Here is a 115099-nt window from a genome sequence, read left to right as displayed (position 1 = left end):
CCCCAGCCGCACGACGCCAGAGCCGGTGACGCCGCCAAAAAAATCGTGCGGGTTCTCCTTCGAAGCGCTTGGGTCGGGCACGCGGATTGCCAGCAGCGCGCGGATTCGCTGATCGCACTGCCGTTGCCACACTGAGCGCGTTGTGTGGTTTTGTGGAGAGGCGCCTGCGTGTTGTCCAGGGTTGACCTCGTCAGTCAGCCAGCCCTATGCTGTTTTTCGTGAAAGCGCTTTCAAGCGCTGCGCAAAAACCCCAAGAGGCAACGCACATGACGGAGACACCCACTGGCGCAGGCGCGCCGCTTTTCTGGACCCTGACCGCCAAGGGCGACACGCTGGCCAGCAGCACGCGCTTGCAGGCGCAGCCGCCGCTGACCCTGTGGCCGGTGGCGACGCTGCTGGCGGATGCCGACACGGCCCGCATGCCCCGACTGGTGGTGAACTCGCAGCGCCGCTTCCAGCGCATCGAAGGATTTGGCGGCGCGTTCACCGAAGCGGCCGCGGTCACGTGGCAGCGGCTGCCGCCTGCCGAGCAAGACGCGGTGCTGCGCGGGTATTTCGATCCCCGCGAGGGCCATGGCTACACCTTCAACCGGGTGCACATGAACAGCTGCGACTTCTCGCTGGGCAACTATGCGCATGCGTCCGTGGCCGGAGATGTGACCCTGGCCCACTTCAACATCGACCGGGACCGCGAGGCCTTGCTGCCGATGATCAAGGCGGCCATGGCCGTCGCGGGGCGTCCGATGAAGCTGTTGATGTCGCCGTGGAGTCCGCCGGCCTGGATGAAGAGCAATGGCCAGATGAACAATGGAGGCACGCTGCTGCCGCAGTACGCCGCCACCTGGGCGCAATGCTTTGTGCGCTTCATCCAGGCCTATGAGGCGGAAGGCGTGCCCATCTGGGGCGTGTCGGTGCAGAACGAGCCGGACGCCACCCAGCGCTGGGATTCCTGCACCTACACCGCCGAGCAGGAGCGGGACTTTGTTCGTGACCACCTGGGTCCGGCCTTGCAAGCGGCGGGGCTGGGCCATATCCGCATCGTCATCTGGGACCACAACCGCGACCAGATGGTGCAGCGGGCCGATGTGGTCTACAGCGACCCCGAGGCCGCCCGGTATGTCTGGGGCTGTGGTTTCCACTGGTATGTGGAGGACCATTTCGACCATGTGGGGCTGCTGCATGACGCCTATCCGGACAAGCAGTTGCTCTTCACCGAAGGCTGCCAGGAGGGCGGGCCGCACCGCGGCGAATGGGCGCCGGCCGAGCGCTACGCCACCAGCCTGCTCAGCGACCTCAATCACTGGACCGTCGGCTGGATCGACTGGAACCTGCTGCTGGACGAGACCGGTGGCCCCAACCACGTGGGCAACTTCTGCAGTGCGCCGATGCTGGCGGACCGTGCGCAGGGTCGGGTGGAGCTGCAGGCGTCCTACGACTACCTGGGGCATGTGAGCCGCTTCATCCGTCCGGGGGCGCAGCGGGTGCTGTGCTCGGCCAGCAGCCAGGACCTGGCCTGCACCGCCGCCGTCAACGAAGACGGACGGGTGGCGGTGGTGGTGCTGAACCGCACGGAGCGGTCGCCGCAGTTCCTGCTGAGGATCGATGACCAGGCGACGGTGGTGCAACTGCCGCCGCGCAGCATCGCCAGCTTCGAGTGGGGCGCTTGAGGGGAGCCGCGCCCGCCCTGAGCCGTCAACGCTGCTGCAGGCGATGCATCAGGTGGCTGCGCAGGTTCGCCGCGCCTTGCGGCGTCAGCGGGGCCAGCGCATGCCGGGCGGCTTCGGGAATGTGCGCGGCCGTCTCGGGCCCGGCATTGAACACATAGTGGTCAAAAATGCCCTGCCAGGCGCGGCGCTGCGGTTCCGGCAGGTCCCGCAGGGACAGCAGCGCCATCATCAGCGTCAGCACCGGCGGGTCCATGTGGGCCGGGGACTGTCGCCACCAATAGTTGATGAGCAGGTTGAAGGCTTCCAGCGCCTCCACCTGATGCCACCACATGCTGGGAATGTAGATCGCATCACCGGCTTCGAGCTCGGCCACCTGGGCATGGGCCAGCGCCTGCGCAAACCGCGGAAAACGCTCGAAGTCCGGCTGCCGCAGGTCCACCAGGCTGACCGGTTGTCCGGCCGGCGTGAAGTCGATCGGGCCGACATACAGATTGGGCAGTTGTTCCGGCGGAAACAGCGTGAAGCGCCGCCGACCCGCGGCCACGCAGGCGAGGTTGTCCGGCAGGTCGTAATGCGGCGCGATGCGACTGCGGTTGCCCAGCCATACGCTGGCCAGCGCCTGCGGGGCGGCGTCTCCCGGCGCGGCCAGGGCCTGCAGGTCCAGGGTGTTGTGCGCCGGGAAACCGGGTAGGCACTCTTCCAGCGTGGTGGAGCCGACGTAATAACAAGGCGGCCGCTCCATCGTCCGGCAGCGCAGCAGCTCCTGAAGCAGGGCCGGCAGCGGCGCGTCCGCCCGGCCGAAATTCATGCCGGTGAAATCGTCGTTGTAGAAGATCCGGCCCTCGATCTCCGGCGGCCCCGTCATGATGGCCACGGGCGCCCCCCGCCAGCAGCTTTGCAGGTAGTCCGCCAACGCGGCGTCGGACTGCCGTGCCCGAGCCACCACCGGCCAGTGCGACACCAGCCCGCGCAGCACCACCGGCTGCGCGGCCTCGGTCAGGCCGGGTGGCAACTGGCCCGGGGTCAGGCCGCTGAGTTCTCGAATGGGCTGCATGGGCTGAACGGGCAGGGCGGACTGAGCGGCCGGGCTAGGGTGCGCTTGAGTGCACCTGCGTGCACCTGCGTGCACTTGGGCGCACCCACCAGGCGGGTCAGAACTTGTAGCGAAGACCCAGCATATACCGGCGCCCGGTCTGGGTGACCGCGAACACTTCCTCTTCGGTCCGACCATGCTGGCGCAGGATGGCGTCACCCAGGTTGATGACTTCGGCCTGCATGCTGAGCTTGTCGGTGAAGTTGTAGCCCACGCTGACGTCCACCTGCGCATAGGGCTCGGTGTAGATCGGCGCGGAGCGGCCCAGCTGGTTGCCATCGTTGACGGCGGCCAGGAACTTGTCCCGCCAGTTGTAGGCCACCCGCACGCTGAACTTGTTGTCTTCGTAGAAGCCCACCAGGTTGGCCGAGTCGCTCAGGCCCACCAGGGCGTATTGCTGCGTCAGGCTCATGTTGTCGTACTTCAAGCCCGACTTGACCTTGGTGTAGTTGGCCGCCACGCCGAAGCCGGAGTTGCCGAAGGCATGCTGCACGTTCAGCTCAAAGCCCTTGAGGCTATTGGACTGCGTGTTGGCTGGCGTGGTGATCTGGAAGGTGGCGACGGGGTCGTCCGGCTGGCCGGTGATGGTGCCCAGCGCATGGCCGTTGCTCTCGCCCGTCTTGGTCACGCCCGGCTGGCCGTTGTAGCGGTTCAGGATGTAGTCGCGGATGCAGGTGATGTCCGCGCCGCAGCCGCCGGTCGAGGCCGCCTCGGTGAAGTACTTGCCCCCCACCGGCGTGTGCAGATTGAACGGCGACGCGGTGTTGATGGTCGAGCCGATGTAGTTGCTGATGTTCTTGCGGAAGACACCGGCGGCCACATAGCTGGACTTGGCGTAGTAGTACTCCAGCGAGAAGTCGATGTTCTTGGACTTGAGCGGCTTGAGGCTGGGGTTGCCCTGCGAGCCGGTGCCGCCGCTCAGGCGGGCCAGGTTGTCCAGCGTCTGGCCGCCCTGGATGGCGTCCCAGCCGGGGCGTCCGAGGCTGGTGCCGTAGCTGGCGCGCAGCTTGAGCTTGTCGGTCAGGTCGGCCTCCCAGTCGATGCTGGGCAGCCAGTAGCTGTATTTGCCGCTCAGGGCGGTGAAGCCCGGGTCGCCCTTGAGGACGGTCAGCTCGTTGTTGGAGCCCCAGCTGATGCCGGTGGCAATCGGCACCAGCGCGGTGGAATCGACCTTGGTGCGCTCATACCGCATGCCCAGCGTGGCGCTCATGGGCACGCCCAGTTCCCACTCGCGGGTGTACTCGCCATACAGGCTGGTGGACTTCTCGGTGGTGCGGCGGTCGGTGGAGAAGTTGTCGGTGGCCAGATATTTGGACGGATCGCCCCAGGAGTCGGACGCCAGCTGCCGGATCTTGCCGAAGTCGAAAGTGAAGAACTGCGTGAACAGGCGCGGATCGCCGCCGCCATTGATCTTGCCGAAGAAGTTGCGCAGGTCCTGCGGGATCCAGACTTCATCCGGATAGTTCAGCCAGCCGTTCGCGGTGCCGCCCCAGTTGTCCAGTTGCACGAAGGAGTAGGCCGAGCGGTTGCGCACCTTGGACAGCCCCAGGCCGAAGTCCAGCTTGGACACCTCGTCGATCGTCCAGCTGCCGCGCACCTGCTGCTGGTCCACCTGGCTCTTCATGTAGCTGTTGCGGAACGAGGAGCCGGTGACCTGCTGCAGCGAGGCATCCCGCTGCGTGGTGGGCATGATCAGCACCGGCAGGTCCTGGCTGAAGTCCACCGAGGTGATGCCGCGGTTGAAGCTGGCCGTTCCGATGACGTTGTTGGTGCCCCAAGGGCCGTCCGCGCCGGATTCGGCCGTGGAATGGTGGGCGTCGAATTCAAAGCGCAGCTTGTTCGACGCCTTCCAGTCCACGTTGAAGCCCAGCGACTTGTTGGTGTTCTTGGTGGCGAAGTCGCCGCCGGCCATGGCCAGGTCGGCGTTGCCGGCGGTGATCAGCTCGGTGTAGGTGAGCGGGGCCGCGACCGGGCCGTTGGTCCATGAACTGCTGGACGGGCCGAAGCTGAACCAGGCCGACATGTCGTTGCGGCGGGTGTGCAGCTTGTTCTGCGAGGCGGTGTAGTCCACCGTGGTGGTCAGGTCGCGAGTGGGGGCGAACTGGAAGGTGACCTGACCATTGGTGCGCTCGCGGCGCACGCCGTTCATGTTGTAGTTGACGTTCTGCGGGACGGAGTAGACGTCCGTGGGTCCCGGCCGGTTGGTGATGCGGTCGGCGCCCGGCTGGCCGGGCAGGGGGATGGCGCCGTAAAGCGACTCGTCGCCCTTGATCGGCAGCCAGCCGCCGGGCACGCCGGCACTGTTGTAGCCCGCATCGCGGCGCTGGAAGCTGCCGGAGACGGCCAGGCCGAAGCGGCCGTCTCCGAAGGTGGTGCTGTAGATGCCGGAGACCTCGGGCGTGATGCTGCTGCCCTTGATGGTGTCGGGCAGGCGGGAGTTGCCTTCGTCATGCACCGCCTTCAGGCCGATGCTGGCCACGGTACGCTTGGTGTCGAGCGGACGGGCGGTCTTGATGTTGATGGTGGCGCCGATGCCGCCCGTCGGGCTGCTGGCGCGGCTGGTCTTGTAGACCTCCAGGGCCGACACCGATTCCGACGCCAGGTTGGCAAAGTCGAAGGCGCGTGAATTGGAGGCCTGGGTGTCGGCGATCGACGAGGCCGGCATCTGGCGGCCATTGAGCAGCACCAGGTTGAAGTCGGGGCCGACGCCTCGCACGGTGACGCGGGAGCCTTCGCCCATCGAGCGGTCGATGGACACGCCGGAGATGCGCTGCATCGACTCGGCCAGGTTGGTGTCCGGGAACTTGCCGATGTCTTCGGCCACGATGCCGTCCACCACGCCGCGCTGCTGCCGCTTGAGGTTCAGCGAGGTGTCCAGCGACTGGCGGATGCCGGTGACGACGACGGTGTCGAGCTGCGCGTCCGTTTTTGCAGCGGAGGCGGCACCGGCCGGTGCGACCGGAGTCTGAGGGGCCTGCTGGGCCTGCGCATGCGCGGCCGCGGCCACGAAGAGCAGGGCGCAGGCCACGGCGACCGGGCGGACCTGCAGGGCCTGGTGCGCCGGGGAGGCGCGGTCAGCGGACGCGGCGGCGCCGCGAGCCGCGGACGAAAAACGGGCAAGCGAAGGGTGGGCGGATGTCATTGTTGTCTCCTGTTATTAGTCTCAGCCCGTCCATGAACCGTCCCAGTGGGGCACGTTACGGATCGCGACGGCTGGAGCCGATGGATCGGCGAAATGAAGCGCTCTTTACAACCTTGCAACGACCAGTCGTGAAAGCGCTTTCAGAACGATCGGAAATTTATCTGCTTCGTCTCCTGGGCGGCTACTGACTTTCCCCTAGGGGTGCAAAGCCGCTTCAGCACTGTGTGAGGCCAGGGCGCGGGCCTGGGCATCGAACGCCAGCGTTTCCGGGGACTGCACGCCCAGGCGCACCGCATCGCCGTTGCGAAGGGGTACGCGGGCCATCGGCAGCTTGGCGGCGATCAGGTCCTGCACGCCGTCCACCTGCAGATGCAGCAGCGACACATCCCCCAGGTGTTCTGCCAGCACCACGGTGGCGGGCACGGTGGGGGGCTGTGCCGACGTCGCGTCGATGGGCGCGTCTGCGGGAGCCGGGACCACGCTCAGATGTTCCGGGCGAATGCCCAGGCGCGCCGCACCGGGCCATCCGGCGCCGCCGAGCAGGGCCCACAACTGCCGGGCAGCTCCTGCCGCGCTGGCGGGCGGGCGCTCGACCATGTTGATGCGGGGCGCACCCAGGAATCCGGCGACGAAGGCATTCGCCGGCTGCCGGTAGAGCGCCATCGGCGTGCCCACCTGCTCGATGCGGCCCTGGTGGAACACGGCGATGCGGTCCCCCATGGTCATGGCCTCGACCTGGTCGTGGGTCACGTAGATCATCGTCGTGCCCAGCTGCTGATGCAGGCGCGTGAGCTCGATGCGCATGTCCACCCGCAGGGCCGCATCCAGATTGGACAGCGGCTCGTCGAACAGGAACACCTTGGGCTTGCGCACAATGGCTCGGCCAATGGCCACCCGCTGGCGCTGGCCGCCGGAGAGCTGGCGCGGCGTGCGGTCGAGCAGGTCGGTGATGCGCAGCACCTCGGCGGTGCGGCGTACCTGCTCGTCCCGCTCGGCGCGGCGCACCCCGGCCATCTTCAGCGCAAAGCCCATGTTCTCCGCCACCGTCATGTGCGGATACAGCGCATAACTCTGGAACACCATCGCTGCGCCGCGGTCGGCAGGGCGCTGCTCGTTGGCACGCACGCCGTCGATCAGCAGTTCACCGCTGTCGATCTCCTCCAGGCCCGCGATCATGCGCAGCGTGGTGCTCTTGCCGCAGCCCGAAGGCCCGACGAACACTATGAATTCACCGTCCCGCACTTCCAGATCGATGCCCTGGATGACTTCGTGATCGCCGTAGCGTTTGCGCAGGCTGCGCAATGTGACTTGTCCCATGAGGTCTCCGTGCCTGTCGTCAAAGAGGGCGGCCGTGCGGCGGCAGGCCGCGCAGGAAGTCGCGGAAGGCCAGGGCGCTGTCCTTGGGTGTGCGCACCTGGGTGGCGTAGTCGACATGCACGATGCCGAAGCGCTTCTCGTAGCCGGAGGCCCATTCGAAGTTGTCCAGCAGGCTCCAGACCATGTAGCCGCCCATCGGCACGCCTTGCGCGATGGCGTCGCCCACGGCGGCGATGTGGCTGTCCAGGTAGCTGGTGCGGTCGGCATCGTGCACCTGGCCGTCGGGGCCCAGAGCGTCGGGGAAGGCGCCGCCGTTCTCGGTCACGTACAGGCGCTTGGCTTCCGGGTAGTCGCGATGCAGGCCCACCAGCAGATCGGTCAGGCCTTGCGGATAGACCTCCCAGCCCATGTCGGTCAGCGGCAGGCCGCTGCGCTTGGCGTCGAAACTGTTGTCCGCGCTGGCCATGCCGCGGGAGTAGTAGTTGACGCCCACGAAGTCGATGGGCTGCTGGATGTCGGCCAGGTCGCCGTCTGCGATCTGGGGGGCGTCGTCGCCAAGATCGTCCAGCACGTCCTGCGGATAGTGGCCCTTGAACAGCGGGTCCATGTACCAGCGGCGCAGCTTGCCGTCTTCCAGGCGGGCCTTGGCATGGTCCTGCGGCGTGTCGGTGGCCGGGTAGATGGGCGAGAGGTTGAGCACGATGCCCAGCGTCGCCGGCAGGTTCAGCGCACGCAGGCGGCGGATGGCACGCCCATGGCTCAGCAGCAGGTGGTGCGACACCTGGGCCGCCAGGCGCCGGTCCTTGAGGCCTGGCGCAAAAATGCCGCTTTCATGGCCGAGCTGGGCCACCACCCACGGTTCGTTGTGGGTGGCGATGGAGGCCACCTTGTGGCCGATGCGGCGCCCGATGGCCTCGGCATACTCCACGAAGCGGTCCACCGTGGCGCGCGCGCCCCAGCCGCCCTGGTCCTGCAGCGCCTGCGGCAGGTCCCAGTGGTTGAGCGTGACGTAGGCCTTCATGCCGCGGGCGCGGATGCCGTCCACCAGCTTTTCATAAAAGGCCAGGCCCGCCTCGTTCCAGGGGCCGTCGCCGGTGGCGCGCACCCGCGGCCAGGAGATCGAGAAGCGGTAGGCGCGGGCGCCCAGGCTCTGGATCAGATCCAGGTCAGCTTCCCAGCGGTCGTAGTGTTCACAGGCAATGTCGCCGTTGCTGTGGTCGGCAATGGCACCGGGCTGGCGGCAGAAGGTGTCCCAGATGGATGGCCCCTTGCCGTCGCGGTCCGCCGCGCCTTCGATCTGGAAGGCACTGGTGGCCACGCCGAAGACGAAGTCGGCCGGGAAGTGGCGTGCGGCAGCGGTCGGCAGGCCACCCGGGGTGGGCGTCGGCGACTGGCTGCCCTGCGGGGCCGCGGGATGCGCTGGATGCGCTTGATGCGCGGTCGGGCCGGTCTGGGCGATGTCGGTGGAAGGGGAAGCGGCGGCCGGGGCTTGCGCCACGGCACTGACGTTGAAGGTCGTCATCGGTGCGTGCAGGTTCATGAAAGGAGGCTCACTTCACTGCGCCGACGGTCAGGCCCGAGATGAGCTGCCGTGAGCACAGGACAAAGAGCACGATCAGCGGCAGCGTGGCGATGGCGGAACCGGCCATCATCGCGCCCCATTCGGTGTCCACCGGACTCTGCAGGCTGCGCAGGGCCAGGGGCAGGGTGTACATGTCGGGCGACCGCATCACCACCAGCGGCCCGATGAAGTTGTTCCAGGAGGAGATGAAGGTGATGAGGCCCAGCGTGCCCAGCGCCGGCTTGAGCAGCGGCAGCACGATGCGGGCGTAGATGCCCAGTTCCCCGCAGCCGTCGATGCGGGCGGCCTCCACCAGTTCACGCGGCACGGAGGCGACGATGAACTGCCGCATCAGGAAGATGCCGAAGGCGCTGGCGGCGCCGGGGATGTAGAGGGCGCGTGGCTGGTCGATCCAGCCCAGCAGGTCCATGATCATGAAGCTGGGGATCATGTTCATGAAGCTGGGCAGCAGCATGGTGCCCATCACCAGGCCGAACAGGGCCTTCTTGAAGCGGAACTCGTACATCGCGAAGGCGTAGCCGCCCATGGAGCAGAACAGCAGCGTCAGGGCCGTGTTGCACACGCCCACATAAATGCTCAGGCCCAGGTTGCGCCAGAAGGGCAGCTTCTTTGTCAGCAGCTCGAGGTTGTGCAGCAGGTCGTTGCCAAACCACATCGGCGCCGGCAGGTTGAAGATCTCCGTGCGCGAATGGGTGGCGAACACGAACATGAAGTAGAAGGGCGCCAGCATCAGCAGCGCACCGACGCCCACCAGCAGGTAGGCGGCCCAGGTGCTCATCGGCAGGGCCGGTGCGGGCGAGCCGCGCCGCAGGCGCGCGTCGGTCGGGGTGGGCATCGTGGTGCTCATGGGGCTCAGTCGTCCTTGCGGCGGAAGGCGCGGTGGGTGAGCCAGGTCAGGCCGGCCACGATCAGGAACAGCAGCCAGGACATCGCGCTGGCGGCGCCGAAGTCGTTGAAGTCGAAGGCATTGCGGTAGAGGTAGACCGCGGCCGTCATGCCGGCCTGGTCGGACCCGCCCTTGCCGCCGGTGAGGATGAAGGGCTCCTCGAAGAGCTGCAGCCCGCCGATGATGCTGAGCGTGACGCCAAAGAAGATCATCGGCCGCAGACTGGGCAGCGTGATGTGGAAGAACTGCTGGAAGCGGCCCGCGCCGTCCATGGTGGCGGCCTCGTACAGGTCCGGGGGGATGGTCTGCAGCGCGGCCAGGTACAGCACGACGTTGAAACCCACATAGCGCCAGAACACCAGCGTGGCGATGGCCGGCTTGAGCGAGTCCGGGTCATTGAGCCAGTCCACCGCGCCGGGCGGCAGCAGGCTGCCCAGCAGCGGCCAGTCCCGCAGGTGGGACAGCGCCAGGTTGATCAAGCCGTAGTCGGTCGAGAACAGCGAGCTGAAGAGGATGGCGATCGCCACCGACGAGGTGATGTAGGGCAGGAAATAGGCGCCGATCACGACGTTGCGCCAGCGACGAAAGGCCAGGTGGATGAAGGTGGCCAGCGGGATCGCGACCAGATGCTGCGGCAGGCCGGACGCCAGGGCCAGCCAGCCGGTGGTGCGCAGCGACTTCCAGAACCATTCGTCCGCCAGGGCGAAGCGGAAGTTGTCCAGGCCGACCCAGTGCATCGCGGCCAGGCCGCTGGTGGGCTCCCAGCTGTGGAAGGACAGGTAGAGCGAGAACAGCAGCGGGAACAGCCCGAAGACGACGAACAGGAGGAGGAACGGCGCCAGCAGCGCATAGGGCGCATACCGCGGCGACAGGCGCATCCAGGAAGGCAGGGCAAGGCGCATGGGCAGGGTCCTTTCAGCGGCGCGCGCGCAGTTGCAGCAGACGCTGTGCATCCGCCAGCGCGGTGGCGATGTCCTTGTCGCGGTCCAGCACCTTGTCCAGCTCGGTGTCGATCACCTCGCGGGCGAAGGCGTCCTGCTTGTGCACCGGCACCGCACGGATGTGGTGGGCGGCCTCCCGCCAGTCCCGACGGGCGCGCTGGCCGCCCAGGAAAGGCAGCGGCAGGTCGAAGAAGGCATCGGTCTGGGCGTCGACCAGGGCCGGGAAGGCGTCCTGCGATTTGAAGGCGGCCAGTTGCTGGTCGCGGTTGAGCGTCATGAACCGGATGAATTCGTAGGCCATCGCCTTGCGGCCCGGATCGGACAGGCGCGGCATGGCGAAATAGGTGCCGCCATACGCGGCATACGCCTCCTCGGGCAACTGGGTGGCGCGCCAGAGGCCGCGGGTGTCCGGGGCCAGCCAGTTGTTCAGGTGGCCGGCCAGCCAGGCGCCCGACATCTGGGTGGCAATGCGGCCGCGCTTGAAGCCCTCGGTCCAGTCGGACGACCAGGCGCTCACCCGGGCGTCGAGCTTCTGGCGGCGCACGGTGCGGGCCAGCTCGAAGGCGCGGACAAAACGCGGCGAGGTGACCAGCGGGCGGGATTGATCGTCGAAGTACAGGCCTTCACCCGGCTGCAGGCCGGTGCGGATGAGGATGTCCTTCATGTCGCGCGCATGGGCCAGCAGGAAAGCCCCGGTGCTGGCCTTGATGCGCACCCCGGCGGCCACGAAGCCTTCCCAACTGGTGGTCAGGTCCTTGTCGGTGAGACCCGCCCGGCTGAGCAGGTCCGTGCGGTAGAGCAGGGTGCCCGGCGCGATGTCGGTGGGCACCGCCACCACGGCGCCCTGTGCGGTGGTGGCCTGGTCGAAGGCATAACGGACGAAGCGGTCGCGGTCCTGCACCAGGGAGAACGGGGGCTGGGCGAGGTCCTGCAGGCCGGTGCCCTGGGAGAAGCGGCCCAGGTAGGGAATCTCCAGCGCCATCACGTCCGGCAGACCCTTGGCGGTGGACAGCGCGGTGGTCATGGCGGTGTGGTGGTCGTTGACCTCCCGGCTGAGCACCTTCACCTCCACCTCGGGATGCAAGGCGCGCCAGGCGGGCAGGGCGCTGCGCACGATCTCGTCGATGGCGGGGAAGGCCGCCACGGTGAGGGTGACGGTCGGGGCGGCGGCGCGGCTGCTGGCGGCGGGGGCCGTCGAGGAGCCGTCGGCAGCCTGCGCGGCAGCAGCGAGCGCAAGGCCGCCCAGCCAGGTCAGCGCCAAGGCCGACAGATGATGAACCCACCGCCGCATCAAGCGTGTCTCCGTGATCAATGTTGTTCTGAAAGCGCTTTCATAATAAACGCCAAACGGTTATTGAATGATCAGGGTTACTGCTGAAGAAAGGGCGATGGAGCTGTTGCGGCTGTCACTGCCTGTCACGGAGGAAGGCGTGGCAGGCCGCGGCCATAGTGCGGCATTGGCCGTGGCCACCTGTGCGGGTCACGTGCGGGGTGAGAGCGCGGGGAAGAGCGGCAGGTGCGCGGGCTCAAAGCGCCCGCGTTGACGAACGCACGATCAGCCGGGGTTCTGGCAATTGAACCGTCGGCTTGTTGCCGGCCAGCAGCTCGAGCAACGCCTGTGCCGCGCAGCGCCCCAGCTCCAGGCCCGCCTGGTGGATGGTGGTGAGCGGCGGGATGCTGTGGGCCGCGCCCGCCAGGTCGTCGAAGCCCACGATGGACACATCCTCGGGCACGCGGATGCCGCGCCGGTACAGCGCCAGGGAGGCCCCGAAAGCCATCTGGTCGTTGGCGGCGAAGATGGCGGTGAACGGCTCTCGGCTCTTGATCAACTGCTCCACCGCCAGCACGCCGCTGTCCTCATGGAACAGGCCGGGCAGGACCAGCGACGGCTTGTACTTGATGCCGCCCGCCTCCAGGGCGGCGCGGTAGCCGCGCAGACGCTCCTGCGCGTCCGGATGCACCGGGTCGCCCGCAATGAAGGCGATCTTGCGGTGCCCCAGCGACAGTAGGTGGTCGGTGGCGAGGCGCGCGCCTTCAAAGTCATTGAAGTTCAGCGAGAACAGGCCAGTCGCCTTGAGCGAGCGGCCGGTGACCACCACCGGCAGTTCCTTGGCCATTCGGCGCAGGGCTTCGTCGGAAAGCCGGCCGGTCAGGACGATCATGCCGTCCACGCGGCGCGAGCGCAGGGTGTCGATGCAGCGCTGCTCTTCCTTGGCGCTCCAGTGGCCGCTGGCAAAGAGCGGGCAGTAGCCGGCTGCCGCCAGCACTTCCTCAATGCCGCGCAGGGCGACGCCGTAATAGGGGCTGTCCAGGCTCTGCGTGACCACGCCAACGCTGAGGGAGCGGCCGCCGGCCAGCAGTCGAGCGATCGGATTGGGGACAAAACCGAGTTCCGCGATGGCGCGGTCCACGGCATCCTTTTTTTCCTGACTGACCACCGCGGTGCCGTTCAGGATGCGGGACACGGTGCTGGGCGAGACGCCGCTGGCCTCGGCCACCATGCCCAGCGTCACCTTGGCGGATGGGCGGGCGGTCTTGGAACTCTTCATGGGCGGCGGTGACTCTTTGGAGGAGAGAGGGTTCGTGACGTGGGCGAGTTTAAGCGCGTCGAACGGGTGGCAAAAGTCTCCGAATGGGAGGGTGAGGAGGGCTGGGAGCGCCGATTGCCCGCAGACCGATCCTTTTGTCGGATCTTCTTCTCGCACGAGAATGAGTGCCGTGGGAGGCTTTCGGGAGGAACTCCCGCGCTTCCCGTTCCTTCTCTCACATAGGGGGTGGTGTTTTCAGCCATCCGACTGCCATGCCTTACGCCGTCCTGGTCGACGACAACCTTGAATCCAGTGAAACCCTGTCCATTCTTCTGGAGATGGAAGGGTATGAGACAGCCATGGCGGCGTCGCTGAAGGAAGCGCGTGAGCGCATTGCACAGCGGGTTCCGGACGTGATGGTGCTGGACCGCACCCTGCCGGACGGGCAGGGCATGGACTTCATCACCGAGGCGCTGAGCCATGGGCCGATCACCCTCGTGTTGTTGACCGGGCTGTCGGATCCGGCCGATGCCAAGGAAGCGCTGCGCCGGGGCGCGGCGGCTTACCTGGTCAAGCCGGCGACGATTGAAGAGTTGAAGGCGGTGTTGGACAAGGCGGCGCAGAAGGTCTGAGGCGGCCGGTCCGGCAATCCTGCGGTCGGGTCGTCGTTCCGGCGGTACTCGGTCTCTCGCGCTCTCAGGCAGGCGCGATGGTCGTTGGTGACGCGTCGGCTTTCGCTTCCGCTTCCGCCTGCGGCGCAGTGCGTGCTGCGGCCCGTCCCATGCTCGGAAGTTCAATCCGGCGATAGGTGCAGTGACACAGCAGCACAAGCAGCATGCCGAGGGCGCAGATTGCGGCCCAAAAGCCTGTCGCCGTCATGTGGGCGGCCGTGTCAACGCTGAGGAATCCGAAGCAGGCATACAGCGCCAAACCGTGCAGCAGATACAGCGAATAGGTCGGTTGCCCAAGGAACCGTGAGGTCCTTTGGGTCAGCAGGCCGAAGAGACTGGTGCCGCCCGCGATCAGGCAGAACGCCGCGGCGGTGTAGATGATGGCCCGGTCGCTGAACCCACCCGACGGATGGAATAGGGCCCGGATCAGGAAGATCACCACCAGGACGGACGCCCACGGGGTGCTGGCCCATCGCCGAAACACCGGCAATCGCACCAGGCATGCGGCGGCCGCACCGCCCAAGAACGGCTTGGCGTGCTGGAGCCATGGGGACCAGATCAGCAGCAGAAGGGGCGCGCACAGCGCAATCCCAACGGCCCAGCGGGAGGTCTTGAGCCCCAGGCTCAGTGCTGCCAGCGGAAGCATCAGGTAGAACATCCACTCGAAGGTCAGCGACCAGGTGACGCCCGCCGTCACCAGGCTGGTTTCGGCGAGGCCGTTGATGTCCACCCGCCCGGCGAATGTGAAGGTGAACCAGGACAGCAGCGACCGCGCCAGGGTGCCAAGGTCCACGTGCAAAGTCCATTGGGTCTTGACCCCCACCAGGATCAGCAGCAGCCCCATCGTCACCGCATACATGGGCACGATGCGCCGCACGCGCCCGGAGAAGAACTGCTGCCAGTCCACCGTCCGTCCTGAGGCGCGAGCGTCCAGCAACTTTCCGATGAACAGGAAGGCGGTGATCATGAAGAAGAGCGAAACGGCCACCTCGCCGAGATGACCCACCGAGCTGACGGACTGCCAGCGGCCGGTCTTCAGATGGCCCCACCACAACGCCGCATGATGGGCGAAGACGCCCAGGGCCAGATAGCCCCGCAGGCCGTCCAGGGTCGGATACCGGGAGTCTTCGACCTCAGCATTGAACAGGCGCATCGCCCCCGCATTGATGGTCCACGCGCACAAAAGCACGAGGATCACCCCGCTCGCATCACTCATTGTTCTTCCCTCGAGACGCGCCTGCTGGCTCGTCACATTTCTGTTTTTGTCTAAGTCCCACCGGACGGCGCGACATCTTCCAATGCGTGCGTGGCAGGCTGAGATGGGGCAGTATGGTACTTGCACGCGGATCCAACTGACTCCGCGGCGAGGATCGTTTGGCGGCGAAGCTGAACTAGTCATTGCCGAAAGCATCACCAACATCCGGTGAGCGCTTCCATCATCAGCGGTGGTCCGGGCTACTATGCCGGCCGATGTTGTCTTTGCTGCGGGGCGTAGAAGCGACCTGCAAAAAGATGGTTATCAGACTTGCCGGTCCCCGGGCGGGGGCGTGGGCCACCAGTCAGGTGATGGGCTACAACACGGCGGAGACTAGGGCGCGCTTGACGCAGGCGTCTGCGTCTGCGTCTGCGTCTGCGTCTGGGTCGGCGTATGGCGCCTTTACTGGCGATGCAAAGTCACAAACTGGTGCTAAGCTGAAAACCGCAGATGCGTTCGAACCAACCGGGGCGATGGCCGATTATCAGTTACTAAGCGATGAAGGGAATTCCCCAGTTCAGAAGATCGCGTTTGAACGCATTGGCAAGATGCCCGCCGATGAAATTGAAAAGCTCGCCTTGGATCTCCCGAGCCCTTCGTCAGGAATGGGCCAGACGGCAACTCACGGCCCGGGGGTATTGGCAGCAAGCAACTGGTTTGATGAAGGTCTTGCCCGCTCAGATGCTATCTCATTAGAAGAGGCTCTTCTCGACGAGACGAGCCTCTACAGAGCTTATCTCAAATCCTGGGGGGAAATGATTGTGAAAATCGCGCTTTCGTTTCTATTTGTGCTTGCTTTACTCCTTGTAGGTTGCTGCGAATCCATCGCGCAACCCTTTGTGGAGAGGAGGCGCAACGCCTTCAAAATGAACGGAAAAATGATTCGATTGCCGATTTTTTTGTCTTCCATACCACTTGCGCTATTTGGGGTCCTGATTCCAAACTCAGTGCATGCGCAATTTGCTCGGGCGGAGGGTGAATTTCAAAGCGAACAAGCTCTGGTAAGGCTTTTGCTGTTGGACGCAGAGAAGGGTGTGGTCGCAGCAAGCGTATCCGTCGCAGTCGCGCCATGCTCAGGTGCTGTGACAGGTATAGGTAATGTGAAAGATCGCAAGATTGAATTCGGTCCGTACGAATCATTGCAAGGTGGAGAAAAATGCAGAGTGGCTTTGCAATTCGATGGCAAGTGGGCTTCGTTGAAGATATCTGATAATGGACAGTGCAATAAATTTCATGGCGCTAGTTGCACCTGGGATGGAGAAGTCGTGAAAAGAAAGCGCAACTGATATTGTGAGACTGGGAATCGCCAGCAATATTTATTGTTTGGCCTATATTTGCGCTCGAAGCACACCATATTGTGAAAACCGCCTACCTCATCGCCGCCCACACCGCGCCCGACCACGTCCGCCGTCTCGTGGAATCCCTCCGCCACCCTGACGCGGCCGTCTTCCTCCACATCGACGCCAAGTCGGACCAGACCCCGTTCCAGTCGCTCACTGAACTCGGCGTCCGCTTCTGCGAGGGCGCCAACCGCGTCAAGGTTTACTGGGGCGACTACTCCCAGCTCGACGCCACCTTCGGCCTGATGCGCACCGCCCTGGCCGCGCCTGAGCGCTTCGACCGCCTGGTGTTGATCAGCGGCGCAGACCTCCCGGTCCGCTCCGCCAGCCACCTTGCCAGGTTCTTCGCATCGCACCCACAGACCGAGTTCATCAACCTCGTCCAGATCCCCAGCGTCAAGGCCAACAAGACCGAAGACCGTCTGACGGATCGTTGGTTCCGCCCTGGCCTCGCGGGAAAGATCCAGCGCCGCCTCGTGCGCCTGGGCCTGCTCCCCAAGACCCGCGACTACCGCCCCGCCTTCGGCGACCTCAAGCCTTTCGGTGGCAGCTCCTGGTGGGCGCTGACCCGCGCCTGCAGCGAATTCGTCCTCGCCCAAATCGCCGCCCGGCCGGCCCTGGTGAGCTACATCAAGGGCACCGCCTGCGCCGATGAAACCTTGATCCAGACCCTGGTCGGCAACTCTCGATTTGCCAAGCATGTCGCTCGCGCATTGACGTTCACGCGTTGGCGTCCCGGCGCCTCCAATCCCGACGTGCTCGGCCCGGACGACATGCGGGCGTTGATGCAGCAGCCCGAGCATCTGGACGACAGCGTCTACGGCCAAGGCCCCATCCTCTTTGCGCGCAAGTTCGACGCGGCCACATCTGCGCAAGCGGCCAAGCTGCTCGAAACCGCTGCCTGAGATCACGCATCGACTTCCGGCATCGGAGACACTGGCTCTCGGCTCTCGGCTCTCGGCTCTCGGCTCTCGGCTCTCAGATCCCTGATACCAGATCCCTGATCCCTGATCCCTGATCCCTGATCCCAGATCCCAGCCGTCGGCCCTCTGCGCCCGCTCACCCAGCGGGCGCATGATTCACTCCATGACCTACGACCTCCCAGCCCTCACGATTGAACTGCTCGACTGGCTCGGCACCATTGCGTTCGCCGTCAGCGGCGCGCTGGTGGGCGTGCGCAAGCGCTTCGACCTGTTCGGGGTGCTGTTCCTCGCGTTCGTCGTGTCAGTCGCCGGCGGCATGATCCGCGACGTGCTGATCGGCGCCATTCCGCCGGCCGCCATGATGGAGATCCATTACTTCGTCATTGCCGTGCTGTCCGGCCTGGCGACCTTCTTCTGGTCCGCCCACATCGTCCACTACCAGCGGCTGATGCAGTTCCTGGACGCGGTTGGCCTCGCCTTGTTTGCGGTGGTGGGCACACAGAAGGCCATCCAGTTCGGCATCCATCCAGTCATGAGCGCACTGATGGGCATGATCACCGGCATCGGCGGCGGCATGATCCGCGATGTGCTCAGCGGGGAGATTCCCTTTGTCCTCCGCGCCGACCTCTATGCGTTGGCGGCGCTGATGGCGGGCGCCGTGGTCGCGCTGGGGCACTATCTGGAATTGCCCCCGGTGTACCCGGTGCTGGCGGGCGCGGGGCTTTGCATGTTCCTCCGAATGATGGCCATCTACTTCGGCTGGCGGGCACCTCTGCCCAGGGCGATCCACGATGAGTGACAACGGCGATTCACCATAACGGCTCCCGTCATGCTCCGCAGCGCGTAGCCCGCGGCCCCGAGGCCCGCAGCCCGCAGCCGAGCGCAACAACCCTCGCTGCCTCAGCGGAAATCATCCAGCTGAATCCCATGCCGATGCAGCTTGTCGTAGAGCGTCTTCCTCGGCGTCCCCAGCAGCTCCATCGCCGCGGGCACCTTGCCCTGCGTGCGGCGTAGCGCCTGCTCGATCAGCGCTTTCTCCACCAGCTCCATCTGCCGCGCCAGGTTCAAGCTCGGCAAATCACGCAAAGCGGCCTGGCTGTCCAGGTCATCCAGCGCCAGCACGAACCGGTCAGCGGCATTGCGAATCTCCCGCACATTGCCAGGCCAGTCATGGGCCATCAGCTCGCGCAGTTTCTCCGGCGTCAGTTCCGGGGCAGGGCGCTCATACCGCGCGCAGGCCTGCGCCACGAAGTGCTCGAACAGCAGCGGGATGTCTTCCCGCCGCTCCCGCAGCGGGGGCAACTGCAGCGTTGCGATGTTCAGCCGGTAGTAGAGGTCATTGCGGAACTGCCCGCGGTCACCCAGTTCCTTCAGGTCGGCCTTGCTCGCCGCAATGAAGCGCACATTGATCGGCAACTCCTCATTCGATCCCAAGCGCTCAATCCGCCGCTCCTGCAGCACCCGCAGCAGCTTGATCTGCAGCGGCACCGGCATCGTCTCGATTTCGTCCAGCAGCAGCGTGCCGCCGTTGGCATGCTCGATCTTGCCGATGCGCCGTTTGGCTGCCGAGGTGAACGACCCCGGTTCATGCCCAAACAGCTCGCTTTCGAACAGCGCCTCCGGCAGTCCGCCGCAGTTGATCGCAACGAAATGGCGATCCCGCCTCGGGCTCTGGTCATGCAGGCAGCGCGCCACCAGCTCCTTGCCGGTCCCCGTCTCGCCCAAAATCATCACGTCTGCTGACGTCCCCGCCAGATTCAGAATCTGCCGCCGCAACTGCTGCATCGCCGCGGACCGGCCCAGCAGCACCGCCTCGATGCCGCTGGCCCGCTGAAGCTGCGCGCGCAGCTCTTCGGCGGAATGCCGCAGCATGCGCAGGTCCAGCGCCCGCATCACGGCCTCCAGCAGCCGCTCCGGCGCAAAGGGCTTCTCGATGAAGTCGTAAGCCCCGGTGCGCATCGCCTGCACGGCCATCTGCACGTCGCCGTGGGCCGTGATCAGGATCACCGGAATGCCGGGGTCGGTCGCCCGCACATGGTCCAGCAGCGCGCGTCCGTCCATGCCGGGCAGGCGAACGTCGGTCACCATCACCACCTGCGCGCCCGGCTGGATGTGCGGCAGCGCTTCCTCCGCGCTGCGGCAGGGCAGCACTTCCAGCCCCTCCAGCTCCAGCGTCTGCGTCAGGCTCACCCGCACCGGCAGGTCGTCTTCCACAAACACGACCTTGTAGCCTTCAAACATGCCCTTGTTCCTCCACAGTCCAGGTGTCGACCGCCAGGTCGAACTCCAGGCTCATGCCCGGGTCCAGCCGGTGCGCGCGAAGCGTCCCGCCAAACTCATGCACGATCTTCGATGAAATCACCAAGCCCAGGCCCAGGCCTTCGCCGGCCGGCTTGGTGGTGAAAAACGGTTCAAACAGACGCGGCAGCAAGGCTTCGTCTAGGCCCGGGCCGTTGTCCTGGATCTTGACCAGCACCCGCTGCCCGCCGTCCAGTGGCTCGATCTGCACGCGCAGCGTCATGGCGCGGTCTTCGCTGACAAGCCCAGGCGCCGTTTCAGCATTCGAGGCTGCCGCCGCGCCGGCCTCCTCCAGCATCGCGTCCAGCGCATTGGCGAACAGGTTCACCAGCACCTGCTCCAGCCGGTTGGCCTCTGCCCGCACCCGCAGCCCTTCAGGCACCTGCACCTCGAACTGCAGCGGCTGTCCGCGCGTGCGGTGCTCCAGCAGCAGGTAGGCATTGCGCACGCTCGCCAGCAGCGGGGAGGGCGAATCGACCCCCTCGGCCTTGCGCGCAAAACTCTTGAGCTGCCGGGTGATGCGTCCCATGCGCTCCACCATGTCGTCCATGGCCTGCAGATTGTCCGCCACCGCCTGGGTGCGGCCGCTTTGCAGCAGACGCTGGGCGTTGCGGGCCAGGGCGCGCAGCGCCGTCAGCGGCTGGTTGACCTCATGCGACAGGCCCGCCGACATCTGTCCCAGCACCGCCAGCTTGCTGGCTTGCAGCAGCTCGCCTTCGGTCTGCTCGCGCTGGGCGATCTGTTCCTTGAGCGCGTCGTTGGACTGTCGCAATTCCGCCGTGCGTTCATCCACGGTGCGCTCCAGTCGCGCATGGGCATCCTGGAGTTCCGTCTTCGCCAGGAACAGCTGCCGCACGGCCCGCCGCCGCGCCGCCAGATACAGCGCCAGCATGCCCACCGCCGCGCCAAAGGCCGCGCCGCTCCAGGCGGCCAGTCGCGCTTGCCGCCGCACTTCGGTCAGATCCGACAGCGCCAGCAGCCGCAGCCCCAGCGGCAGCAGTTGTCGCTCCTGCGCCAGCACGGTGGTACTGGCCGGCGCCGGCGCACGCACCAGCAGGCTGTTGTAGGCCTCCAGCACGGCCGGCAGGCCCAGGTTGGGGCCCACCGCCTGCGGATACCGGGCGCTGGCCTGCAGATGCGCGCGCTGGGCATCGTCGGCCTCGCTCAGCACTGCGTATTTCCAGGCCTGAACGCTGCTCATGATGACCACCCCCTGGTCGTCCGCCACCAGGATGCGCTCCCCTTGCGACCGCAGGCCCAGGTCCACCCAGGTGGCCTCCAGCGGCGCCAGGTTCAGCTTGACGACGATGACGCCCAGCAGACGCTGCTGCCGCCGCACCGTCTGCAGCAGGAAGAAGTTGGTGCTGCCGGTGGCCGATCCATCCACCGGACTGGCGTCCGACGCAAAGAAGTGGTGCCGGTCCTGCGCGATGGCCAGGGCCAACCCCGGCGGTGCCAGCAGCGGTTCGCTGGCGGCCAGTACCGAGCCTTCGGCATTGGCCACAAAGATCTGTGTGGTGCCGGCCCGCACATTGACCCGCGCCAGGGCCTGGCTCACCTGATGCCGCAGCCGTTCGTCCTCGGGATGCTGCATCAGTCGCTCGACCTCCTCGTCGATCGCCAGCAGGCTGGGCAGGTAGGCGTGGCGGCTCAGCTCGGTCGACAGGTTGGCCGCATACAGCTCCAGCCGCTCGGTGGCCAGGGCGGAGAGCTGGTCCAGGCTGGCGCGCTCGCTCAGCCGGTGGCCGAGCAGCAGGCCCAGCATCATCAGCACCCCGGTGAGGTAGAGATAAAAGCTGGGCCGGCTCACCACGACCGACAGCCGCTGCCGCCAGGTCCGCTGGCCGTCATCACGCGGGGACGGAGGCTGCGAGGATGGCGGCGAAGAAGACTGCGGGGAGGGTGGCAAAGAGGACGGAGGCGTCAACAAAACAATGGATGCAAGGGAAAAGCAAGGGACCTGGGGGCATGGTTCACCCGGGGGCGAACAGCCTCGAAGCAGGGAAACGCGCTGGCAGAATGACCGCCACACACCAGCCTCCCTGCCCGAGGGCTCCGTGGACCGCGAAGCGCGACTTCGCCGTCGCCATGGGGCTCTCGGGCAGGGAGGCTGTCAGGGCAGCAAGTGTGCCGAAAACACCGCACTTCGTGCAGCCCTTCCGCACTGAGAGCGGGGGCTGGCGGGGAATCGCCCAGAAGTTGGGGCGGTTTGTGCGGATTTTCGCCCACCCTCGGCTGGCCGGGACGGCAAGCATCCCATCGAGCGGGGTCCCCAGGGGGATTTCGGTCGGTGAATACCCTTGAAACGTCCCGGCTGGCACGAGGGTTGCACCTTTGCGCCGGTCGTTCCAAGACGCGTTCTTCAAACAGATTGCTGGGGCCTTATGGAGATACTTATTCAGCAGATCATCAATGGTCTGGTGCTGGGCAGCATGTATGCGCTGGTGGCACTGGGCTACACGATGGTTTACGGGATCATCAGCCTGATCAACTTCGCGCACGGCGAGGTGCTGATGGTGGGGGCGATCGTGAGCTGGACGGTCGTGACCGTTTTGGCCGGCAGCGGCCTGCCGGGCTGGGCGCTGATGCTCGTCGCGCTGGTCTGCGCGGTGGTGGTCTGCACCTTGCTCAACTACGTGATCGAGAAGATCGCCTACCGGCCCTTGCGCAACGCGCCGCGGCTGGCGCCGCTGATCACCGCCATGGGCATGTCGCTGCTGCTGCAGACGCTGGCCATGATCATCTGGAAGCCGAACCCGAAGTCCTTCCCGCAACTGCTGCCCAATGACCCGATCCCCGTCTTCGGCGCCACCATCACCATGACGCAGATCGTCATCCTGGTGGTCACGGTGGTGATGCTGGCGGGCCTGGTCTTCCTGGTGAACCACACCCGCATGGGCCGCGCCATGCGCGCCACGGCGGAGAATCCGCGTGTCGCGTCGCTGATGGGCATCAAGCCGGATGCGATCATCTCCATGACCTTCGTGATCGGCGCTGCGCTGGCCGCTGTGGCCGGTCTGATGTGGGCCGCCAACTACGGCACCGTCAAGCACGACATGGGCTTCACGCCGGGCCTCAAGGCCTTCTGCGCGGCCGTGCTGGGCGGCATCGGCAACCTCTCCGGCGCCATGCTGGGCGGCGTGCTGCTGGGCCTGATCGAAGCCATCGGCGCCGGCTACCTGGGCGACCTGACGGGCGGCGTGCTGGGCAGCCATTACTCCGACATCTTCGCCTTCCTCTCCCTGATCCTGGTGCTGACCCTGCGGCCGTCCGGTCTGCTGGGTGAGCGCGTGGCGGACCGCGCCTGAGGAGCCTTCCATGCAAAGTCAAAAGAACAAGCTGTTTGTTTTCCTGATCGCGGGGGTGCTGCTGCTGGCCCTGCCGCTGGTGGCGCAGCAGGGCGGCAATGCCCCGGTGCGCATCATCGACCTGGCGCTGCTGTATGTGCTGCTGGCCCTGGGGTTGAACATCGTGGTGGGCTACGCCGGTCTGCTGGACCTGGGGTACGTGGCCTTCTATGCGGTGGGCGCCTATCTCTTTGCGCTGCTCAACAGCCCGCACCTGACCGACAACTTCGAGAACATCGCCGCGTCCTTCCCGCAGGGGCTGCACATGCCGCTGTTGGTGGTCATCCCGCTGGCGGCGCTGATTGCCGGCATCTTCGGCGTGCTGCTGGGCGCGCCGACGCTCAAGCTGCGCGGTGACTATCTGGCCATCGTGACGCTGGGCTTCGGGGAAATCATCCGGGTGTTCCTGAACAACATGGAATATCCGCTGAACGTCACCAACGGTCCGCGCGGCATCGGCCAGATCGACGGCATCCACTTCCTGGGCTTCGAGTTCAGCAAGTCGCATGAGATCCTGGGCTTCAACGTTCAGTCGGTCTCGATGTACTACTACCTGTTCCTGGCGCTGGTGATCGGCTCGGTGCTGATCTGCTATCGCCTGGAAAACTCCCGCATCGGCCGCGCCTGGATGGCCATCCGCGAGGACGAGATCGCCGCCAAGGCGATGGGCATCAACACCCGCAACATGAAGCTGCTGGCCTTCGGCATGGGCGCCACCTTCGGCGGCGTGGCCGGCTCGATGTTCGGCGCCTTCCAGGGCTTCGTGTCGCCGGAGTCGTTCAGTTTGCAGGAATCGGTGATGATCGTGGCGATGGTGGTGCTGGGCGGTATCGGCCACATCCCGGGCGTGATCGTCGGCGCGCTGCTGCTGGCCGCGTTGCCGGAAGCGCTGCGTTATGTCGCCGGCCCGCTGCAGCAGCTGACGGACGGCCGCCTGGACGCGGCCATCCTGCGCCAGCTGCTGATCGCGCTGGCCATGATCGTGATCATGCTGGTGCGTCCGCGTGGCCTGTGGCCCGCCAAGGACCACGGCGAGGTTCTGCGCAAGTCGCAGGCCGACGAGGCCGCGGCGGCTGCCGCAGCCTCCGCCAAGGCAGCCCAGTGACACCGGCAGGAGTGAGAACCCATGACTGAATCTGTACTGAAAGTGGCTGGTGTGTCCAAGCGCTTCGGGGGCCTGCAGGCGCTCTCGGAAGTCGGGCTGGACATCAAGAAGGGGCAGGTCTATGGCCTGATCGGCCCCAATGGCGCCGGCAAGACGACCTTCTTCAATGTGATCACCGGCCTGTACACGCCGGACTCGGGCAGCTTCGAGCTGGGCGGGCAGCCGTATCGTCCGCAGGCCGTGCATCAGGTGGCCAAAACCGGCATCGCCCGGACCTTCCAGAACATCCGGCTGTTCGCCGACATGACCGCGCTGGAGAACGTGATGGTGGGCCGCCATGTGCGCACCCACTCGGGCCTGTTCGGTGCGGTCTTCCGCACACCGGGCTTCAAGGCCGAGGAAGCGGCCATTGCCGCCCGGGCGCAGGAGCTGCTGGACTATGTGGGCATCGGGCGCTATGCCCGCTTCAAGGCGCGGACCCTGTCCTATGGCGACCAGCGTCGCCTGGAGATCGCCCGTGCGCTGGCCACCGATCCCAAGCTGATCGCGCTGGACGAGCCGGCCGCCGGCATGAACGCCACCGAGAAGGTGGTGCTGCGCGAGCTGATCGACCGCATCCGCAACGACGGCCGCACCATCTTGCTGATCGAGCACGATGTGAAGCTGGTGATGGGTCTGTGCGACCGGGTGACGGTGCTGGACTACGGCAAGCAGATTGCGGAAGGCACACCTGCGGATGTGCAGCGCAATGAGAAGGTGATCGAGGCTTACCTGGGCGCCCATGCGGCGCATGCGGCGCACTGACGCGGCCAGACAGACAAGGAAACGAACAAGATGGCAGACAACATCCTGCTCCAGGTCCAGGGGCTGGCAGTCGCTTACGGCGGCATCCAGGCCGTCAAGGGCGTGGATTTCGAGGTGCGCGAGGGCGAGCTGGTGAGCCTGATCGGCGCCAACGGCGCGGGCAAGACGACCACGCTGAAGGCGGTGACCGGCCTGCAGTCGCTGCAAGGCGGCGAGGTGAAGTTCCTGGGCCAGTCGATCAAGGGCCGCGGCGCCTGGGATCTGGTCAAGCAAGGGCTGGTGATGGTGCCGGAAGGTCGGGGCACGTTCACGCGCATGACGATCACCGAGAACCTGCAGATGGGTGCGCATATCCGTCGGGACAAGGAAATCCAGGCGGACATCGAGAAGGTGTTTGCGCTGTTCCCGCGTCTGAAGGAACGTCGCAATCAGCTGGCGGGCACCATGTCCGGTGGTGAGCAGCAGATGCTGGCGATGGGTCGTGCGCTGATGGCCCGGCCGAAGCTGCTGCTGCTGGACGAGCCGTCGATGGGTTTGTCCCCGATCATGGTGGACAAGATCTTCGAGGTGGTGAACGACATTCACCAGCAGGGCGTGACGGTGCTGCTGGTGGAGCAGAACGCCAGTCGGGCGCTGGAGTTGGCCAACCGCGGCTATGTGATGGAGTCGGGGTTGGTGACGATGCAGGGGGAAGGTCGGACCCTGTTGAGTGATCCGAAGGTGCGGGCGGCCTATCTGGGGGAGTGATCCGGCGAGTGATCCGGCTGAGGGATGCGGGCGAGTGATCCGCATCGGCTGAAATGAAAAGGGGCTGCCCGTGTGGGCAGCCCCTTGTTCTTTGTCTCCTACCGCCGTCTTTGCGGCGGATTCATCAGGCCTTGGCCGGCTTGACCAGCAGCGAACGCGCCCAGGCGTCGGCTTCACGGGCCGGCGTCTGGCCGCTGGTCTTGATGCGGTCCAGCAGTTCGGCGACGCGGCCGCGGATCTGGGACACTTCGTTCATGACGGCGGTTTCTTCGCCTTCGCCACGATACTCACGAGCGACGCTGATGATGCCGCCGGCATTGACGAGGTAGTCCGGCAGGTAGGTGATGCCGCGGGCCTGCAGGGCGTCGCCGTCGGTGGCGGTGGCCAGCTGGTTGTTGGCAGCACCGGCGATCAGTCGGGCGCGCAGGGCAGGGATCGAGGTGCTGTTCAGGACGGCACCGAGGGCGCACGGGGCGACGACGTCGACATCGGCCGCCAGGATTTCGCTGACGCTGACGGCCGTGGCGCCAAACTCGGCTTGGGCACGGCTGACCTTGTCTGCGTTGACATCGGCGACGACCAGCTTGGCGCCGGCCTTGTGCAGGTATTCAGCCAGGTGCCAGCCGACAGCGCCAAGGCCCTGCAGGGCGACGCGCACGCCTTCCAGCGAGTCGCGGCCCATGACACGGCGCACGCCTTCGTCGATGGACACAAACACACCAAACGCAGTCTTGGGGCTGGGGTCGCCACCGAAGGCGCCTTCGCGGGGGATGCCGGACACATACTGGGTGCTGGCCATCATGCCCTTCATGTCGGCCGTGGTGGTGCCCACGTCTTCCGCGGTGATGTAGGCGCCCTGGAGCGATTGGACCGCGCGACCGAAGGCGGCAAAGAGCGCCGGGCGGTCAAAGTCGCCGGCCGGCTTGATGATCACGGCCTTGCCACCGCCGAAAGGCAGGTTGGCCAAGGCATTCTTGAGGCTCATGCCCTGCGAGAGGCGCAGCGCATCATTGAGCGCAGCCAGTTCGTTGTCGTAGCTCCAGAAGCGGCAGCCGCCAAATGCCGGGCCACGAGCAGTGCTGTGCACGGCCAAAATGGCGCGCAGGCCCGTCTCCGGGTCAGCCGCCAGCAGCACCCGCTCATGCGGAGCTTGGTCGGGGAGACCGAACAGCGAGGTGGGAAGAGAGTCAGAGGCGCCGGCCGCAAGGGCGCGGGCGATGTCGGTGAGGGCGTTCATGCGAGGGCCTGCACTTGTGATGCGTCAAAGAAAATGGCTCAGCTTTGCGAGAAGCTAGCCGGGGGACTGCCTGCGCGCTTGTGGCGGTTCGGCAGCTTCCGGGAGTGTAGGAGATGGGGGTTTCCGGCAGGGGCGGGGGGAGGGGAGGATCAATGCAACTTTTGCATTGGTTGGGTGGGTTTGTTGTGGGGGGCTTGAGGTTCTTTGACTGCGCCAGGGGATCGGGAAGGCGGGGAGGCCTTTCCCTTCATGTCCCCCGCCCGCTCCGCGGGCTCCTCCTCTTACTTCCGGGAAAGGCCTCCCCGCCTTCCCGATCCCCCCACCGAGGACTTCGATCCAGGCGCAAGTTCAGACACCGAGCTTTTGGTGAGGGCGAGGTCCCTTGGTCAAAGGGGCTCGTCGAGCGCGCTTTTTGCGCGGTCAGGGGCCCATGAAGGAGTCTGCACGCAGCGTCACCACCAAGGTGTCACGGTGCCCCGCATGGTGCGGATCGATGGGCTGGATCGGCGTCGTTTCGTGGATGACCCGCTCATCATCGAGCAGCAACAGCGTCCATGGCTCCATCATCGTGAAGCGCTGTCCCCGCGGACCATCCGCTTCGAAGACGCGCGACTCACCACCCTTGATGCCCGAGCGGGCCAGCATGAACACCGCCACCAGGTCGACGCCGTCACGGTGCGCACCCTCAGGCGTCGGACGGCCAATGCCGCCCGCCGTGTCAATGCGGAACTGGTGCGCTTCCACAAACCACGGACGCGTGCCCTTGAGACGGTCCGCCACACTGGCCAAACCCAGCAGCAGTCGCGGCCAGATCGGCAGGTCAATCGCCGCCGGGGACATCGGCTCGAACATGCGTTCAATGCCACCGTGCAGCGCGTTGTAGTCCAGCGGCTGCCAGTGCGCACGGTGCGGCGCCAGTCGCACCGCCGGATCCGCCTGTGCGTCCACCACAAAACTGCTGTGGCGTCGGAAACGGTAACGGCCCCCATCACGCAAATAAGCGTCCGGAGGAAGGTCGTTCCAGTAGGTCTGCAACTGCCGCAAGTCGTTGGCCTGGCAGTGCAACCAATGCGTCAGACTCTCCGGAGCAATGACCGTATGACCCAGGTCCGAAAGCTGTTGCTCGAACTGGGCAGCACTGGAGTAGGGCGGCGGAAAATGCTTCATGTCCATCAGTATGGACCGGCTGGCCGCGTCCGGCACGTCCCCCAACACCAGTGGGGATGTGTGTGTGCGGCCAGCAGGTGCGCGATGTCAGGCCCTACGTCAGAACCGATGTCAGGCGGGAGTTGGGCGGAACGCGAGGCGCGATGTCGGACCGGATTTCAGGCCCGATATCAGGCTGGATGTCAGCCTTGGTGCTTGTCCGCTTCGGAGGTGAAGGCGTCCGCGTAAAACTCCTCCGGCGGCAGGCCGCATTGCGCCGCGAAGTCGCGCTGGGCCGACTCGACCATGATCGGCGCGCCGCAGGCGTAGACCTGGTGACGCGACAGGTCCGGGAAGTCCGTCATGACCACCTGGTGGACGAAGCCGGTGCGGCCCGTCCAGGCGTCGTCCGGCTTGGCCTCGGAGAGCACCGGCACATAGGTCAGGCTGGGCATGGCTGCGGCCGCTTGCTCGGCCCAGTCGTGCAGGTAGAGGTCGGCACGGGCGCGGGCGCCCCAGTAGAGATGGACAGGGCGGGTGATGCCTTCGTCCTGCAGGCGCTCGATGATGGCCTTGATCGGCGCAAAGCCGGTGCCGGATGCCAGCAGGACAATGGGCTTGTCGCTGTCCTCGCGCAGGAAGAAGCTGCCGAAGGGGCCTTCCATGCGGAGGATGTCTTTTTCCTTCAGCGCGCCAAAGACGTGGTCGGTGAACTTGCCGCCCGGCATGTGGCGGATGTGCAGTTCAATGGCCGGCGGCGTGCCCAGGCGGCTCGGCGCATTGGCCATGGAGTAGCTGCGGCGCGCACCGTCACGCAGGATGAATTCGACGTACTGGCCCGCGCGGTATTGCAGTTGCTGGTTGGCAGGCAGCTGCAGCTTGATGACCGCGACGTCCGCCGCCGGCTTGTCGATGGCCAGCACGCGGCTGGGCAGCTTGAGAACCGGGAACTCGCCCGCGCCCGGCACGGTGCGGGCCTCAAGGGTGCAGTCGGTGTGCGGGCGCGCGCAGCAGGTCAGCACAAAACCCTGCGCCTCTTCGTCCGCCGACAGCGCCTTGCTCTGGTGCTCGCCATGCGTGACATTGCCCTCCACCAGCTTGCTCTTGCAGGAGCCGCAGGCGCCGTCCTTGCAGCCATAAGGCAGGCCAATGCCCTGGCGGATGGCGGCGCCGAGCAAGGTTTCGTCATCATCGACGGAGTAGACGCGGCCGCTGGGCAGGACGGTGACCTGGAAACTCATGATGGCTTGGCAAAAACTGAAATGAAGAGAGACACCGGGCACCAGGGCCGCGGCCAATCCGACATTTTGCCTGATGACCCGATGACCGGGCGGGCAGGGGTGTTCCAGCAGCATCGCTTTGAGGGGCGGGTGATCAGTACCGTGGAGTCGGCGGGCTGGGGCGTTTCTCTGCCGCGCTGATCGTTGCCCTCTCGCGCTCATTGGCGCTCCTTCACGCTCCTTGGCGCTCTTACACTTCCGGCTCGTCACCCACGCGCCATCGCTTCATGGTCTCCAACTTCTCTCGCCAGTCCCGCCAGCGCCGCGAGCGCCTGTTGATCGTCGGATGCGGTGATGTGGGCCAACGCGTGCTGAGGCTGCTCAAGGGGCGCTGGACCGTCTACGCGCTGACCAGCCAGCCCGCCCGCACCGCTGAATTGCGCGCCCTGGGCGCGATCCCGCTGGTGGGCAACCTGGACGATTCGCACACCCTCGCGCGACTGGCCGGCCTGGCCGACCGTGTGCTGCATCTCGCCCCTCCGCCGTCGCAAGGGCATCACGATCCGCGCACTCGTCATCTGCTGGAAGCCCTGTCGCGGCACGGGCAGCCGCTGCACCTGGTCTATGCCAGCACTACCGGCGTCTATGGCGACTGTGGCGGCGCGCGCTTCGATGAGACGCGGGCCGTCAACCCGCGCAATGACCGCGCCTGGCGCCGGGTGGATGCGGAGGAGCAACTGCGAGCCTGGGGACGCCGGACCGGCTGTGCCGTCACGGTGCTGCGAGTGCCCGGTATCTATGCCCTGGACCGTGAAGGCGGCGATCCGCGCGACCGCGTGGCTCGCGGCATGCCGGTGCTGCAGCACGAGGACGATGTCTACACCAACCACATCCATGCCGACGATTTGGCACGGGCTTGCCTGCTGGCGCTGCTCAAAGGCCGCCCGCAGCGCATCCTCCATGCCAGCGACAGCAGCGAGATGCGGATGGGAGACTACTACACGATGGTGGCCGAGATGGCCGGGTTGCCACTGCCCCAACGCATTCGTCGGGACCAGGCCGCAGCGCACTTCTCACCGATGCAGATGAGCTTTCTCGGGGAGTCGCGACGGCTGATCAACCGGCGGTTGCTCAAGGAGCTGGGGCTGAAACTGCGCTATCCCACGCCCCGCGAGGCGCTGGCGGAGGGGCTGACGCGTCAGACTGGCGGATGACAGACCGGGCCTGGCCCGGTGATGGAGTGCGATGGGGAGTGCGAGGAGTGCGATGGCGCGCACGGCTGATCGAGCAGAGCAGCACGCGCCCTATACAGCCGGCCGGCAGCGGGCGTGAACACGCCGCCTGCCGACACAGCCCGATCAGCGACCGCGACCGCCGCGCCAGTGGTTGATCATGACCCACGCGCCCAGCATGCCGCCCAGGTGCGCAAAGTGCGCGATGCCGGTGGAGCCGGTGATGCCCAGCAGCAGTTCCAGCGCGCCGAAGATGGCGACCGCAAACTTGGCCTTCATGGGAATCGGCGGGAACAGCGGCATGATCGTCCGGTCCGGGAACATCCAGCCAAAAGCTAGCAGCAGGCCGAATAGCCCGCCGGAGATGCCCACCGTCGGCGCCATCGTGCCCACCACCAGCGTGAACACCAACTGGGCAATGGCCGCCGTCAGAATGCTGGCCGCCAGCAGTTGCACATAACGCTTGCCGCCCCAGACTGTCTCCAGTTCCGAGCCGAACATCCAAAGGCCCAGCATGTTGAAGAACAGGTGCAGCACGTCGCCGTGCAGGAAGGCGTAGGTAAGCGGCTGCCAGAAGTTGAACAGCCCGGTGTTCAGGGGCCACAGGGCCAGCGCATTTTGCAAAGGCGCCAGCGGGAACAGGATGAAGAAGCAGAACAGGCCGATGCAAAACAGCATCAGCGTTCTGGTGACCGGAGGAATGAATGGCATTGGTCCGATGGCTCCTGCGTCTGGAGAAATCCGAAACACAGTGTAGCCGCGACCTTGTCTCCCCCGCGCGCTCCCTGGGCGCAGATCAGCCAGACCCTCCTGCGGTGCAACGGGACGCCTGCTTCGGAAAGCCGGCGGACGACTGGTGGCCCAGAAGAGGGGAACGGGAAAGAGAGGGGGGAGAGACGAGAGGGGAGAGCAGAATGGATCAGGGGAGATCCGTGGAACGACGCGACCCCACAAGGTGGGCGGCACAGCGGTCTGGCCTGGGTCGTCTCTAGCTCGTTGTTTGGCTCGTTACTGAGCTCGCTTCTGGAGCTCGTTTTAGCCTGTTTCTGAGGTCGCAGCTAAGTGCTTGGTGCCCGGAGTCGGACTCGAACCGACACACCTTGCGGCGGGGGATTTTGAGTCCCCTGCGTCTACCGATTTCGCCATCCGGGCGACGTCAGAAAAGAAAGCCATTATGCCATGCAAAGCCATGGTCTCACTGAGAGAATGCGGCCCATGAGTGACGCACCTGCTTTCGAGGGACCCAGCTACCCAACGCTGGAGGATGTGATCGGCAATACGCCGATGGTTCGGCTTCAGCGCGTGCTGGGCCCGGAACTGGCCGCGCGTGGCAACGTACTGCTGGCCAAGCTGGAAGGCAACAACCCGGCCGGCTCAGTGAAGGACCGCCCCGCCATCAGCATGATCCGCCGCGCCGAAGAGCGCGGTGAGATCAAACCCGGCGACACCCTGATCGAAGCCACTTCCGGCAACACCGGCATCGCCCTGGCCATGGCCGCCGCCATCCGCGGCTACCGCATGGTGCTGATCATGCCGGAGGACCTGTCCATCGAGCGGGCCCAGACCATGAAGGCCTTCGGCGCCGAGCTGATCCTGACCCCCCGTTCGGGCGGCATGGAATACGCCCGCGACCTGGCCGAGCAGATGCAGCGCGACGGAAAAGGCCGGGTGCTCGACCAGTTCGCCAACAGCGACAACCCGCGCATCCATTACGAGACCACCGGCCCGGAAATCTGGCGGGACACCCAGGGCCGCATCACCCACTTCGTCAGCGCCATGGGCACCACCGGCACCATCACCGGCACCTCGCGCTTCCTGAAGGAACAAAACAGCGAGGTGCGCATCATCGGCGCACAGCCCGCCGAAGGCTCCCGCATCCCCGGCATCCGCAAGTGGCCGCAGGCCTACCTCCCCAAAATCTACCGCCCCGAGACGGTGGATGAGCTGGTGCTGGTCAGCCAGTCCGATGCGGAAGACATGGCCCGTCGCCTCGCCCGCGAGGAAGGTCTGTTCGCCGGCATCTCGGCCGCAGGCGCCTGCTGGGTGGCGCTGCAGACCGCGCGTCACGTGACCAACGCCACCATCGTGTTCGTGGTGTGCGATCGCGGTGATCGTTATCTCTCGACCGGCGTGTTTCCCGCCTGACCGCCCATGACCTTCCGCTTCTGCCCTCAATGCGCCACCGAGTTGCAATGGATCGAGTTGCAGGAGGACGGCGGCCCCAAGAGCCGTCTGCGCTGCCCGGCCTGCGACTTCACCCACTGGAACAACCCCACGCCGGTGCTGGCGGCGGTTGTGGAGTGTGTGGACCAGCAAGGGCAGGTGCTGCTGGCCCGCAACGCCGCCTGGCCGATGCCGTTCTACGGTCTGATCACCGGCTTCATGGAGGCCGGCGAAACCCCGGAGGAGGGCATCCGCCGCGAAGTGCTGGAGGAAACCTCCCTTGAGGCGCTGGGCTGCTCGCTGATCGGGGTGTACGACTTTCAGAAGAAGAATCAGGTGATCATCGCCTATCACGTCCCCGCCCGTGGGACGGTGAAGCTGTCCCCCGAACTGGTGGACTACACGCTCACCCCGCCCGCGCAACTCGAGTGCTGGCCCGCAGGCACGGGGCATGCGCTGGCAGACTGGTTGCGAAGCCGTGGCATCGAGCCGCGCTGGATGCCACCCCGGTCGTAAAATCGCGCTTCGACAAGGACTGATCCATGGACACCATCCACAAGGAACTCGACACGCGCGGCCTGAACTGCCCGCTGCCCATCCTCAAGGCCAAGAAGGCCCTGGCCGAGATGGAAAGCGGCCAGCTGCTCAAGGTGGTCGCCACCGACCCCGGATCCAACCGCGACTTCCAGGCCTTCGCCCGTCAGACCGGTAATGAGCTGGTGACCCAGACGACCGAAGGCGAGGAGTTCATTCACGTGCTGCGACGTCGCTGAAGCGGCGCTCCTCAAACAGCGCACTTCCGGCAGCGCATCTTCGACACCGTGCCATCGCCGGCCAGATCCGCCGACCTGTGTTGCGGCAAGAATGACAAAGGCCACGCAGTGCGTGGCCTTTTTCCATGTCACCGGCCCGTCACGGGCCATGGCAACTTCAGATCTCCAGTGCCTTCAGGTATTCGCGGAAGGTCGCGCCCAGCTCCGGGTGGTCCAGGGCCAGCTCGACGTTGGCCTGCAGGAAACCTTCCTTGCTGCCGCAGTCGTAGCGCTTGCCTTCATAACGATAGGCAAACACCTTTTCGCGGCGCATCAGCGCGGCGATGCCGTCCGTCAGCTGGATCTCACCGCCCACGCCGCGCGGCTGCGTGGCGATCTCGCGGAAGACGCCCGGCGTCAGGATGTAGCGGCCGGCCACGCCCAGGCGCGACGGTGCATCTTCCGGAGCCGGCTTTTCGACCATGTGCGTCAGGTCCATCAGGCGGTCGCTGATGGGCGAGCCGGCCACGATGCCGTAGCGCTTGGTCTGCTCGGCCGGCACTTCCTGCACGGCCAGGATGGACGCCTGCCATTCGGAGAACTGGTCCACCATCTGCTTGAGCACCGGCGGCTTGCCGACCATCAGGTCGTCCGCCAGCAGCACCGCAAACGGCTCGTTCACCACCACGCACTGCGCGCAGAGCACCGCGTGGCCCAGGCCCAGGGCCTTGGGTTGACGGATGTAGATGCACTCCATGTCGTCCGGCTTGATGGACCGGACCAGGGACAGCAGTTCACGCTTGTTGGCGTTTTCAAGCTCGGTTTCCAGCTCGAAGGCCGTGTCGAAGTGATCGGGAATGGCGCGCTTGTTGCGGCCGTTCACGAAGATCATCTGACGGATGCCCGCGGCGTAGGCTTCTTCCACCGCATATTGGATCAGTGGCTTGTCCACCACCGGCAACATCTCCTTGGGCTGGGCCTTGGTGGCGGGCAGAAAGCGCGTCCCCAAACCTGCGACGGGAAAGATTGCCTTGTTGATCAGGGCCATTTACGTAAACTCCCACGGTTGTTGCGCTGGCATTGTTGCATGGCAGCATTGCAAGAAAGTCAAACAAACATCTCCAAACCCCTCATGTCAGTGCTCATCCTGGAACCGCTGGAAGCAGACATCCTGGAATGGCTGGCGGAGCGCCATCCGCTCCAGATTGCCCCGGAACTGGCAGCGGATCCGGTGGCATTAAGAGATCAGGTCCGGCTGGCCCAGGCAATTCTCTTGCCCGCCTCCGTCGCCCTGGATCTGCCGCTCATTCAACATGCCCCCCGTCTACGGGCTGTGGGCCGCATCAACGCGGGCGCAGAAAACATCGACACGGAAGCGTGTCGAGTTGCAAACATCGAGGTCGTGCGTGCGCCAACGGCCACCGCATCGGCGGAAGCCGAATTCATCATCGGGGCCTTGCTCGCCTTGTTGCGCCGCGTACCAATCGAAACACTTGATGGCTCGCTGGTAGGCCGGGAGCTTGGCTGCGCCACGGTCGGGCTGGTGGGGCTGGGGGCGTCGGCCCGTCAACTGGCCACGGTCCTCCCCATCTTTGGTGCGCGGGTGATCGGTTATGACCCAGGCCTGCACCATGCTGATCCGCTCTGGGCGCAGTGGGGCATCGAGCCTTACGGCCTGCGGGAGCTGATGCAGGCGTCCGATGCGGTGAGCGTGCAGCTGGGCTACTTCCCCCGCTACCGCGGCCTGATCGGCGAGCGGGTGCTGGGCTATTGCAAGCCGGAGCAGGTGCTGGTGTCGACCTCGCACTCGGCCCTGTTCGACGAACAGGCGCTGGCGGATGCCCTCAACGGGGGCCGCCTGCTGGCGGCCTGGCTGGACCTGGTGGAGCCGGGGCTGCTGGAGCCCGGGCGTCCGCTGCACGGCGTGCCTGGCTTGCAGGTCACGCCGCGCCTGGCGGCCACGACGCGGGAGTCCCGCATGCGGGCCGCCTGGAGCGTGGCACGGCGGATCTCGGAGATCCTGTCCGTGCCCACCACCCAGCCGGAGTTCAGGCCGACGCTGCCAGACGCGCCGCTTGATCTTGCAACCGAGCCAAGGTGGCGCTGAAGTCGGCGATGCGCTGACGTTCCTGCTCCACCACCGCAGCCGGGGCGCGGGCGACGAAGCTTTCGTTGCTCAGCTTGCCTTCGGCCTTGGTGATCTCGCCCTGCAGACGTGCGATCTCCTTGGCGATGCGGGCCTGCTCGGCCGCCACATCCACTTCCACCTTCAGCGCCAGGCGCGCTTGGCCGTGCACCAGCACCGGTGAGGTGGCGCTGGCCTGGTCGAACGCGGCTTCGTCGTCCATCAGCTCGACCTTTTCCAGCTTGGCCAGCGTGCGCAGCAACGGGGCGGCCTCACGCAGGAAGTCGAGCTGGCCGGTGGCCAGCAGCGGCACACGGTCCGACGGGCTCAGGCCCATTTCGCCGCGCAGGCTGCGGCAGGTGCCCACCACCGACTTGAGCTGCTCCACCCAGGCGATGGCCTTGGCGTCGATGCGGTCGGGGGCGGCCACCGGGTAGGCGGCGGTCACCAGGTAGTCGGTCTGCTTGCGGCCGGCGATGGGGGCCACCGTCTGCCACAGTTCCTCGGTGATGAAGGGGGCGATGGGGTGCAGCAGGCGCAGCACCGTCTCCAGCACGCGGATCAGCGTGCGGCGGGTGCCGCGCTGGGCCGCTTCGTTGCCCTCGGCCTGGGCCGTCTGCAGCTGGACCTTGGAGATCTCCAGGTACCAGTCGCAATACTCGTCCCACACAAAGGAATAGATGGCATTGGCCACCAGGTCCAGGCGGTAGTCCGCAAAGCCCTGGGCGACCACCTGTTCCACCTTCTGCAGCTCACTGACGATCCAGCGGTCCGCCTGGCTGAATTGCAGGTAGCCATGGGCCGCGCCGCCCGGCGCGCATTGCTCCTTGGTGTGCTCCATCAGGCCGCAGTCCTGGCCCTGGGTATTGGTCAGCACGAACTTGGTGGCGTTCCAGAGCTTGTTGCAGAAGTTGCGGTAGCCCTCGCAGCGCTTGCTGTCGAAGTTGACGCTGCGGCCCAGCGTGGCCATGGCGGCGAAGGTGAAGCGCAGGGCGTCGGCCCCGTAGCCGGGGATGCCTTCCGGGAATTCCTTCTCGGTGGCCTTGCGGACCTTGGGCGCGGTCTCCGGGCGACGCAGGCCCTGGGTGCGCTTGTCCAGCAGCGCGGGCAGGTCGATGCCGTCGATCAGGTCCACCGGGTCCAGCACATTGCCTTCGGACTTGCTCATCTTCTTGCCCTGCGCATCCAGCACCAGGCCGTGGATGTAGACATGGCGGAAGGGCACCTTGCCGGTGAAGTGCTTCGTCATCATGATCATCCGGGCGACCCAGAAGAAGATGATGTCGTAGCCGGTCACCAGCACGGAAGACGGCAGGAAAAGGTCCTGCTCGATGGTTTTCTCCGGCCAACCCAGGGTGGAGAAGGGCACCAGGGCGGAGGAGTACCAGGTGTCCAGCACGTCGTCGTCGCGCTTGAGCGGTCCGGTGTAGCCGGCGGCGGCGGCCTTGGCGCGGGCTTCGTCCTCGTCGTGGGCCACGAAGATCTGGCCAGACTCGCCAAACCAGGCGGGAATCTGGTGACCCCACCACAGCTGGCGCGAGATGCACCAGTCCTGGATGTTGTTCATCCACTGGTTGTAGGTGTTGACCCAGTTCTCCGGCACGAAGCGCACTTCGCCGTCGGCCACCACGTCGATGGCCTTCTGCGCGATGCTCTTGCCATCCGCGCCAGGCTTGCTCATGGCCACGAACCACTGGTCCGTCAGCATCGGCTCCACCACCTGGCCGGTGCGGGTGCAGCGGGGCACCATCAGCTTGTGCTTCTTGGTCTCCACCAGCAGGCCCTGGGCCTCCAGCTCGGCCACCAACTGCTTGCGGGCCACGAAGCGGTCCAGGCCGCGGTAGGCCGCTGGGATCTCGGGCAGCGTGTCCACCACCGTCGCGTCCAGCGTGAAGATGGTGATCATCGGCAGCTTGTGGCGCAGGCCGACCTGGTAGTCGTTGGGGTCGTGGGCCGGGGTGACCTTGACCACGCCGGTGCCGAAGGTCTTGTCCACGTAGTCGTCCGCGATGACCGGCACCAGGCGACCGGTGATGGGCAGGCGGACCTGGCGGCCGATCAGGTGGCGGTAGCGCTCGTCCTCCGGATGCACCATGACGGCGGTGTCGCCCAGCATGGTTTCGGGACGGGTGGTGGCCACGACCAGCGATTCATCGCTGTCCACCACGCTGTAGCGGATGTGCCAGAGGAAGCCGTCTTCTTCTTCGCTCTCCACTTCCAGGTCGGACACGGCCGACTTGAGCACCGGGTCCCAGGGCACCAGGCGCTTGCCGCGGTAGATCAGGCCTTCTTCATAGAGCTTGACGAAGGTGTCCACCACCACCTTGGACAGCTTGTCGTCCATGGTGAAGTATTCGTGCTCCCAGGAGACCGAGTCGCCCATGCGGCGCATCTGCTGGGTGATGGTGCTGCCCGACTGCTGCTTCCATTCCCAGACGCGGGCCACGAAGTTCTTGCGGCCCAGGTCATGGCGGCTTTGGCCCTGGCCCTGCAGCTGGCGTTCCACCACGATCTGCGTGGCGATGCCGGCGTGGTCGGTGCCAGGCACCCACAGCGTGTTGTGGCCGCGCATGCGGTGGTAGCGCGTCAACGAGTCCATGATGGTCTGGTTGAACGCATGGCCCATGTGCAGCGTGCCGGTGACGTTGGGCGGCGGCAGTTGGACACAGAAGGATTCGCGGGCAGGGTCCAGCGTGGGCTTGTAGAGGCCCTTGGACTCCCACAGGGGTCCCCAATGGGCTTCCAGGGCGGCGGGTTCGAAGGACTTCGCGAGTTCGGTCATGAGGCCTGGCGCCTGCCAGCAGGGGCAGGCGGACGTGAAAGTGAGGAATTCGGGTGGACCGCCATTGTAGAGGGCAGGGCGGTGACGCCGGGCCTGCCACGGGCACCGCAACGGGGGCTCGATGGGGGCCCCCACACGGGGAGTGGGCATACGGGGCGCACGTGACGCATGTGACGCACTGGGGGGGCATGAGGGGACAGCGCACCCGCCACGAAACAAAACGAAAAACAGCGATACCGCGCTGAGATGCCCCCAGCGGCGGCGAAGGGAATGATGCAGACATGTTTTCACCGCCCGGACACCCGGGCTTTACCGAGGAATCCCACCATGCATCTGTTTCGTCGCTGGAGCCGTCACCATGAACATCACCGTCACCCCCACGGCTTTGATGGCCGCTTCGATCCTTTCGGCGCTCACGCTCACGCTGGTGCCTACGGCCCCCTGCCGGCCGGCGGCTGGCCTTTCTCAAGTTTCCCAAGCTTCTCAGGCTTCGGACCCTGGGCTGCGCACGGCCATGGCCACGCAGGCGGATTGGGGCCGCGCCATGGGCGAGGCGGCCACGCGGGTCGCTGGCCCGGCTTCGGTGCAGGCCTGGGCCTGGGGGCCGATGGGCGACGCGGTGAGCGCCTGCAGGCCCGCATCAGCGCCTTCCTGGACCTGAGCGAGAGCCAGCAGGCAGCGCTGGCCCAGGTGCTGGACCAGTTCCGCAGCCGTCGCCGCGCGCTTCGCGGGCTGATGAGCGGCTCCGACGTTGGCCGTCTGGTGGAGGCCGACACCTTCGCCCGGGACGCGGCCCAGCAGTTGCTGGAGGCCCAGATCGAGGCGCTGCGCGCCGGCGTGCCGGCCCTGGTGCAGGCTTTCGGGGATTTCTTCGATGCCCTGGACTTCGACCAGCAGCAGGCCCTGCGCTTCATGATGCGGCGCCTGCGCCGCCGGGCAGGATCCCCCGCGCCGCACCCCGATGCGGACGACGCCACGCCGATGGGACCGTTCTGAGATGAGCGCGCTGAAATCCGGAGGACAGCCGCGCCGGCCGTCCGGCGTCAGTGCGCTGCTGGCGGGGGACGGCTGTCGCCAGCCGCCGGGGCGGCTGGTCCCGCTCATCGACCGCAACCGCTGTGAAGGCAAGGGCGACTGCGTGGCGGTCTGCCCCCATGATGTCTTCGAGATCGGTGTGCTGCCCCGGGAGGAGCGGTCGCACCTGCGACTGGTCGGCAAGCTCAAGGGCATGGCGCATGGGTGGCGACAGGCCTTCACCCCGCAAGCGGACGCCTGCCGGGCCTGCGGGCATTGCGTGACGGCCTGCCCGGAACGCGCCATCACCCTGGTGCGACGCGAGCCGCGGGCGGCCGGGGAACCCTGGTCGCCACCGCTGTAGGTCCGCTTCCGACTTGACCTGACTGAATCCGACCCGGCCAGATCCGACCCCTCCCGCTCGCCCGGCCGACGCCCGCCCGATCCCGCCCGATCCCGCCAATGGGGGCCACCCGCCCCATCATGCCGGGCACAATGGATAGACGATGCACCGATTGCTGCTGATCGACGACGACGAGGCCCTGTCCGGGCCTCTGACCCAATACCTGGCCCGCTTCGACTTCGCGCTCAGCGCGGTCACGCGGCCGAGCCTGGCCCTTCAGCGGCTGGCCTCGGAGGCCTTTGATGCCATCATCCTGGACGGCATGCTGCCCGAGATGGATGGCTTTGCGTTCTGCCGCCAGATCCGCGCCAGCCAGGACCCCTGGCGGGAGATTCCCATCCTGATGCTCACTGCCCGGGGCGACCTGACCGACCGTGTGGTGGGTCTGGAGCTGGGCGCTGACGACTACCTGGCCAAACCCTTCGAGCCGCGGGAACTGGCCGCGCGGTTGCAAACCATCCTGCGGCGTACGCGGCGGGCGCCGACGGGGGCGGTTCCGGCGTCGGCTTCGCCGGCCACGCCAGGCCTGATGCGCTTTGAAGGTCTGGACATCGATGCCACGAGGCGCGAGGTGCGGACCCACCAGGGCGTGGTGGACCTGACCAGCACCGAATATGAGCTGCTGGCCCTGCTGGCCCGGGAGCCGGGACGCGTCTTCACCCGGGATGAAATCCTCAACCGGCTGCGAGGTCAGGAAGCGGATCTCTACACCCGTGCGGTGGACATCCTGGTGAGCCGGCTGCGCAAGAAGCTCGAGCCCGTGGAGCCGGTCAAGACGCTGCGCAATGCGGGCTATTGTTTTGCGCTGCCGGAGCGGGTGTCATGAAACCGGGGCCTGGAGTGAACCCGGCGCCGGTCCCTCCCGACGGTCCTCCGGGGCCGGGGGGCGACGGCAGTGGCGGTGGCGGTGGCGGTGACGCGCAGCATGCGGCCGGACGCGCGCGCCTTCAGCCACCGGTGTCGGGGCGCGAGCGTCGTCGGCTGGAGCGCGAGGCGCGGGAGGCACGCCAGCATGCACGGCGGGTTCGAGCGGAGCGGATGCGCCAGATGGCCTGGATGGCGCGCATGGGCCATCTGGACGACTGGGACGCCAGGCGCCAGGCCTGGGGCCCAGAGGGCATGCCGCCGGACTGGGGGCCAGGGGCCGAGGCCGCCCGGAGAAACTGGCGCTGGCACCTGCGGGCTCGGCACCGCTGGCACCAGCGATGGCATCACCGCTGGCACCGCGAACACGCGCGTTTCAATCACTCGCTCGGTGCGCGGCTGATTGCGGTCTTCGTGGTGCTGGCGCTGGTCAGCAGCCTGGTGGTGTGGGGCGTCATCAGCCAGGGCATGGGGCCGCTGGCCGCAGTGTTGGTGCTGATGCTGCTGACCTGGGTGGCCTACGCCATCATCCGGCACATCGTCCGGCCGATCAGTGCCCTGGCCGCGGGCGCCGAAGCCTTCGGCCGGGGGGATTTGCACCACCGGGTGCCGGTGATCCATCGCGACGAGATCGGCGACCTGGCGATGCGCTTCAACCAGATGGCGGACGACATCCAGGCCATGCTGGACGGCAAGCGCGCGCTGTTGCTGGCCATCAGCCATGAACTTCGCAGTCCGCTCACCCGTGCGCGACTGCATGCGGAGCTGGTGGAGGAGGGCGCCTCCAAGACGTCCCTGCTGCAGGAACTCGCGCAGATGCGCGACCTGATTTCTGCGCTGCTGGAGAGCGAACGACTGGACCGCGGGCACACGGCGCTGCAGGTGTCGCCCTGCGATCTGGCGGGCCTGGTGCAGGAGCAGGCCCAGCCGGGCGTGGCACTGCAGATCGAGCCAGGCCTGCCGGCGTTGCCGGTGGACCGCATGCGGATCCAGCTGCTGCTGCGCAACCTGGTGCACAACGCGCTTCGGCACAACGACCCCGATCGCGGGCCGGTGGTGGTGACGCTCGAGGCAGCGGCCCCGGGCAGCGCCGCCCAGCGTCTGGTCGTGCGGGACCACGGGCCGGGCGTCTCCCCGGAAGCGCTGCCGCAACTGGGCCAGCCCTTCTTCCGCCCGGATGAGGCACGCACCCGTGCCGAAGGCGGTGTGGGCCTGGGGTTGTCGCTGTGCCGACTGGTCGCGCAGGCGCATGGCAGCGAGCTGGTGCTGCGTAATGTCACGCCGGGTTTCGAGGCCTCGGTGACGCTGTCCGCGCGGTGAGCAGGGAACTGCACCGACTGACTCAAGGCATCTTGGCCAAGACGACTGCACATCTGTGCAGGTGATGCCCCGCGGGCTCTTCGATAGAGTCAGTCGCAGTTGTACTGACCGTCGCGAGGCCGCACCATGGGGTGGTTCTGCATCTTCATTCTGGTTCCCATCTTGATGCCGATGATGTTGCTCGGGCTGTATTGCCTTGCACCCGTTCAGCATGAGGCCGGAACCAAGCTGATCCAGCAGGTCAAGGATGGTCAGCTCTCCTGGCCAGCTTGCGCGTTCTGTGCGTCCGCCTTGTATGAACTTGCGGAGTCCGCTGACATGGTGAACCGCGGCAGTGCCAACTGGCTTCAGGGAGCAATCACCTGCCTGCTGCTGGTCTCTACGCTCGTGGCGCTGTTGAGCGTCGTGTTTCCGACCACCCTGCCTGAGCCCAAAGGCTGTGTGCCCATTTTCCACTTCAAGATGTTGCTGGGTTCCGTCGTGATGGTGAGCTTGTCGGCTTCCATCTACACCTGGCTTCATTTCTCCGTCACCGTTTCATCACTCTACTGAGGAGATCTCATGAGTCCGACCCTTCCTCCCGCCGACCGTGATCCAAACCTTCGAAAGCGCGATCTGGCCCTGAACATCTTGATGGCTGCAGCGGTCATTGACGCGTTGGTGATCTACGCCCTCCTGTGGTCGCTGACGCCTCGGTGAAGACCCCGCAGAACGCAAAACGGGGCGCAGTGTGACCTGCGCCCCGTTGACCATCTCGGCTTGCCCGTTTGGACCGGCCGATGCGATGAGCCTCACATGAAAAGGTGCTCGCCCGCGTTTTCCCCGCCCAGCACCACATAGTTGACCTTGCGCAGGTCCCCCAGTGCCGTGCCGCCGGAATACGAGATGGAGCTTTGCAGGTCCTCTTCCATTTCCCGCAGCGTGTCCGGCAGTTTGCCCTTCACCGGCTCCAGGATGCGTTTGCCTTCCACATGCTTGTATTCGCCCTTGTTGAAGTCGGACGCGGAGCCGTAGTACTCCTTGTAGAGCTTGCCATCCATCTCCACCGTCTTGCCCGGCGACTCTTCATGGCCGGCGAACAAGGAGCCCACCATCACCATCGAGGCACCAAAGCGCACGCTCTTGGCAATGTCCCCGTGATGGCGAATGCCGCCGTCCGCAATGATCGGCTTGGTGGCCACCCGCGCGCACCACTTCAGCGCCGACAACTGCCAGCCGCCGGTTCCGAACCCGGTCTTCAGGCGGGTGATGCACACCTTGCCCGGGCCAATGCCCACCTTGGTGGCATCTGCGCCCCAGTTCTCCAGGTCGATCACGCCCTCCGGCGTGCCCACGTTGCCGGCGATCACAAAGGTCTCAGGCAGCTTGTGCTTGATGTGGGCGATCATCCGCTGCACGCTGTCCGCATGGCCGTGAGCGATGTCGATGGTGATGTAGTCCGCGCCAAGGCCTTCAGCCGCCAACTGGTCCACCAGGGCGTAGTCCGCAGCCTTCACGCCAGCGCTGATGGAGACAAAAAGACCCTTCTCACGCATGTGGCGGGCATAGGCCACCGCATCCAGGTCAAATCGGTGCATCACGTAGAAGTAGCCGTTGGCCGCCAGCCATTCGGTGATGGATTCATCCACCACGGTTTTCATGTTGGCCGGCACGACGGGGAGCTTGAAGCGCCGCGGGCCGAACTCCACCGAGGCGTCGCATTCACTGCGGCTCTCAACCCGGCACTTGCGGGGCAGCAGCAGGATGTTGTCGTAGTCAAAGATTTCCATGGTCCAAAGTCGCAAATTCGGGATGCGTTGATGCAGTGCATGCCCTGAGCTGCGAGCGCTTGACTTGGGACCGGAACACCGACCCCAAGATTTGGGCCCGGTGACCCATTCTACGCATCCCGGGGTGCCCTTGTTTCGTTGCGGTGCAACATGCACCGGGCCGGGGCGATCAGCGACCTTCGTTAAAATCGTTCGCCTTGGGCTCCGAAAGGGCCGACATCACAACCGTCACCATGTACACCGTCGTCATCAGCGGTACCGGCCTGTATCAGCCGCCCCACGTCATCACCAACGCCGAACTGGTGGAGTCCTTCAACCGCTATGTGGACCTGCAGAACGCGCAGCATGCCGAGGCCATCGCCGCCGGCACGCGCGAGCCGCTGGCCCACTCCAGCGTCGAATTCATCGAGAAAGCCTCCGGCATCAAGCAGCGCTATGTGATCGAGAAGGAAGGCGTGCTGGACCCCGCCCGCATGTATCCCCGTTTCGAGGAACGGGCCGATGACCAGCTGTCCCTGATGGCTGAAATCGCCGTCGATGCCGCGCGCAAGGCGCTGGCCGCCGCCGGTCGCAAGCCGGAAGAGGTGGATGCCGTCTTCTGCGCCGCCTCCAACATGCAGCGCGCCTATCCCGCCATGGCGGTGGAGATCCAGGCCGCGCTGGGCGCAGGCGGATATGGCTTCGACATGAACGTCGCATGTTCCTCCGCCACCTTCGCGCTGGAACAGGCCTACAACGCCGTGCGGTCCGGCGCCTCGAAATGCGTGCTGGTGGTCAACCCCGAAATCACCTCCGCCCACCTGGAGTGGAAGGACCGGGACTGCCATTTCATCTTCGGTGATGTGTGCACGGCGGTGGTGGTGGAACGCGCCGACACGGCGGTCAGCACCGACCAGTGGGAAATCCTGGGGACGCACCTGGCCACCCAGTTCTCCAACAACATCCGCAACAACTTCGGCTTCACCAACAAGGCCGAAGACAGCGACCCGGACGCCCGCGACAAGACCTTCCGCCAGGAAGGCCGCAAGGTGTTCAAGGAAGTGGTGCCGATTGCCGCAGCCCACATCGAGAACCACCTGGCCACCCAGCACATCCTGCCGACCGATGTCAGCCGCTACTGGCTGCACCAGGCCAACCTGGGCATGAACCAGCTGGTGATCAAGAAACTGGTGGGCGGAGAGGCCGGCGCGCAGATCGCGCCGCTGATCCTGGACACCTACGCCAACACCGCGTCCGCCGGTTCCATCATCGCCTTCCACGAGCACCGGGCCGACCTGCGCTCGGGCGACCTGGGCGTGATCTGCTCCTTCGGCGCTGGTTATTCGGTGGGCAGCGTCATCGTCAAGAAGCGCTGACAGGGAAGGGGGCGGCCCTCAACCGCCCCGATCCCCCGCCCACCAGGAGTTCGGCACCCCGGACGACGACCGCGCCGGGGGCACCGGGACCGCCGACGCCGCCCCCGGCATCAGCACGCCCGACGCCGCTCCAGACGCCGGCACCGCCGGCAGCAGGGCGCCCGTGGCCGGATCGGAGGTCATCTCCGTCATCGGCCCCAGGGTCTTCAGCCAGGTGTCGGCGGCAAATTCCTGGAAGACCCAATCCGGCCCGTTCGGGCCTTCGATCTGCACCACGCTGCCGTCGGTGGGCGGCTGGATCTCCGAGGTCGGTACGCCCTTGAGGGCCACCTGCATGTAGTCGATCCAGGCGGGCAGGGCGATGCCGCCCCCGGTTTCCCGGTCGCCCAGGCTGCGCGGCTGGTCATAACCGATCCACACCACGGTGGCCACCTTGCGCTGGAAACCGGCGAACCAGGCATCGACGGCATCGTTGGTGGTGCCGGTCTTGCCGTAGAGGTCATAACGCTTGAGTGCCGCACTGGCGCGATACGCCGTGCCGCGCACCGCCACCTCATGCAGCAAGGTGCTGGTGATGAAGGCATTGCGCTCGCTGATGGCGCGGCGGTCCTCGGTCAGCTTCTCCGGTTCGGCCTGGAACAGCACCTGGTTCTGCGCATTGGTGATCTTGGTGATCAGCAGCGGCTTGAGCAGGTAGCCCCCGTTGGCAAACACCGAATAGCCGCTGGCCATCTGCAGCGGCGTCACCGCACCGGAGCCCAGGGCCAGCGTCAGGTTGGCGGGCTGACGGTCCACGTCGATGCCGAACTTGCCAGCCCAGGCGCGGCCGCGTTCCGGGCTCAATTGTTCCAGCAGGCGGATGGTGACCATGTTCTTGGACTTGGCCAGCGCCTGCCGCAAGGTGATCGGCCCGTCGTACTGACCGTCCGAATTGCGGGGGGACCAGTCGCCGATGGTGATCGGCGCATCGTCCACCAAGGTGGCGGGGCTGGCGCCCATCTCCATGGCGCCCGAATACAGATAGGGCTTGAAGCTCGAGCCCGGCTGACGCCAGGCCTGGGTGGCATGGTTGAACTGGTTGCGTGCAAAGTCAAAACCGCCCACCAGCGCCAGCACACGGCCGGTTTCCGGTTCCACCGACACCAGGGCCCCTTCGGCTTCCGGCGGCTGCGTCACCGCCCAGGCGCCCTTGGGGAACTCCTTGGTGGGCGCCCCCTTGAGCACGCGGATGATGGCGCCTCGCTGGATGCGCAGATTCGGCTTGGCCTTCTCCGACAGGGCCGACAACACGCTGCGGATGCCATCGCCCTTGAGGTCGATGTCTTCGCCGTCCTGCAAGGTGGCGCGGATGCGGTTGCTGGTGACCTCGGTGACGACGGCGGCGCGCAGGTCGTCATTGTCCGGATGGTCGGCCAGGGCCTGGGTGACGGCATTGTCCAGCTCGGTATCGCTCAGGTCCGTCGGCAGGTCGATCGTGTCTTCCGGACCGCGCCAGGGTTTGCGGCGTTCATAGTCGAGCAGGGTGCGACGCAGCGCCTTGTAGGCCGCCACCTGGTTGTCCATGTGGATGGTGGTGGTGACACTGATGCCGCGGCTGTAGGCGTCCTCGCCATACTGGGCATGCACCACCTGGCGGACCATCTCCGCCGCGTACTGGCCGTAGGGGAGACGCTGTTCCTGCACGGTGCGCAGCTGCAGTTTTTCATCGCGGGCGGCCTGGGCCTGTTCGGGCGTGAGCAGACCGACATCCTGCATGCGGCCCAGCACCACCAGCTGGCGGCGCTTGGCCGCCTTGAAATTGCTGATCGGATTGGCCCGGTACGGGTTCTGCGGCAGGCCGGCCAGCATGGCGATCTCCGCGGTGGACAGCGCCTTGAGCGGCTTGCCGAAATACGCTTCCGCCGCCGCCTCAAATCCATAGGCACGCTGACCCAGATAGATCTGGTTCATGTAGATCTCCAGGATCTTGTCCTTGGAGAGCTGGCTTTCCATCTTCAGCGCCAGCAGGATTTCGACGAACTTGCGGGTGTAGAGCTTGCGCTTGGTCAGGTAGAAGTCGCGTGCCAGCTGCTGGGTGATGGTGGACGCGCCCTGGCTGCGGGAGGAGGAGAACAGGTTGACGCCAAACGCGCGGATCATGCCCGGGATGTAGACGCCCTGGTGCTCGTAGAAATTGGTGTCCTCCACCGCCAGCAGGGCCTGCTGCATCTGCTTCGGGATTTGCTCCAGGGGCAGGTAGTGCCGGCGCTCCGTGCCGTATTCCGCCAGCAGTTCGCCTTCGGCGGAGTAAACGCGAAGTGGCTGCTTGGGCTGGTAGTCCACCAGCCGCGACAAGTCCGGCAGCCCCGGCCAGACAATGGCGGCGGCACCGGCCACGATCAGCACCAGCGACAGCATGGCCGCACCGCCCCACACCAGCACCCGTTTCCAGGTGGGCAACTGCGCCAGCGAGGCCCGCACCGGAGCGGTCCTGGCCCAGAGGGCCCGCAGGAAATCCAGCAGTTGGCGAACGATTTTTTGTAGAAGCTGCATGCGGCTGGCACGAATCAAGAGTCGGGGGATTATCCTCAGTCCCCGCCCGATCTCCCCCCGGGGATGCAGGCGGACACGAACTCCATACAAATTCAGAACAAATGTCCGATTTCTTGCACTGGCGCCGACCCGGGGATGGGTCCTCGGTCGCGGCCCACACGCCGGCACCGGCAGGACGCGCCGATGCGCGGCGATGCGTTCCGTCCCTGGCGCCGTCCCTGTCTCCCGCCCGACATGAGACCTTGCGGCCCGCCCGGCGAGTGGGGCCAAACGGCAATCGGCGATCCATGCCTGGCGCGTGCGGCGTAGAGGATGACTCGTCCACCTGCGAAACCATGATGTCGGCCGTGCGCGCAGCGCCGGTGGGCTCATCGCCCCAGGCCGCGACCCATCTGACTGCGACCCATCAGACCTTCCCAGGGGTGCTCCATGCAGCGACGTGATCTGATGGGCGCAGGCGCCGCATGGCTGGGCTTGTCGTCCGTGGGCGTGTACGCGCAGGATCGTCGCGCGGGCGGATTTCCCAGCCGCCCGATCACGCTGATCTGCCCGTGGCCGGCAGGCGGTTCCAGCGATGCCGTCATGCGGGCCTTTGGCGACAGCCTGTCGCGCCAGCTCGGCGTGCCGGTGGTGGTGGAAAACCGCCCGGGCGCGGGCGGGACACTGGGCGCCACCGCCATGCTCACCGCCAAGCCGGACGGCTACACCCTGACGCAGTTGCCGCTGGGCGTCTACCGCCTGCCGCACATGCAGAAGATGCCCTTCGACCCGCTGCGGGACCTGCAGCATGTGATCGGGCTGACCGGCTACACCTTCGGCATCGTCTGCACGCCGGAGTCCCCGTTCCGCAGCTTGCAGGAGATGGTGACCTGGGCCCGGGCCCACCCCGGCCAAATGACCTACGGCCACACGGGAACCGGCACGACGCCCCACCTGGCCTTCGAGGAATTCGCCCACAAGGCAGGGTTCCGCACGCAGGACGTGCCCTACAAAGGTTCTGCCGACATCCTGCAGGCCATCCTGGGCGGCCATGTGCCGGTGATGTGCGGCACGATGGAATTCGCGCCGCAGGTGAGGGCGGGCAAGCTGCGCCTGCTGGCCACCCTGGGGCGTGAGCGCAACAAGGCCTTCCCGGACGTGCCGACGGTGAAGGAGTCGGGCTGGGACACGGTCAGCGAATCACCGTTTGGCATCGGCGCCCCTCGCGGGACCGACGCAGCCGTGGTGCGGACCTTGCACGACGCGTTCCGCCGCACCCTGGACGATCCGAAGGTGCTGGAGACGCTGGAGCGTTTCTACCAGCCGGTGCTCTATATGAGCACCGAGGCGTATACCCGGTACGCGCAGCAGACGTTCGAGGCGGAAAGGGCGACCGTGGCCCGCATGGGCCTGGCGGGGAAGAGTTGAGCGACGGGGGGGGGCGACCACCCCGTTGGCGGGTTCCTGTCCATTCCACCGGTCAAGCCCGGCCGCGGTAAGGTATCGTGCCGCCCCATGCATGACCTGACTTTCTACTGGCACGACTACGAGACCTTCGGCCGCGTGCCTCGCCGCGACCGTCCGGCCCAGTTCGCCGGTATCCGCACCGATGCGGAACTCAACGAGATCGGCGAGCCGCTGATGGTGTACTGCCAGCCGTCCGCCGACAGCCTGCCCGACCCCGAATCCTGCCTGCTCACCGGCATCCTGCCCCAGACCTGCGCCGAGCACGGGCGGCCCGAGCATGAATTTGCCGCGGCCATCCACGCCGAGCTGTCCCGCCCCGGCACCGTGGGCCTGGGCTACAACACCATCCGCTTTGACGATGAGGTGACGCGCTTCCTCTTCTGGCGCAACCTGATGGACCCCTATGCCCGGGAATGGCAGAACGACTGCGGCCGCTGGGACCTGCTGGATGTCGTGCGCTGCGCCTATGCGCTGCGGCCGGAGGGCATCGAATGGCCGCGTCACGAGGATGGCCGCCCGTCTTTCAAGCTGGAACACCTGACCAAGGCCAATGGTCTGGCCCATGAGGCGGCGCACGATGCCTTGTCCGACGTGCGGGCGACCATTGCCCTGGCCCGACTCATCCGTGCCCGACAGCCCCGGCTGTGGGACTTCTGCCTGAAGCTGCGCCGCAAGGACGCGGTGTGGCAGGAAATCGGCACCCAGCGGCCCTTCCTGCATGTCTCCGGCATGTATGGGGTGGAGAAGGGATGCATCGCGCTGGTGTGGCCGCTGGCCTCGCATCCGACCAACAAGAACGAGCTGATCGTCTGGGATCTGTCCCACGACCCCCGTGAACTGCTGGACCTGGATGCTGACACCATCCGCCAGCGGCTCTACACCCGTCAGGACGAGCTGCCGGAAGGTGTGACGCGCCTGCCGATCAAGACGGTGCATGTGAACAAGTCACCCATCGTCATTTCGTCCTTGAAAATCCTGTCGCCCGAGATGGCGCAGCGCTGGGGCCTGGATGTGCCGCAAGGCCTGGCCCATGCCGAGCTGCTGGCGCAGCGCGGTGGCGAAATGATGGGTCGCTGGGCGGAAGTGTTCCAGCGCCCCGCCGCCGGTGGCGAGGTGGACGTGGACGAAGACCTGTATGGCGGCTTCCTGGGCAATGAGGACCGCCGGGCGCTGGAGCGTCTGCGGGGCCTGTCGCCCGAGGCGCTGGCGGAGCGGGTGGCCCAGGGCAAGGTGGCGTTCGAGGATGCCCGGCTGGAGGAGCTGCTGTTCCGCTACCGCGCTCGCAACTGGCCCGAGCTGCTCAGCGGCGATGAGCAGGCCCGCTGGGAGAAACACTGCGCCGACCGCCTGCACCTGGGCGCGGGCGGGGCCCAGACGCTGGCCGAGTTCTTCGACCGTATCGACACCCTGGCAGAAGCCGCCGAGGCGAGCGAGGACGAACGGGCGCAGGAGATCCTGGCGGCTCTGTACGACTGGGCCGAGCAGATCGCGCCGCCGGCCCCTTGAACGTGGCGCCCCTGGTCCAATTGGGCTCGATCCAGCTCGGTCTGGCTTGATCGGACTGACCCTCGCTCCCGCTGGTTCACCCCAGGGAGGGGGAGGCCCGCCCATCACCGGGCTTCCCTGAATCGCCCAAAACAGGTACACCTTCACCTGAGCATCAGGGCGCCGCAGTGCGCAGAGACGGAGACACCATGCTGACCCCAGACGCCGCCGGCACGCCGGCTGATCTTGAACGTGGCGCGGCCCGCATGCGGGCCTTGCTGGTGCGGGCGCCGCTGGCGGTGGCCTTCACCTCGGCCGGACGCTTTGAAGTGGCGAGCGAGCCGTTCAATCAGCTGTTCGGGCATGGGGACGACACCGACCTGGCCGGCGCCGACGTGAGTTCGGTGGTGGTGTCCGAGGCCGCCCACCAGGCCCTGCAGGCCCGTCTGGGGACCGCCTTTGGCGGTGGACGGCCGGTGGACGAGGAAGTGGAATTCGTGCGCCGCGACGGTTCACGCTTCTGGGGACGCCTGCAAGCGTCGCCGGTGCTGTGGGAACAACCAGCCGGGGAAGCGATGTGGGTGGTGGAAGACGTGTCCGCCGCCCGCGCCCAGCGCATGCAACCCACCTGGGCCGCCAAGCACGATGTGGTGACCGAGTTGGCCAATCGCCGCGAAATGGAACGGCGCCTGGCGGACCATGTGGGCAGCCGTCGGCATGAGCCGGTGTCGGTGCTGCTGGTGGACATCGACAAGTTCAGCGCCGTGGTGCAGGGCATGGGCACCGAAGTGGCAGACCATTTCCTGTATGGGCTGGGCCAGATGCTGGTGACCAAGGTGCGGGCATCCGACGTGGTGGCCCGCCTGGATGCCGACCACTTCGTTGTGCTGCTGCCCGACTGTGACCAGCATTACGCCCAGATCGTGGCGGAGAAGGTGCGTGCGGCGGTGGCGTCCTTCCGCCTGCGCTGGGGCCTGCACCGCACGCGGGTGAAGGCCAGCGTGGGGGTGGTGCAGCTCCAGCCGAGCCTGGACACGGTGGAATCGGTCCTGGCCGCTGCTGGACTGGCCTGCGCGGAAGCGAAGGCGGCGGGCGGCGACAGCGTTCGGGTGTTTGTCTCCAACGGCTCGTTCGAGGAGCTGGCAGGCGCCTGAGGGCGATCAGTGCACGCTTGAAATGAGAAATTGGGTGGGAAATCCCATTCTTTTCTCAAGTTCGGCGTGCGATGGTCGATAGCGACGGATAGAGTGCCTCCTTGAGGCCCTCAGCCTCCAGGCTCAGCGGCGACGCCATCCGGCGGACCTGCTGTTGAGCCTCACCGCTGAGCCACCACCGCGAGCGAGCCCCATCATGTCTACCAACAGCCTGTCGACCGTCTTGTCCGGCATCTCCGCCGCCAACGAGCGTCTGCGGGCGTCCGCCAACAACATTGCCAACCTGAACACGGAAGGCTATCGGCGGGAGCGGGTGGAAGCCCAGACCACGGACTCTGGCGGCGTCAGCACCACGGTGACCAAGCTGCCCACGCCGGGCCAGGACCTGGCCACCGATGTGGTGGATCAGCAGGCCGCTGCCTACACCTTCATCGCCAACCTGAAGGTGCTGCAGACGCAGGTGAGGGCGGAAGGCGCGCTGCTCGATATCCGGGTGTGAGCCCGGGCCCTGAGCGGCCCTCGTTCCTCCCGACGTCTCTCCGCTGTCTCTCCGCCGTCTTTCCGCTCAGTCGGCCAGCTCAAACAGCGCCGACCCGTCCCCGTTTTCCCGCACCAGACGCACCGGCGTGCCCGGACCCAGTCGGGCGATCGCCCCTGCGCCTGACAGGAACTGAAGCTTCACGCCGGAGACCGGCCGAATCTTCCAGGAAGGCGCCAGGCCGCCCTTGTCGGCAGACGGCTGCGAGGCCAGATCGCGCGCCAGCGCTTCGCGCGTCTCATCCGGGGCATCCACCACCACCTTGTCGGCGCCCAGCGCGGGGAAATGCCCGCCGCCATAGGCCCGGTAGTTGTTGGTCACCACCAGGAACTCCGCCTGGTCGTCCAGCGGCTGGCCGCGCCAGCTCAGGTTCACCACCCGGTGGCTGTCCGCCGCCTGCCGACCGTCCTTGTCGAAGCGGGCCGGCTGCGTCAGGTCCAGCTCGTACCGAAGACCGTCGTCCGCCCCCCACATCATGTCGAAGTTGAAGCCGGGATAGGTGGTGTCCAGCAGCGCCTGTTTCGCCGGTCCGGCCGGGTCGATGCGGCGGAACTGGCCCGCGGACATCTCCAGCCAGTCCCGCACCTGGGCACCGGTCAGTTTCACCACCTTGATGGTGTTGGGGTAGACATAAAGATCGGCCACATGCTTGATGGCAATCGGCCCGGCTGGAATGTCGGTGTATTGGGTCCAGCCCTGGCGGCCCCCGGACTTGAAGGGCGCTGCGGCCGACAGCATGGGCCACTGCGCCAGCGCCGTGCCTTGCACCGCACGCTGGGCATATCGCAGCTGGGCCTGCGCGACCAGGCGCACGGCCAGGCTGTCGACCGTCTGGCCGAAGTAGCTGTGGATGGGGGTGTCGGTGTGGGCCACCTGGCTGCGCACGTGGTCCAGGGTTGCCTGATGCTCGGCGGCGATGACGGTCGCTGGCATCGGGTCCGCGTCCACCAGGGGCTGGCGACGCGTCCGGTCGAAGATGGGACGCAGCGAGGCCCGGCTGTCGATCACCCGCCAGCGGCCACCCTGGTCGGACAGGCGCAGGTCGATGATGCCCAGATGGTCGCCCCAGCGGCCCGGCATCACCGAGGGCACGCCGAACAGCCGGCCCTTGTCCAGATCGGCGCCGGGATAAGCGGCGAAGCCCGGGCCCGGGAACTCGGTATGGGCATGGCCCAGCAGCAAGGCATCCACGCCCGGCACGCGGGCCAGTTGCGCCGCCATGTTCTCGGACAGGCGCGGCAGTTCGGTCTTTTCGATGCCGGTGTGGGCAATGATCACCACCAGGTCCGCCCCCTGACGGCGCAGTGCCGGCACCGTCTCGCGGGCCACCTCCACCATGTCCCGCACCTGCACACGGCCGGCCAGGTTCTGGCGGTCCCATTCCAGGATCTGCGGTGGCGTCAGCCCCATGACCCCGATCTTGAGCGTGTGCGGGCGGCCTTGCTCGTCGGTGACTTCCCGCTCCAGCATCACGCTGGGCACGAAGGCGTGGCGGCGGCCGTCGGCCTCCATCACATTGGCATTGAGGTAAGGGAAATTCGCCCCGGCGATGGCCTGCCGCAGGAAGGGCAGGCCGTAGTTGAATTCATGGTTGCCGATGTTGGCGGCATCCACCTTCAACAGGTTCAGCACCTTGTAGGCCGGATGCACATCGCCGGCCTTGAGCGGATGCACACGCGCCACCAGGTCCCCCAGCGGGTTGCCTTGCAGCAGGTCACCGTTGTCGAACAGCAGGCTGTTGGGCACCTCGGCCCGGGCCTGGTGAATGAGCGTGATGGTTTTGGCCAGGCCGAATTCCTGCGAAGGGCGGTCCTGGTAGTAGTCGTAGTTCAGCAGGTTCATGTGGATGTCGCTGGTCTGCATCACCCGCAGACGGACCTCCGCCGCATGAACCCCGCCGGCCGCCGACAGGGCCAGCGTCAGGCCACCCAATGCCAGCGCCGCGCGCCTGCACTTCACCCGCCACCCCACGGTGCCCGGCCGCCGACCACTCATGACCAGTCGGTGCCGTCGATCAGGGCGGTCAGCATGGCGCCGAAGCCAGCCGCATCGAGCGCATCAAAGCGGGACGGCTCGGGGCTGTCCAAGTCGAACACCGCCTGCAGACGGCCGTTCGCCACCACCGGCACGACCAGCTCCGACCGCGAGGCCGCATCGCAGGCGATATGGCCCGGGAAGGCATGCACGTCTTCCACCAGTTGCACTTCACGCGTACGAGCCGCGGCGCCGCAGACGCCCCGCTCAAACGGGATGCGCACGCAGGCGACCTTGCCCTGGAAGGGGCCCAGGATCAGTTCCCGGTCATTGGACGGATTCACCAGGTAGAAGCCGGCCCAGTTCAGTTGCGGCACGCTGTTGTAGACCAGGGCCGCGAACTGGGCCAGATTGGCGATGCGGTCCCGCTCGCCATGCAGGATGGCCTGGGTCTGGGTGAGGAGGGTGTCGTAGGAGGCGCGCTTGGCCTCAGGGCTGGACATGTCCAGCAGGGGCGTGTGTTCGAAACTCATGGCGGGATTGTCCTTCAAGCTTCGAGCCCCTCGCCATCACCCGGATTCACGGGGACCTTCGCTCGGAACGGGGGAGCGGGGCCCCAAGAAGAGCGCCCGGCCGCATTGCGGCGTCTCACCCGCAGAGGCTTTAGCCCCACAGCGCCGGCTTGTTCACCATCAGATAGAACACAACGAGCACCGCAATGAACGCGGGGTAGCCCAGCGCCTCCCACCAGCGGGCGTAACGCCAGTAGAGCGCGGGCAGCGGCTGTGACGTGTCCACGGCATGTTGAGCCATGCGGGCCAGGCGCAATTGCAGCCAGACCACCGGCAGCCAGCAGGCGCCCATCAGCAGATAGAGCGCGATCGAGAGCACCAGCCACGGCGAACTGAGCGGCCAGCCGGCCGAGGTGACCAGCCACAGGCCACTCAGCGGCTGGATGATGACCGCCGGCGTGGTGAACCACAGGTCTGCCCGGACCACCAGCCGGGCCACCACCGCCTGGGCAGCGACCGACCCGCTGCGGTTCGCGAAGAACAGGTAGAAGGCGGTGCCGAATCCGGTGCCAGCGAGCAGGACGCTGGAGAGGATGTGAAGCCACTTGATGACGAGATAGGTGTTCATGACGCGTTGCTGGGGTGGTTCTTGTTGTTGTCGCCGACGGTGTCGCTGACGGTGTCGCTGACGGTGTCGTTGAGCGAGTCGATGCTGCTGTCGTTCTTGTCGTTGTTGTGATCGTTGGGACGAGCGCCATCCCTGACCCGCCGGTCCGGCCGGGCCTTGTCGGCGTGCGTCACAGGTGAAGAGAAGGGCGCGTGTGTGGGCTGCTTACGCCGGCGCATCCTCGTGCAGGATCAGCAGCAGCGCTGCAATCGGCACGTTCTTGGACAAGCGGCCCAGCGGGTCCAGCCAGAGCCCGGGGAGGATCAGTGTGGCCACCACCGTCATGCCCAGCATCGCCAAGGCGGCGGCCAGATAAACCCAGCGTCGGTGCCATCGCCACATCGCCAGCCCCAGCAGCAGGTCCAGGCCGGCACCGGCCAGGATGACCGGCACGATCCAGGTGGCAGACACCTGCGCAGCCTCCAGCAGATGCTGGCCTTCGCCGTGCATCTCCAGCACGCTCACCAGCGCCGTGAACAGCCACAGGAACACCAGGCTGGCTCGCGCCAGTCGCCGGGTGCGGCGGTGGCGGAAGGGGGTCAGGCCGATCGCCATGCAGCCTCCACAAATCGTTCCAGCGGCACCGGGCTGCGGCCGAGCACTCGCGCAAACGCGGACGCATCTCCCACGTTGTCCGCCTGCAGCATCGCCAGGCTTTCGGTGCTCCAGGGCTGGAAGGAGAAATGGTCCCCCAGGCGGGCGCTCCATCGGCTGGGGGCCTCCGGCAGCGGCACGACCATCGCCTTGCCGTGGCCCAGTTGCCGGCGCAGCTCGGCAATGAAGTCTGACAGCGACAGGGCCTGAGCCCCCACCGCCGTGACCAGCTCCGGGCCGCCGTCCAGCAGCACGCGAAGCACCGCCTGGGCAACATCTTGCACGGCCACCGGCTGGATGCGGGCCTTGAGCGCCGCGGCCGGGAGCACCATCACCGGCAGTCGGGCCAGGTTCATGAACAGCGCGGAACTGGCACCGCCGCGGCCATACACGATGCTGGGGCGGACCACGGTGCCGTCCAGCCGTCCCTCGGCACGCAGGCGCAGCAGCACCTCGTCCGCGGCCCGCTTGGTGGTGGCATAGCGGGTGTTGAACTGGGCCACGCCATTGGCCGAGATCTGCACCACGCGGCGCACGCCCGACTGGGCGCAGGCTTCAAACAGCGCCGCCGGGGCGCGGTGGTGCAGGGCGTCGAGCTTGCGGTCGCGGGTGTCGCGCAGGATGCCCACGGCATTGACAACCGCATCGAAGCCCTGAAGCCGTGGCAGCCAGTCGGACGGCTGCAGGTTCTGGCTGAAGTTGTGGCTGGCGGAGCTGGCTTCGGTCACGGACAGTCCTGCGTCACGCAAGGTGCGCACGATGCGTCGGCCAATGAAACCGCTGGCGCCGCAGACCAGGATGGAGCGGGCGGGGGTGGTCATCTCATCACTCCTTGGGAAGGGTATTCGGGGTAGAGGCGGGAGGCACCTCGCACTGGCCGCTGGCGCATGCGGAAGCGCCGGCCCGCCGCTGGGCGGCGCGACGCAGCGTGGTCTCCAGGACCAGGTGGGCCACCGACCGCGGGATGCGGTAGCGGTTGCGTGCCACGAAGGGATAGACCCAGTCGACCAGTTGCCGCAGTCCCGGCGCACTGATCAGCCGGGCCAGGCCCCGCAGCCGGGCGCCGGCGTAGATCAGCCGGAAGGCTTCGGCGCCGCGCAGTACGCGGCCATCCGCGCACTGCACATGCAGCAGCGCCATCAGGGCCGGGCGATCGGTGCCTGGGGGATAGGCCTTGAAATCGGGCCTGGACGCGTCTTCAAAACGGAGCAGGCCTGCGACATTGCGCAACTGAAGGTTGGTCATCTCCGCCAGGCACAGCGGGCAGGCGCCGTCGAAGTAGATCGTGAGCGGGTAGACACCCGGGAAGGCTTCAGCAGCGCCGGCGCTGTGAGCCCAGAACCTGGAAAACGGGGTCTTCATGGTGATGTCCGATCTTTCAGTAAGAACAGAAATTGCGAGGCAAAAAAGGGTCACGCCTTGTCGCCGCGCACAAAGCGCTGGACGTTGGCCCCGAGCTTGAGCACCTTTTCCAGCGTGGAGGGAGACAGCCGCATCATTTCTTCCGACCAGGCGCCCAGGGTCTGCATCAGCCGCAGGCATTCGCGCACGCGGTCCTGCGCATCGGGCGTTTCCTGCTGGAAGCCTTCGCCTTCCACCAGTTCGGTGAGCATGCGCACGGTGGGGTCGAACTCCCGCTGCTTGCGCTCCCGCACCACGGTGCGGAAGAGCTCCCAGACATCGACCGAGGTTTCGAAGTAGTCGCGACGGTCGCCCATCAGGTGGGTGACGCGCACCAGGTTCCAGCTGGTCAGCTCCTTGAGGCTGGTGCTGACGTTGGAGCGGGCGACGGAAAGGGTCTCGGCAATCTGCTCGGCATTGAGCGGGTGGCCGTGGAAGTAGAGCAGGGCGTGGATCTGGGCGACGGTGCGGTTGACACCCCAGGCGCTGCCCATTTCTCCCCAGTGGAGAACGAATCGTTGAGCGGTGTGGCTGAGTTCCATGGGGCCGACTTTATGCTTACAGAAATTTCTGTCAAGACAGAAATTAGAGAAAAGAAAAAAGCCCCTCGGCGCTGAACCGAGAGGCTGGTGACTGCGGCCGCGAACGGCCAGCCGTCAGACCGACACCGACTTGGCGGTGTCCGCGTACTCTTCGATCTGGTCGAAGTTCATGTAGCGATAGACGCTGGCAGCATCCTTGTTGATGATGCCCATCGCCTCGTGGTACTCCTGCAGCGTCGGGATGCGACCCAGCTTGGAGCAGACCGCCGCCAGCTCGGCCGAGCCCAGGAACACGTTGGTGTTCTTGCCCAGACGGTTGGGGAAGTTGCGGGTGGAGGTGGACATGACCGTCGCGCCTTCACGCACCTGCGCCTGGTTGCCCATGCACAGCGAGCAGCCCGGCATTTCCGTGCGGGCGCCAGCGGTGCCGAAGGTGGCGTAGTGGCCTTCCTTGATCAGCTCGTTCTGGTCCATCTTGGTGGGCGGGGCCACCCACAGCTTGACCGGAATGTCACGGGCACCGCCCAGCAGCTTGGCCGCGGCACGGAAGTGGCCGATGTTGGTCATGCACGAACCGATGAAGGCTTCATCGATCTTGGTGCCTTGCACCTCGGACATGAACTTGGCGTCGTCCGGATCGTTCGGGCAGCAGACGATCGGTTCCTTGATGTCGGCCAGGTCGATCTCGATGACGGCGGCGTATTCAGCGTCCTTGTCGGCTTCCAGCAGGTTGGGGTTGGCCAGCCAGGCTTCCACATTCTTGATGCGGCGCTCCAGGGTGCGCTTGTCGGCGTAGCCGTCGGCGATCATGTTCTTCATCAGGACGATGTTGGAGGTCAGGTACTCCTTGATCGGTTCCGGATTCAGCTTGATCGTGCAGCCGGCGGCCGAGCGTTCTGCGGAGGCGTCCGACAGTTCGAAGGCCTGTTCCACCTTCAGGTCGGGCAGACCTTCGATTTCCAGGATGCGGCCGGAGAAGATGTTCTTCTTGCCCTTCTTCTCGACGGTCAGCAGGCCGGCCTTGATGGCGTACAGGGGGATGGCATGCACCAGGTCACGCAGGGTGACGCCGGGCTGCATCTCGCCCTTGAAGCGCACCAGCACCGATTCCGGCATGTCCAGCGGCATGACGCCGGTGGCCGCACCGAAGGCGACCAGGCCGGAGCCGGCCGGGAAGCTGATGCCGATGGGGAAGCGGGTGTGCGAGTCGCCACCGGTGCCGACGGTGTCGGGCAGCAGCAGGCGGTTCAGCCAGCTGTGGATGACGCCGTCGCCCGGACGCAGGGCGACGCCGCCGCGGTCGCTGATGAAGTGCGGCAGTTCGCGATGCATCTTCACGTCCACCGCCTTGGGATAGGCAGCGGTGTGGCAGAAGGACTGCATGACCAGGTCAGCGGAGAAGCCCAGGCAGGCCAGGTCCTTCAGCTCGTCGCGGGTCATCGGGCCGGTGGTGTCCTGGGAGCCGACGGTCGTCATCTTGGGCTCGCAGTAGGTGCCCGGGCGGATGCCGGTGCCTTCGGGCAGACCGCAGGCACGGCCAACCATCTTCTGCGCCAGGGTGAAGCCCTTGCCGGAATCGACCGGGGGCTTGGGCAGGCGGAAGAGGGTGGAGGCGGGCAGGCCCAGGAATTCACGGGCCTTGCCGGTCAGCGAGCGGCCGATGATCAGGTTGATCCGGCCGCCGGCGCGGACTTCGTCCAGCAGCACGTCGCTCTTGAGCGAGAACTCGGCGACGGTGGCGCCGTTCTTCTCGATCTTGCCGTCGTAGGGGTAGATGTCGATGACATCGCCCATTTCCAGGTTGCTCACGTCCACTTCGATGGGCAGCGAGCCGGAGTCTTCCTGGGTGTTGAAGAAGATCGGGGCGATCTTGCTGCCCAGGGTGACGCCGCCGAAGCGCTTGTTGGGCACGAACGGGATGTCCTGGCCGGTGGCCCAGATCACCGAGTTGGTGGCCGACTTGCGGGAGGATCCGGTGCCGACGACGTCGCCGACGTAGGCCACCAGGTGGCCCTTTTTCTTCAGGTCCTCGATGAACTGCATCGGGCCGCGCTTGCCGTCTTCCTCGGGCTTGAAGGCCGCGTCAGGGCGCGTGTTCTTCAGCATGGCGAGGTAGTGCAGCGGGATGTCCGGGCGGCTCCAGGCGTCGGGCGCGGGGGACAGGTCGTCGGTGTTGGTTTCACCAGGCACCTTGAAGACGGTGACGGTGATCTTCTTGTCCACTTCAGGACGCGAGGTGAACCACTCGGCGTCGGCCCAGCTGTGGATGACGGCGGTGGCCTGGGCGTTGCCGGCCTTGGCCTTTTCGGCGACGTCATGGAAGGCGTCGAACATCAGCAGGGTCTTCTTCAGGCCGGCGGCGGCGACGGAGGCGACTTCCTTGTCGTCCAGCAGGTCGACCAGCGGCTTGACGTTGTAGCCGCCGACCATGGTGCCCAGCAGTTCGGTGGCCTTGGTCTTGGAGATCAAACTGACCGTGAGGTCACCGTGCGCAACGGCGGCCAGGAAGCTGGCCTTGACCTTGGCGGCATCGTCCACGCCCGGGGGGACGCGGTGGGTGAGCAGGTTGAGCAGGAATTCGCCTTCGCCGGCAGGCGGGTTCTTGATCAGCTCGATCAGCTCGGCGACCTGCTTGGCATCCAGCGGCAGCGGCGGGATGCCCAGCGCGGCGCGCTCGGCTTCATGTTGGCGGTAGGCTTGCAGCATTGCGAACTCCAGTCTCTGTAGTCTCTGGCTTGGGTCAGTGAAGCGGGATCTTGTCGGTCAGGGCGCACGGGGCACGATGACTTTGAGTCCCTTGAAATAATCCCGGAAAAATCCGTGGTCGCGGGTGATGAGGCCGTCACACTGCAGCATGGCGTGGGCGCCGACGAGGAAGTCGGCGAGGGCGCGGGTGCTGGGGGCGAGGTCGGTGGAGGGCGCCGCAGGGGTGCTGGCGGAGGAGCGGGCGGCGGCCTTGGATGCGGATTTGGGGGCGGGAGCCGGCGCGGTCGTCTGGAGCAGGCGCTGTTTGAACTTGCGCTGCATTTCGCCGGCACGGATGGCGGCGCGCTGGTCGATGGGGGAGAAACTCAGGCCCATCTCTTCCAGTGCATCCATGACGTCAGAGCCGTGGCCCAGGCCGGCCGTCACCTCGGACAGCACCACGTCACACAGCACCACAGGGCCGGTGGACAGCGCCAGACGCAGCGCAGCTTCCGCCGCATCGGCGCCCGGTGCGTCGCCCAGGAGGTCGATGAGGACAGAGCTGTCTACGGCAATCATGTCGTGGCTCAGGCCTTGGTGGGATCCGCAGGGGCGCGGCCGCGAAGGTCACGCATGACGTCGTCGGTGGACGTGCCCTCCGGGAGCTTGAAGCGGCCGCGGGCGCGGGAGATGGCATCGTCCACGTTCTTGCGCAGGATGATGCGGGCGCCATCCAGTTCCACCTTGAGCGTGGTGCCCTTGGTCAGGCCCAGTGCATCGCGGACGGCCTTGGGCAGGGTGATCTGACCGCGTTCGGCGACGGTGGCTTCCATGGGGGCTCCCGGGTGATATGGAATGGAGGGTATGGAACGGAAAGTATGTATGGATTCTACATACTTGGGGTTCGGTGGGGAACATTTGCGGGACGGGTGGGGTCTTCCTGCCGCCGCTTCAGCAACATCGAAGACCGGGGGCCCCCTGTTCCCTCCATGCCAGGGCCAGAGGCCCTGGCCTTCGCTAGGCTCAAACAGTCCACAGGACTGTTTGAGTCCGAGCTCAGTCCCTTCTGCCCGGCTCCGCCGGTCATTCATTCCTTAACTTCCGGGAACAGGGGGCCCCCGGCCTTCGATGCGACACACCCTGCCCACTCCACCAACAGCAAGCGCGCAGGTTCGCAGACTCGCTGCCAGCCTCGGTGACGTCATCGAGCAAATCCATGCACAACGCATTCACCCATCAAGACCTATCTGCCCCTCGCAGTCCCAGTCCATCCGTCATGCGCTAAATAGGCCGCGCCCAGAGCCGCAACCCTATACCGCAGCAAAGCCGCACCGCCGCAGCGTTGCTGCGTCGCAGTGCCGTAGAGTCGCAGTGCCGTGGGGTCGCGCAGCCCGGGTGCTATTCGAGACCCAAGCGCAGGACGAAAAAAAGCGCGCCGAGGCGCGCTTTCTTCGCGGAGACGCAGCAGATCAGTGGCCGGCGGGCGTGATGCCCAGGCTGCTCACGGGCACTGCCGAGGCGGAGCGGGCGGCTTCGATGGCAGCGCGCTGGGTCGGGTGGATGCACTCGTCCACCAGGCGGCGGCCAGCGTTCACGTCCAGCAGCATCGACTTGTTGGCAATCTGGACCATCAGCGTGCGGCCCGTCACGTCTTCCAGACGCAGCGCGCCCGTGGACGACAGCACCGGCTTCATCGTGAAGACCTGCTTCAGGAAGGACACGTCGATGTAGCCAGGGTGCTTGGCATTGGGCTGAATGTCCACGGATTGCTTGAATTCGCAGTCGTAGTGGCCCATGTAGGCCTGCTCAGCAGCCGCCAGTTGCTCCGGGCTGGCTTCTGCCAGCGGGGGCGGGCCTGCCGGCTTGGCGGGCGCCTTCTTGGCGGTCGACTTGGCCGTGGCGGCCTTCGCCGGCGCCGGCTTGGTGTTGTTGCCCTGCACCGACGGTTCGGCGCAGGCAAGGCCGGCGGCCAGCAGCAGAGCGGCAGCAACGGTGCTGGACAGAGCGAAGGAGGTTTTCATGGGAGTCGTCTTGAGTCTTTGAAGAAGTCAGTGCAGGAGAGTCGTCCCAGGAGCTCAGTGACCTCTGGCGCGACGGCAAGCGAATTCTCGCGCTGGGCAAGCCGCGTGCACACAGGGTTTGTTTCAAAGGGTAGGGATTTCAAGCAACGCTTGTACTGCTGGCGCCCGCGTTTTGTGGGTTGAACCACGCCTGTTCGATTTGCGCAGGCAGAGGCTGGCCTGTGCGGTATGCACGCTGCAGCAGGTGCCAAAACAGTCGGTAGCTGGCTCGGTCGTGAAGCATGTCACGGTGCTGGATGGGGGCCCAGTCCACCGCCTGCGCGGCGCTCAGGATGTCGATGGCTTCGTCGATCTCGGCCACGCTGGGGGCGAAGGCGTCAATGATCGGTCGAATCTGTTGCGGATGGATACTCCACATGCGGGTGTACCCGAACTCCCGCGCGGCCCGCTCCGCCGCCGACTGGATGGCGCGTTCGCTCTTGAATTCGGTGACGACGCAGTGGGATGGGGTTTTCCCGTAGGTGTGGGCCGCCGCGGCAATCGCGAGCTTGGCACGCACCACCAGCGGATGAGTGAATTGGCCTTCCACCGTGAGCGCGGAACGCGGAATGGCGCCGCGGTGAGCGGAGACATAGTCCATCAGGCCGAAGGACAGGGACTCGATGCGGGGCAGGGCGGCGATGGCCATGACATCGCGCAGCGCGCCGTGCGTCTCAATGAGGGTGTGCAGCGGCAGCGGCTTGCGGATCTGGTGACGTTGCAGGCTGTCATCAATGAAGGCGATGGCGCCTTGCAGGTCTTCCAGGCTCTCGGGCTTGGGGATCATGAGAAACGCGAGCTTCTCTCCGCCGCCGGCAATGACCGCCTCGACATCGGCCTCGAAAGCAGGATGCTGAAATGGATGCACCCGCACGCCAACGCGCCCATGCACATTCAGTGGACCGTTGAGCAGTTGCAGCACGAGCAGCATGTGCTCGGCCTCGCCGCCCACGGGCGCGCCGTCTTCGCAATCCAGGGTGATGTCGAACACCGGCCCCATCTGTGCCTGCAGTTCCAGGCTCTTGACCATCCGCGACTCGACGCCGCAGTAGTGATCGACCACCGGCAGGACGCTCGGCGCCTGGCCCTCATCAAAAAGTGCTTGTGCGGGATGAAGCGAAGTGCTGCTCATGACATCTCAAGAAACCAGTCCAACCATCGACCAGGCCGTCGGCCCTGCGACCCGTAACGCAGGCGCTCATCAGCGACCGGCGCCATCGTCCCCAAGTGTCACCCAAACCGCCCCGAAACCCCAGGCCACGACCCCCAACCCTCGCACGCACATAAAAAAAGGCCAGCCCTCAGGCCAGCCTTCTTATTCCATTACCGCCTCAGACAGCCCACCCGGCGCAGCCCGGGTGCCCCTCCAGCGGAGCCCGAGGAACTGGCTTCGCCAGGCCTCTGGGCTCGCCCCCTTGAGGGGGCCGCCGAAGGCGGTAGGGGGGATTACAACAGATGTTTTACGCCGTTTTGTTCGTCGGTCAGCTCAGCCAGCGTCTTGTTGATGCACTCTTGCGAGAACGCGTCAATCTCCAGACCCTGCACGATCTTGTATTCGCCGTTCTCGGTCGTGACCGGGAAGCCGAACATCACGTCCTTCGGGATGCCGTACGAGCCGTCCGACGGCACACCCATCGTGACCCACTTGCCATTGGTGCCCAGGGCCCAGTCGCGCATGTGGTCGATGGCGGCGTTGGCAGCCGAAGCCGCCGACGACAGGCCACGTGCGGCGATGATGGCTGCACCACGCTTGCCCACGGTCGGCAGGAAGGTGTTGCGGTTCCACTCTTCATCGTTGATCAGCGGCTTCACGGCCTGACCGTCGATGGTGGCGAAACGATAGTCGGCGTACATCGTGGGCGAATGGTTGCCCCACACCGCCAGCTTCTCGATGCTGCCCACCGGCTTGCCCGTCTTGGCCGCGATCTGCGAAGCCGCACGGTTGTGGTCCAGGCGCAGCATGGCCGTGAAGTTCTTGGCCGGCAGGTCCGGCGCCGACTTCATGGCGATGTAGGCATTGGTGTTGGCCGGGTTGCCCACCACCAGCACCTTCACATTGCGCGAAGCCACGGCATTCAGAGCCTTGCCCTGCACCGTGAAGATCTGGGCGTTGGCAGCCAGCAGGTCTGCACGCTCCATGCCCGGGCCACGCGGACGTGCGCCCACCAGCAGGGCGTAGTCGGTGTCCTTGAAGGCGGTCATCGGGTCGCTGTGCGCCTCAATGCCAGCCAGCAGCGGGAAGGCGCAGTCTTCCAGTTCCATGATCACGCCCTTGAGCGCGTTCTGAGCCTTCTCGTCCGGGATCTCCAGCAGCTGCAGGATCACAGGCTGGTCCTTGCCCAGCATTTCGCCGGAAGCAATGCGGAACAGCAGGGCATAGCCGATCTGGCCGGCGGCGCCAGTCACGGCAACGCGAACGGGTTTCTTGCTCATCACGAGGTCTCCGAAAGTGAAAAGGCAAAAGCCTGTTAAAAGCGCCATTGAAGAAAGCGCAATGGAAGCGGAAGGGCCGTGGATGTCTTCGCGACGCCGCGGCCTGCGGAAACGGTTGTCCGGTCGGCGTGGTCGCGAGCCGACGCCAGCGCCCACAAGTGTAGGCCCATCAGGCCCGCCGCGCTTGGAGCAAGCCGTCTTATTCGCCCACCCGAAAGCGGTTCAAAGCCCAAAACCCCGCTCCAACATGGCAAGAATCTGACACTCTTGTGTCTTATATAAGACTAACCCGCTGGGTCTCCCGGTTTTGATGGACGTCAACCCAGGGTTTGTGCTCGAATGCCGCCCCATGTCTCCCCCCTTCCCGTCGCCCCATCCGGTCACGCCGCTCAATGAGCTGGCGCGTGCCGAGGCGACACCGGCATTCAGCCCCCTCTACCGCCAGATCAAGGGCCTGATCCTGGCCGGTCTGCAGGCCGGAGAGTGGAAGGCCGGAGAGACCATCCCCAGCGAAATGGAGCTGGCCGGCCGCTTCGGCGTCAGCCAGGGCACCGTGCGAAAGGCCGTGGATGAGCTGGCCGCGGAGAACCTGCTGGTCCGCCGCCAGGGCAAGGGCACCTTCGTGGCCACCCACGCCGAGCAGCAGCAGCAGTTCCGCTTCCTGCGCCTGACGCCCGATGCCGGTGCCTCGGCCACCCTGGGGCGCCAGCTGCTGGACTGCCGTCGCCAGCGCGCCCCGGCGTGGATCGCCCGCCAGATGAATCTGCGCGCCGGCGATCCGGTCATCGAGATCCGCCGACTGCTGCACAGCGGCGGCGAGCCGGTGGTGCTGGACGACATCTGGCTGCCCGGCGCCATGTTCAAAGGCCTGACCGCCGAGCGCCTGCGGGAGCATCGCGGTCCGTTCTATGGCCTGCTCGAAACAGAATTTGGTGTGCACATGATTCGTGCACAGGAAAAGATCCGCGCAGTTGCAGCCGACGTAGAAGTCGCTGGGCTGTTGCAGGTGTCGCCCGGCAGTCCGCTGCTGAGCGTGGAGCGGCTCTCCTTCACCTACGGCGACAAGCCGGTGGAGTTGCGCCGCGGTCTCTACAACACGACCCATCACTTTTACCGCAACGATCTTCAATGAAGGGTCGCGGGGCCGTTGTTGAACGACATGCGCCCTCGATGCCTGCCAGACACAAGTCATTGCTCTAAAATCATTGGGTTTCACATCGATTACAAGGTCGGACATGACGGACGCCACTTCAGCCACCACCAAGAAACGACCGGTCTACACCAACATCCATGTCACGCAGATCGTCGGGTACCGGCTTCCTCCGGCCGGCATCGTGTCGATCCTGCATCGCATCAGCGGCCTGCTGATGTTCTTCCTGCTGCCCTTCGTCATCTGGCTGTTCGACAACAGCCTGACGTCGGAAATCTCCTATGAGTCCTTCACCAGCGCCTACCTGGCCGGCATCGGTTTCGTGCCTGCCTGGTTCGTCAAGCTGGCGACGCTCGGGCTGATCTGGGCTTACCTGCATCACTTCATCGCCGGCGTGCGCCACCTGTGGATGGACGCCACCCACAGCGTGACCAAGGCCCAGGGCCGCAACAGCGCCATCGTGACGCTGGTGCTGAGCCTGGCGCTGACCGTCCTGCTGGGCGCCAAGCTGTTCGGCCTGTACTGACCGCCGCGGCGAGTCATGCCCGCATGACTCCTGCAACCACGGTCGCCGATGGATTGACCGCTGATTGACGACTGATTGACGACTGATTGACCCGAGGGGCAAATCAAAATGACAACTTATGGATCCAAGCGCATCGTTGTCGGTGCGCACTACGGCCTGCGTGACTGGATGGTCCAGCGCGCCACGGCCCTGCTGATGGCCGTGTTCACCATCGTGCTGCTGGTGCAGGTGCTGTTGCCAGGCCGCACGCTGGGCTACGACCTGTGGGCCAGCATCTTCAGCCAGCAATGGATGAAGTTCCTGACCTTCGCGCTGATCATCTCCCTGTGCTGGCACGCCTGGGTCGGTGTGCGCGACATCTGGATGGATTACGTGAAGCCGGTGGGCGTGCGGTTCGCGCTGCATGTGTTCACGCTGGTGTGGTTGACGGGTTGCGCGGGTTGGGCGATCCAAGTGCTCTGGAGGCTGTAAGAAATGCAAATCGGAACCTCGCTCCCCAAGCGCAAGTTCGACGTCGTCATCGTTGGAGCCGGCGGCTCTGGCATGCGCGCTTCGCTGCAACTGTCGCTCGCCGGCCTGAATGTGGCCGTGCTGTCCAAGGTGTTCCCGACCCGCTCCCACACCGTGGCAGCGCAGGGCGGCATCGGCGCCAGCCTGGGCAACATGTCGGAAGACAACTGGCACTACCACTTCTACGACACCGTCAAGGGCTCGGACTGGCTGGGTGACCAGGACGCCATCGAGTTCATGTGCCGTGAAGCCCCGAAGGTGGTGTACGAGCTCGAACACTTCGGCATGCCGTTCGACCGCAACCCCGACGGCACCATCTACCAGCGTCCGTTCGGCGGCCACACCGCCAACTACGGTGAAAAGCCGGTGCAACGCGCCTGCGCTGCGGCCGACCGTACCGGCCACGCGATGCTGCACACGCTGTACCAGCAGAACGTCAAGGCCCGCACCAACTTCTTCGTGGAGTGGATGGCCCTGGACCTGATCCGCGACGCCGACGGCGACGTGGTGGGCGTGACCGCGCTGGAAATGGAAACCGGCGAGATCCACATCCTCGAAGCCAAGACCGTGCTGCTGGCGACCGGTGGTGCCGGCCGCATCTTCGCCGCCTCCACCAACGCCTTCATCAACACCGGTGACGGCCTGGGCATGGCCGCCCGTGCGGACATCCCGCTGCAGGACATGGAGTTCTGGCAGTTCCACCCGACCGGCGTGGCCGGCGCGGGCGTGCTGCTGACCGAAGGCTGCCGCGGCGAAGGCGCCATCCTGCGCAACGCCAACGGCGAGCGCTTCATGGAGCGTTACGCCCCCACGCTGAAGGATCTGGCCCCGCGTGACTTCGTCTCGCGCTGCATGGACCAGGAAATCAAGGAAGGTCGCGGCTGTGGTCCCAACAAGGACTACGTCGTGCTGGACATGACCCACCTGGGTGGCGACACCATCATGAAGCGGCTGCCCTCGGTCTTCGAGATCGGCCACAACTTCGCCAACGTGGACATCACCAAGGAACCGATCCCGGTGGTGCCGACCATTCACTACCAGATGGGTGGCATCCCCACCAACATCCATGGCCAGGTGGTGGTCCCCAAGGGCGACGACTACAAGAGCGTGGTCAACGGTCTGTATGCCGTGGGCGAATGCTCCTGCGTGTCGGTGCACGGCGCCAACCGCCTGGGCACGAACTCGCTGCTGGACCTGCTGGTGTTCGGCCGTGCCGCCGGCAACCACATCGTGGACGCGCACAAGAAGGGCGTCTCGCACAAGCCGCTGCCCAAGGACGCTGCCGACCAGACCCTGGCTCGCCTGAACCGTCTGGAAAGCAACAGCGGCGGTGAATACGCCCAGGACGTCGCCAACGACCTGCGCACCGCCATGCAGTCCCACGCCGGTGTGTTCCGCACCCAGGCCATGCTGGACGAAGGGGTCGGCGCCATCGCCGCCATCCGCGAGCGGGTGAAGAACATCACCCTGAAGGACAAGTCCAAGGTGTTCAACACCGCCCGCGTGGAAGCGCTGGAAGTGGACAACCTGATCGAGGCGGCCCAAGCCACCATCGTCTCCGCCGCAGCCCGCAAGGAATGCCGTGGCGCCCACACCGTGAACGACTACGAGCGTGGTGCCGACGATGCGGAATTCCCGCTGGGCCGCAATGACAAGGAATGGATGAAGCACACGCTGTGGCACAGCGCCAGCAACAGCCTGACCTACAAGCCGGTCAACCTTCAGCCGCTGACCGTTGAAAGCGTGCCCCCGAAGGTTCGTACCTTCTAAGGACGCAGGAGCCAAACATGATCAAGCGCACCTTCGAGATTTATCGCTACGACCCGGACAAGGACGCCAAGCCCTACATCCAGACCATCGAGCTGGAGCTGGCCGGCAACGAGCGCATGCTGCTGGACGCCCTGCTCAAGCTCAAGGCCGTGGACCCGACGCTGTCCTTCCGCCGCTCCTGCCGTGAAGGCGTGTGCGGTTCGGACGCGATGAACATCAACGGCAAGAACGGTCTGGCCTGCCTGACCAACCTGCGTTCGCTGCCGGACGTCATCAAGCTCAAGCCGCTGCCCGGTCTGCCGGTGGTCCGCGACCTGATCGTGGACATGACGCAGTTCTTCAAGCAGTACCACTCGATCAAGCCGTTCCTGCTGAACGAAACGCGCCCGCCCGAGAAGGAGCGTCTGCAGTCGCCGGAAGAGCGCGATGAGCTCAACGGCCTGTACGAGTGCATCCTGTGCGCCAGCTGCTCGACCAGCTGCCCCAGCTTCTGGTGGAATCCCGACAAGTTCGTCGGTCCCGCCGGTCTGCTGCAGGCCTACCGCTTCATCGCCGACAGCCGCGACGAAGGCACGGCCGAGCGTCTGGACAACCTGGAAGACCCGTACCGTCTGTTCCGCTGCCACACCATCATGAACTGCGTCGATGTCTGCCCCAAGGGTCTGAACCCGACGAAGGCCATCGGCAAGATCAAGGAACTGATGGTGCGCCGCGCCGTCTAAAGCGGCACGCTCGCCCTCGCACCGGAGCCCGCCATGACTGCCTCCCCGAACACCCTCATCAACGAGAGGGATCTCTCTAAGCTCAAGTGGCGCTGCCGGCGCGGCTTGCTGGAGAATGACCTCTTCATCGAGCGGTTCTTCCGGCGGCACGAAAGCCAGCTGACCGAGTTCCACGCGGAAGGCCTGCGGCAACTGATGGACCTCGCCGACAACGACCTGCTGGATCTGATGCTGGCCCGCAAGGAGCCTTCGGACGATCTGGCACGGCCGGATGTGCAGGCGGTCCTGGCGATGCTCCGGACGCCGCAATAAGAGACAAGAACCCCACAGAAGTCATAAGGAATGCCCATGACCCCCTCTGACGTCAAAGCCACACTGTCGTTCTCGGACGGCAGCCCGCAGATGGAACTGCCCCTGTACAAGGGCACGATCGGCCCGGATGTCATCGACATCCGCAAGCTGTATGCGCAGACGGGCAAGTTCACCTATGACCCCGGCTTCCTGTCGACGGCGTCCTGCAATTCCACCATCACCTACATCGACGGTGACAAGGGCGAACTGCTGTATCGCGGCTACCCGATCGAACAGCTCGCGGTGAACTGCGACTACCTGGAAACCTGCTACCTGCTGCTGTACGGGGAACTGCCGACCCCGTCGCAAAAGGAAGAGTTCGTCAATCGCGTGACCCATCACACGATGGTCAACGAGCAGATGCAGTTCTTCCTGCGTGGCTTCCGTCGCGACGCTCACCCGATGGCCGTGATGACGGGCCTGGTCGGCGCGCTGTCGGCCTTCTATCACGACAGCACCGACATCAATAACCCCGAGCACCGTGAAATCGCCGCGATCCGCCTGATCGCCAAGATGCCGACGCTCGTGGCCATGGCCTACAAGTACACCATCGGCCAGCCCTACATCTATCCGAAGAACGACCTGTCCTATGCAGGCAACTTCATGCGGATGATGTTCGCCACGCCTTGCGAAGAGTACAAGCCCAATGACGTGCTGGTGCGCGCCATGGACCGCATCTTCACGCTGCATGCCGACCACGAGCAAAACGCCTCGACCTCGACCGTGCGCCTGTGCGGTTCGTCCGGCACCAACCCGTTCGCCGCCATCGCTGCCGGCGTGGCCTGCCTGTGGGGCCCCGCCCACGGCGGTGCGAACGAAGCCGCACTGAACATGCTGCACGACATCCAGAAGCAGGGTGGCGTGGCCAAGATCGGCGAGTTCATCAAGCAGGTGAAGGACAAGAACAGCGGCGTCAAGCTGATGGGCTTCGGTCACCGCGTCTACAAGAACTACGACCCGCGCGCCAAGCTGATGCGCGAGACCTGCCACGAAGTGCTGAGCGAACTGGGTCTGGAAAACGACCCGCTGTTCAAGCTGGCCATGGAACTGGAAAAGATCGCGCTGGAAGACGAATACTTCGTCGCCCGCAAGCTCTATCCGAACGTGGACTTCTACTCGGGCATCGTGCAGCGCGCCATCGGCATCCCCGTGCCGCTGTTCACCGCCATCTTCGCGCTGGCCCGTACCGTCGGCTGGATTGCCCAGCTGAACGAAATGATCGGCGACCCCGAGTACAAGATCGGCCGTCCGCGTCAGCTGTTCGTCGGCGCCACCAAGCGCGACGTCAAGCCGATCGCCCAGCGCTGATACACCCCTTGAGGGACAACCCCTGAACCTTCGGGTGCAGGGGTTTTTTTTCGTCCGCTCGCAGGGCGCCCCCGTGTTCATTCGAGTCGATGGGATATGCTTCGCCGTCTTGCAAACGTTTGCAGCCATGACCGACGGCAGTACAGCGCGCATCGGGTGCAATCCACGTCTCCATCCATTCTGAAGAAAGCCAAAAACCGGAATGAGCACCATCAAGGATGTGGCCGCGCTGGCGGGGGTGTCCTTCACCACGGTGTCCCATGTGCTGAACAACACGCGGCCGGTCAGTGCGCAGGCGCGGGCGCGTGTGCTGGCGGCGGTGGACGAGATCGGCTACCTGCCCAGTGCAGTGGCCCGGTCGCTGCGTCGCAGCGAGACCAAGATCGTCGGCGTGCTGGTGCCCAATGTGCGCAATCCCTTCTTTGCTGAGCTCGTGGTGGGCGTGGAGGAATGGTGCCGGCAGGCCGGCTATTCGGTGTTCCTCTGCAATTCGGACAACGATCCCAAGCACCAGCAGTCCTACCTGCGCACCTTGCTGGAAAAACGCATCGACGGCCTGCTGCTGAGCTCCGCCGGCGATACCGAAACCCTGGCCACCACCTTCCGTCACGCCAGCGTGCCGGTCGTGACGGTGGACCGCCTGGTGCCGGGCGCCCGCGCAGACCGGGTCAGTGTCAACAACCAGGTCGGCGCGGCCGCTGCCGTGCGGCATCTGCTGGACCTGGGCCACCGCCGCATCGGCTGCGTCAGCGGCCCGGCGGAATTCGAGGTGACGCAGGAGCGGGTGGCCGGCTGGCGATCCGCCCTGCGCGAGCGCGGCCTTGAGGCCGACGACGGCTGGCTCATCGAGAGCGACTTCAGCACCGCCGGTGGCTATGAAGCCGTCAAGACGCTGCTGACCCGCCAGCCGGAACTCACCGCCGTTTTCACCAGCAACGACCTGATGGCCATGGGGGCCCTGCGCGCCGCCGCGGAGCTGGGTCGCAGCGTCCCTCGCCAGCTCAGCGTCGTCGGCTTTGACGGCATCGAGCTGGGCAGCTACATCTATCCCGCCATCACCAGCGTGGGATGCTCGATCCGCGACCTGGGCCGGGAGGCCGGTCGCGCGTTGATCGAGCGCATCGAGAACCCGCAGGCGCCTTTCAAGGACCTGCAGCTCACGCCGCAGCTGGTGCTGCGTGAAAGCACCTCTGCGCCTTTGTCTTCGGAGCAAGCATGAATCTGGAAAAGGCTGCGGCCACCGTGGTGGTGGTGGGCAGCATCAACATGGACCTGGTGGCGCATGCCAGTCGGCTGCCGGCCCCGGGTGAAACCTTGATCGGCGAGGCCTTCGCCGGCACACCGGGTGGCAAGGGCGGCAACCAGGCCGTGGCCGCCTCGCGTCTGGGCGCGGACGTGGCGCTGGTGGGGCGAGTGGGCCTGCGTCAGCACGGCCATGAGCTGCTGGCGGCGCTGGAACAGGAACATGTGTCCACCGATGCCATCCACCGCGACGACGCGGCCTGGCCCGGCGTGGCGGTCATCATGGTGGCCCGGGACGGCGGAGAAAACGCCATCGTCGTGGTGCCCGGCAGCAATGCCGACCTGACGCCCGCCGATGTGGAAGCCGCTGCCCGCCAGATCCAGTCTGCACGCGTGGTCGTGGCGCAGCTGGAAGTGCCGGTGCCGGCCATCCAGCGCGCCTTTGAACTGGCCCGCCAGGCCGGTGTCACCACCGTGCTCAATGCAGCGCCGGCCCAATCGCTGCCGCCGGCCTTGCTGGCCTTGACGGACTGGCTGGTGGTCAATGAAACCGAAGCCGCGCAGCTGTGCGGCGACGCGCTGGATGCCGCCGCACGGGTCGACGAACTGACGCTGGCCCGCGAAGCCGCTCGCCATCTGCGCACGCTGGGCCCTCGCCATGTGCTGGTGACGCTGGGCGGGCAGGGCGCCTGGCTGCTCGGCGACGAGCATCCGCAGGGCCACCACCTGCGGGCCACCCGGGTGGATGCGATCGACACCGTCGGTGCCGGCGACACGCTGGTCGGCGGTCTGGCCGTCGGCCTGGCCGAAGGGCTGGAGCCGCTGCAGGCCGCGTCCCTGGGCCAATCGGCCGCCGCGCTCGCGGTCAGCCGCTCCGGTGTGCAGCAAGCCATGCCCTACCGTTCCGAGCTGCCGGCCCTGGCCGACAGCATGACTCCTGCCTGACCTGGAAAGCCGTATCCGCCATGGACAGCTCCAAGATTCCCGTTATTTACGACACCGACCCCGGCATTGACGACGCGCTCGCGCTGGCGTTGCTGGCGGCCCATCCCCGGTTCGACCTGCTCGCCATCACGGCGGTGCACGGCAATGCGTCGGTGGCCGTGACCGCCCACAATGCACGCGGCCTGGCGGCCCTGTTCAAGCTGGACATTCCTGTGGCCACCGGTGCCGCCGGCCCGCTGCTGGACCACCGCCGCCGTGACGGCGCCCTGCATGTGCACGGCGACGATGCCCTCGGCGGCATCGCCCACCAGTTGCCCACGCCCACCCGGGCGGCGGACTCTCGCCCGGCCCACCAACTGATCTGCGACCTGGTCAATGAGCGCCCGGGCGAGCTGACGATCGTGGCCGTCGGCCCGTTCACCAACCTCGCGCTGGCCCTGCGCCAGGATCCCGGCATCGCGGCCAAGGTCAAGCAGGTGGTGGTGATGGGCGGGGCCTTTGGCCTGAAGGGCCACAGCGGCAATGTCTCGCCGGTGGCCGAGGCCAACATCATGGCCGACCCGGAAGCGGCCGACGAAGTGCTGACCGCCGCCTGGCCCGTCATCGTGGTGGGGCTGGACGTCACCCAGGAAGTCATCATGCGCGAGGCCGACCTGGCCCGCCTGCGCGGCCGCGGTGACGGCGCCGGTGAACTGCTCTGGCAGGCCACCCGCCACTACCAGAAGTTCTACGATGCCCGCGACCGCATTGGCGGCATCTATGCGCACGACGCCAGTGCCGCTGCGGTGCTGCTGGTGCCGGAAGCGTTTACCCTGCGCAAGGGCCCGGTGCGGGTGGCGCTGGAGGGCATTGCCACCGGTCAGACCATCCAGGACTGGCGCGGCGAGCAATCGCAGCCGACCGCCTGGACCGGCCACCCGGCCCAGCAGGTTTGCGTGGCGGTGGATGCGCCGCGCGTGCTGGCCCTGTTCGACGAGATTTTCTGAGGAGATTCCCCATGACCGCCCAAGCCTCCAAAGGCGTGAAGCTGCTGTTGCCGCGCTGGCTGATCACCATGACGCCGGGCAGCCCGGTGCTGGAGCAGCATGCCCTGGCGATGGAAGGCGAGCGCATCGCCGCCGTGCTGCCGCGTGAAGAAGCCCTGCAGCGGTATGCCGATGCCGAGCGGGTCGAGCTGCCGCACCATGTGCTGATCCCGGGTCTGATCAACGCCCACACCCATTCGGCCATGTCGCTGCTGCGCGGCGTGGCGGATGACCTGGCGCTGATGGACTGGCTGAACAACCACATCTGGCCGCTGGAGCGCCAGTGGGTGAGCGAGGACTGGGTCTACCAGGGCTCGATGCTGTCTGCGGCCGAAGCCATCCGCGGCGGGGTCACCTACCTCAACGACATGTACTTCTTCCCCACCGCGATGGCTCGTGCCGCGGTGGACAGCGGCCTGCGCGCCGGCGTGTCGATCAACGTGATCGACTTCCCCACCGGCTACGCCGCCAATGCCCAGGACTACATCCAGAAGGGCTTGGCCGCCTATGAGCAGTTCAAGGGTGAGTCGCTGCTGGACTGGACCAGCGCCCCGCACGCGCCCTACACCGTGTCGGACGACACCTTCACCCAGCTGCGCGAGCTGGCGGAAAAGTACGACCTGCAGGTGCACTGCCACATCCACGAAACGCAGGACGAGATCGACGGCAGCGTCAAGCAATACGGCATGCGTCCGCTGGAGCGCCTGGACAAGCTGGGCCTGCTGAACGAGCGCATGATCGCCGTGCACATGGTCCACCTGTCGCCGCAGGAGATCGAGCTGATCGCCGCCAAGGGCGTGCACCTGGTGCACAACCCCAGCTCCAACCTGAAGCTGGCCTCCGGCATCGCCCCGGTCAAGGCGCTGGAAGCCGCGGGCGTCAACACGGTGCTGGGCACCGACGGTGCGGCGTCCAACAACCGGCAGGACATGTTCACCGAAATCCGCGCTGCGGCACTGCTGGCCAAGGGCTCCACCGGCGACCCGCTGACCGTCTCCGCCCGCACCGCCCTGGAAATGGCCACCGTGCGGGCCGCCAAGGCCATGGGCCGGGCCCACGACCTGGGCACCCTGGAAGCCGGCAAGCAGGCGGACGTGGTGGCCGTGTCGCTGGAAGCGCTGGAATGCCAGCCGGTCTATCACGCAGACGCGCAACTGGCGTATGTCGCTGGCCGTGAACATGTCACGGATGTGTGGGTGGCAGGCCGGCAGTTGTTGAAAAATCGCACAAATACCTCGATCGACACCGTGTCACTCATGGGACGCGTGCAGGACATCGTGGCTAAGATGCGCGCGGGGCGTTAACCCCCTCATTCGAGGGAGAGGGTTAGCGCCAGGCGCCGACCCGGGATCCTCCCTCCACAAGACGGAGGACGGTCGGCATTAGGGGACACTCGCCGGCGAGGCGGCCTGACCAGGCAGGCCCGTCGGCAGGAATCATCAGAATGAAAGACCGTTCAACCGTCGGCCGCCTGCTGGCCACCGTTCTTCCCACCACCGCGCTGGTCGCCGGCCTGCTGGGCGCTGCCTTCAGCGCCCAGGCCCAGATCGTCGTGGGCCAGACCAATGGCGTGACCGGGCAGGTCGCGGCCAGCGTCAAGGAACTGAACCTCGGCGCCAAGCTCTACATCGACCATGTGAATGCCACCGGCGGCGTCAATGGCCAGAAGATCGAGCTGATCGCCATGGACGATGGCTTCGATCCCAAGCGTACGGCGGCCAATGCCCAGGCGCTGATCGACAAGAACGCCGTGGCCCTGTTCCTGACCCGCGGCACGCCGCACACGCAGGCGGTGATGCCGCTGCTGGACAAGTACCAGATCCCGCTGGTGGCGCCGTCCACCGGCGCGATGCTGCTGCACAAGCCGGTCCACCCCTACATCTTCAACGTCCGCTCCACCTACCAGCGTGAGTCGGAGCGTGCCGTCCAACTGCTGCTGGAGATGGGCAACCAGCGCATCGCCCTGGTGCAGGTGAACGACACCTTCGGCCAGGACGCCGCCACCGGCGCGCTCAAGGGCCTGGCCGACCAGAAGGTCAAGCCGGTCGCCCACCTGACCTTCGAGCGTGACAAACCGGATGTGCCCAACCTGGTCAAGCAGGTCATGGCCGCCGACCCGCAGGTGGTGCTGTTCATCGGTTCGCAGCAACTGGTCGCCGACTGCATCAACGGCATGCGCGCCGCCGGGTCGCGGGCGATGGTCTCGACGCTGTCAAACAACGCATCCGCCGGTTTCCTGCAACTGCTGGACAAGAACGCCGCTGGCGTCATCGTGTCGCAGGTCTTCCCCAATGAGCGGACCATGTCCATGCCGATGGTGCGCGAGATCACCGAGCTGGTGAAGAAGGCGCCCGAGAGCGGCGGCGTGGTGACGCCCGCCATCATGGAAGGTTTTGCCTCGGCCAAGGTGCTGGTGGAAGCCCTCAAGCGGGCCGGCAAGGACGTCAACCGCGGCAGCGTGCAGCGCGCCCTGAACGGCATGAGCAAGTATGACCTGGGTGGCCTGGAGGTGTCCTTCAGCCCCAACGACCATACCGGCGCGACCTTTGCCGACATCGCCATCATCGATCCGCGGGGACGTTTCCTGCGCTAATCCTGCGCTGATCCAGCGCTGATCCAGCGCTGATCGGTGCAGCCTGAGCCGAACCCCATCAAGGCCATCCCACGCGGATGGCCTTTTTCTTCCCGAAAGCCCGCGCTGACGCCGGGCCGTGCTTCTACCGCGCGCGGCTAGGGGAGAACCCTTCCGCCGTGGCTACAATCCCGAGTTCTGCGCCGCAAACCTTCGCGGCGCCAGACCCGTCGAGATCCGCCGAGACCCGCAGAGACCCCCTCAATGTCCAGCACCACCTCCTCCAAGTATCTGATTCACTTCGAGGGGGGCAATGCCCTCTCGGCATTCCGGGCCACCGCGCTGCTGGCGCGCCTGCAAGCGGTGAGCGACCGCATCACCGCCGTGCATGCGCGCCATGTGCACTGGGTCTGGACCGACCACCCGCTGGATGACGCCAGCCAGGGCAAGCTGGCCGCGCTGCTGAACTACGGCGATGCCTACGAAGGCCCGTCCGAGGGCGCCCTGATCGTCACCGCGCCGCGCCTGGGCACGCTGAGCCCCTGGGCCTCCAAGGCCACCGACATTGCCCACAACTGCGGCCTGTCCATCCACCGCGTCGAACGCGTCACCGAATACCGGCTGACCCTCAAGGGCGGCCTGCTGAGCACCGTGACGGCTGGCCTGGCCGGCGGCACCAAGCCGCTGACCGAGCAGGAACTGCTGGCCTGCGCCGAGCTGCTGCATGACCGCATGACCGAAAGCGTCCTGCTGCGCCGCGAAGACGCCGTGCACCTGTTCGACGACAAGCAGGCCCAGCCGCTGGCCCATGTGGATGTCCTCAGCCGCGGCCGCGCCGCGCTGGACGAAGCCAACGGCGCCTGGGGCCTGGCCCTGTCGGACGACGAGATCGACTACCTGGTGACCGCCTTCCAGCGCCTGGGCCGCAATCCGAGCGATGTGGAACTGATGATGTTCGCGCAGGCCAACAGCGAGCACTGCCGTCACAAGATCTTCAATGCGCAGTTCACCATTGATGGCGAAGCGCAGCCGCTCTCGCTGTTCGGCATGATCCGCAACACCGAGAAGCTGCATCCGCAGCACACCGTCATTGCCTATGCCGACAATGCGGCGGTGATGGAAGGCCACACCATCGAGCGCTGGATGGCGGCCGGCGACCAGCGCGCCCCGCGCTACGAAGCCCGCACCGAAACGGCCCATGTGCTGATGAAGGTGGAAACGCACAACCACCCGACGGCCATCTCCCCGCATCCGGGCGCCTCCACCGGCGCTGGCGGCGAGATCCGCGATGAAGGCGCCACCGGCCGCGGCGCCAAGCCCAAGGCCGGCCTGACCGGTTTCTCGGTCTCCAACCTGCAGCTGCCGGGCCTGAGCGAGCCCTGGGAACAGGCGTCCATCGGCAAGCCGGCGCACATTGCCAGCCCGCTGCAGATCATGACCGAAGGGCCGCTGGGCGGCGCCGCCTTCAACAATGAATTCGGCCGTCCTGCGCTGGGCGGTTACTTCCGCGTCTATGAGCAGGAAGTGGACGGCATCCATCGCGGCTATCACAAGCCCATCATGATCGCCGGCGGCGTCGGTGCCATCCGTTCGGACCTGACCAAGAAGATCGAGTTCCCGGCCGGCACGCTGCTGATCCAGCTGGGCGGACCCGGCATGCGCATCGGCATGGGCGGCGGCGCCGCCAGCTCGATGGCGGCCGGCACCAACACGGCCGACCTCGACTTCGATTCGGTCCAGCGCGGCAACCCGGAAATCCAGCGCCGTGCGCAGGAAGTGATCAACCATTGCTGGGGCCTGGCCGAGCGCAATCCCATCCTGGCGGTGCATGACGTCGGCGCCGGCGGCATCTCCAATGCCTTCCCGGAACTGGTGAACGACGCCGGCCGCGGCGCGCGCTTTGACCTGCGCAAGGTGCCGCTGGAAGAGTCCGGCCTGGCGCCCAAGGAAATCTGGTGCAACGAGAGCCAGGAGCGTTATGTCCTGGCCATCGCGCCGGAGAGCCTGCCGCTGTTCCAGAGCATGTGTGAACGCGAGCGCTGCCCGTTTGCGGTGGTCGGCGTGACCACCGAGCAGCGCGAGCTGGTGCTGGAAGACGGGCAGGGCGGTGAACGGGCCATCGACATGCCGATGGACGTGCTGCTGGGCAAGCCGCCCAAGATGCACCGGGATGTGAAGCGGGTGGCCCGCTCAGGCGGCCCCCTGAACCTGGACGGCGTGGACCTGGCGCAGGCCGTGACGCATGTGCTGCGTCACCCGACGGTCGCGTCCAAGCGCTTCCTGATCACCATCGGCGACCGCACCGTGGGGGGCCTGAGCCACCGCGACCAGATGGTGGGCCCGTGGCAGGTGCCGGTGGCCGACTGCGCCGTGACCCTGGCGGACTTCAAGGGCTTTGCCGGTGAAGCGATGAGCATGGGCGAGCGCACGCCGCTGGCGGCGGTGGATGCGCCCGCATCCGGCCGCATGGCGGTGGCCGAAGCCATCACCAATTTGCTGGCCGCGCCGATTGAACTGTCCCGCGTGAAGCTGTCCGCCAACTGGATGGCGGCCTGCGGCGAAGCCGGTGAAGACGCGGCCCTGTACGACACCGTCAAAGCCGTGGGCATGGAGCTTTGCCCGGCCCTGGGCGTGTCGATTCCGGTGGGCAAGGACTCCCTGTCCATGCGGACCCGCTGGAGCGACAACGGCCAGACCCGTCAGGTCACCGCACCGGTGTCGCTGATCGTGTCGGCCTTTGCCTCGCTGCCGGATGTGCGCGGCACGCTGACGCCGCAACTGCAAGCGGGCGACACCACGCTGGTGCTGATCGACCTGGGTCAGGGGCGCCAGCGCATGGGCGGCTCCATTCTGGCGCAGACGCTCAACCAGTTCGGCCCTGAAGTGCCGGACCTGGACGATCCCGCGCTGCTCAATCAGACCGTTGCGGCCGTCAATGCGCTGCGCGCTGAGGGCAAGCTTTTGGCCTACCACGACCGCAGCGACGGGGGCCTGCTGGCCGCTGCCGCCGAAATGGCCTTCGCCGGCCAACGCGGCGTGAGCCTGAATGTGGACCTGCTGGTCACCGAAGGCGACGGCATCACCGACAGCCGTGCCGACACCGGCGATTCCAAGAACTGGGCCAGCCAGGTGAGCGGCCGGCGCGAGGAGCTGACGCTCAAGGCGCTGTTCAATGAAGAACTGGGCGTGGTGCTGCAGGTGGCCACCGGCGACCGCGATGCGGTGCTGCAGACGCTGCGCGCCCACGGCCTGTCCAAGCTGTCGCATGTGGTGGGCAAGACCAATGACGCCGGCCAGGTGGAAGTCTGGCGCGATGCGAAGAAGGTGTTTGCCGCCCCCTTGCAGCAACTGCATCAGGAATGGGACCAGGTGTCCTGGCGCATCACCCGCGACCGCGACAACCCGGCCTTCGCCGACCAGGAGCATGCCCTGGCGGGTGCACCGGGCGGCGGCCTGCACTGGGCGCCCACCTTCGACGTGAAGGAGGACGTGGCGGCCCCGTTCATCCAGTCCGGTGTGCGTCCGAAGATGGCCATCCTGCGCGAGCAGGGGGTGAACTCGCATGTGGAAATGGCCTATGCCATGTCACAGGCCGGTTTCGACAGCTACGACGTGCACATGAGCGACCTGCAGGCAGGCGCCGTGGACCTGAGCCAGTTCAAGGGCTTCGTGGCCTGCGGCGGCTTCAGCTACGGGGACACGCTGGGCGCCGGTGAAGGCTGGGCACGGTCCATCCTGTTCAATCCGCGTCTGAAGGACGCCTTCGAGGCCTTCTTTGCGCGCCAGGACAGCTTCGCGCTGGGCGTGTGCAACGGCTGCCAGATGCTGGCGGCACTGTCCCCGATGATTCCCGGTGCGCAGCACTGGCCCAAGTTCGTACGCAACCGCAGCGAGCAGTTCGAGGCACGCCTGGCGCAGGTGGAAGTGCTGGACTCGCCCAGCCTGTTCTTCAAGGGCATGGCCGGCAGCCGCCTGCCGATCGCCGTGGCCCATGGTGAAGGCTTTGCGGACTTCTCGCAGCGCGGCGATGCCGGTCAGGTGATCCAGGCGATGCGGTATGTGGACGGCAACGGACAGCCGACCGAGCAGTACCCGCTGAACCCCAACGGCAGCCCCGGCGGCCTGACGGCGGTGACGACGGCGGATGGCCGCTTCACCGCGTTGATGCCGCATCCGGAGCGCGTGTTCCGCAACATCCAGATGAGCTGGACCGGCGGTGATCCGTCGGCCTTCAGCCCCTGGATGCGCATGTTCCGCAACGCTCGCGTCTGGGTGGGTTGAGGGCCTGGGCCCTCAATGCTTGAACCCCGCCTGAACCTCGCTTGAACACCGCCGGCCACGCCGGCGATGGTTCAAGCGTCCGTTCAAAGCAGGCCGGACAGCAGCTCGTAGGAGCGGCGGCGGGCCTTGGGGTCGTGCACGGCGCAGGCGACGATGAATTCTTCCGCCTCCGTGCGCTCCTGCACCTCCTTCAGGCCGGCTCTGACCGTTGCCGGCGAGCCCACGATCGACTCGGCCAGCATCCGCTCCACCTGGAATTGCTCGGACGGCGTCCAGAGGTCGTCCATCTGCGGCACCGGCCGGGGCAGCAGGCCGCGCTGGCCGCGTTGCATGCCCAGAAAACGCTGCTGGATCGAGGTGAACAGCTGGCGTGCTTCCGCATCGGTGTCGGCCACGATGATGTTCAGGCCCACCGCCGCATAGGGCTTGGGATGCCGCTGGCTCGGGCGGTACTGGCTGCGGTACATCTCCAGCGCCTGCATCAGCATGGCCGGTGCAAAGTGCGAGGCAAACGCAAAGGGCAGTCCCATGTAGGCCGCCAACTGGGCGCCGTACAGGCTGGATCCCAGCAACCAGATCGGCACCTCCGTGCCCTGGCCGGGCACCGCCCGCACGACCTGACCCGGGGTGGCCGGGGCGAGGTAGGCCTGCAGTTCCAGCACGTCTTCGGGGAAGCGGTCTTCGTGGGCGGTCGACAGATGGCGGCGCAGCGCCCGCATGGTCGGACCATCCGTGCCCGGCGCACGTCCCAGCCCCAGGTCGATACGGCCCGGGAACAGCGTGGCCAGGGTGCCGAACTGCTCCGCAATCGTCAGCGGCGCATGATTGGGCAGCATGATGCCGCCGGACCCGACGCGGATGCGCTCGGTGGCGGCTGCGATCTGCCCGATCAGCACGGCCGTGGCGGAGGACGCCACGCCGTCCATGTTGTGATGTTCGGCCACCCAGAAGCGCTCATAACCGAGCCGCTCCGTCCATTGCGCCAGCGCGATGCTGTCGCGCAGGGCCTGGGCCGCACTGCCGCCTTCCACGATGAAGGCCAGATCCAGAACTGACAATTTTGCAGACATGCGGTCAGTCTAGGACGGTCGGTTCAAACGTGTGGGCGGGAGGGCTATTGGGGACCCCTCAGGGCTCGTTCGCAATCCCGTCGGAGTCCGCCGGGGAACTGTCGAAATAGTTCCAGCGGTAATTCTTCGTCGGGTACTTCACCAGCAAGGCTTCATATTCGGGGCTGGTCCAGAACGAGGTGCCAAACTTCAAGCGATCGGCGTTGGTGGCTGGGTCGGGCTTGCAGTAGAGCAGGAAGCGGGTCATGGTCACCACCGAGTTCACGTTCATCGGCATGATCAGCAGCGCGCGGGACATCGCCACGTCGCTGTGGGACTCGCACTGACTGCCCGGGTCGACGCGAGGCAGTCGGACCTGGGTCCCCTTGCGCAGGTACAGGTTGAACTTGGTGGTCCCGCCGTATTGGCCCAGTTTCAGCGTCGGTCCCGTGATGTCCAGCGCCGAGGTGGCCAGATGGTTGGTGTTCATGTCCTGGGCCGTCAGCTTGCTGGCCTCCACGTCATTGGCCATCAGGGTGGATCTCTTGCCCATCACCATGTTGCCGTTGACCGCCAGGACCGCGGAGCGGCCCTGCGTGGCAAGGGACGCGTCCGTGCCGACCACCGCGGTCTTGCCGGCAATCTGCTGGCCCTGGATCAGGCCCGCGTTGTAGAAATTGTTGCCCACCGCGTCCCAGGTGACGCCGGTGGTGGAGCCATTGCCATTGCCGTTGCCTGGACCGTTGCCGTTGCCGCCATTGGCCGCGGTGTCGCTGTCGGCGACCAGGCGCACCGCCGCCAGAATGCCGGGCACCCCCCGCGAGCCGTCCCGCGACAGGATGGGGTTGTCCGAGCTGGACTGCCCGTAGATGCCCGGCATGGAACGGCTCGCCGCCGGCGTGGCCTTGAGGGTGGACAGGCGCCCGGAAAAGCCGGTTTCTGCCAGCGCCGCGCCCAGTTGCATGGCCGCGCCCATGGGCAGTGGCCCGTCGCCGTAGAAGTAGGGCTGGGTGTTGAAGGTGATGGATTCCAGGGATGTGGCTTGCCCGGACCCACCGTTGTTGCCGCCGTTGTTGCCCCCATTGTTGCCCCCATTGTTGCCCCCCGGCGGGGTCGTCGAACTGGGGGCGGCGCCGAAGATGCCGTCGCCATAGGTCATCTGCATGAAGCGGCAGTAGTGTTCGCCGCTCCAGAACGGGAGAGCCTCACCCCGGGCCACCACGCCCCCGCTGGCGCGCGCCGCCGCGATCTGCTCGGCGGTGTAGAGCGGCAGGACCTTGCGCGGGTCCTTGGCATCGGCGAACACCGGCGTCCCATCGACGTAGTTGCTGCCGTTCTGCCAGCGGCCGTTGTAGCAGTTGACGCCAAACAGGGTGGGCGGCATGTTCAGACCGTCGCGGCTGGCGGCGTCGAAGGCGATGGGAGGGCCGTTGGGCGTGGTGTTGTCACCGGCGTTGGTGCTGGTGCTGGCCAGGGCGTTGGCCAGGGCGCTGGCAGTGGCAGGCGCCTCTGCCCAGGGCTGGCTGACCTGCAGCAGTTGTGCCTGGCCGCCGGCCGCTGGGGTTCCGCCACTGGCCGTGGGGGTGTTGCGCACCGGCCGGATCCAGACCGCAATCCGCGGCAGCGCCGCTTCTCCGGTGCGCTTGTCCCGCGTGATGCCGGGGGAGAAGGGCAGCAACAGGGCGTCGGAGGCGCGCACCAGCAGCAGGCGCCGCAGCTCGTCCACCGTGGGCTGGTAGCCATTGGCCACGGTCACGTCGCCCAGCACCAGGCTGCAGGAAGGCGGAGCCTCGGCTGGCGGGGAGGGCGGCGGCGTGCCGTCGTTGAGTTCAAGCGCTGCGTCGGCGCAGCGCGGGTCCAGCGCCAGGATGCGCTGGCCGTATTGCTTCATGTAGCGGCCGGCCCCTTCACTGATGGTGGCCATCTGCTCACCCACCGCCTTGCCCTGGTCGATCATCTGCGAGTAGCGGAAGGCCATCAGCAGGCTGCCGCTGATGCCGGCCATGATGATGCCGGCGACGGCAGTCTCCACCAGCGTGAATCCGCGGACCCGCGCAGGGCCCTTCGAACGACGGCGGCGCTTCATGGCGTGGGAGTCCCCAGGCTGGAGGTTCAGCGGCACGGGATGTGCGCCCAGCCCTGCGGAGGCGCAGGTGGGCGCACGCAAGGGCAGGCTCACGCGGAGGGACAGGGCAGCGGGATGGGAAGACCTTGCGGACGGGCGTTCTGGCAAGCGGGATGGCATGACAGGAGTGCGTGGTGGCGCACGTGATGAAGGATGGCGCCATCATTCAGCGCCCCCTGTGTCCCGCCAATCGCAGCAATGAGCAGGGTGCAGCCCTGATCTTGCAGATGCAGTAGTGCCGATGCTAAGAATGTGCAGCTTCAACGCCCATTTCAGGGTCTCGGTATTCAAGTGCAATCTCTTTAAATCGCTGCTGCACATGCAGGAAGGCGTCGACCACGTCCGGATCGAAATGACTGCCGCGGCCCTGCACGATGAGCTGCACCGCGGCCTCGTGCGACATCGGCGGCTTATAGACCCGGCGGGTGATCAGCGCGTCATAGACATCGGCCACCGCCATGAGGCGGGCAGGCAGGGGAATGTCCTCGCCGCGCAGCCCGCGCGGATAGCCGGTCCCATCCCATTTCTCCTGATGGCCGTAAGCAATGTCCTTGGCCGTCTGCAGGAAGGCCACCGGCGTGCCCAGTTGCCGCTCCGCCTGCTCGATGGCATCGCGGCCCAGCGTCGTGTGGGTCTTCATCACCTCGAATTCATCGGGAGCGAACGGCCCGGGCTTGAGCAGGATGCGGTCTGGAATGCCGACCTTGCCAATGTCATGCAGAGGCGCTGACTTGAACAGCGTGGCGATGTACTGATCGGTCAGCAGCGACTCGAAGCGGGGATGCTGGCGCAGCGCCTCGGCCAGGGTGCGCACGTAGTATTGGGTGCGCCGCAGATGCTGGCCGGTCTCGTTGTCCCGCGTCTCGGCCAGCGAGGCCATGGCATGGATGGTGACGTCCTGGATGGCCGCCAGCTCCGCCGTTCGCCGCTGCACCTCGTGCTCCAGGAAACTCGCCTTGTCGCGCAGGAAATCGGCGCTGGCCTTGAGCTGCAGATGGGTGCGCACCCGTGCCAGCACCAGGGGCGGGCTGATCGGCTTGGTGATGTAGTCCACCGCCCCCAATGCGAAGCCGCGTGCCTCGTCCTGCGTGTCGACCCGGGCGGTGAGGAAGATCACCGGGATGTCGCGCGTCGAGGGTCGGGTCTTGATCTCCTGGCAGGTCTCGTAGCCGTCCAGGCCCGGCATCATCACGTCCATCAGGATCAGGTCCGGCAGCGGGGGCTCGGCCAGCCGCCGCAGGGCCTCATAACCGTCCGCCGCGGTTACGACGTGATAGTGCATCTCCAGCAAGGCGCTCATCAGCGCCAGATTCGTCGGCGTGTCGTCCACGACCAGAATCGTTGAACGCGGCGCGGGGGCGGCCGGGTCCTCGTGCAATGTCATGCGGGGCTCCCTGGTGTGTGAAGCGATGGTAGCCCTGGCGCGAAAAAAAGGGGCCCCGCGGCCCCTGATGCCGGAAGGGTTGCCGTCCTACACCCAAGGTCAAACGCTCCCCACTACGATGCGGGTCATGACTGTGCGTACGACTCCGGCTACCGACCTGATCGTCGCCCGGCCGGAGGGCTTGTATTGTCCGGCGGGCGACTTCTACATCGACCCCTGGCGCCCGGTGGCGCGGGCGGTCATCACCCATGCCCACAGCGACCATGCACGCTGGGGCCATGGGCACTACCTTGCTCACGCGCACAGCGCGGCCATCCTGCGGCGCCGGCTGGGTCAGGATATTCAACTGCAAACCCTGCGCTACGGCGAGATCATCGATCATCACGGTGTACGACTGTCGCTGCATCCGGCCGGGCATGTGCTGGGCTCGTCGCAGGTGCGGCTGGAGGTGGGCGGCGAGGTGTGGGTGGCCTCCGGCGACTACAAGCTGGAATCGGACGGCACCTGCCCCCCGTTTGAAGCCGTCCGCTGCCACACCTTCATCACCGAATCGACCTTTGGTCTGCCGATCTACCGCTGGCCGTCGCAGCCGGAACTCTTTCGCGACATCAATGCCTGGTGGCAGGCCAATGCGGCGCAGGGACGGGCCTCCGTGCTGTACGCCTATGCGCTGGGCAAGGCGCAGCGTCTGCTGCATGGCGTGGACCCGGCCATCGGCCCCATCGTCTGCCACGGCGCGGTGGAGCCGCTCAATGCCGTCTACCGGGACCTTGGGGTGCGGCTGCCGCCGACGGTGATGGCCACGGATGCGTCCCTGGATCGGGCGAGCCTGTCCCGGTCGCTGGTCATTGCACCGCCATCCGCCGCGCGTTCGACCTGGCTGCGACGCTTTGGTCCGGACCTGGCGGATGCCTTTGCCAGCGGCTGGATGCAACTGCGCGGTACCCGGCGGCGTCGCGGGGTGGACCGGGGCTTTGTGGTCTCCGACCATGCCGACTGGCCGGGCCTGCAGACGGCCATTCGCGCGACAGGCGCGGAGCGTGTCTTCGTGACTCACGGCAGCGTGCCGGTGATGGTGCGGTGGTTGTGTGAGCAGGGCCTGCAGGCGCAGGCCTTCGCAACGGAATACGGGCACGAGGACGACTCCGAACCCGGCGCGCCCTCGGACGCCAATCCCGAAGCCAATTCGGAAGCCCATCCGGACGCCCACCCGGACGCCACCCCATCATGAGAGCCTTCGCAGCCCTCTACCGGGCCCTGGACGCCTCCACCGGCAGCCTGGCCAAGCAGGCGGCCTTGCAGGCCTACCTGCGCGAGGCGCCACCCGCCGATGCCGCCTGGGCGGTCTACTTCCTGTCGGGCGGCAAGCCGCGTCAACTGGTGCCGGTGAAGCTGCTGCGTGAGCAGGCCCGCATCGCCGCAGGCCTGCCCGAATGGCTCTTCGACGAATGCTACGAAGCCGTGGGCGACCTGGCCGAGACCTTGTCGCTGCTGCTGCCGGAGCCCGGGCAGGTGACGGAGTGGCCGCTGTCCGTCTGGATGGAGCAGCATCTGCTGCCGCTTCGTGGACTGCCGCCGGAGACCCTCATCGAGCGCCTCCAGCAGCACTGGCAATGGCTGGCGGCCGACCAGCGGCTGGCCTATTTCAAGCTGATCACCGGCGCATTCCGCGTGGGCGTCTCCAAGCTGCAGGTGACGCAGGCGCTGGCCGCCGTCAGCGGCGTGGATGCGCGCCAGATTGCCCAGCGGCTGATGGGCTACACCCATATCGGCGCCCGTCCAACCGCTGAGGAGTTCCAGGCCCTGATCGCGCCGGAAGAGGTGCATCCGGACGGGCAGGCCCGCGGCGGCCAGCCCTATCCCTTCTTCCTGGCCCATCCCTTCAACCAGCCGGTGGCGCAGTTCGATGCGCAACTGGGGCCGGTGCAGGACTGGCTGGTGGAATGGAAATGGGACGGCATCCGCGCACAGCTGGTAAAGCGGGCCGGCGGTGTGTGGCTGTGGTCGCGCGGGGAGGAACTGATCAGCGACCGCTTCCCCGAACTCCAGGCGCTGGGCGAGACCTTGCCGGACGGCACGGTGCTGGACGGTGAGGTGCTGGTGTGGCGCGACGGTCGCGTGCAGCCCTTTGCCGAGCTGCAACGCCGCATCGGCCGCAAGCAGTTGGGGCCGAAGCTGCTGCGGGAACTGCCGGCAGTGCTGGTCGTCTACGACCTGCTGGAGGCCGAGGGCCAGGACTTGCGGGACCGTCCCCAGCATGAGCGTCGGCAGCAGTTGGAGGCGCTGGTGGCGGCGCAGGCCCATCCGGCGCTGATCCTGAGCCCCCTGGTGACCGCAGCGACCTGGGCCGACCTGGCCACCGTGCGGGAGCAGGCGCGCGAGCGCGGGGTGGAGGGCATGATGCTCAAGCGGCTGGATGCCCGCTATGGCGTGGGTCGCACCAAAGAGGTCGGCGTCTGGTGGAAATGGAAGATCGACCCGATCTCGGTGGACGCGGTGCTGCTGTATGCCCAGCGCGGTCATGGGCGACGGGCCAGTCTCTACACTGACTACACCTTCGCGGTCTGGAACGGCCCGCCGGACGATCCGGCGCGGCAACTGGTGCCCTTTGCCAAGGCCTACTCCGGCCTGACGGACGAGGAAATCCGCGCAGTGGATGCCATCATCCGCAAGACAACGATCGAGAGTTTCGGGCCGGTGCGCAGCCTGCAGCCCACGCAGGTCTTCGAACTCGGGTTTGAAGGCATCTCCCGCAGCAGCCGGCACAAGAGCGGCATTGCGGTGCGTTTTCCGCGCATGCTGCGCTGGCGGACCGACAAGCCGGTGGCCGAGGCCGACTCCCTGCAGACCCTGCAAGCGCTGTTGCCCGGAGGGGACGCATGACGGCGCCCGCGCAATGGCTGGAGCAGCGCGGCTGGTCCGCATTCGACTTCCAGCGCGAAGTGTGGGCGGCCATGGCCGAGGGGCGCAGCGGCTTGCTGCATGCCAGCACCGGCAGCGGCAAGACGCTGGCCGTGTGGCTGGGCGCGCTGGCGGCGCTGCCGGCCCAGGGGGTGCAGGGCCGTGGCGACAAGCCGCCGCCCTTGTCCGTCGTGTGGATCACGCCGATGCGGGCTCTGGCGGCCGACACCTACCGCGCCCTGGAGCAGCCGATGCGGGACCTGCTGCCGGACTGGACCCTGGGCCTGCGCAGCGGCGATACCACCGCCAGCCAGCGCGCCGCGCAGGACCGGCGGCTGCCGACGGTGCTGGTGACCACGCCGGAGAGCCTGTCGCTGCTGATGTCGCGGGCCGATGCGCCAGACCTGCTCGGTCACGTGCGGCTGGCGGTGGTGGACGAGTGGCATGAACTGATGGGCAACAAGCGCGGCGTGCAGACGCAGCTGGCGCTGGCCCGGCTGCGGCGCTTCCAGCCGGGCCTGATGTGCTGGGGCCTGTCCGCCACGCTGGGCAATCTGGACGAAGCGCTGCGGACCCTCCTGGGATCGACACCGCAGTCCCAGCCGCCCGCCCTGGTGCAGGGCGCCACAGACAAGACGCTGGTGATCGACACCCTGTTGCCGGCCACCGCGGAGCGTTTCGCGTGGGCGGGCCACATGGGCCTGCGCATGCTGCCGCAGGTGGTGCAGGCCATCGAGGAGAGCGACAGCTGCCTGGTCTTCACCAACATGCGCTCCCAGGCCGAGCGCTGGTACCGGGCGCTGCTGGAGGCCCGGCCGGACTGGGCGGGGGTGCTGGCGCTGCACCATGGCTCGCTCGACCGGGAGGTGCGCGAATGGGTGGAGGTGGGGCTGAAGGAGGGCCGCATCAAGGCGGCGGTCTGCACCTCCAGCCTGGACCTGGGCGTGGATTTCCTGCCGGTGGACCGGGTGCTGCAGATCGGCTCGGCCAAGGGCGTGGCGCGCCTGGTGCAGCGGGCCGGTCGGTCCGGCCATGCGCCCGGGCGGCCGTCCCGCATCACGCTGGTGCCCACGCACAGCCTGGAGCTGGTGGAAGCGGCCGCCGCGCGGGAAGCCGTGCAGACCGGGCAGGTGGAGGCACGCCACAGTCCGCGGGAGCCGCTGGACGTGCTGGTGCAGCACCTGGTCACCGTGGCACTGGGCGGCGGTTTCCGTCCGGAGGAACTGCTGGCCGAGATCCGCGGCACGGTCGCTTATGAACACATCAGCGCCGATGCCTGGCAGTGGTGTCTGGACTTCGTGCGGCAGGGCGGGCCGTCGCTGGCGGCCTATCCGGACTACCACCGCGTGGTGCCGGATGAGCAGGGCGTGTGGCGGGTGCCGGATGCACGGCTGGCGCGTCGTCATCGGGTCAACATCGGCACCATCGTCAGTGATGCCGCCATGACGGTGCAGTACCTGGGCGGCGGGCGGCTGGGCACGGTGGAGGAGGGCTTCATCGCCCGCCTCAAGCCCGGCGATGCCTTCATGTTCAGCGGCCGGCTGCTGGAGCTGGTGCGGGTGGAGCAGATGACCGCGCTGGTGCGCCGCGCCACCGCCGGGCGCGTGGCGCTGCCGCGCTGGAACGGCGGCCGCATGCCGCTGTCCAGCACACTGGCCGATGCGGTGCTGCGGCAACTGCAGGCCGCCGACGAGGGCCGTTACGACAGCCCGGAGATGGACTGCGTGCGCCCGCTGATCGACATCCAGCGGCGCTGGTCCGGTGTGCCGACGCCGGGCGTGCTGCTGGCCGAGACCTTCAAGTCGCGCGAGGGCTGGCATCTGTTCCTCTATCCCTTTGCCGGACGGCAGGTGCATCTGGGCCTGGCCGGCCTGCTGGCCTGGCGCGCGGCGCAGCCGGAGACCGGCACCTTCTCGATTGCGCTGAACGACTACGGCATCGAGCTGCTCAGCGCCAAACCGATCGACTGGCAGGAGCGGCTGCCGGGCCTGCTGGGGCTGCCGCCGATGGAGCAACTGCTGGCCGAGGTGCTGGCCAGCCTCAATGCCACCGAACTGGCGCGCCGCCGGTTCCGGGAGATCGCGCGGGTGGCGGGGCTGATTTTCCAGAGCCATCCGGGCGAGCGCCGCAGCAACCGTCAGCTGCAGGCTTCGGCCAGCCTGTTCTTCGAGGTCTTCCAGCAGTATGACCCCGGCAACCAGTTGCTCAAACAGGCCGAACGCGAGCTGCTGACGCAGGAGCTGGACGTCCAGCATCTGGCGCAGGCGCTGGGTCGGATGCAGGGCCAGACCCTGCGCATCCATGCGCTGCGCAAGCCCACGCCGCTGGCCTTCCCGCTGATGGTGGAGCGCTTCCGGGAGAAGCTGAGCAACGAGTCGCTGGCGGACCGGATCGCGCGCATGGTGTCCGCGCTGGAGCGCAGCGCTGGTGGCGAGACGGTCGGCACGTCGCATGAACGGGCCGATCAGGTCTTCGCCCGGCCGGATGCGCCGGACATGGCGGTGGGGCAGTCGCTGGCGCTGGAGACGCGCGGGGATACCTCCGGCGACCGGGCGCCGTCGGCTGGGAGCGGCACTCGGTCAACGGCCCGGGAACGAGCCAAGGCGAAGGCCAAGGCCAAGGCAAAGCCGCGCAAGCCCCGGTTGCGGCTGGTGAATGTCTGAGGGCATGACCGAGGGCATGCGGCCTGTTGATCGTGGGCGCCCCTGTCCGTCCTGTCGCTCTTGCCGGTCCCGCGCGTCCTGTGTGTCCCGTGCGTCCTGTGTCCCCTGTGCATCCCAATCCGCGTCCTTGCCGGGTCACGGTTGCTGGATCGCCCGCAACTGCCAGGAACCGGCCGGTCCTGGGCGATGATCATGGGCATGTCAACGCTTGTGAATTTCACCGTGCCGGCGGGAGCCCGGCGTCTGACGGTCGGCGACGATGTGCTGGACCTGCTGCCCGGACGGGCCGCCTGGTGGCCGTCGCAGCGCACGCTATTCGTGGCGGACGTGCACATCGGCAAGGCGGCGAGTTTCCGGGCTTTGGGCCAGCCGGTGCCGTCGGGTACGACGCAGGACAACCTGGCCCGGCTGACCGCCCTGGTCGAGCAGTGCGAGGCGCATCGCCTGGTGGTGCTGGGGGACTTCCTGCATGCAGCCGCTGCGCAGCAGGCGCAGGTGGTGGATCAGGTCCAGGCCTGGCGGGACCGGCTTCCGGCGCTGGACTGCGTGCTGGTGCGCGGCAACCACGACAGCCATGCCGGCGACCCGCCCGCGGCGCTGCGTTTCCAGGTGGTGGATGAGCCCAGCCCGATGGGCCCGTTCCTGGCCTGCCATCACCCCGGCGCCCGACCTGGCGGGCTGGTGCTGGCGGGGCATCTGCACCCGGCGGTGGCCCTGCGCGGCCCGGCCCATGACCGGCACCGCCTGCCGTGTTTCTGCCTGACCCGGGACCAGTTGATCCTGCCGGCGTTTGGCGCCTTCACCGGCACGACGTTGCAGGGGTTGCCGGATGGAGCGCGGTGCTTTCCGATTGCGGCGGATCAGGTGCTGGGACCGATTGCGGCCTGAAAACTCAGGGCAGCAGCCCGCCCACGTCCGTGTGGAAGTCTCCCACCTCGGTCCATTCCTTCAGATCCGACGGCACGTCGAAGATCTTGGACAGCGCCAGGGCCGCGTCTTCAGCGGTGGCAAAGGAGTCGCCCCAGGGCTCGCTGTCGTGCTTGACCCGCCATCGGCGAGAGAGACGAGGCTTGATGGAGAAGGTGCCATCCGGCCCCTGGAAGACATAGGTGACGATGTCGAGATCCATGGTGGCGCTCCGCAACCGGCGCGGCGGGGCAGACGGTGCCCGCGCGCGCCAGACTTCCAGGCTATCGCAGCCCGCCTGCGGGGTGGGCGACTCCGACGAGGTGTCGCCCCTGGCGGGGACGTGGCGCTGTCGCGCATTCCGGGCATTCCGCGCATTCATTCGTCGTCTCCCACGTCTGGCCGGGACGCCCCGCCGCGCCGGCCGGCCAGCAGGTGCGGCACCCAGGTCAAGATCGCCAGGGCAATCAGCATGCTGAGCACCGCGGTGGCCTCCCGCCCCAGGCCGCAAGCCACGCCGATGGCGGCAGTCATGAAGATGCCGGCGGCCGTCGTCAGGCCCTGGATGCGCCCGGGTTCTTCCTTGTGCTTGATGATGGCGCCAGCGCCCAGGAAGCCGATGCCGGCGATCACGCCCTGCAGCACCCGGCTCATGTCCGCCATGGGCATACCGGCCTGCTGCGGGACCAGCACGAACATCGCCGCGCCCAGGCTGACCAGCATGTGGGTGCGCAGCCCGGCTGCCTTGCCATGACTTTCCCGCTCATAGCCGAGGATGCCGCCCAGCAGGGCCGCCAGCAGCAGCCGCACGACGATGCGCGTGGCCTGGGCCACGTCCGGCACGTCCGAAAACTCCTGACGCAGGGTGTCCAGCACCGCGTCGATCGCTGACATGCCGGCCTGGCTCACGCCGGAACCTCCCCGTCCTCGAAGCTGAACCCCTCGGCCGGATGCACCGCCCAGGCGCCGTTGCCCTTGAGGTGCAGCACGTGGGTGTGATGCTGGAGCACGGCCGGGCGGTGGGCAATGCTCACCAAGGTGACGCCGTCGTTGCACAGCCGCTTGTACAGGCGGTTCTCGTTGACGCCGTCCAGCGCGCTGGTGGCTTCGTCCAGGATCACCATGCGCGGCTTGCGCACCAGCACCCGGGCAAAGGCCAGGCGCTGCTGTTCTCCCATCGACAGCACCTTGTCCCAGTCCTGCTCCGCATCCAAACCGCCCACGCGTTCGGCCAGGTCGGGCAGGGCCACCTCGGTGAGGATCTCCCGCAACTCGTCATCACTCAGCGAGGTCTGGGTGTCCGGATAGATCATCTGGCTGCGCAGGCTGCCCTGTTGCAGATAGGGCCGCTGCGGCAGAAAGAAGATGTCCTCGATGGCCGGATGTTCGATGGTGCCGGAGCCGGTTTTCCACAGGCCGGCGATGGCCCGCAGCAGGGAGCTCTTGCCGCAGCCACTGACGCCGGTGATGAGCAGGCTCTCGCCCGGCTTCAGGTGCAGGTCCAGCTTCTCCACCAGCTTGCGGTTGAACTGCGGGGTGAAGAGGGTGAGGTCGCGCAGGGCCAGTTGGTCGCCCTTGGCGGTCTGGATCTTTTCCTGCTCGCGCAGCGCGCGGTCCTTGCGCTTGATGATCAGCTCGGACAGTGCATGCAGGCGGTCGATGCCGGCCACGAAGCGGGAGAGACTCTCGAAGTTCTCCACGATCAGCGACACGGCGGTCAGCACCGCGGCGAACGCGCCTGCCGCCTGCACCGCGGCCCCGACCTCCAGCTCCCCGGACAGCACCCGGTCGGCCAGGATGACGGCTGGCACCACCAGGGTCAGCTGGCTGAAGCCGCGCTGGAAGAGGTTGAGCGAACGCTGCTTCTTGATGAGCCTGGCGTAGTTGTCGTAGACCTCCTCGAAGCGCTTCTCGATATTGGCACGCTCTTGCGGCTCACCGCGGTAGAAGGCGATGGACTCGGCGTTTTCGCGCAGCCGCATCAGGCCGAAGCGGAAGTCCGCCTCGCGGCGCAACTGCCAGAAATTCAGCCGGATCAGCGGCGATCCGAACACGTACAGCGCCAGGAAGGTGCCCACCACCGCATACACCGCGAGGAAGGCCACCAGCGCCTTGGACAAGGACCACAACACCGCGCTGAACGCCACCAGTTGCATGGCGGAACCGGTCAGCATCAGCAGGAAGTGGGTGGAGCGGCCGGTGAAGGTGTTGATGTCCTCGCTGATCCGCTGGTCGGGGTTGTCGATGTCCCCGCCGTTGCCGATCTCGTAGTACTTGCGGCCGCCCAGGTAGCCGTCCAGGAACCGCCCGGTGAGCCAGCGTCGCCAGTGGTTGGAGAAGGCGTCCCGCATGTAGTAGTAGAACGCGTACACGGGCACGGCGAAGGCCAGCACCAGCAGCGTGTCGCGCACGGCCTGCCAGAAGCGGCTGTGCTCGCGGGCAGCGAGGGCGGAGGTGAGCTCGCCGGTCTTGTCATTGAGCAGCACGGCCAGCTGCGTCTCGCACAGCATCAGCACGATCAGCAGGGCCAGCAGCGCCCAGGCGGCGCGCTTCTGGTCGCCCATCCAGTAGGGCTTGGCCAGTTGCAGGAACTGCCGCCAGGCGGCCAGGGAGAGGCCCGGCGGACGGCGGCGGCGTTTCTTCGGGGGAGTGCCGGGAGCGGCGGAAGCAGGGGAGGGGTCGGAGTGCGTGGCGTGCGCGTGGGCGCCGCCGGCTGGGGAGGCGGGATCTTGTGCGTGGGTGGCGGTCGAGGGCATGAATGAGCCTGAAGCTTCCGTATGCCTGCACGGTAGCCTGACCGGATCACGAACCTTGTCGGACACTGCCGACATTGGCTGACGGAGAGAAGCGCTTCAGGCGAGCGTCGCCCGGCGTGCGAGCCAGTGTGCCCCTATCCCAGGCTCAGGCGTCGCAGCGCGGGCTGGAGTTGCTGCGCAGGATCCAGCGCTCGGACTTGCGGGCCAGCAGGGCCAGGGACGACAGCGTGCCGGTGCTGCAGGTCGACGGGTCCACCTCGGCGAACTGCTCCAGCTCGATGGTGCTGGCATCCCGCCAGCGCATGAAACGGAAACTCACGCCGCGCTGCTCCGGTGTGGCTTCGAACTTGTAGCGTTCCACCAGGCGGTCGCCTTCCAGCGCCCACACCACCACCCCGTTGAATTCGGCGCCCGGCGACGCATGGGTGACGACCAGGTAGCGACCGTCCGGCGACGGATGCACATTGCCGTGCATTTCGTAGCGCTGGCCGTTCTTGCGGGAGATCCACAGCACTTCGCTGCCGAAGGCCAGGGTCACGCGGACGACATAAAAGCCCTGGTCCGGCGAAATACCGTCCAGTCGGAAGTCCACATAGGGTGTCTGGCCGCCGTCGTCCGGCTCGGGCCGGCGGCTGTCCAGCATCACGGGGCGTCCCTGCTCGACGAACAGCATCAGCCGCGCGCCTTCACGGCGGGCGACCGGCCCCAGCTTGCGCAGCACCGCGGCTTCGGCTTGCGCGCGGAAGGCCTCGTCGGACCCGTCATCCAGCACCTGGGCCTGGGCAGACGCGGCAGGCGCTTCCACCGGTGCCTTGGCAGGCGCTGGGCCGCGCGGCGCGATGGCCAGCGGCCGGGGCGGCGGCGCTGTGCCCCCGGGCACGGCACTGGCCAGCATCGGAATGGCCAGGGCAATGACGAGCAGCAACGCGCCGATCACCTTCAAGGCAATGGGAATCTCGCGGGTGCTGGCAGGAGCTTCAGGCTCTGGCGCGAGCGGGTCGTGCAGCGCGCCGGGAACAGTGGGCGAGGTCATGGGTGCGGGTCAGCGGTAACTGGTGCGCCGCCCAATGCTGCAGCGACGCTTCACCCGGCGTGCCTGTAGGGACGCCGCAGGAGCGCGAGTCTAGAAGGCAGGGTTTGCGCGTGCCAGGGAAAGTTACCGGCGGTCACAGGCTCGAACCCTCGTCGTGCAGGGACTGTGACAAATGCCTCGGTCCGGGGCCGACGATTGCGTACGGCGCACAGCCATGCGCGTCAAAGAGGCGTGCCGGTTCAGGCGTAGGTGTTGAGATTGCGCCCGAGCGAGCCTTCCGTGGCCAGCGCGGGCTGCGGCGGCAGGGCGTCCAGCAGGGCGAGCGCGCCGGCCTGCTGCACGTCCAGCGCTTTTCGCAGCACCAGCAGGCTGGCGGCCTGGCTGGTCGTGCCGGGCGCGGCGTTGGAGGCGCTGCTGACCGCAGCGGACACGGTGGAGGCAGAGGTGATGTCCATGGTCCTGTTATCGGCACCGGGCGGACAAGCCTGAGCGTTTCCTGGAGTGACCCTGACGGCACAAGGGGAGTGCGCGCGGTGCCTTGGCTTCGGCTTCGGCTTCAGCGTCGAGGTCAGGCTCAGCCGTGGATCGCCGCCGCCACGATCTGTCCGATGGAGATGCACATGGCCGCGACCACCACCGCCAGCGCCATGTTCTTGTGCTCCACGATCTCCTCCCACAGCTTGTAGGGGGTGAGCTTGTCGATGATGATGAAGCTGATCCAGAAGACCAGCACGCCGATCACTGCATACAGGATGGAGCCCAGCACGATGCCGGGCTTGAGGTAGTCAAAACCTTCCATGCCACTCTCCTTCTGGGTGTTGCAGCACCCGTTACTTGTGTCCGCCGCCCCCGCTGCTGTAGCCGCCATAGGAGCCACCGCCCGAGCCGGAATAGATCACGCCGCTGCGGGCGTTGCGCTTGCACTGCTGATATTCGGCACTGCTGGCGCCGTAGGTGTCTTTGTAGTCCTCGCAGTCGTCCCGGCTGCAGGCGCGCAGGAAGGCGAAGAGCAGCGCCAGCAGCAGCAGGCCCACCACGATCTTGACCAGCATCCCGGTCGACCCGGAACTGGAGGTCACGTCGCGCTTCAAGGCCGGCATCTGGTCCGGCGACAACGAGAAGGCCCGCTGCACCTCGGCCGCATCCACCGCGCGGCCATGGCTCCAGGTGATCTCCTGGCCGGTTTGCTCCGCACTGAGCAGCTCCAGCCGGGCGCCATTGCGCCATTCATAGTCGCGCACCAGGGCCCGTTCCTCCCGGCGCACGCGCCAGTAGAACTCCCCCAGCACCCAGGTCACCTTGGCCGAATAGCTCCAGCGGCGCTTGAAGGGCTTGTCCTGGTAGGTGACGGTGTCCTTGCCGGTCTTGGACGGCGCCCCGGTGATGGGGCGCACGATGCTCCAGCCTTCCTCGGTGTCCACCAGGAAGGCAAACCCTTCGGTCTGGTTGAACAGCAGGTATTCACGCCAGAAGGTCTGCTCGTCCTCGGCGCTTTCGGGCAGGTCCACCCGCTCCATGTAGCCGACGACCTGCCACGGTTTGGGCGTGCCGCCGTTCAGGGCCAGGGATCCGGTGGTGCCCAGCGGGATCTGCGGCTCGCCGCCATTGTTCTGCTGGAAGGCCGACAGGTCGGCGCCCGCGCCCTTGGAAATGTCCACCACCGATTTGCATTGATGGCAGACGATCGACTGGGTGCTGTCCAGCCGGGGTTCCAGGGACGCGCCGCAGTTGGGGCAGGGCAGGGTGCGGGAGGCCACGCTGGCCGTGCTGTCCTGCCGCAGTCCGGTCATGGCCAGGTCGGCCAGCTTGACCGAGCGGCCCACCGACCAGGTGGGCTGCGCCGGGTCGCTGTAGTCCAGCGTGGCGACCTCGCCCTGGGTGCTGCGCAGGTCGGCCACCCAGAAGCTGCTGTCCATGCGGGGGGGATGCGGCAGCTCGCCTTCCGCCGCCGCCAGCGTGGCGTTGACCTTGGACGCGACCTGCCAGGCCGTGCCGGCCAGCATCTGCAGGCCGCCAACGGTCAAGGACTCCACCGCAGGCGCTCGCTCCTGCAGCGGCGCCTCGAAGCTCATCACGAACTGGCCGTTGTCCTCGCTCAGCCAGCCGCTGCGGGGCGCTTCGGAGGCGCTGGCGTCGAACAGCACATGCCATTCATTCCAGCCGCCGTCGGCATAGGCCATCTGCAGCCGGCCCACCACCACGAAACCGGTGCCCGCAAACCGTCCCGCCGCGCCCAGCTGGAGCGGCGAAAAGTCCTGGAACAGCTCTGCACTCTGACCAATGCGGCGGAGCTGGTCGCCTTCACGCAGCAGCGTGGAGCGACAGTAGCTGCAGACCGTGCTGGCGGACGCGGGCGAGGCGAACTCGACCGGTCCGCCGCAATTGGGGCAGTGCGCCTGCCAGCGGCGTTGGGGGGCGATCGTGGCCAATCAGGCGCCTGGAATCAGCTGAGTTTCTTGAGCAGCTCAGCCTTCTTGGCAGCGAACTCTTCGTCGGTGAGGATGCCCTTGGCTTTCAGGTCGCCCAGCTTTTCCAGCAGCAGCAGCACTTCATCGGCGCTCTGGCTGACGGGTTGCGGGGCCACCGCAGCCGCCGGGGCTTGGCCGGGCTGACCTTGCCCTTGGGCCGCTGCCTGGTTCGGGTTCAGGCCGCTTTGCAACTGCTGCGCCAGCGTCTGCCCCAGCGCCAGGCCAGCGCCCAGGCCCATGGCATCGCCCGCGACACCGCCACCGCCCGAGCCGACGCCTTCGGCCAGCTTGGGGATGGCCTGCGCCGTCTGGTACTGCAGGAACTGGTTCATGTTCTGGCCGATCATGCCCATGCCGATCTTCTGGTCCAGGATCTTTTGCAGTTCCTCCGGCAGGGACACGTTTTGCAGGGTGACCGACTCCAGCTTCAGGCCCAGGGCCTCGAAGGCCGGCGACGTGGCCGCCTGCAGCGCCTTGGCAAATTCCACCTGGTTCGCGGCCAGGTCCAGGAAGGGGATGCCGGACTGGGCGACGGCGTCACTGATGTGTTGCAGCATCAGGCCGCGCAGCTGGCCGTCCAGCTCGGTGACGGTGTAGCGCTCGCGGGTGCCGGAGATTTCCGTGTGGAAGCGCTTGGCGTCCGCCACCCGGTAGCTGTAGTTGCCAAAGCCGCGCAGGCGCACGGCGCCGAAGTCCTTGTCGCGGATGGTGACGGGCTGCGTGGTGCCCCAGCGCTGGTCCACCTGCTGGCGGGTGCTGAAGAAGTAAACGTCGCTCTTGAACGGGGACTCGAAGAGCTTGTCCCAGTTCTTGAGGTAGGTCAGCACCGGCAGGGTCTGGGTGGTGAGCTTGTACATGCCCGGGCCGAAGACGTCGGCCACCTTGCCTTCGTTCACGAACACCGCCACCTGCGATTCCCGCACGGTGAGCGAGGCCCCGTACTGGATTTCGAAGTCCTGCATCGGATAGCGCCAGGCGAGGACGCCGTTGTCGTCCTCCGTCCACTGGATGATGTCTATGAACTGTTTCTTGATGAAGTCCATCAGGCCCATGGCGCTGCTCCGAGAGAAAAGCGACCCTGTTGATCGCAGGGCAGAGTATCCCTCAGCCGTACAGGGGCGTCGCTCCCCCCGCGGGGGGGCGAGAGCGGGGCGCCACATCGGAAGGGCCTTCCCCGATTGAAGGATTTTCTGAACCGGCTCTGGTCCCGCGCAGCCCAGGACGGTCCAGGAGGTCCCGGTTTTGATCCGTCTTTACGGAATCTTGATACCCCGCTCCCGAGCTTCTACACGCCTTTGACGGCTGGCTTTCTAGAGTTCAGTCATCCCAAAACGTCCCCGCTGCACGGGGCTGACTCTCATGGATGCACTGTTTCTTGGACTGAGTGCGCTGCTGTTCGTGGTGGCCGTCGGGCTGGCCGTGGCCAGCCATCGGCTCGCGGAGGGCGAGTGATGACGGTCCTCTACTGGCTCACCGGCCTGATCTCGGCCGCCCTGTTTGTTTATCTGCTCGTGGCGCTGTGGCGCGCCGAGCGGTTCTGAAAGCTGGCCATGAACAGCCTGGCAACCCTCAATCTGATTCTTTTCCTTGGCCTGGTCCTCCTGCTGGCCTGGCCGCTGTCCCGCTGGATCACGCGGCTGGCCACCGGCCGCCTGCCGTCCTGGATGCTGGCGGTGGAGCGTCCGTTCTTCCGCCTGGCCGGCATCCGGCCGGACCAGGGCATGCACTGGAAGCAGTACGCGCTGGCGCTGCTGATCTTCAACTTCCTGGGCGTGCTCGCGGTCTATGCGCTGCAGCGCCTGCAGCACCTGCTGCCGCTCAATCCGCAGGCCATGGGCGCGGTCAGCCCGGACTCGGCCTTCAACACCGCCATCAGCTTCGTGGCCAACACCAACTGGCAGGGCTATGGCGGCGAAGCCACCATGAGCTACCTCACCCAGATGCTGGCGCTGACGGTGCAGAACTTCCTGTCCGCCGCCACCGGCATTGCGGTGGTGTTCGCCCTGATCCGCGGCTTCGTGCTCAAGCGCAGCGGCCAGGTGGGCAACTTCTGGTCGGACCTGAGCCGCATCACCGTCTGGCTGCTGCTGCCGCTGTCCTTCGTGCTGGCGATGGTCTTTGTCCAGCAGGGCACGATCCAGAACTTCGACGCCTACAGGTCGGTGCAGACCCTGGAAGCCACCGACTACCAGACCCCGCGCCTGGGTGCCGACGGCCAGCCGGTCAATGACGACAAGGGCCAGCCGGTGATGGAGAACCAGCGCACCACCACCCAGACCCTGGCCATGGGCCCGATTGCTTCGCAGGAGGCCATCAAGATGCTGGGCACCAACGGTGGCGGGTTCCTGAATGCCAACTCGGCGCATCCCTACGAGAACCCCACGCCGCTGACCAACCTGCTGCAGATGATGGCCATCTTCCTCATCCCCGCGGCGCTGTGCCTGACCTTCGGCCGGTGGGTCGGTGACTGGCGGCAGGGCGCGGCGGTGCTGTCCGCGATGACGGTGCTGTTCGTGGCCGGTGTGCTGGTGGCGACACCGGCGGAGCAGGCCGGCAATCCGCTGGTGGCCGCCCAGGGCGTGGACATCCAGTCCAGCGACCTGCAGGCCGGCGGCAACATGGAAGGCAAGGAGACCCGGTTCGGCATCTCGGCCAGCTCGCTGTTTGCGGTGGTCACCACGGCCGCTTCCTGCGGCGCGGTCAATGCCATGCACGACTCTTTCACCCCCATCGGCGGCGCCGTGCCGATGGTGATGATGATGCTGGGTGAAGTCGTCTTCGGTGGCGTCGGCACCGGCCTGTACGGCATGCTGGTCTTTGCCATCCTGGCGGTGTTCATCGCCGGCCTGATGATCGGCCGCACGCCTGAATACCTGGGCAAGAAGATCGAACCCTTCGAGATGAAGATGAGCGCGGTGGCCCTGCTGGTCACGCCCATCGTGGTGCTGGCGGGCACGGCCGTGGCGGTGCTCACGCCGCTGGGCACCGGCAGCGTGGCCAACCCGGGCGCCCACGGCTTCAGCGAGATCCTCTACGCCTTCACCTCCGCCGCCAACAACAACGGCAGCGCCTTCGCCGGCCTGTCCGCCAACACCCCGTTCTACAACACGCTGCTGGGCATCGCGATGTGGCTGGGCCGCTTCCTGATGATCGTGCCGGTGCTGGCCATTGCCGGCAGCCTGGCCGCCAAGAAGAAGGTGCCGGTGGGCGAGGGCACCTTGCCCACCCACGGACCGCTGTTCGTGGTGCTGCTGATCGGCACCGTGCTGCTGGTCGGCCTGCTGAACTATGTCCCCGCGCTTGCGCTCGGCCCGGTCGTGGAGCACCTCATGCTCCAGGCCCATTGATGCGCCGGAGCTCATCATGACCACTCAACTCAAGACTTCCACTGCTCCCCTGTCCCCGGCCGCCACGGCGCCAGGGGCTCCTGCCACCGCCACGCCAGGCAGCGATCCGTCTGGCCTGCCGTCCGGTGCTCCCCAAGGGGGCCGCGGGCCGCGCCAGCCGCGCGACAGCAGCCTCTGGGATCCCGCGCTGGTGAAGCCCGCGCTGCGGCAGTCCTTCGCCAAGCTGGCGCCCTCGGTGCAACTGCGCAACCCGGTGATGTTCGTGGTGTATGCCGGCAGCCTGCTGACCACCGGTCTGTGGCTGGCCAGCTTCGCCCAGCCGGCGCTGGCCGGCGCGGAAGGCCCGGGCTTCATGCTCGGCATCGCGCTGTGGCTGTGGTTCACCGTGCTGTTTGCCAACTTCGCCGAAGCCCTGGCGGAAGGCCGGTCCAAGGCCCAGGCCGCCTCGCTGCGCGGCCTCAAGGCCAAGACCTGGGCCAAGAAGCTGGACCAGCCCCGCCATGGGTCCTCCTGGCATCCCGTCAACTCCGACGAGCTGCGCAAGGGCCATGTCGTGCTGGTGGAAGCCGGCGACCTGGTGCCGCTGGACGGCGAGGTGATCGAAGGCGTGGCGTCGGTGGATGAAAGCGCCATCACCGGCGAATCCGCCCCCGTCATCCGGGAATCCGGCGGCGACTTTTCCGCGGTCACTGGTGGCACCCGCGTGCTGTCGGACTGGATCGTGGTGCGCATCGCGGTGAACCCGGGTGAAGCCTTCCTGGACCGCATGATCGCGATGGTGGAGGGCGCCAAGCGCCAGAAGACCCCCAACGAGATCGCGCTGACCATCCTGCTGGTGGCGCTGACGCTGGTCTTCCTGGTGGTGACGGTGACGCTGCTGCCGTTCTCGCTGTTCAGCGTGACCGCGGCCGGTGCCGGCACGGTGGTGTCCATCACCGCGCTGGTGGCCCTGCTGGTCTGCCTGATTCCGACCACCATCGGCGGCCTGTTGTCGGCCATTGGCGTGGCGGGCATGAGCCGCCTGATGCAGGCGAATGTGGTGGCCACCTCCGGCCGCGCGGTGGAAGCCGCCGGCGACGTGGATGTGCTGATGCTGGACAAGACCGGCACCATCACCCTGGGCAACCGCCAGGCCAGCGCCTTCCTGGGCGCCCCCGGCATCACCGAGCAGGGTCTGGCCGATGCCGCCCAACTGGCTTCGCTGGCCGACGAGACGCCGGAAGGCCGCAGCATCGTGGTGCTGGCCAAGCAGCGCTTCAATCTCCGGGAGCGCGAGCTGTCCAGCCTGCAGGCCCACTTCGTGCCGTTCACCGCGCAGACCCGCATGAGCGGCGTGGACTTCGGCAATGCCGATGCGCCGCATCGCCAACTGCGCAAGGGCGCCGTGGACGCCATCCGCCGCTTCGTGGAAGCCCATGGCGGCCAGATGCCGGCGCAGGTGAGCGCGGCGGCGGATGAAGTCGCTCGTCGCGGCAGCACGCCGCTGGTGGTGGCCGACCTGGAAGAGGGCCGCGCCCGGGTGCTGGGCGTGGTGGAGCTCAAGGACATCGTCAAGGGCGGCATCAAGGAGCGTTTTGCGCAGCTGCGCCGCATGGGCATCAAGACGGTGATGATCACCGGCGACAACCGCCTGACCGCCGCCGCCATTGCCGCCGAAGCCGGTGTGGACGACTTCCTGGCCGAAGCCACGCCCGAAGCCAAGCTGCAGCTGATCCGCGACTACCAGGCCGAGGGCCGCCTGGTGGCCATGACCGGCGACGGCACCAACGACGCGCCCGCCCTGGCCCAGGCCGACGTGGCCGTGGCCATGGCCAGTGGCACGCAGGCGGCCAAGGAAGCCGGCAACATGGTGGACCTGGACTCCAACCCCACCAAGCTGCTGGAGATCGTGGAGACCGGCAAGCAACTGCTGATGACGCGCGGCTCGCTGACCACCTTCTCCATTGCCAACGACGTGGCCAAGTACTTCGCCATCATCCCGGCGATGTTCCTGGGCGCCTATCCGCAACTGGCGGCGCTGAACGTGATGCAGCTGCACAGCCCGGCCTCGGCCATCCTGTCGGCGGTGATCTTCAACGCGCTGATCATCGTGGCGCTGATTCCGCTGGCGCTCAAGGGCGTGGCCTACCGGCCCATCGGCGCCAGTGCGCTGCTGCGCCGCAACCTGTGGATCTACGGCCTGGGCGGACTGATCGTGCCGTTTGTCGGCATCAAGATCATCGACCTGCTGCTGGTGGCCCTGCATCTGGTCTGAGGGCCGGACCGACCTCCCCGCCAGCACACACGATTCAAGGACTCTCGCTATGTCTTCCCCTTTTTCATCAACCCCTTCTAGCCCCTCCAGCCCCTCCACCCCGGACCTGCGCGGCTCGGAGCGCAGCAGCGCGCAGGACGCACCGCACAACATCGCGGAGCCTCAGCCGACGGTGCTGCAACTGCTGCGCCCGGCGCTGGTGGCCTTCGTGCTGCTCAGCGCGGTCACCGGCCTGCTGTATCCGGCGGCGGTCACCGGCCTCGCCAAAGCGGTGTTCCCGCACCAGGCCTCGGGTAGCCTGGTCGAGGCGAACAGCCATGTGGTCGGCTCCGAGCTGATCGGCCAGAACTTCAGCGCCCCGCGCTACTTCTGGGGCCGCCCGTCGGCCACCGGTCCGATGGCCAACAATGCCGCCAACTCCGGAGGCTCCAACCAGGGGCCGACCAACCCCGCGCTGGTGGATGCGGTCAAGGCCCGTATCGAGGCGCTCAAGGCGGCCGACCCCGGCAATACCGCGCCGGTGCCGGTGGACCTGGTCAGCGCGTCGGCCAGCGGTCTGGACCCGCACATCAGCATGGCAGCCGCCCGCTACCAGGCGGCCCGCGTGGCCCGCGAGCGGGGGCTGCCGCTGGAGACGGTGCAACGCCTGATCCAGTCCAACACTGAAAGCCGTGACCTGGCCGTGCTGGGCGAGCCCCGCGTGAACGTGCTGATGCTCAACCTGGCGCTGGACAAGGAGCCGGGGCAGAAAGCCGCAGCGCCCTCGGACGGCAAGACACCCGACGCCGCCCCGGCCTCCCCGACGACATCGGTCCCCCCCTCGACCGCCCATTGATTGACATCGGCCGGCTCGCACCTGAGCCGGGCCGGCCCTTCCTGTCCCGATCGGCCGCATCTGCGCGGCCGACCTCCCGCGAAACGGTCTGTCCGAGCCATCGCCTGCGGCGATCGACAAGCTCGGCGGGCCGCCGCATTCCTTCTCACTGAAGTATGAAAACTCGTTTGCTGACCCTGTTTCTGACGTCCTCCTGCCTGCTGCATGCCGCCGCGCGCGCTGAAGGCGAGGCCACTGCGCCGGTCCAGGGTCCGGCGGCTGCCGCCCCCGCTGCCGCGCCGTCCGCCGCCCCGATCACCGCCAACATCGGCCTGGTGTCCGACTACCGCTTCCGCGGCATCAGCCAGACCTGGAAACGCCCCGCCGTGCAAGGCGGCTTCGACTACGCCCACAGCAGCGGCTTCTACCTGGGCACCTGGGCCTCGAATGTCTCGGGCAACAGCTACAACAACGGCGCCGGCCTGGAGATGGACCTGTACGGCGGCTTCAAGACGGCGGTCGCCGAAGGCGTCACGCTGGACGTGGGTGCGCTGGCCTATGTCTATCCCGGCGCTCGCCTGAACCGTGCCCCGGGCGTTCCCACCGGCGACAAGTACGACAACGTCGACGTCTACGCGGCTGTGACCGCCGGCAACTTCTCCGGCAAGTTGTCCGTGGCCGCCACTGACTACTTCGGGCTGGACGGCAACACAGCCGCTTATGCCTACTTCAATGCCCTGACCCCGGCGGGCAGCTCCAAGGGCAGCGCCTACCTGGACCTGAACTACGGCTTCGACCTGGGCCAGGGCCTGACCGCGGCCGCGCATGTCGGCCACCTGTGGGTGCGCCATTACGGCGACCTGTCGTACACCGACTGGAAGCTGTCGCTGAGCAAGCCGATCGAGAGCCTGGGCGGCCTGACCCTCAGCGCCTCGCTGGTCGGCACCGATGCGGACAAGCGCTTCTACCAGGCGGGTGATGCGGGTGGCCTGAATGCCAAGCGTCTGGGCAACACCGGGGTGGTGCTGGGCGTGAGCAAGGCCTTCTGAGGCCCGACAATCCCCCCATGACTGTCGACGACGACCGCCCCGATCCTGACGCCTTGCTGGCGCAACTGCGCGAGCAGGCCCAGGCCGAGCAGCGCGGAAGGCTGCGCATCTACTTCGGGGCTTCGGCGGGCGTGGGCAAGACCTACGCCATGCTGCAGGCCGCCCGGCAGTTGCAGGCGCAGGGCCGCTCGCCGCTGGTCGGGGTGGTGGAGACGCATGGGCGCTCCGACACCCTGGCCGTGCTGGAAGCCCCGCCGCGCCTGGCGCAGTTGCCGCTGCGCCAGGTGCCGTACCGGGGCCGCAGCCTGCCGGAGTTTGATCTGGACGGTGCGCTGGAGCGGCTCAGGGACCAGCCGGACCCGCTGATCCTGGTCGATGAACTGGCCCACAGCAATGTGCCCGGCTCCCGCCATCCCAAGCGCTGGCAGGACGTGGAGGAGCTGCTGGCCAACGGCATCAGCGTCTACACCACGCTCAATGTCCAGCATCTGGAAAGCCTGAACGACGTGGTGGGCGGCATCACCGGCGTGCGGGTGCAGGAGACCCTGCCGGACACCTTCTTCGACCGGGCTGACGAGGTCGTGCTGGTCGACACGCCCGCCGACGAACTGCTGACCCGGCTGAAGGCGGGGAAGGTCTACCAGGGCGCCCAGGCCGAGCGGGCGGGGCAGCACTTCTTCCGCAAGGGCAATCTGATGGCCCTGCGCGAGCTGGCGCTGCGCCGCACCGCCGACCGGGTCGAGAACGATGTGCAGGCCTGGCGCAGCAATGAACGCATTGCGCAGGTCTGGAAGACCGAATCCGCCATCCTCTGTGCCATCGGGCCCGGGGATGAAGCGGAGAGCGTGGTCCGCAGCGCGGCGCAACTGGCGCAGCAACTGGCGGTGAGCTGGCATGCGGTCTATGTGGAGACGCCGCGTCTGCACCGGCTCTCCGATGCGCACCGGGAGCGGGTGCTGCGCGTGGTCCGACTGGCCGAGGACCTGGGCGCAACCACCGCCGTGCTGGCCGGCCAGGAGCCCAGCAGCGTGCTGCGGGACTATGCCCGGGAACACAACCTCTCCAAGCTGGTGATGGGCCGCGGCGAGGTCCGGCCCTGGTGGCAGCGCCGCAAGGAACTCGCCACCTGGTTGCGCCGCGCGGCGCCGGAGCTGGACCTGGTGCAGGTCGGCACCTCCCGCACGCAGCGCAGCTCCGAAGATGTGGAGCCGCGGCGCCTGACCGACCCGGTGCGCTATCTGCGCGCCACCGTCGCCTGCGGGGCCGTGGCGCTGGTCTGCTGGCCGCTGAGCCATCTGGTGGCCACCGACAACATCGTCATGCTGTTTTTGCTCGGCGTGGTGGGCGTGGCCATGCGGCTGGGCCGGGGGCCGGCGGTGCTGGCGAGCTTCCTGAGCGTGGGCTTCTTCGATTTCTTCTTCGTGGCGCCCCGGCTGAGCCTGGCGGTGAGTGATGTCCAGTACGTCATCACCTTCGGCGTGATGCTGGCCGTGGGCTTGGTGACCGGTCAGTTGACGGCCGGCCTGCGGTATGAGGCGCGGGTCTCGTCCGACCGCGAAGCGCGGGCTCGGGGTCTGTTCGAGCTGACCCGGGAACTGGCGGGTGCCCTGCAGGTGGAGCAGGTGGTCGTCACCGCCGAGCAGCAACTGGCCCAACAGTTTGGGGGACGTGCGCTCATCTATGTGCTGGACGACGACGATCAGCTGCAGCCCTCGCCAGCGCAGGCCGCGCTGAGCCTGGCCGACGCGCCGGACGCCGGCACGGCCCGCTGGGCGCTGGATCATGAGCAGCCGGCCGGGCAGGGCACCGATACGCTGCCGGGCAGCGCCTGGTTCTACCTGCCGCTGCGGGCGCCCATGCGCAGCCGCGGCGTGCTGGCGATCAAACCCGGGGACAGCCGGACGTTGCTGCTGCCCGAGCGTCGCGCCCAGCTGGACACCGCCTGCCGCATCACCGGACAGGCGCTGGAGCGGGTGCATTACGTCGAGGTGGCGCAGCAGGCGCTGCTGCAGATCGAATCCGAGCGGCTGCGCAATTCGCTGCTGTCCGCGCTGTCGCACGACTTGCGCACCCCGCTGGCGGCGCTGCAGGGGCTGGCCGAGACTTTGTCGGCGACGCTGGCGGATGCGTCGCCTGCCGCGGCCAACGCGCAGCGGCAGGCCCAGGCCCTGGACGCCGCACGCGCCATCGAGCAGCAATCGCTGCGCATCAATGCGATGGTCCACAACCTTTTGGACATGGCCCGCCTGCAAAGTGGCGCCCTCAAGCTCAACCGGCAGTGGCAGCCGATCGACGAGGTGGTGGGCAGCAGCCTGCAACTGATGGGCAGTGCATTGGCCCGCCACAAGGTGGTGCTGGACGTGCCGGCCACCTTGCCGCTGGTGGAGGTGGATGCCGCACTGCTGGAGCGGGTGTTGGCCAACCTGCTGGAAAACGCCGCCAAGTACACGCCGCCTGGCAGCGAGGTCCGGGTCACCGCCAGCACGCGGCAGGATGAGCTGTGGGTGTCCGTGGCCGACAACGGGCCCGGCCTGCCCGCGGGCCGGGAAGAAGTGCTGTTCGAGAAATTCACCCGAGGACACAACGAGTCCCACCTGCCGGGCGTGGGCCTGGGACTGGCCATCAGCCGTGCCATCATGCAGGCCCACGGCGGACGGATCTGGGCCGAGCGTGCCGGCCCGTCCGGTGGCGCGCGCTTCAGTTTTGCGGTGCCGCTGGGCACGCCGCCGGCGGTGCCGAGTTTTGATGACGATGAGTCGACGGGCGCGACGGGTGGTGCAGCGGCGAGCGTATGAAGCCCGCGGGCTGAAACGTCATCGCCCATGGCCAAACGCGGAGTGCCGATTCGTCAAAACATACAGGAGAGCGTGTTGTGAGTGAGCCGCAACCGGTGGCACTGATCGTCGAGGACGAGCCCAACATCCGCCGCTTCGTGCGGCTGGCGCTGGAAGGCGAGGGCTGGTCGGTGCATGACGCCGCCACGGTCAAACAGGGCCTGATCGACGCGGGCACGCGTCGGCCGGACCTGATCGTGCTGGACCTGGGGCTGCCGGACGGTGACGGGGTGGATTTCCTGCGTGACCTGCGCGGCTGGTCCAGCGTGCCGGTGATCGTGCTGTCCGCCCGGGGGGCCGAAGAGGACAAGATCGCGGCGCTGGACGCCGGCGCGGATGACTATCTGTCCAAGCCCTTCGGGGTGGGCGAGCTGATGGCGCGGGTGCGGGTGGCGCTGCGTCGCAGCCAGGCGCGGGCCAGCGAACAGCAGGACCCGGTCTTCCGCTTCGGGGACGTGGAAGTGGACCAGGCCGCCCGCCGGGTGCGCCGCGGCGGGGAGGACGTGCACCTCACCCCGATCGAATATCGGCTGCTGAGCCACCTCATCGCCAATGCCGGCAAGGTGCTGACCCACCGGCAACTGCTCAAGGCGGTCTGGGGGCCGGCGCATGTGGAGCAGAACCACTATCTTCGGGTGTACATGGGCAACCTGCGGCAGAAGCTGGAAGTCGAGCCGGCCAGCCCGAAACACCTCCTGACGGAGACGGCGGTGGGATACCGCCTGATGCAGGGCTGATGCAGGGCTGAAAAAAGCTGCATCCGATGGATCAGCGGCTGCGTATAGCGGCCCAGGGCGACGGTTTCGCCCTGAGGGACCCACCACACCGTCCCTGTCACCCGAGGAGCAGCCCATGACATCGATCCGACCGGCGCCCCTGCGCGCCGCCTTCCTGGCCAGCGCCGCCCTGTGCGCCAGCGCGGCCTTTGCCTCCAGCCACCGGGAGGCCCCGTTCATCACCACGGTGCCCAAGGCGGACGCCACCGACTTCTACCTCTTCATGAGCTATGAGCCGGGACGTACGGACTACGTCACCCTCATCGCCAACTACCTGCCGTTGCAGGACCCGTACGGCGGGCCCAACTATTTCTCGCTGGATCCCAACGCCCTCTACGAGATCCACGTCGACAACAACGGGGATGCCAAAGAGGACATCACCTTCCAGTTCCGGTTCAAGAACACGCTCAAGTCCACCGCGCTGACGATTGGCGACAAGAGCGTGCCCATCCCGCTGATCCAGTCGGGCACGGTCTCGGACCCGAGGGCGGCCTCGCTCAACCTCAACGAGACCTTCACCGTGGACGTCGTTCGCGGGGACCGCCGGTCCGGCACGCGCGCCTCGGTCACCAATGCGGCCGGCGGCGCCACCTTCGACAAGCCGGTGGACAACATCGGCAAGAAGACCATTGGCGATTACGCCGCCTATGCGGCCAAGCACATCTACACCGTCTCTATTCCCGGCTGCAGTCAGCCCGGCAAGGTGTTTGTCGGCCAGCGCAAGGATCCGTTTGCGGTGAACCTGGGCACCATCTTTGACTTGGTCAATGCGCCGGTCGAGGTCATCACCGATCCGACCAAGATCAATGCCGCCGCCAATGTGCTGGAGGGCAAGAACGTGACGACACTGGCCCTGGAGGTGCACAAGAGCTGTCTGGTCAGCAGCGGCGACCCGGTGATCGGCGGCTGGACCACGGCCAGCATGCGGCAGGCCCGTCTGCTCGACCCCTTGCCCAAGGCCGGCCATCAATCCGGGGACAAGGCGGGCGGGGCCTGGGTGCAGGTCTCCCGGCTGGGCATGCCGCTGGTCAATGAAGTGGTGATCGGCCTGCCCGACAAGGACCGCTTCAATGCCTCCAAGCCCAAGGACGATGCGCAGTTTGCCGCGTACGTTACCCACCCGACGCTGCCCGCCTTGCTGGCCACCGTTCTCAACCTGCCGGGCTCCGCCCCGACGAACCTTCCGCGCAATGACCTGGTGACCACCTTCCTCACCGGTATCCCTTCGCTCAACAAGCCGGTCACGGTGACGCCGTCTGAACAGTTGCGGCTGAACACCAGCATTCCGGCCGTGCCCTTTGCGCAGCAGAACCGCCTGGGCGTGGTGGGCAACATCCTGGCCGGTGGGACGGACAACGCTGGCTTCCCCAATGGCCGCCGTCCCAAGGACGATGTGGTGGACATTTCCCTGGTGGCCGTGATGGGCGGTCTTTGCATGGCCAATGGCAACAATGATGCGCTGGGTTTCGGCCCCGCGTGCAAGCCGTCCGCAGTGCCACTGGGCGCGACATCGCTCAAGCTGCATGACGCGGTGGACCAGGCGGTGCTGCCATTGCTGCCGGCGTTCCCCTACCTGTACACGCCGGTCGGCGGTACGCAATGAACCGGGAGCTGACCATGCCAAACCTCCATATCCTTCGCGCGGCGGCCCAGCTGCGGCGACCCAGCGTCCTTCTGTCGTCTCTGGTCGTGGCAGCCCTCACGACGGGCTGCTTTGGCGGGGGCGGGGACGACGGTCCTCCGACCGACGCCATGCCCGCTGCCTCGGTGCCGGACAGTGCACTGGCTTCGGCTGCGGCATACACGCAGTTCACGGCGACCACCGCGCAAACGGCCAGTGAGACCACCGAGCCGCTGACGGCCGACAACGTGACAGCGCCCCCGGTCTCGGAGACCGACGAGCCGGTGCCCGTCAGTTGAACGGCATGGGCCGCCGACTGGGCCAAGGCGTCCTGGAGCGCCTTGGCCGGCTGGTCACCACTGCTGCCGCTGGTGCCGCTACTGCCGCTGCTGCCCCTTTCGTCCGCGCACGGGGGAGGCGGAGGCCGCGGGCCGTGGCGGCGACGCTCGGCACGGTGGGCGCGCTGTGCGCGCTGTGCGTGCTGGGCGTGCTGGGCGTGCTGGGGGGAGTGGTGGCTCCGGCACCCGCCATCGCGGCGCCTGTCACCCCCCGCAGCGACGATGAAGTGGTGGAGCGGCTGCCCCTGCGCACCGCCTCCGCGCAGGAACGGGCCCGCCAGCGCGCGGCGCAGAAGCTGCTGGCCCAGCGCCCCAAGGACTTGGGCCTGGCGCTGAGTGCCGCCCGCGAGGCCATCGAGCAGGCACGGCGGGACGGAGACCCGCGGCCGTTGGGAACCGCACAAGCCTGGCTCCAGCCATGGTGGAACGATCCCTCGGCGCCGCCGGGTGCGCGGCTGCTCAAGGCGATGGTGCTGCAGGCCCGTCACGACTTCAACGGCGCGTTGCAGGAATTGGACCGTGTCCTCTCCACACCTCGGCTGCCCTCGACCCTGGACGCACAGGCCACGCTGACACGCGCCGCTGTGCTGCAAGTGGTCGGACGCTGGGACGAGGCTCGGGTGGGTTGTCAGCGTCTGGCTGCGCCTCCGTACTCGTTGCCTCACGGGCGTGCCTGCCTCCTGGAGCTCGACAGCCTGCAGGGACGGGGCGCGGACCTGCAGCAGTCGCTGCAGGCCCTGGACGCTTCCCCGGCAGCGCCGCACGCCTGGTTGGCGCTGCTGCGTGCCGAAGGGGCCGAGCGGGCGGGCAGCGCGGGGGCGGGTGCCTTGTATGCCCAGGCGCTGTCCCTGGATGACGGGGTGTACGCGCGTGCGGCCTATGCGGACTGGCTGCTGGATCATGGCCGACCCGCCGAAGCAGCCGCCGTGGCGCTGGGGAACCCTTCGAGCGCAACAACGCTGGACGATGTGCCGGACGCGCTGCTCCTGCGGGTGGCCATCGCCTGGCAGCGGTCTGGCCACCCGGACGCGGCGCGTGCCGCAGACCAGATGCAGGACCGTTTCGAGGCAGCCGCCCTGAGGGGCGATACCGCGCATGCCCGGGAGCGCGCCCGCTTTGCGCTGGACGTGCGCCACCAGGCCGGCACCGCCCTTCAGCAGGCTCAGCTCAATTGGCGCCAGCAGCGTGAGCCTGCGGATGCCGTGCTGCTGGTGCGGGCCGCACGAGCCGCTGGGCAGCCCTCGGCGGCGGAGCCGGTGATGGCGCTGGTTCGCTCACAGGCGCTCAAGGACCGGCGACTGGAGATCCAGCCGTGATGGCCGCAACGAGTGTCACTCCGTGGCTGGCGTCATCGTGGAGGCGCCTGCGGCCGATCACGCCCTGGTTGATGGCCTTGTTGTGGCTCGCGCTGCTGACCTGGATGGCTCCCGTGGAGGCGCACAAGGCCAGCGATGCCTACCTGCGGATGAGCGTGGATGCACAACAGGTCACTGTCCGGACCGATGTCGCCCTGCGCGATCTGGACCGCGAGCTGGTGCTGGACGCCGATGGCAATGCCTTGCTGACCTGGGGGGAGGTGCGCGCCCGCCGCCAGGACATTCAGTCCCTGGTCGACCAGGCCATCGTGTGGCGGATCCTGGATGCCTTGCAGCAGCCCTGCGAGCCCGGACCCGCGTCAGCGCTGCAACTGGAGCAACACAGCGACGGCCGATATGCCGTGCTGCAACGGACCTGGACCTGCAGCGGCGGCGTGGGCACGGCCGACGTGACCTACCGGCTGTTCGCGGCGAGCGACCCGACCCATCGGGGCATTCTGCTGTGGCGTGACACAGGCGTGTCGCGGACCACGGTCCTGGCGCCGGATGCGCCGACGTTCTCCTTGCTGAGGCAGGACTCCAACAGTCCCTCCGACGCTGAAGCGTCAACTGGCGGGCGCTGGGCGGCGCTTTTCCGGGACGGTGTCCACCACATCTGGGTCGGCGTCGACCATGTGCTGTTCCTGGTGGTGCTGCTGCTGCCGGCCGTGCTGCGACGAGACGCGGGCCACTGGGTGCCGGCGCAGGCCTGGCGTCCCGCCGTGGGCCGGGTGGTGGCCGTGGTGACGGCCTTCACCGTGGCCCACTCCATCACCCTGGGGCTGGCGGTGTTCGACGTGGTGCAGCCGCCGTCGCGGTGGGTGGAAAGTCTGATCGCGCTGAGCGTGCTGCTGGCGGCATTGAACAATCTGCGGCCCGTCGTGGTGGATTCGACCTGGCGATTCACCTTCGTGTTCGGGCTGGTCCATGGCTTCGGCTTTGCGAGTGCGCTGAAGGACCTGGGCTTGTCCCGGTCCGAGCTGGCGGCGCCGCTGGTGCTGTTCAACCTGGGCGTGGAGGCCGGACAGCTCGCCATTGTCAGCCTGGTGGTGCCCATCGCCTGGTGGGCGCGACGCTGGTCAGGCTACCGGCGCTGGGTGCTCCGGGCGGGCTCGGTGCTGGTGGCCGGAATTGCGGCGGTCTGGCTGGTCGAGCGGCTGCTGGAGGTGCAGATCATCGGGTTGGGTGCTTGAACGTCATCGGGGCGTGTCGCCGGAAAATCCGTCAACGGGTGGAGGGAAACCCTTGCATCCGTTCATCGGCGTCCTGCGTAATGCTCCTTAGGCTGCATCATGTCGACGCAGCTGCTGATGGAGGAGCCACCATGATGAGTCTGAATGCTCGACGTATCCCTTTCACGCGCCTGGCGCTGCCCCTGATGGGCGCGGCTGTGCTGAGCGCCTGTGCCATGTCCGGCAACATGGGCGATAAAGCCAAGCCGATGTTTTCCCAGGCCAGCCTGCCGGCAGGCGTCCAGGTGCCCGAAGGGCATCGAGTGGCGCTGGAAACGGTGGGCGTGGGCACGATCGACTATGAATGCCGGGCCAAGAAGGACATGGCCGGGCAGTTTGAATGGGTGTTTGTCGGGCCCTCGGCAACGCTGATGGACCGCCAGCAGCAGACCGTTGGCAAGTACTACGGCCCCCCGGCCACCTGGGAAGCCAAGGACGGCTCCAAGGTCACCGGCACGCAGGTGGCGGTAGCACCGGCATCGCCGGGCAATATTCCGCTTCAGCTCGTGAAGGCCAATCCGGCCATGGGCGCCGGTGCGATGCAGGGCGTCAGCTACATCCAGCGGGTGGCCACCCAGGGCGGCGTTGCGCCGACCTCGGCCTGCGACGCTTCCACCGTCAGCCAGCGCAAGACGGTGAACTATCAGGCGGATTACATCTTCTGGACCGTGGGGGCGGCGCGGTGATTCGGCGCGGTCGTCGGGGCCCGCAGGTCCGGGCGAGGCGGCTGCACCAGGGGGC

97 protein-coding genes and 1 tRNA gene are annotated in these 115099 nt (G+C 66.8%); 53 read left to right on the top strand and 45 right to left on the bottom strand.

Annotated features, from left to right (window positions below):
- Positions 1–266 precede the first annotated feature (266 nt).
- A complete protein-coding gene (locus tag DES44_RS13700; protein ID WP_232309783.1) occupies positions 267–1667 on the top strand; it encodes a glycoside hydrolase family 30 protein in 1401 nt (466 codons plus the stop codon).
- A 25-nt stretch (positions 1668–1692) separates the two neighbouring features.
- Here DES44_RS13700 and DES44_RS13695 read toward each other — a convergent pair whose 3' ends face one another.
- The 8 genes from DES44_RS13695 to DES44_RS13660 form a co-directional block, all read right to left on the bottom strand.
- Positions 1693–2721 (bottom strand): cupin-like domain-containing protein, encoded by a 1029-nt coding sequence (locus tag DES44_RS13695; protein WP_198164780.1) that lies wholly within the window; start codon positions 2719–2721, stop codon positions 1693–1695.
- Between the two features lie 97 nt (positions 2722–2818).
- The gene (locus DES44_RS13690; RefSeq protein WP_083525639.1) at positions 2819–5902 is read right to left on the bottom strand and encodes a TonB-dependent receptor; all 3084 of its coding nucleotides are present in this window, start codon (positions 5900–5902) and stop codon (positions 2819–2821) included.
- A 195-nt stretch (positions 5903–6097) separates the two neighbouring features.
- On the bottom strand, positions 6098–7219 hold the full coding sequence (locus tag DES44_RS13685) for an ABC transporter ATP-binding protein (RefSeq protein WP_058935422.1): 1122 nt from the start codon (positions 7217–7219) through the stop codon (positions 6098–6100).
- Between the two features lie 19 nt (positions 7220–7238).
- Positions 7239–8759, bottom strand: a complete 1521-nt coding sequence (locus tag DES44_RS13680; protein WP_232309782.1) for a GH1 family beta-glucosidase — start codon at positions 8757–8759, stop codon at positions 7239–7241.
- 10 nt (positions 8760–8769) lie between these two features.
- On the bottom strand, positions 8770–9648 hold the full coding sequence (locus DES44_RS13675; RefSeq protein WP_232309781.1) for a carbohydrate ABC transporter permease: 879 nt from the start codon (positions 9646–9648) through the stop codon (positions 8770–8772).
- A gap of 5 nt (positions 9649–9653) precedes the next feature.
- The gene (locus DES44_RS13670) at positions 9654–10589 is read right to left on the bottom strand and encodes a carbohydrate ABC transporter permease (protein ID WP_058935421.1); all 936 of its coding nucleotides are present in this window, start codon (positions 10587–10589) and stop codon (positions 9654–9656) included.
- Between the two features lie 13 nt (positions 10590–10602).
- Positions 10603–11919, bottom strand: a complete 1317-nt coding sequence (locus DES44_RS13665) for an ABC transporter substrate-binding protein (RefSeq protein WP_083525637.1) — start codon at positions 11917–11919, stop codon at positions 10603–10605.
- 235 nt (positions 11920–12154) lie between these two features.
- On the bottom strand, positions 12155–13177 hold the full coding sequence (locus DES44_RS13660) for a LacI family DNA-binding transcriptional regulator (protein WP_058935420.1): 1023 nt from the start codon (positions 13175–13177) through the stop codon (positions 12155–12157).
- A gap of 251 nt (positions 13178–13428) precedes the next feature.
- On the opposite strand from DES44_RS13660, the gene DES44_RS13655 reads away from it, so the two are divergent.
- The gene (locus DES44_RS13655; RefSeq protein ID WP_058935419.1) at positions 13429–13788 is read left to right on the top strand and encodes a response regulator; all 360 of its coding nucleotides are present in this window, start codon (positions 13429–13431) and stop codon (positions 13786–13788) included.
- A 64-nt stretch (positions 13789–13852) separates the two neighbouring features.
- Here DES44_RS13655 and DES44_RS13650 read toward each other — a convergent pair whose 3' ends face one another.
- Entirely contained in the window at positions 13853–15247 is a 1395-nt protein-coding gene (locus DES44_RS13650; protein ID WP_083525636.1) for an acyltransferase family protein, read from the bottom strand.
- A 146-nt stretch (positions 15248–15393) separates the two neighbouring features.
- Between DES44_RS13650 and DES44_RS24705 the strand changes: the two genes are divergently transcribed.
- From DES44_RS24705 to DES44_RS13640, 3 genes are all read left to right on the top strand, one after another.
- Entirely contained in the window at positions 15394–16368 is a 975-nt protein-coding gene (locus DES44_RS24705; RefSeq protein ID WP_157592963.1) for a hypothetical protein, read from the top strand.
- 71 nt (positions 16369–16439) lie between these two features.
- On the top strand, positions 16440–17327 hold the full coding sequence (locus tag DES44_RS13645; RefSeq protein ID WP_058935417.1) for a beta-1,6-N-acetylglucosaminyltransferase: 888 nt from the start codon (positions 16440–16442) through the stop codon (positions 17325–17327).
- Between the two features lie 181 nt (positions 17328–17508).
- On the top strand, positions 17509–18144 hold the full coding sequence (locus DES44_RS13640) for a trimeric intracellular cation channel family protein (RefSeq protein ID WP_198164778.1): 636 nt from the start codon (positions 17509–17511) through the stop codon (positions 18142–18144).
- A 101-nt stretch (positions 18145–18245) separates the two neighbouring features.
- Here DES44_RS13640 and DES44_RS13635 read toward each other — a convergent pair whose 3' ends face one another.
- Positions 18246–19586: a sigma-54-dependent transcriptional regulator gene (locus DES44_RS13635; RefSeq protein WP_058935415.1), complete on the bottom strand. Its 1341-nt coding sequence runs from the start codon at positions 19584–19586 to the stop codon at positions 18246–18248.
- Positions 19579–21570 (bottom strand): sensor histidine kinase, encoded by a 1992-nt coding sequence (locus tag DES44_RS13630; protein WP_147307087.1) that lies wholly within the window; start codon positions 21568–21570, stop codon positions 19579–19581. Before DES44_RS13630 ends, DES44_RS13635 begins: the two co-directional genes overlap by 8 nt.
- 457 nt (positions 21571–22027) lie before the next feature.
- Here DES44_RS13630 and DES44_RS13625 point away from each other — a divergent pair, with 457 nt between their 5' ends.
- The 4 genes from DES44_RS13625 to DES44_RS13610 are packed head-to-tail and all read left to right on the top strand — an operon-like array spanning position 22028 to position 25646.
- Positions 22028–22951, top strand: coding sequence for a branched-chain amino acid ABC transporter permease (locus DES44_RS13625; protein WP_058935413.1), 924 nt, complete (start codon positions 22028–22030; stop codon positions 22949–22951).
- 10 nt (positions 22952–22961) lie between these two features.
- Complete coding sequence (locus DES44_RS13620; protein ID WP_058935412.1) at positions 22962–24095, top strand: branched-chain amino acid ABC transporter permease; 1134 nt, start codon at positions 22962–22964, stop codon at positions 24093–24095.
- Between the two features lie 21 nt (positions 24096–24116).
- Positions 24117–24899 (top strand): ABC transporter ATP-binding protein, encoded by a 783-nt coding sequence (locus tag DES44_RS13615; RefSeq protein ID WP_058935411.1) that lies wholly within the window; start codon positions 24117–24119, stop codon positions 24897–24899.
- A gap of 30 nt (positions 24900–24929) precedes the next feature.
- A complete protein-coding gene (locus DES44_RS13610; RefSeq protein ID WP_058935410.1) occupies positions 24930–25646 on the top strand; it encodes an ABC transporter ATP-binding protein in 717 nt (238 codons plus the stop codon).
- Positions 25647–25770: 124 nt separating this feature from the next.
- Here DES44_RS13610 and DES44_RS13605 read toward each other — a convergent pair whose 3' ends face one another.
- From DES44_RS13605 to DES44_RS13595, 3 genes are all read right to left on the bottom strand, one after another.
- A complete protein-coding gene (locus DES44_RS13605) occupies positions 25771–26883 on the bottom strand; it encodes a Leu/Phe/Val dehydrogenase (protein WP_083525634.1) in 1113 nt (370 codons plus the stop codon).
- Positions 26884–27303: 420 nt separating this feature from the next.
- On the bottom strand, positions 27304–28056 hold the full coding sequence (locus DES44_RS13600) for a 2OG-Fe dioxygenase family protein (RefSeq protein WP_375137520.1): 753 nt from the start codon (positions 28054–28056) through the stop codon (positions 27304–27306).
- Positions 28057–28232: 176 nt separating this feature from the next.
- Positions 28233–29270, bottom strand: a complete 1038-nt coding sequence (locus tag DES44_RS13595; RefSeq protein WP_058935408.1) for a CDP-6-deoxy-delta-3,4-glucoseen reductase — start codon at positions 29268–29270, stop codon at positions 28233–28235.
- A gap of 266 nt (positions 29271–29536) precedes the next feature.
- Between DES44_RS13595 and DES44_RS13590 the strand changes: the two genes are divergently transcribed.
- Entirely contained in the window at positions 29537–30463 is a 927-nt protein-coding gene (locus DES44_RS13590) for an NAD-dependent epimerase/dehydratase family protein (protein ID WP_058935407.1), read from the top strand.
- Between the two features lie 144 nt (positions 30464–30607).
- Here DES44_RS13590 and DES44_RS13585 read toward each other — a convergent pair whose 3' ends face one another.
- Both DES44_RS13585 and DES44_RS13580 read right to left on the bottom strand, forming a co-directional pair.
- Complete coding sequence (locus DES44_RS13585) at positions 30608–31192, bottom strand: rhomboid family intramembrane serine protease (RefSeq protein ID WP_058935406.1); 585 nt, start codon at positions 31190–31192, stop codon at positions 30608–30610.
- A gap of 356 nt (positions 31193–31548) precedes the next feature.
- Positions 31549–31633, bottom strand: a tRNA-Leu gene (locus tag DES44_RS13580).
- A 63-nt stretch (positions 31634–31696) separates the two neighbouring features.
- Here DES44_RS13580 and cysM point away from each other — a divergent pair.
- Genes cysM through DES44_RS13565 form a run of 3 tightly spaced genes read left to right on the top strand, consistent with a single transcriptional unit; the run spans position 31697 to position 33417 of the window.
- Positions 31697–32626, top strand: coding sequence for a cysteine synthase CysM (gene cysM, locus DES44_RS13575; RefSeq protein ID WP_058935405.1), 930 nt, complete (start codon positions 31697–31699; stop codon positions 32624–32626).
- 6 nt (positions 32627–32632) lie between these two features.
- Positions 32633–33160 (top strand): NUDIX hydrolase, encoded by a 528-nt coding sequence (locus DES44_RS13570; RefSeq protein WP_058935404.1) that lies wholly within the window; start codon positions 32633–32635, stop codon positions 33158–33160.
- Between the two features lie 26 nt (positions 33161–33186).
- Complete coding sequence (locus DES44_RS13565) at positions 33187–33417, top strand: sulfurtransferase TusA family protein (protein WP_058935403.1); 231 nt, start codon at positions 33187–33189, stop codon at positions 33415–33417.
- Positions 33418–33574: 157 nt separating this feature from the next.
- Here DES44_RS13565 and galU read toward each other — a convergent pair whose 3' ends face one another.
- The gene (gene galU / locus DES44_RS13560; protein WP_058935402.1) at positions 33575–34444 is read right to left on the bottom strand and encodes a UTP--glucose-1-phosphate uridylyltransferase GalU; all 870 of its coding nucleotides are present in this window, start codon (positions 34442–34444) and stop codon (positions 33575–33577) included.
- An 84-nt stretch (positions 34445–34528) separates the two neighbouring features.
- On the opposite strand from galU, the gene DES44_RS13555 reads away from it, so the two are divergent.
- Positions 34529–35503 carry an NAD(P)-dependent oxidoreductase gene (locus DES44_RS13555; protein ID WP_058935401.1) on the top strand — a complete coding sequence of 325 codons (975 nt, stop codon included), beginning with the start codon at positions 34529–34531 and terminating at the stop codon, positions 35501–35503.
- On the opposite strand, the gene DES44_RS13550 is transcribed toward DES44_RS13555, so the two are convergent.
- The gene (locus DES44_RS13550) at positions 35445–38303 is read right to left on the bottom strand and encodes a valine--tRNA ligase (RefSeq protein ID WP_058935400.1); all 2859 of its coding nucleotides are present in this window, start codon (positions 38301–38303) and stop codon (positions 35445–35447) included. The genes DES44_RS13555 and DES44_RS13550 overlap by 59 nt on opposite strands.
- A 327-nt stretch (positions 38304–38630) precedes the next feature.
- Here DES44_RS13550 and DES44_RS13545 point away from each other — a divergent pair, with 327 nt between their 5' ends.
- The 5 genes from DES44_RS13545 to DES44_RS13525 all read left to right on the top strand — a co-directional run bounded on the left by DES44_RS13545 (position 38631) and on the right by DES44_RS13525 (position 42456).
- Positions 38631–39299 carry a hypothetical protein gene (locus DES44_RS13545; protein ID WP_147307086.1) on the top strand — a complete coding sequence of 223 codons (669 nt, stop codon included), beginning with the start codon at positions 38631–38633 and terminating at the stop codon, positions 39297–39299.
- A 1-nt stretch (position 39300) separates the two neighbouring features.
- On the top strand, positions 39301–39681 hold the full coding sequence (locus DES44_RS13540; protein ID WP_116001556.1) for a 4Fe-4S dicluster domain-containing protein: 381 nt from the start codon (positions 39301–39303) through the stop codon (positions 39679–39681).
- A 142-nt stretch (positions 39682–39823) separates the two neighbouring features.
- A complete protein-coding gene (locus tag DES44_RS13535) occupies positions 39824–40546 on the top strand; it encodes a response regulator transcription factor (protein WP_058935398.1) in 723 nt (240 codons plus the stop codon).
- Complete coding sequence (locus DES44_RS13530; protein WP_083525633.1) at positions 40543–41904, top strand: sensor histidine kinase; 1362 nt, start codon at positions 40543–40545, stop codon at positions 41902–41904. The genes DES44_RS13535 and DES44_RS13530 overlap by 4 nt, the downstream gene beginning before the upstream one ends.
- 165 nt (positions 41905–42069) lie before the next feature.
- Positions 42070–42456: a hypothetical protein gene (locus tag DES44_RS13525; RefSeq protein WP_147307085.1), complete on the top strand. Its 387-nt coding sequence runs from the start codon at positions 42070–42072 to the stop codon at positions 42454–42456.
- Positions 42457–42695: 239 nt separating this feature from the next.
- Here DES44_RS13525 and DES44_RS13520 read toward each other — a convergent pair whose 3' ends face one another.
- A complete protein-coding gene (locus DES44_RS13520) occupies positions 42696–43673 on the bottom strand; it encodes a GMP reductase (protein ID WP_058935395.1) in 978 nt (325 codons plus the stop codon).
- 233 nt (positions 43674–43906) lie between these two features.
- Between DES44_RS13520 and DES44_RS13515 the strand changes: the two genes are divergently transcribed.
- Positions 43907–45028 (top strand): beta-ketoacyl-ACP synthase III, encoded by a 1122-nt coding sequence (locus DES44_RS13515; RefSeq protein WP_058935394.1) that lies wholly within the window; start codon positions 43907–43909, stop codon positions 45026–45028.
- Between the two features lie 18 nt (positions 45029–45046).
- On the opposite strand, the gene DES44_RS13510 is transcribed toward DES44_RS13515, so the two are convergent.
- Positions 45047–47560, bottom strand: a complete 2514-nt coding sequence (locus DES44_RS13510) for a penicillin-binding protein 1A (protein WP_083525632.1) — start codon at positions 47558–47560, stop codon at positions 45047–45049.
- A gap of 429 nt (positions 47561–47989) precedes the next feature.
- Between DES44_RS13510 and DES44_RS13505 the strand changes: the two genes are divergently transcribed.
- From DES44_RS13505 to DES44_RS13490, 4 genes are all read left to right on the top strand, one after another.
- Entirely contained in the window at positions 47990–48967 is a 978-nt protein-coding gene (locus tag DES44_RS13505) for a tripartite tricarboxylate transporter substrate binding protein (RefSeq protein WP_058935393.1), read from the top strand.
- 87 nt (positions 48968–49054) lie between these two features.
- Complete coding sequence (gene sbcB / locus DES44_RS13500; protein WP_058935392.1) at positions 49055–50512, top strand: exodeoxyribonuclease I; 1458 nt, start codon at positions 49055–49057, stop codon at positions 50510–50512.
- A 188-nt stretch (positions 50513–50700) separates the two neighbouring features.
- The gene (locus DES44_RS13495; RefSeq protein WP_058935391.1) at positions 50701–51645 is read left to right on the top strand and encodes a GGDEF domain-containing protein; all 945 of its coding nucleotides are present in this window, start codon (positions 50701–50703) and stop codon (positions 51643–51645) included.
- 196 nt (positions 51646–51841) lie between these two features.
- Complete coding sequence (locus DES44_RS13490) at positions 51842–52144, top strand: flagellar basal body protein (protein WP_058935390.1); 303 nt, start codon at positions 51842–51844, stop codon at positions 52142–52144.
- Positions 52145–52210: 66 nt separating this feature from the next.
- On the opposite strand, the gene DES44_RS13485 is transcribed toward DES44_RS13490, so the two are convergent.
- From DES44_RS13485 to DES44_RS13425, 14 genes are all read right to left on the bottom strand, one after another.
- Positions 52211–54178: a bifunctional 2',3'-cyclic-nucleotide 2'-phosphodiesterase/3'-nucleotidase gene (locus tag DES44_RS13485; protein WP_083525631.1), complete on the bottom strand. Its 1968-nt coding sequence runs from the start codon at positions 54176–54178 to the stop codon at positions 52211–52213.
- Complete coding sequence (msrC, locus tag DES44_RS13480; RefSeq protein ID WP_058935389.1) at positions 54175–54690, bottom strand: free L-methionine (R)-S-oxide reductase MsrC; 516 nt, start codon at positions 54688–54690, stop codon at positions 54175–54177. The genes DES44_RS13485 and msrC overlap by 4 nt, the downstream gene beginning before the upstream one ends.
- A 130-nt stretch (positions 54691–54820) precedes the next feature.
- On the bottom strand, positions 54821–55297 hold the full coding sequence (locus DES44_RS13475; protein WP_058935388.1) for a DUF2269 family protein: 477 nt from the start codon (positions 55295–55297) through the stop codon (positions 54821–54823).
- Positions 55294–55470 carry a hypothetical protein gene (locus DES44_RS25085; RefSeq protein ID WP_157592962.1) on the bottom strand — a complete coding sequence of 59 codons (177 nt, stop codon included), beginning with the start codon at positions 55468–55470 and terminating at the stop codon, positions 55294–55296. The genes DES44_RS13475 and DES44_RS25085 overlap by 4 nt, the downstream gene beginning before the upstream one ends.
- Positions 55471–55501: 31 nt before the next feature.
- Positions 55502–55891, bottom strand: a complete 390-nt coding sequence (locus DES44_RS13470) for a DoxX-like family protein (protein ID WP_058935387.1) — start codon at positions 55889–55891, stop codon at positions 55502–55504.
- The gene (locus tag DES44_RS13465; RefSeq protein ID WP_058935386.1) at positions 55876–56751 is read right to left on the bottom strand and encodes an NAD-dependent epimerase/dehydratase family protein; all 876 of its coding nucleotides are present in this window, start codon (positions 56749–56751) and stop codon (positions 55876–55878) included. Before DES44_RS13465 ends, DES44_RS13470 begins: the two co-directional genes overlap by 16 nt.
- Positions 56752–56755: 4 nt before the next feature.
- Entirely contained in the window at positions 56756–57292 is a 537-nt protein-coding gene (locus DES44_RS13460; RefSeq protein WP_083525630.1) for a thiol-disulfide oxidoreductase DCC family protein, read from the bottom strand.
- A 50-nt stretch (positions 57293–57342) separates the two neighbouring features.
- A complete protein-coding gene (locus DES44_RS13455; RefSeq protein ID WP_058935385.1) occupies positions 57343–57873 on the bottom strand; it encodes a GbsR/MarR family transcriptional regulator in 531 nt (176 codons plus the stop codon).
- Positions 57874–57987: 114 nt separating this feature from the next.
- Positions 57988–60579 carry a bifunctional aconitate hydratase 2/2-methylisocitrate dehydratase gene (gene acnB, locus DES44_RS13450; protein ID WP_058935384.1) on the bottom strand — a complete coding sequence of 864 codons (2592 nt, stop codon included), beginning with the start codon at positions 60577–60579 and terminating at the stop codon, positions 57988–57990.
- 57 nt (positions 60580–60636) lie between these two features.
- Positions 60637–61137 (bottom strand): type II toxin-antitoxin system VapC family toxin, encoded by a 501-nt coding sequence (locus tag DES44_RS13445; protein ID WP_058935383.1) that lies wholly within the window; start codon positions 61135–61137, stop codon positions 60637–60639.
- 8 nt (positions 61138–61145) lie between these two features.
- Positions 61146–61391: an AbrB/MazE/SpoVT family DNA-binding domain-containing protein gene (locus tag DES44_RS13440; protein WP_058935382.1), complete on the bottom strand. Its 246-nt coding sequence runs from the start codon at positions 61389–61391 to the stop codon at positions 61146–61148.
- Between the two features lie 636 nt (positions 61392–62027).
- Positions 62028–62579, bottom strand: a complete 552-nt coding sequence (locus tag DES44_RS13435; RefSeq protein ID WP_058935381.1) for a hypothetical protein — start codon at positions 62577–62579, stop codon at positions 62028–62030.
- Positions 62580–62718: 139 nt separating this feature from the next.
- Positions 62719–63750 (bottom strand): HpcH/HpaI aldolase/citrate lyase family protein, encoded by a 1032-nt coding sequence (locus DES44_RS13430; protein WP_058935380.1) that lies wholly within the window; start codon positions 63748–63750, stop codon positions 62719–62721.
- Between the two features lie 314 nt (positions 63751–64064).
- Entirely contained in the window at positions 64065–65051 is a 987-nt protein-coding gene (locus tag DES44_RS13425) for a malate dehydrogenase (protein ID WP_058935379.1), read from the bottom strand.
- 349 nt (positions 65052–65400) lie between these two features.
- On the opposite strand from DES44_RS13425, the gene DES44_RS13420 reads away from it, so the two are divergent.
- The 13 genes from DES44_RS13420 (at position 65401) to purL (ending at position 81453) form a co-directional block, all read left to right on the top strand.
- Positions 65401–66183, top strand: coding sequence for a GntR family transcriptional regulator (locus tag DES44_RS13420; RefSeq protein WP_058935378.1), 783 nt, complete (start codon positions 65401–65403; stop codon positions 66181–66183).
- 103 nt (positions 66184–66286) lie between these two features.
- The gene (sdhC, locus tag DES44_RS13415; protein ID WP_058935377.1) at positions 66287–66727 is read left to right on the top strand and encodes a succinate dehydrogenase, cytochrome b556 subunit; all 441 of its coding nucleotides are present in this window, start codon (positions 66287–66289) and stop codon (positions 66725–66727) included.
- Positions 66728–66835: 108 nt separating this feature from the next.
- Positions 66836–67198 (top strand): succinate dehydrogenase, hydrophobic membrane anchor protein, encoded by a 363-nt coding sequence (gene sdhD, locus DES44_RS13410; RefSeq protein WP_058935376.1) that lies wholly within the window; start codon positions 66836–66838, stop codon positions 67196–67198.
- Between the two features lie 3 nt (positions 67199–67201).
- The gene (gene sdhA, locus DES44_RS13405) at positions 67202–69007 is read left to right on the top strand and encodes a succinate dehydrogenase flavoprotein subunit (RefSeq protein WP_058935375.1); all 1806 of its coding nucleotides are present in this window, start codon (positions 67202–67204) and stop codon (positions 69005–69007) included.
- Between the two features lie 17 nt (positions 69008–69024).
- Entirely contained in the window at positions 69025–69729 is a 705-nt protein-coding gene (locus tag DES44_RS13400; protein WP_058935374.1) for a succinate dehydrogenase iron-sulfur subunit, read from the top strand.
- Positions 69730–69762: 33 nt separating this feature from the next.
- Entirely contained in the window at positions 69763–70041 is a 279-nt protein-coding gene (locus tag DES44_RS13395) for an FAD assembly factor SdhE (RefSeq protein WP_058935373.1), read from the top strand.
- Between the two features lie 36 nt (positions 70042–70077).
- Positions 70078–71388, top strand: a complete 1311-nt coding sequence (gltA, locus tag DES44_RS13390; RefSeq protein WP_058935372.1) for a citrate synthase — start codon at positions 70078–70080, stop codon at positions 71386–71388.
- Between the two features lie 202 nt (positions 71389–71590).
- Positions 71591–72607: a LacI family DNA-binding transcriptional regulator gene (locus DES44_RS13385; RefSeq protein ID WP_058935371.1), complete on the top strand. Its 1017-nt coding sequence runs from the start codon at positions 71591–71593 to the stop codon at positions 72605–72607.
- Positions 72604–73575, top strand: coding sequence for a ribokinase (rbsK, locus tag DES44_RS13380; protein WP_058935370.1), 972 nt, complete (start codon positions 72604–72606; stop codon positions 73573–73575). The genes DES44_RS13385 and rbsK overlap by 4 nt, the downstream gene beginning before the upstream one ends.
- A gap of 20 nt (positions 73576–73595) precedes the next feature.
- Positions 73596–74561 (top strand): nucleoside hydrolase, encoded by a 966-nt coding sequence (locus tag DES44_RS13375; protein WP_058935369.1) that lies wholly within the window; start codon positions 73596–73598, stop codon positions 74559–74561.
- An 11-nt stretch (positions 74562–74572) separates the two neighbouring features.
- On the top strand, positions 74573–75904 hold the full coding sequence (locus tag DES44_RS13370; protein WP_058935368.1) for a TRZ/ATZ family hydrolase: 1332 nt from the start codon (positions 74573–74575) through the stop codon (positions 75902–75904).
- A gap of 140 nt (positions 75905–76044) precedes the next feature.
- Positions 76045–77193 carry an ABC transporter substrate-binding protein gene (locus DES44_RS13365; protein ID WP_083525629.1) on the top strand — a complete coding sequence of 383 codons (1149 nt, stop codon included), beginning with the start codon at positions 76045–76047 and terminating at the stop codon, positions 77191–77193.
- 243 nt (positions 77194–77436) lie between these two features.
- Positions 77437–81453 carry a phosphoribosylformylglycinamidine synthase gene (gene purL, locus DES44_RS13360; RefSeq protein WP_058935367.1) on the top strand — a complete coding sequence of 1339 codons (4017 nt, stop codon included), beginning with the start codon at positions 77437–77439 and terminating at the stop codon, positions 81451–81453.
- A gap of 83 nt (positions 81454–81536) precedes the next feature.
- Here purL and DES44_RS13355 read toward each other — a convergent pair whose 3' ends face one another.
- From DES44_RS13355 to DES44_RS13345, 3 genes are all read right to left on the bottom strand, one after another.
- Positions 81537–82523, bottom strand: coding sequence for an LLM class flavin-dependent oxidoreductase (locus tag DES44_RS13355; RefSeq protein ID WP_058935366.1), 987 nt, complete (start codon positions 82521–82523; stop codon positions 81537–81539).
- A 58-nt stretch (positions 82524–82581) separates the two neighbouring features.
- Positions 82582–84588, bottom strand: coding sequence for a type II secretion system protein (locus tag DES44_RS25980; RefSeq protein WP_058935365.1), 2007 nt, complete (start codon positions 84586–84588; stop codon positions 82582–82584).
- Positions 84589–84871: 283 nt separating this feature from the next.
- Complete coding sequence (locus tag DES44_RS13345; protein WP_058935364.1) at positions 84872–86011, bottom strand: response regulator; 1140 nt, start codon at positions 86009–86011, stop codon at positions 84872–84874.
- A 127-nt stretch (positions 86012–86138) separates the two neighbouring features.
- On the opposite strand from DES44_RS13345, the gene DES44_RS13340 reads away from it, so the two are divergent.
- From DES44_RS13340 to pdeM, 4 genes are all read left to right on the top strand, one after another.
- Entirely contained in the window at positions 86139–87242 is a 1104-nt protein-coding gene (locus DES44_RS13340) for a ligase-associated DNA damage response exonuclease (protein ID WP_058935363.1), read from the top strand.
- On the top strand, positions 87239–88894 hold the full coding sequence (locus DES44_RS13335) for an ATP-dependent DNA ligase (RefSeq protein ID WP_058935362.1): 1656 nt from the start codon (positions 87239–87241) through the stop codon (positions 88892–88894). Before DES44_RS13340 ends, DES44_RS13335 begins: the two co-directional genes overlap by 4 nt.
- Complete coding sequence (locus tag DES44_RS13330) at positions 88891–91575, top strand: ligase-associated DNA damage response DEXH box helicase (protein ID WP_058935361.1); 2685 nt, start codon at positions 88891–88893, stop codon at positions 91573–91575. Before DES44_RS13335 ends, DES44_RS13330 begins: the two co-directional genes overlap by 4 nt.
- Before the next feature lie 198 nt (positions 91576–91773).
- Positions 91774–92463: a ligase-associated DNA damage response endonuclease PdeM gene (pdeM, locus tag DES44_RS13325; protein ID WP_058937437.1), complete on the top strand. Its 690-nt coding sequence runs from the start codon at positions 91774–91776 to the stop codon at positions 92461–92463.
- Positions 92464–92467: 4 nt separating this feature from the next.
- Here pdeM and DES44_RS13320 read toward each other — a convergent pair whose 3' ends face one another.
- The 8 genes from DES44_RS13320 to DES44_RS13285 form a co-directional block, all read right to left on the bottom strand.
- A complete protein-coding gene (locus tag DES44_RS13320) occupies positions 92468–92704 on the bottom strand; it encodes a hypothetical protein (protein WP_058935360.1) in 237 nt (78 codons plus the stop codon).
- Between the two features lie 155 nt (positions 92705–92859).
- The gene (locus DES44_RS13315; RefSeq protein WP_058937436.1) at positions 92860–93375 is read right to left on the bottom strand and encodes an MgtC/SapB family protein; all 516 of its coding nucleotides are present in this window, start codon (positions 93373–93375) and stop codon (positions 92860–92862) included.
- A gap of 11 nt (positions 93376–93386) precedes the next feature.
- Positions 93387–95237, bottom strand: coding sequence for an ABC transporter ATP-binding protein/permease (locus DES44_RS13310; RefSeq protein WP_083525628.1), 1851 nt, complete (start codon positions 95235–95237; stop codon positions 93387–93389).
- 145 nt (positions 95238–95382) lie between these two features.
- Positions 95383–96270, bottom strand: coding sequence for a hypothetical protein (locus DES44_RS13305; RefSeq protein WP_058935359.1), 888 nt, complete (start codon positions 96268–96270; stop codon positions 95383–95385).
- Between the two features lie 239 nt (positions 96271–96509).
- The gene (locus DES44_RS13300; protein ID WP_058935358.1) at positions 96510–96725 is read right to left on the bottom strand and encodes a putative motility protein; all 216 of its coding nucleotides are present in this window, start codon (positions 96723–96725) and stop codon (positions 96510–96512) included.
- 119 nt (positions 96726–96844) lie between these two features.
- A complete protein-coding gene (locus tag DES44_RS13295) occupies positions 96845–97069 on the bottom strand; it encodes a DUF350 domain-containing protein (protein WP_058935357.1) in 225 nt (74 codons plus the stop codon).
- A gap of 31 nt (positions 97070–97100) precedes the next feature.
- On the bottom strand, positions 97101–98699 hold the full coding sequence (locus DES44_RS13290; RefSeq protein ID WP_058935356.1) for a DUF4178 domain-containing protein: 1599 nt from the start codon (positions 98697–98699) through the stop codon (positions 97101–97103).
- Positions 98700–98713: 14 nt separating this feature from the next.
- Positions 98714–99790 carry an SPFH domain-containing protein gene (locus tag DES44_RS13285; protein ID WP_058935355.1) on the bottom strand — a complete coding sequence of 359 codons (1077 nt, stop codon included), beginning with the start codon at positions 99788–99790 and terminating at the stop codon, positions 98714–98716.
- Between the two features lie 399 nt (positions 99791–100189).
- On the opposite strand from DES44_RS13285, the gene kdpF reads away from it, so the two are divergent.
- The 12 genes from kdpF (at position 100190) to DES44_RS13225 (ending at position 115044) form a co-directional block, all read left to right on the top strand.
- Positions 100190–100279, top strand: coding sequence for a K(+)-transporting ATPase subunit F (gene kdpF / locus DES44_RS13280; RefSeq protein WP_083525627.1), 90 nt, complete (start codon positions 100190–100192; stop codon positions 100277–100279).
- Between the two features lie 9 nt (positions 100280–100288).
- Positions 100289–102085: a potassium-transporting ATPase subunit KdpA gene (gene kdpA, locus DES44_RS13275; protein WP_058935354.1), complete on the top strand. Its 1797-nt coding sequence runs from the start codon at positions 100289–100291 to the stop codon at positions 102083–102085.
- Between the two features lie 16 nt (positions 102086–102101).
- On the top strand, positions 102102–104339 hold the full coding sequence (gene kdpB, locus DES44_RS13270) for a potassium-transporting ATPase subunit KdpB (RefSeq protein WP_083525626.1): 2238 nt from the start codon (positions 102102–102104) through the stop codon (positions 104337–104339).
- A gap of 49 nt (positions 104340–104388) precedes the next feature.
- A complete protein-coding gene (kdpC, locus tag DES44_RS13265) occupies positions 104389–105174 on the top strand; it encodes a potassium-transporting ATPase subunit KdpC (RefSeq protein WP_083525625.1) in 786 nt (261 codons plus the stop codon).
- Positions 105175–105341: 167 nt separating this feature from the next.
- Positions 105342–106202: a TorF family putative porin gene (locus tag DES44_RS13260; RefSeq protein ID WP_211326937.1), complete on the top strand. Its 861-nt coding sequence runs from the start codon at positions 105342–105344 to the stop codon at positions 106200–106202.
- Positions 106203–106219: 17 nt separating this feature from the next.
- The gene (locus tag DES44_RS13255; RefSeq protein ID WP_058935352.1) at positions 106220–108997 is read left to right on the top strand and encodes a DUF4118 domain-containing protein; all 2778 of its coding nucleotides are present in this window, start codon (positions 106220–106222) and stop codon (positions 108995–108997) included.
- 77 nt (positions 108998–109074) lie between these two features.
- Positions 109075–109773 carry a two-component system response regulator KdpE gene (kdpE, locus tag DES44_RS13250; RefSeq protein ID WP_058935351.1) on the top strand — a complete coding sequence of 233 codons (699 nt, stop codon included), beginning with the start codon at positions 109075–109077 and terminating at the stop codon, positions 109771–109773.
- Positions 109774–109888: 115 nt separating this feature from the next.
- Positions 109889–111415, top strand: coding sequence for a DUF4331 domain-containing protein (locus DES44_RS13245; RefSeq protein ID WP_058935350.1), 1527 nt, complete (start codon positions 109889–109891; stop codon positions 111413–111415).
- A gap of 14 nt (positions 111416–111429) precedes the next feature.
- Positions 111430–111732, top strand: coding sequence for a hypothetical protein (locus DES44_RS13240; protein ID WP_058935349.1), 303 nt, complete (start codon positions 111430–111432; stop codon positions 111730–111732).
- Between the two features lie 134 nt (positions 111733–111866).
- Entirely contained in the window at positions 111867–113087 is a 1221-nt protein-coding gene (locus tag DES44_RS13235) for a hypothetical protein (protein WP_058935348.1), read from the top strand.
- A complete protein-coding gene (locus DES44_RS13230) occupies positions 113087–114319 on the top strand; it encodes a HupE/UreJ family protein (protein ID WP_232309779.1) in 1233 nt (410 codons plus the stop codon). The genes DES44_RS13235 and DES44_RS13230 overlap by 1 nt, the downstream gene beginning before the upstream one ends.
- 131 nt (positions 114320–114450) lie before the next feature.
- A complete protein-coding gene (locus tag DES44_RS13225) occupies positions 114451–115044 on the top strand; it encodes a DUF3455 domain-containing protein (protein ID WP_375137519.1) in 594 nt (197 codons plus the stop codon).
- The last annotated feature ends 55 nt before the right edge of the window (positions 115045–115099 follow it).

This window comes from Roseateles depolymerans, from assembly GCF_003387155.1.
GTDB lineage: Bacteria > Pseudomonadota > Gammaproteobacteria > Burkholderiales > Burkholderiaceae_C > Roseateles > Roseateles depolymerans.
This window is presented reverse-complemented; position numbering and strand designations above follow the sequence as displayed.

What these genes read in the sequence shown, in the direction of transcription:
- sdhD (WP_058935376.1), top strand. Translation starts at nt 66,836, where the DNA reads ATGACAACTTATGGATCCAAGCGCATCGTTGTCGGTGCGCACTACGGC.
- DES44_RS13595 (WP_058935408.1), bottom strand. Translation starts at nt 29,270, where the DNA reads ATGAGTTTCCAGGTCACCGTCCTGCCCAGCGGCCGCGTCTACTCCGTC.
- DES44_RS13460 (WP_083525630.1), bottom strand. Translation starts at nt 57,292, where the DNA reads ATGAAGACCCCGTTTTCCAGGTTCTGGGCTCACAGCGCCGGCGCTGCT.
- rbsK (WP_058935370.1), top strand. Translation starts at nt 72,604, where the DNA reads ATGAATCTGGAAAAGGCTGCGGCCACCGTGGTGGTGGTGGGCAGCATC.
- msrC (WP_058935389.1), bottom strand. Translation starts at nt 54,690, where the DNA reads ATGAGTTTCGAACACACGCCCCTGCTGGACATGTCCAGCCCTGAGGCC.
- DES44_RS13310 (WP_083525628.1), bottom strand. Translation starts at nt 95,237, where the DNA reads ATGCCCTCGACCGCCACCCACGCACAAGATCCCGCCTCCCCAGCCGGC.
- DES44_RS13285 (WP_058935355.1), bottom strand. Translation starts at nt 99,790, where the DNA reads ATGGGCCTGATGGACTTCATCAAGAAACAGTTCATAGACATCATCCAG.
- DES44_RS13370 (WP_058935368.1), top strand. Translation starts at nt 74,573, where the DNA reads ATGACCGCCCAAGCCTCCAAAGGCGTGAAGCTGCTGTTGCCGCGCTGG.
- DES44_RS13635 (WP_058935415.1), bottom strand. Translation starts at nt 19,586, where the DNA reads ATGTTTGAAGGCTACAAGGTCGTGTTTGTGGAAGACGACCTGCCGGTG.
- DES44_RS13465 (WP_058935386.1), bottom strand. Translation starts at nt 56,751, where the DNA reads ATGACCACCCCCGCCCGCTCCATCCTGGTCTGCGGCGCCAGCGGTTTC.
- DES44_RS13230 (WP_232309779.1), top strand. Translation starts at nt 113,087, where the DNA reads ATGGCCGCAACGAGTGTCACTCCGTGGCTGGCGTCATCGTGGAGGCGC.
- DES44_RS13680 (WP_232309782.1), bottom strand. Translation starts at nt 8,759, where the DNA reads ATGAACCTGCACGCACCGATGACGACCTTCAACGTCAGTGCCGTGGCG.
- DES44_RS13355 (WP_058935366.1), bottom strand. Translation starts at nt 82,523, where the DNA reads ATGTCTGCAAAATTGTCAGTTCTGGATCTGGCCTTCATCGTGGAAGGC.
- DES44_RS13525 (WP_147307085.1), top strand. Translation starts at nt 42,070, where the DNA reads ATGCCGATGATGTTGCTCGGGCTGTATTGCCTTGCACCCGTTCAGCAT.
- DES44_RS13375 (WP_058935369.1), top strand. Translation starts at nt 73,596, where the DNA reads ATGGACAGCTCCAAGATTCCCGTTATTTACGACACCGACCCCGGCATT.
- DES44_RS13435 (WP_058935381.1), bottom strand. Translation starts at nt 62,579, where the DNA reads ATGAAAACCTCCTTCGCTCTGTCCAGCACCGTTGCTGCCGCTCTGCTG.
- DES44_RS13440 (WP_058935382.1), bottom strand. Translation starts at nt 61,391, where the DNA reads ATGGAAGCCACCGTCGCCGAACGCGGTCAGATCACCCTGCCCAAGGCC.
- DES44_RS13420 (WP_058935378.1), top strand. Translation starts at nt 65,401, where the DNA reads ATGTCTCCCCCCTTCCCGTCGCCCCATCCGGTCACGCCGCTCAATGAG.
- DES44_RS13610 (WP_058935410.1), top strand. Translation starts at nt 24,930, where the DNA reads ATGGCAGACAACATCCTGCTCCAGGTCCAGGGGCTGGCAGTCGCTTAC.
- DES44_RS13425 (WP_058935379.1), bottom strand. Translation starts at nt 65,051, where the DNA reads ATGAGCAAGAAACCCGTTCGCGTTGCCGTGACTGGCGCCGCCGGCCAG.
- DES44_RS13640 (WP_198164778.1), top strand. Translation starts at nt 17,509, where the DNA reads ATGACCTACGACCTCCCAGCCCTCACGATTGAACTGCTCGACTGGCTC.
- DES44_RS13700 (WP_232309783.1), top strand. Translation starts at nt 267, where the DNA reads ATGACGGAGACACCCACTGGCGCAGGCGCGCCGCTTTTCTGGACCCTG.
- DES44_RS13445 (WP_058935383.1), bottom strand. Translation starts at nt 61,137, where the DNA reads ATGATTGCCGTAGACAGCTCTGTCCTCATCGACCTCCTGGGCGACGCA.
- DES44_RS13545 (WP_147307086.1), top strand. Translation starts at nt 38,631, where the DNA reads ATGCATCTGTTTCGTCGCTGGAGCCGTCACCATGAACATCACCGTCAC.
- DES44_RS13300 (WP_058935358.1), bottom strand. Translation starts at nt 96,725, where the DNA reads ATGGACATCACCTCTGCCTCCACCGTGTCCGCTGCGGTCAGCAGCGCC.
- DES44_RS13565 (WP_058935403.1), top strand. Translation starts at nt 33,187, where the DNA reads ATGGACACCATCCACAAGGAACTCGACACGCGCGGCCTGAACTGCCCG.
- DES44_RS13345 (WP_058935364.1), bottom strand. Translation starts at nt 86,011, where the DNA reads ATGACATTGCACGAGGACCCGGCCGCCCCCGCGCCGCGTTCAACGATT.
- DES44_RS13655 (WP_058935419.1), top strand. Translation starts at nt 13,429, where the DNA reads ATGCCTTACGCCGTCCTGGTCGACGACAACCTTGAATCCAGTGAAACC.
- DES44_RS13650 (WP_083525636.1), bottom strand. Translation starts at nt 15,247, where the DNA reads ATGTTGGTGATGCTTTCGGCAATGACTAGTTCAGCTTCGCCGCCAAAC.
- purL (WP_058935367.1), top strand. Translation starts at nt 77,437, where the DNA reads ATGTCCAGCACCACCTCCTCCAAGTATCTGATTCACTTCGAGGGGGGC.
- gltA (WP_058935372.1), top strand. Translation starts at nt 70,078, where the DNA reads ATGACCCCCTCTGACGTCAAAGCCACACTGTCGTTCTCGGACGGCAGC.
- DES44_RS13305 (WP_058935359.1), bottom strand. Translation starts at nt 96,270, where the DNA reads ATGACCTCGCCCACTGTTCCCGGCGCGCTGCACGACCCGCTCGCGCCA.
- DES44_RS13335 (WP_058935362.1), top strand. Translation starts at nt 87,239, where the DNA reads ATGAGAGCCTTCGCAGCCCTCTACCGGGCCCTGGACGCCTCCACCGGC.
- DES44_RS13365 (WP_083525629.1), top strand. Translation starts at nt 76,045, where the DNA reads ATGAAAGACCGTTCAACCGTCGGCCGCCTGCTGGCCACCGTTCTTCCC.
- DES44_RS13485 (WP_083525631.1), bottom strand. Translation starts at nt 54,178, where the DNA reads ATGAGTGGTCGGCGGCCGGGCACCGTGGGGTGGCGGGTGAAGTGCAGG.
- DES44_RS13625 (WP_058935413.1), top strand. Translation starts at nt 22,028, where the DNA reads ATGGAGATACTTATTCAGCAGATCATCAATGGTCTGGTGCTGGGCAGC.
- DES44_RS13515 (WP_058935394.1), top strand. Translation starts at nt 43,907, where the DNA reads ATGTACACCGTCGTCATCAGCGGTACCGGCCTGTATCAGCCGCCCCAC.
- cysM (WP_058935405.1), top strand. Translation starts at nt 31,697, where the DNA reads ATGAGTGACGCACCTGCTTTCGAGGGACCCAGCTACCCAACGCTGGAG.
- DES44_RS13600 (WP_375137520.1), bottom strand. Translation starts at nt 28,056, where the DNA reads ATGGACATGAAGCATTTTCCGCCGCCCTACTCCAGTGCTGCCCAGTTC.
- DES44_RS13570 (WP_058935404.1), top strand. Translation starts at nt 32,633, where the DNA reads ATGACCTTCCGCTTCTGCCCTCAATGCGCCACCGAGTTGCAATGGATC.
- DES44_RS13510 (WP_083525632.1), bottom strand. Translation starts at nt 47,560, where the DNA reads ATGCAGCTTCTACAAAAAATCGTTCGCCAACTGCTGGATTTCCTGCGG.
- galU (WP_058935402.1), bottom strand. Translation starts at nt 34,444, where the DNA reads ATGGCCCTGATCAACAAGGCAATCTTTCCCGTCGCAGGTTTGGGGACG.
- kdpF (WP_083525627.1), top strand. Translation starts at nt 100,190, where the DNA reads ATGACGGTCCTCTACTGGCTCACCGGCCTGATCTCGGCCGCCCTGTTT.
- DES44_RS24705 (WP_157592963.1), top strand. Translation starts at nt 15,394, where the DNA reads ATGGGCTACAACACGGCGGAGACTAGGGCGCGCTTGACGCAGGCGTCT.
- DES44_RS13340 (WP_058935363.1), top strand. Translation starts at nt 86,139, where the DNA reads ATGACTGTGCGTACGACTCCGGCTACCGACCTGATCGTCGCCCGGCCG.
- DES44_RS13505 (WP_058935393.1), top strand. Translation starts at nt 47,990, where the DNA reads ATGCAGCGACGTGATCTGATGGGCGCAGGCGCCGCATGGCTGGGCTTG.
- DES44_RS13225 (WP_375137519.1), top strand. Translation starts at nt 114,451, where the DNA reads ATGATGAGTCTGAATGCTCGACGTATCCCTTTCACGCGCCTGGCGCTG.
- DES44_RS13430 (WP_058935380.1), bottom strand. Translation starts at nt 63,750, where the DNA reads ATGAGCAGCACTTCGCTTCATCCCGCACAAGCACTTTTTGATGAGGGC.
- DES44_RS13675 (WP_232309781.1), bottom strand. Translation starts at nt 9,648, where the DNA reads ATGAGCACCACGATGCCCACCCCGACCGACGCGCGCCTGCGGCGCGGC.
- DES44_RS13550 (WP_058935400.1), bottom strand. Translation starts at nt 38,303, where the DNA reads ATGACCGAACTCGCGAAGTCCTTCGAACCCGCCGCCCTGGAAGCCCAT.
- DES44_RS13695 (WP_198164780.1), bottom strand. Translation starts at nt 2,721, where the DNA reads ATGCAGCCCATTCGAGAACTCAGCGGCCTGACCCCGGGCCAGTTGCCA.
- DES44_RS13605 (WP_083525634.1), bottom strand. Translation starts at nt 26,883, where the DNA reads ATGAACGCCCTCACCGACATCGCCCGCGCCCTTGCGGCCGGCGCCTCT.
- DES44_RS13475 (WP_058935388.1), bottom strand. Translation starts at nt 55,297, where the DNA reads ATGAACACCTATCTCGTCATCAAGTGGCTTCACATCCTCTCCAGCGTC.
- DES44_RS13530 (WP_083525633.1), top strand. Translation starts at nt 40,543, where the DNA reads ATGAAACCGGGGCCTGGAGTGAACCCGGCGCCGGTCCCTCCCGACGGT.
- DES44_RS13470 (WP_058935387.1), bottom strand. Translation starts at nt 55,891, where the DNA reads ATGGCGATCGGCCTGACCCCCTTCCGCCACCGCCGCACCCGGCGACTG.
- DES44_RS13330 (WP_058935361.1), top strand. Translation starts at nt 88,891, where the DNA reads ATGACGGCGCCCGCGCAATGGCTGGAGCAGCGCGGCTGGTCCGCATTC.
- acnB (WP_058935384.1), bottom strand. Translation starts at nt 60,579, where the DNA reads ATGCTGCAAGCCTACCGCCAACATGAAGCCGAGCGCGCCGCGCTGGGC.
- DES44_RS13520 (WP_058935395.1), bottom strand. Translation starts at nt 43,673, where the DNA reads ATGGAAATCTTTGACTACGACAACATCCTGCTGCTGCCCCGCAAGTGC.
- DES44_RS13590 (WP_058935407.1), top strand. Translation starts at nt 29,537, where the DNA reads ATGGTCTCCAACTTCTCTCGCCAGTCCCGCCAGCGCCGCGAGCGCCTG.
- DES44_RS13685 (WP_058935422.1), bottom strand. Translation starts at nt 7,219, where the DNA reads ATGGGACAAGTCACATTGCGCAGCCTGCGCAAACGCTACGGCGATCAC.
- sdhC (WP_058935377.1), top strand. Translation starts at nt 66,287, where the DNA reads ATGACGGACGCCACTTCAGCCACCACCAAGAAACGACCGGTCTACACC.
- DES44_RS13455 (WP_058935385.1), bottom strand. Translation starts at nt 57,873, where the DNA reads ATGGAACTCAGCCACACCGCTCAACGATTCGTTCTCCACTGGGGAGAA.
- DES44_RS13295 (WP_058935357.1), bottom strand. Translation starts at nt 97,069, where the DNA reads ATGGAAGGTTTTGACTACCTCAAGCCCGGCATCGTGCTGGGCTCCATC.
- DES44_RS13690 (WP_083525639.1), bottom strand. Translation starts at nt 5,902, where the DNA reads ATGACATCCGCCCACCCTTCGCTTGCCCGTTTTTCGTCCGCGGCTCGC.
- DES44_RS13660 (WP_058935420.1), bottom strand. Translation starts at nt 13,177, where the DNA reads ATGAAGAGTTCCAAGACCGCCCGCCCATCCGCCAAGGTGACGCTGGGC.
- DES44_RS13495 (WP_058935391.1), top strand. Translation starts at nt 50,701, where the DNA reads ATGCTGACCCCAGACGCCGCCGGCACGCCGGCTGATCTTGAACGTGGC.
- DES44_RS13540 (WP_116001556.1), top strand. Translation starts at nt 39,301, where the DNA reads ATGAGCGCGCTGAAATCCGGAGGACAGCCGCGCCGGCCGTCCGGCGTC.
- DES44_RS13395 (WP_058935373.1), top strand. Translation starts at nt 69,763, where the DNA reads ATGACTGCCTCCCCGAACACCCTCATCAACGAGAGGGATCTCTCTAAG.
- kdpC (WP_083525625.1), top strand. Translation starts at nt 104,389, where the DNA reads ATGTCTTCCCCTTTTTCATCAACCCCTTCTAGCCCCTCCAGCCCCTCC.
- sdhA (WP_058935375.1), top strand. Translation starts at nt 67,202, where the DNA reads ATGCAAATCGGAACCTCGCTCCCCAAGCGCAAGTTCGACGTCGTCATC.
- DES44_RS13255 (WP_058935352.1), top strand. Translation starts at nt 106,220, where the DNA reads ATGACTGTCGACGACGACCGCCCCGATCCTGACGCCTTGCTGGCGCAA.
- DES44_RS13620 (WP_058935412.1), top strand. Translation starts at nt 22,962, where the DNA reads ATGCAAAGTCAAAAGAACAAGCTGTTTGTTTTCCTGATCGCGGGGGTG.
- kdpA (WP_058935354.1), top strand. Translation starts at nt 100,289, where the DNA reads ATGAACAGCCTGGCAACCCTCAATCTGATTCTTTTCCTTGGCCTGGTC.
- DES44_RS13615 (WP_058935411.1), top strand. Translation starts at nt 24,117, where the DNA reads ATGACTGAATCTGTACTGAAAGTGGCTGGTGTGTCCAAGCGCTTCGGG.
- DES44_RS13665 (WP_083525637.1), bottom strand. Translation starts at nt 11,919, where the DNA reads ATGCGGCGGTGGGTTCATCATCTGTCGGCCTTGGCGCTGACCTGGCTG.
- kdpB (WP_083525626.1), top strand. Translation starts at nt 102,102, where the DNA reads ATGACCACTCAACTCAAGACTTCCACTGCTCCCCTGTCCCCGGCCGCC.
- DES44_RS25980 (WP_058935365.1), bottom strand. Translation starts at nt 84,588, where the DNA reads ATGAAGCGCCGCCGTCGTTCGAAGGGCCCTGCGCGGGTCCGCGGATTC.
- DES44_RS13240 (WP_058935349.1), top strand. Translation starts at nt 111,430, where the DNA reads ATGCCAAACCTCCATATCCTTCGCGCGGCGGCCCAGCTGCGGCGACCC.
- DES44_RS13400 (WP_058935374.1), top strand. Translation starts at nt 69,025, where the DNA reads ATGATCAAGCGCACCTTCGAGATTTATCGCTACGACCCGGACAAGGAC.
- sbcB (WP_058935392.1), top strand. Translation starts at nt 49,055, where the DNA reads ATGCATGACCTGACTTTCTACTGGCACGACTACGAGACCTTCGGCCGC.
- DES44_RS13315 (WP_058937436.1), bottom strand. Translation starts at nt 93,375, where the DNA reads ATGTCAGCGATCGACGCGGTGCTGGACACCCTGCGTCAGGAGTTTTCG.
- DES44_RS13555 (WP_058935401.1), top strand. Translation starts at nt 34,529, where the DNA reads ATGTCAGTGCTCATCCTGGAACCGCTGGAAGCAGACATCCTGGAATGG.
- DES44_RS13320 (WP_058935360.1), bottom strand. Translation starts at nt 92,704, where the DNA reads ATGGATCTCGACATCGTCACCTATGTCTTCCAGGGGCCGGATGGCACC.
- pdeM (WP_058937437.1), top strand. Translation starts at nt 91,774, where the DNA reads ATGTCAACGCTTGTGAATTTCACCGTGCCGGCGGGAGCCCGGCGTCTG.
- DES44_RS13245 (WP_058935350.1), top strand. Translation starts at nt 109,889, where the DNA reads ATGACATCGATCCGACCGGCGCCCCTGCGCGCCGCCTTCCTGGCCAGC.
- DES44_RS13490 (WP_058935390.1), top strand. Translation starts at nt 51,842, where the DNA reads ATGTCTACCAACAGCCTGTCGACCGTCTTGTCCGGCATCTCCGCCGCC.
- DES44_RS13385 (WP_058935371.1), top strand. Translation starts at nt 71,591, where the DNA reads ATGAGCACCATCAAGGATGTGGCCGCGCTGGCGGGGGTGTCCTTCACC.
- DES44_RS13535 (WP_058935398.1), top strand. Translation starts at nt 39,824, where the DNA reads ATGCACCGATTGCTGCTGATCGACGACGACGAGGCCCTGTCCGGGCCT.
- DES44_RS13585 (WP_058935406.1), bottom strand. Translation starts at nt 31,192, where the DNA reads ATGCCATTCATTCCTCCGGTCACCAGAACGCTGATGCTGTTTTGCATC.
- DES44_RS13670 (WP_058935421.1), bottom strand. Translation starts at nt 10,589, where the DNA reads ATGCGCCTTGCCCTGCCTTCCTGGATGCGCCTGTCGCCGCGGTATGCG.